Origin of the sequence: Novosphingobium aquae (genome assembly GCF_037572715.1) — a bacterium.
Classification (GTDB): domain Bacteria; phylum Pseudomonadota; class Alphaproteobacteria; order Sphingomonadales; family Sphingomonadaceae; genus Novosphingobium; species Novosphingobium aquae.
The window spans coordinates 1-111,205 of sequence record NZ_JBBHJY010000006.1 but is presented as its reverse complement, the minus strand read 5'-3'; the positions used below and the strand labels follow the sequence as shown (position 1 = coordinate 111,205).

108 protein-coding genes and 1 tRNA gene (1 of these 109 cut by a window edge) are annotated in these 111,205 nt (G+C 64.3%); 41 read left to right on the top strand and 68 right to left on the bottom strand.

What is annotated here, in order from left to right; translation table 11 throughout:
- Both WG900_RS12665 and WG900_RS12660 read right to left on the bottom strand, forming a co-directional pair.
- Positions 1-309, bottom strand: partial view of an LPS export ABC transporter periplasmic protein LptC gene (locus WG900_RS12665; RefSeq protein ID WP_339967567.1) — the 5' end (the start) only. The gene continues 342 nt to the left of window position 1, outside the view; only the first 309 of its 651 coding nucleotides appear in the window; its start codon is at positions 307-309; its stop codon lies off the left edge, out of view.
- Entirely contained in the window at positions 306-923 is a 618-nt protein-coding gene (locus WG900_RS12660) for a ribonuclease D (RefSeq protein ID WP_339967566.1), read from the bottom strand. Before WG900_RS12660 ends, WG900_RS12665 begins: the two co-directional genes overlap by 4 nt.
- A 58-nt stretch (positions 924-981) precedes the next feature.
- On the opposite strand from WG900_RS12660, the gene ung reads away from it, so the two are divergent.
- Positions 982-1,677, top strand: coding sequence for a uracil-DNA glycosylase (ung, locus tag WG900_RS12655; RefSeq protein WP_339967565.1), 696 nt, complete (start codon positions 982-984; stop codon positions 1,675-1,677).
- A gap of 48 nt (positions 1,678-1,725) precedes the next feature.
- On the opposite strand, the gene WG900_RS12650 is transcribed toward ung, so the two are convergent.
- Positions 1,726-2,301 (bottom strand): carbonic anhydrase family protein, encoded by a 576-nt coding sequence (locus WG900_RS12650; RefSeq protein ID WP_339967765.1) that lies wholly within the window; start codon positions 2,299-2,301, stop codon positions 1,726-1,728.
- On the bottom strand, positions 2,198-2,437 hold the full coding sequence (locus tag WG900_RS12645; protein WP_339967772.1) for a hypothetical protein: 240 nt from the start codon (positions 2,435-2,437) through the stop codon (positions 2,198-2,200). The genes WG900_RS12650 and WG900_RS12645 overlap by 104 nt, the downstream gene beginning before the upstream one ends.
- Positions 2,438-2,664: 227 nt before the next feature.
- On the opposite strand from WG900_RS12645, the gene WG900_RS12640 reads away from it, so the two are divergent.
- On the top strand, positions 2,665-3,072 hold the full coding sequence (locus tag WG900_RS12640) for a response regulator transcription factor (protein ID WP_339967564.1): 408 nt from the start codon (positions 2,665-2,667) through the stop codon (positions 3,070-3,072).
- A 96-nt stretch (positions 3,073-3,168) separates the two neighbouring features.
- Positions 3,169-3,696, top strand: a complete 528-nt coding sequence (locus tag WG900_RS12635) for a DUF4199 domain-containing protein (protein WP_339967562.1) — start codon at positions 3,169-3,171, stop codon at positions 3,694-3,696.
- Between the two features lie 3 nt (positions 3,697-3,699).
- On the opposite strand, the gene WG900_RS12630 is transcribed toward WG900_RS12635, so the two are convergent.
- The 6 genes from WG900_RS12630 to WG900_RS12605 form a co-directional block, all read right to left on the bottom strand.
- On the bottom strand, positions 3,700-4,071 hold the full coding sequence (locus WG900_RS12630) for a GFA family protein (RefSeq protein ID WP_339967560.1): 372 nt from the start codon (positions 4,069-4,071) through the stop codon (positions 3,700-3,702).
- Positions 4,068-5,705, bottom strand: a complete 1,638-nt coding sequence (locus tag WG900_RS12625) for an NAD(P)/FAD-dependent oxidoreductase (protein WP_339967559.1) — start codon at positions 5,703-5,705, stop codon at positions 4,068-4,070. Before WG900_RS12625 ends, WG900_RS12630 begins: the two co-directional genes overlap by 4 nt.
- A gap of 86 nt (positions 5,706-5,791) precedes the next feature.
- The gene (locus tag WG900_RS12620) at positions 5,792-7,228 is read right to left on the bottom strand and encodes a glutamate synthase subunit beta (protein ID WP_339967557.1); all 1,437 of its coding nucleotides are present in this window, start codon (positions 7,226-7,228) and stop codon (positions 5,792-5,794) included.
- Between the two features lie 5 nt (positions 7,229-7,233).
- Positions 7,234-11,874, bottom strand: a complete 4,641-nt coding sequence (gene gltB / locus WG900_RS12615; RefSeq protein ID WP_339967556.1) for a glutamate synthase large subunit — start codon at positions 11,872-11,874, stop codon at positions 7,234-7,236.
- A 271-nt stretch (positions 11,875-12,145) separates the two neighbouring features.
- Positions 12,146-14,173 carry a hypothetical protein gene (locus tag WG900_RS12610; protein ID WP_339967554.1) on the bottom strand — a complete coding sequence of 676 codons (2,028 nt, stop codon included), beginning with the start codon at positions 14,171-14,173 and terminating at the stop codon, positions 12,146-12,148.
- A 69-nt stretch (positions 14,174-14,242) separates the two neighbouring features.
- The gene (locus WG900_RS12605) at positions 14,243-15,469 is read right to left on the bottom strand and encodes a TIGR04063 family PEP-CTERM/XrtA system glycosyltransferase (RefSeq protein ID WP_339967552.1); all 1,227 of its coding nucleotides are present in this window, start codon (positions 15,467-15,469) and stop codon (positions 14,243-14,245) included.
- A 52-nt stretch (positions 15,470-15,521) separates the two neighbouring features.
- On the opposite strand from WG900_RS12605, the gene WG900_RS12600 reads away from it, so the two are divergent.
- From WG900_RS12600 to WG900_RS12580, 5 genes are all read left to right on the top strand, one after another.
- Positions 15,522-15,656, top strand: a complete 135-nt coding sequence (locus tag WG900_RS12600) for a hypothetical protein (protein WP_339967550.1) — start codon at positions 15,522-15,524, stop codon at positions 15,654-15,656.
- Entirely contained in the window at positions 15,649-17,034 is a 1,386-nt protein-coding gene (locus tag WG900_RS12595; protein ID WP_339967548.1) for a DUF5935 domain-containing protein, read from the top strand. Before WG900_RS12600 ends, WG900_RS12595 begins: the two co-directional genes overlap by 8 nt.
- 67 nt (positions 17,035-17,101) lie before the next feature.
- Positions 17,102-17,545: a MaoC family dehydratase gene (locus tag WG900_RS12590; protein WP_339967764.1), complete on the top strand. Its 444-nt coding sequence runs from the start codon at positions 17,102-17,104 to the stop codon at positions 17,543-17,545.
- A gap of 22 nt (positions 17,546-17,567) precedes the next feature.
- Positions 17,568-18,743 (top strand): acetyl-CoA C-acyltransferase, encoded by a 1,176-nt coding sequence (locus WG900_RS12585; protein ID WP_339967546.1) that lies wholly within the window; start codon positions 17,568-17,570, stop codon positions 18,741-18,743.
- A 45-nt stretch (positions 18,744-18,788) separates the two neighbouring features.
- Positions 18,789-19,382 (top strand): DUF4126 domain-containing protein, encoded by a 594-nt coding sequence (locus WG900_RS12580; RefSeq protein WP_339967545.1) that lies wholly within the window; start codon positions 18,789-18,791, stop codon positions 19,380-19,382.
- On the opposite strand, the gene WG900_RS12575 is transcribed toward WG900_RS12580, so the two are convergent.
- Positions 19,383-20,645: a polyhydroxyalkanoate depolymerase gene (locus tag WG900_RS12575; protein ID WP_339967543.1), complete on the bottom strand. Its 1,263-nt coding sequence runs from the start codon at positions 20,643-20,645 to the stop codon at positions 19,383-19,385. It lies immediately after the preceding gene.
- A gap of 130 nt (positions 20,646-20,775) precedes the next feature.
- Here WG900_RS12575 and WG900_RS12570 point away from each other — a divergent pair, with 130 nt between their 5' ends.
- The 4 genes from WG900_RS12570 to WG900_RS12555 all read left to right on the top strand — a co-directional run bounded on the left by WG900_RS12570 (position 20,776) and on the right by WG900_RS12555 (position 26,252).
- Entirely contained in the window at positions 20,776-22,623 is a 1,848-nt protein-coding gene (locus tag WG900_RS12570; protein ID WP_417597794.1) for an ABC transporter transmembrane domain-containing protein, read from the top strand.
- A 79-nt stretch (positions 22,624-22,702) separates the two neighbouring features.
- Positions 22,703-24,946, top strand: a complete 2,244-nt coding sequence (locus WG900_RS12565; protein WP_339967541.1) for a M13 family metallopeptidase — start codon at positions 22,703-22,705, stop codon at positions 24,944-24,946.
- Positions 24,947-25,020: 74 nt separating this feature from the next.
- A complete protein-coding gene (locus WG900_RS12560) occupies positions 25,021-25,830 on the top strand; it encodes an undecaprenyl-diphosphate phosphatase (protein WP_339967540.1) in 810 nt (269 codons plus the stop codon).
- Positions 25,831-25,952: 122 nt separating this feature from the next.
- A complete protein-coding gene (locus WG900_RS12555) occupies positions 25,953-26,252 on the top strand; it encodes a hypothetical protein (RefSeq protein ID WP_339967538.1) in 300 nt (99 codons plus the stop codon).
- Positions 26,253-26,339: 87 nt separating this feature from the next.
- On the opposite strand, the gene phhA is transcribed toward WG900_RS12555, so the two are convergent.
- Entirely contained in the window at positions 26,340-27,278 is a 939-nt protein-coding gene (gene phhA / locus WG900_RS12550) for a phenylalanine 4-monooxygenase (protein WP_339967537.1), read from the bottom strand.
- A 100-nt stretch (positions 27,279-27,378) separates the two neighbouring features.
- Between phhA and ppk2 the strand changes: the two genes are divergently transcribed.
- The 5 genes from ppk2 (at position 27,379) to ribA (ending at position 31,481) form a co-directional block, all read left to right on the top strand.
- Entirely contained in the window at positions 27,379-28,164 is a 786-nt protein-coding gene (gene ppk2 / locus WG900_RS12545; RefSeq protein ID WP_339967536.1) for a polyphosphate kinase 2, read from the top strand.
- A 97-nt stretch (positions 28,165-28,261) separates the two neighbouring features.
- Positions 28,262-28,429: a 50S ribosomal protein L33 gene (rpmG, locus tag WG900_RS12540; RefSeq protein WP_310534572.1), complete on the top strand. Its 168-nt coding sequence runs from the start codon at positions 28,262-28,264 to the stop codon at positions 28,427-28,429.
- A 141-nt stretch (positions 28,430-28,570) separates the two neighbouring features.
- Positions 28,571-29,140, top strand: coding sequence for a LolA family protein (locus WG900_RS12535; RefSeq protein ID WP_339967535.1), 570 nt, complete (start codon positions 28,571-28,573; stop codon positions 29,138-29,140).
- A gap of 468 nt (positions 29,141-29,608) precedes the next feature.
- Positions 29,609-30,403 carry an exodeoxyribonuclease III gene (locus WG900_RS12530; RefSeq protein ID WP_339967534.1) on the top strand — a complete coding sequence of 265 codons (795 nt, stop codon included), beginning with the start codon at positions 29,609-29,611 and terminating at the stop codon, positions 30,401-30,403.
- A gap of 25 nt (positions 30,404-30,428) precedes the next feature.
- Positions 30,429-31,481, top strand: a complete 1,053-nt coding sequence (ribA, locus tag WG900_RS12525) for a GTP cyclohydrolase II (RefSeq protein WP_339967532.1) — start codon at positions 30,429-30,431, stop codon at positions 31,479-31,481.
- A gap of 1 nt (position 31,482) precedes the next feature.
- Here the strand turns inward: ribA and WG900_RS12520 are convergent, their stop codons facing one another.
- The 3 genes from WG900_RS12520 to WG900_RS12510 all read right to left on the bottom strand — a co-directional run bounded on the left by WG900_RS12520 (position 31,483) and on the right by WG900_RS12510 (position 33,610).
- Complete coding sequence (locus WG900_RS12520) at positions 31,483-32,427, bottom strand: right-handed parallel beta-helix repeat-containing protein (RefSeq protein ID WP_339967531.1); 945 nt, start codon at positions 32,425-32,427, stop codon at positions 31,483-31,485.
- Positions 32,428-32,489: 62 nt separating this feature from the next.
- Complete coding sequence (locus tag WG900_RS12515) at positions 32,490-32,693, bottom strand: type II toxin-antitoxin system antitoxin (protein WP_339967530.1); 204 nt, start codon at positions 32,691-32,693, stop codon at positions 32,490-32,492.
- A gap of 5 nt (positions 32,694-32,698) precedes the next feature.
- Positions 32,699-33,610 carry an SPFH domain-containing protein gene (locus tag WG900_RS12510; RefSeq protein WP_339967529.1) on the bottom strand — a complete coding sequence of 304 codons (912 nt, stop codon included), beginning with the start codon at positions 33,608-33,610 and terminating at the stop codon, positions 32,699-32,701.
- Positions 33,611-33,887: 277 nt separating this feature from the next.
- On the opposite strand from WG900_RS12510, the gene WG900_RS12505 reads away from it, so the two are divergent.
- A complete protein-coding gene (locus WG900_RS12505) occupies positions 33,888-34,064 on the top strand; it encodes a YdcH family protein (protein WP_339967527.1) in 177 nt (58 codons plus the stop codon).
- A gap of 81 nt (positions 34,065-34,145) precedes the next feature.
- Positions 34,146-35,156 carry a TerC family protein gene (locus WG900_RS12500; protein WP_339967762.1) on the top strand — a complete coding sequence of 337 codons (1,011 nt, stop codon included), beginning with the start codon at positions 34,146-34,148 and terminating at the stop codon, positions 35,154-35,156.
- A gap of 3 nt (positions 35,157-35,159) precedes the next feature.
- On the opposite strand, the gene recQ is transcribed toward WG900_RS12500, so the two are convergent.
- Both recQ and WG900_RS12490 read right to left on the bottom strand, forming a co-directional pair.
- The gene (gene recQ, locus WG900_RS12495; RefSeq protein ID WP_339967526.1) at positions 35,160-36,947 is read right to left on the bottom strand and encodes a DNA helicase RecQ; all 1,788 of its coding nucleotides are present in this window, start codon (positions 36,945-36,947) and stop codon (positions 35,160-35,162) included.
- A 76-nt stretch (positions 36,948-37,023) separates the two neighbouring features.
- Positions 37,024-38,226 carry a serine hydrolase domain-containing protein gene (locus WG900_RS12490; RefSeq protein WP_339967525.1) on the bottom strand — a complete coding sequence of 401 codons (1,203 nt, stop codon included), beginning with the start codon at positions 38,224-38,226 and terminating at the stop codon, positions 37,024-37,026.
- Positions 38,227-38,285: 59 nt separating this feature from the next.
- Here WG900_RS12490 and WG900_RS12485 point away from each other — a divergent pair, with 59 nt between their 5' ends.
- On the top strand, positions 38,286-38,555 hold the full coding sequence (locus tag WG900_RS12485) for a hypothetical protein (RefSeq protein WP_339967523.1): 270 nt from the start codon (positions 38,286-38,288) through the stop codon (positions 38,553-38,555).
- 76 nt (positions 38,556-38,631) lie between these two features.
- Positions 38,632-39,186, top strand: a complete 555-nt coding sequence (locus tag WG900_RS12480) for a VOC family protein (RefSeq protein WP_339967522.1) — start codon at positions 38,632-38,634, stop codon at positions 39,184-39,186.
- On the opposite strand, the gene metH is transcribed toward WG900_RS12480, so the two are convergent.
- From metH to WG900_RS12460, 4 genes are all read right to left on the bottom strand, one after another.
- Complete coding sequence (gene metH, locus WG900_RS12475; protein ID WP_339967521.1) at positions 39,187-41,817, bottom strand: methionine synthase; 2,631 nt, start codon at positions 41,815-41,817, stop codon at positions 39,187-39,189.
- 105 nt (positions 41,818-41,922) lie between these two features.
- A complete protein-coding gene (locus WG900_RS12470) occupies positions 41,923-42,969 on the bottom strand; it encodes a homocysteine S-methyltransferase family protein (RefSeq protein WP_339967519.1) in 1,047 nt (348 codons plus the stop codon).
- Positions 42,966-43,853 carry a methylenetetrahydrofolate reductase [NAD(P)H] gene (metF, locus tag WG900_RS12465; RefSeq protein ID WP_339967517.1) on the bottom strand — a complete coding sequence of 296 codons (888 nt, stop codon included), beginning with the start codon at positions 43,851-43,853 and terminating at the stop codon, positions 42,966-42,968. The genes WG900_RS12470 and metF overlap by 4 nt, the downstream gene beginning before the upstream one ends.
- Complete coding sequence (locus WG900_RS12460) at positions 43,850-44,839, bottom strand: ArsR/SmtB family transcription factor (RefSeq protein ID WP_339967515.1); 990 nt, start codon at positions 44,837-44,839, stop codon at positions 43,850-43,852. The genes metF and WG900_RS12460 overlap by 4 nt, the downstream gene beginning before the upstream one ends.
- A 223-nt stretch (positions 44,840-45,062) precedes the next feature.
- Here WG900_RS12460 and WG900_RS12455 point away from each other — a divergent pair, with 223 nt between their 5' ends.
- Complete coding sequence (locus tag WG900_RS12455) at positions 45,063-45,356, top strand: hypothetical protein (RefSeq protein ID WP_339967513.1); 294 nt, start codon at positions 45,063-45,065, stop codon at positions 45,354-45,356.
- A 76-nt stretch (positions 45,357-45,432) separates the two neighbouring features.
- Positions 45,433-45,639 (top strand): hypothetical protein, encoded by a 207-nt coding sequence (locus WG900_RS12450; protein ID WP_339967511.1) that lies wholly within the window; start codon positions 45,433-45,435, stop codon positions 45,637-45,639.
- Here WG900_RS12450 and arfB read toward each other — a convergent pair.
- Genes arfB through pabB form a run of 4 tightly spaced genes read right to left on the bottom strand, consistent with a single transcriptional unit; the run spans position 45,636 to position 49,696 of the window.
- Positions 45,636-46,070 (bottom strand): alternative ribosome rescue aminoacyl-tRNA hydrolase ArfB, encoded by a 435-nt coding sequence (gene arfB / locus WG900_RS12445; protein ID WP_339967509.1) that lies wholly within the window; start codon positions 46,068-46,070, stop codon positions 45,636-45,638. The two genes, WG900_RS12450 and arfB, sit on opposite strands and share 4 nt — an antisense overlap.
- Positions 46,063-46,719, bottom strand: coding sequence for an RluA family pseudouridine synthase (locus WG900_RS12440; RefSeq protein WP_339967507.1), 657 nt, complete (start codon positions 46,717-46,719; stop codon positions 46,063-46,065). Before WG900_RS12440 ends, arfB begins: the two co-directional genes overlap by 8 nt.
- Positions 46,716-47,897, bottom strand: coding sequence for a pyridoxal phosphate-dependent aminotransferase (locus WG900_RS12435; RefSeq protein ID WP_339967506.1), 1,182 nt, complete (start codon positions 47,895-47,897; stop codon positions 46,716-46,718). Before WG900_RS12435 ends, WG900_RS12440 begins: the two co-directional genes overlap by 4 nt.
- A complete protein-coding gene (gene pabB, locus WG900_RS12430) occupies positions 47,894-49,696 on the bottom strand; it encodes an aminodeoxychorismate synthase component I (protein ID WP_339967504.1) in 1,803 nt (600 codons plus the stop codon). Before pabB ends, WG900_RS12435 begins: the two co-directional genes overlap by 4 nt.
- Positions 49,697-49,814: 118 nt before the next feature.
- Here pabB and WG900_RS12425 point away from each other — a divergent pair, with 118 nt between their 5' ends.
- Both WG900_RS12425 and WG900_RS12420 read left to right on the top strand, forming a co-directional pair.
- Entirely contained in the window at positions 49,815-51,389 is a 1,575-nt protein-coding gene (locus WG900_RS12425; RefSeq protein ID WP_339967502.1) for a helicase HerA-like domain-containing protein, read from the top strand.
- 104 nt (positions 51,390-51,493) lie between these two features.
- On the top strand, positions 51,494-54,145 hold the full coding sequence (locus WG900_RS12420; protein ID WP_339967500.1) for a M1 family metallopeptidase: 2,652 nt from the start codon (positions 51,494-51,496) through the stop codon (positions 54,143-54,145).
- Position 54,146: 1 nt separating this feature from the next.
- Here the strand turns inward: WG900_RS12420 and WG900_RS12415 are convergent, their stop codons facing one another.
- From WG900_RS12415 to WG900_RS12385, 7 genes are all read right to left on the bottom strand, one after another.
- Positions 54,147-55,607: a sensor histidine kinase gene (locus WG900_RS12415; RefSeq protein WP_339967499.1), complete on the bottom strand. Its 1,461-nt coding sequence runs from the start codon at positions 55,605-55,607 to the stop codon at positions 54,147-54,149.
- Position 55,608: 1 nt separating this feature from the next.
- The gene (locus WG900_RS12410) at positions 55,609-56,364 is read right to left on the bottom strand and encodes a response regulator (RefSeq protein ID WP_339967498.1); all 756 of its coding nucleotides are present in this window, start codon (positions 56,362-56,364) and stop codon (positions 55,609-55,611) included.
- A 21-nt stretch (positions 56,365-56,385) separates the two neighbouring features.
- Positions 56,386-57,009 carry an EF-hand domain-containing protein gene (locus WG900_RS12405; RefSeq protein WP_339967497.1) on the bottom strand — a complete coding sequence of 208 codons (624 nt, stop codon included), beginning with the start codon at positions 57,007-57,009 and terminating at the stop codon, positions 56,386-56,388.
- Positions 57,010-57,214: 205 nt separating this feature from the next.
- A complete protein-coding gene (locus WG900_RS12400; protein ID WP_339967496.1) occupies positions 57,215-57,553 on the bottom strand; it encodes a cupin domain-containing protein in 339 nt (112 codons plus the stop codon).
- Between the two features lie 98 nt (positions 57,554-57,651).
- Entirely contained in the window at positions 57,652-58,029 is a 378-nt protein-coding gene (locus WG900_RS12395; protein ID WP_339967495.1) for a VOC family protein, read from the bottom strand.
- A gap of 79 nt (positions 58,030-58,108) precedes the next feature.
- Positions 58,109-58,477, bottom strand: coding sequence for a VOC family protein (locus tag WG900_RS12390; protein WP_339967494.1), 369 nt, complete (start codon positions 58,475-58,477; stop codon positions 58,109-58,111).
- A 10-nt stretch (positions 58,478-58,487) separates the two neighbouring features.
- Positions 58,488-60,302 carry an aminopeptidase P family protein gene (locus WG900_RS12385; protein ID WP_339967493.1) on the bottom strand — a complete coding sequence of 605 codons (1,815 nt, stop codon included), beginning with the start codon at positions 60,300-60,302 and terminating at the stop codon, positions 58,488-58,490.
- 28 nt (positions 60,303-60,330) lie between these two features.
- Here WG900_RS12385 and WG900_RS12380 point away from each other — a divergent pair, with 28 nt between their 5' ends.
- Positions 60,331-62,406: a S9 family peptidase gene (locus tag WG900_RS12380; protein WP_339967492.1), complete on the top strand. Its 2,076-nt coding sequence runs from the start codon at positions 60,331-60,333 to the stop codon at positions 62,404-62,406.
- A complete protein-coding gene (locus WG900_RS12375) occupies positions 62,403-62,807 on the top strand; it encodes an acyl-CoA thioesterase (protein WP_339967491.1) in 405 nt (134 codons plus the stop codon). Before WG900_RS12380 ends, WG900_RS12375 begins: the two co-directional genes overlap by 4 nt.
- Here the strand turns inward: WG900_RS12375 and ald are convergent.
- From ald to WG900_RS12350, 5 genes are all read right to left on the bottom strand, one after another.
- Positions 62,804-63,919: an alanine dehydrogenase gene (gene ald, locus WG900_RS12370; RefSeq protein ID WP_339967490.1), complete on the bottom strand. Its 1,116-nt coding sequence runs from the start codon at positions 63,917-63,919 to the stop codon at positions 62,804-62,806. The two genes, WG900_RS12375 and ald, sit on opposite strands and share 4 nt — an antisense overlap.
- Before the next feature lie 264 nt (positions 63,920-64,183).
- On the bottom strand, positions 64,184-64,774 hold the full coding sequence (locus WG900_RS12365; RefSeq protein WP_339967489.1) for a hypothetical protein: 591 nt from the start codon (positions 64,772-64,774) through the stop codon (positions 64,184-64,186).
- A gap of 9 nt (positions 64,775-64,783) precedes the next feature.
- Positions 64,784-65,965 (bottom strand): BaiN/RdsA family NAD(P)/FAD-dependent oxidoreductase, encoded by a 1,182-nt coding sequence (locus tag WG900_RS12360; RefSeq protein WP_339967488.1) that lies wholly within the window; start codon positions 65,963-65,965, stop codon positions 64,784-64,786.
- Positions 65,966-65,982: 17 nt separating this feature from the next.
- The gene (locus tag WG900_RS12355) at positions 65,983-68,322 is read right to left on the bottom strand and encodes an FtsK/SpoIIIE family DNA translocase (RefSeq protein ID WP_339967761.1); all 2,340 of its coding nucleotides are present in this window, start codon (positions 68,320-68,322) and stop codon (positions 65,983-65,985) included.
- 110 nt (positions 68,323-68,432) lie between these two features.
- Positions 68,433-68,990, bottom strand: a complete 558-nt coding sequence (locus WG900_RS12350) for a thiamine phosphate synthase (protein WP_339967487.1) — start codon at positions 68,988-68,990, stop codon at positions 68,433-68,435.
- On the opposite strand from WG900_RS12350, the gene WG900_RS12345 reads away from it, so the two are divergent.
- Positions 68,989-69,651, top strand: coding sequence for a YggS family pyridoxal phosphate-dependent enzyme (locus WG900_RS12345; protein ID WP_339967485.1), 663 nt, complete (start codon positions 68,989-68,991; stop codon positions 69,649-69,651). The two genes, WG900_RS12350 and WG900_RS12345, sit on opposite strands and share 2 nt — an antisense overlap.
- Here WG900_RS12345 and WG900_RS12340 read toward each other — a convergent pair.
- The gene (locus WG900_RS12340; protein ID WP_339967483.1) at positions 69,648-71,915 is read right to left on the bottom strand and encodes a TonB-dependent receptor; all 2,268 of its coding nucleotides are present in this window, start codon (positions 71,913-71,915) and stop codon (positions 69,648-69,650) included. The genes WG900_RS12345 and WG900_RS12340 overlap by 4 nt on opposite strands.
- A gap of 122 nt (positions 71,916-72,037) precedes the next feature.
- Positions 72,038-73,516, bottom strand: a complete 1,479-nt coding sequence (pyk, locus tag WG900_RS12335; protein WP_339967482.1) for a pyruvate kinase — start codon at positions 73,514-73,516, stop codon at positions 72,038-72,040.
- 69 nt (positions 73,517-73,585) lie between these two features.
- Between pyk and WG900_RS12330 the strand changes: the two genes are divergently transcribed.
- Complete coding sequence (locus WG900_RS12330; protein WP_339967760.1) at positions 73,586-73,921, top strand: DUF1244 domain-containing protein; 336 nt, start codon at positions 73,586-73,588, stop codon at positions 73,919-73,921.
- Between the two features lie 271 nt (positions 73,922-74,192).
- Entirely contained in the window at positions 74,193-74,429 is a 237-nt protein-coding gene (locus WG900_RS12325) for a DUF2312 domain-containing protein (RefSeq protein WP_310533650.1), read from the top strand.
- 6 nt (positions 74,430-74,435) lie between these two features.
- On the opposite strand, the gene WG900_RS12320 is transcribed toward WG900_RS12325, so the two are convergent.
- Positions 74,436-75,173, bottom strand: coding sequence for a CPBP family glutamic-type intramembrane protease (locus WG900_RS12320; protein ID WP_339967481.1), 738 nt, complete (start codon positions 75,171-75,173; stop codon positions 74,436-74,438).
- Between the two features lie 119 nt (positions 75,174-75,292).
- Here WG900_RS12320 and WG900_RS12315 point away from each other — a divergent pair, with 119 nt between their 5' ends.
- The 4 genes from WG900_RS12315 (at position 75,293) to ruvA (ending at position 77,690) form a co-directional block, all read left to right on the top strand.
- A complete protein-coding gene (locus WG900_RS12315; protein WP_339967480.1) occupies positions 75,293-75,610 on the top strand; it encodes a heavy metal-binding domain-containing protein in 318 nt (105 codons plus the stop codon).
- A 57-nt stretch (positions 75,611-75,667) separates the two neighbouring features.
- Positions 75,668-76,411, top strand: a complete 744-nt coding sequence (locus WG900_RS12310; protein ID WP_339967479.1) for a YebC/PmpR family DNA-binding transcriptional regulator — start codon at positions 75,668-75,670, stop codon at positions 76,409-76,411.
- Between the two features lie 147 nt (positions 76,412-76,558).
- Positions 76,559-77,035, top strand: a complete 477-nt coding sequence (gene ruvC / locus WG900_RS12305) for a crossover junction endodeoxyribonuclease RuvC (RefSeq protein ID WP_339967478.1) — start codon at positions 76,559-76,561, stop codon at positions 77,033-77,035.
- Between the two features lie 52 nt (positions 77,036-77,087).
- Complete coding sequence (gene ruvA, locus WG900_RS12300; RefSeq protein WP_339967476.1) at positions 77,088-77,690, top strand: Holliday junction branch migration protein RuvA; 603 nt, start codon at positions 77,088-77,090, stop codon at positions 77,688-77,690.
- A 38-nt stretch (positions 77,691-77,728) separates the two neighbouring features.
- Here ruvA and WG900_RS12295 read toward each other — a convergent pair whose 3' ends face one another.
- Positions 77,729-78,001 (bottom strand): GIY-YIG nuclease family protein, encoded by a 273-nt coding sequence (locus WG900_RS12295; RefSeq protein ID WP_339967759.1) that lies wholly within the window; start codon positions 77,999-78,001, stop codon positions 77,729-77,731.
- Between the two features lie 188 nt (positions 78,002-78,189).
- Here WG900_RS12295 and ruvB point away from each other — a divergent pair, with 188 nt between their 5' ends.
- The gene (gene ruvB, locus WG900_RS12290; protein ID WP_339967475.1) at positions 78,190-79,218 is read left to right on the top strand and encodes a Holliday junction branch migration DNA helicase RuvB; all 1,029 of its coding nucleotides are present in this window, start codon (positions 78,190-78,192) and stop codon (positions 79,216-79,218) included.
- 509 nt (positions 79,219-79,727) lie between these two features.
- Here ruvB and WG900_RS12285 read toward each other — a convergent pair.
- The 6 genes from WG900_RS12285 to WG900_RS12260 form a co-directional block, all read right to left on the bottom strand.
- A complete protein-coding gene (locus WG900_RS12285) occupies positions 79,728-80,264 on the bottom strand; it encodes a hypothetical protein (RefSeq protein ID WP_339967473.1) in 537 nt (178 codons plus the stop codon).
- 6 nt (positions 80,265-80,270) lie between these two features.
- Complete coding sequence (locus tag WG900_RS12280; protein WP_339967472.1) at positions 80,271-80,615, bottom strand: hypothetical protein; 345 nt, start codon at positions 80,613-80,615, stop codon at positions 80,271-80,273.
- 215 nt (positions 80,616-80,830) lie between these two features.
- Positions 80,831-81,349 (bottom strand): rhodanese-like domain-containing protein, encoded by a 519-nt coding sequence (locus WG900_RS12275; protein ID WP_339967470.1) that lies wholly within the window; start codon positions 81,347-81,349, stop codon positions 80,831-80,833.
- Positions 81,350-81,402: 53 nt separating this feature from the next.
- Positions 81,403-81,660 (bottom strand): CBU_0592 family membrane protein, encoded by a 258-nt coding sequence (locus tag WG900_RS12270; protein WP_339967468.1) that lies wholly within the window; start codon positions 81,658-81,660, stop codon positions 81,403-81,405.
- 85 nt (positions 81,661-81,745) lie between these two features.
- The gene (gene acnA / locus WG900_RS12265; RefSeq protein ID WP_339967467.1) at positions 81,746-84,418 is read right to left on the bottom strand and encodes an aconitate hydratase AcnA; all 2,673 of its coding nucleotides are present in this window, start codon (positions 84,416-84,418) and stop codon (positions 81,746-81,748) included.
- Positions 84,419-84,598: 180 nt separating this feature from the next.
- Positions 84,599-85,492 carry a DMT family transporter gene (locus WG900_RS12260; RefSeq protein WP_339967466.1) on the bottom strand — a complete coding sequence of 298 codons (894 nt, stop codon included), beginning with the start codon at positions 85,490-85,492 and terminating at the stop codon, positions 84,599-84,601.
- Between the two features lie 159 nt (positions 85,493-85,651).
- Here WG900_RS12260 and WG900_RS12255 point away from each other — a divergent pair, with 159 nt between their 5' ends.
- Positions 85,652-87,067: a L,D-transpeptidase family protein gene (locus tag WG900_RS12255; protein WP_339967465.1), complete on the top strand. Its 1,416-nt coding sequence runs from the start codon at positions 85,652-85,654 to the stop codon at positions 87,065-87,067.
- Positions 87,068-87,264: 197 nt separating this feature from the next.
- On the opposite strand, the gene WG900_RS12250 is transcribed toward WG900_RS12255, so the two are convergent.
- From WG900_RS12250 to WG900_RS12215, 8 genes are all read right to left on the bottom strand, one after another.
- Complete coding sequence (locus WG900_RS12250) at positions 87,265-87,957, bottom strand: murein L,D-transpeptidase catalytic domain-containing protein (protein WP_339967464.1); 693 nt, start codon at positions 87,955-87,957, stop codon at positions 87,265-87,267.
- Positions 87,958-88,059: 102 nt separating this feature from the next.
- Positions 88,060-88,554 carry a GNAT family N-acetyltransferase gene (locus tag WG900_RS12245; protein WP_339967463.1) on the bottom strand — a complete coding sequence of 165 codons (495 nt, stop codon included), beginning with the start codon at positions 88,552-88,554 and terminating at the stop codon, positions 88,060-88,062.
- A 33-nt stretch (positions 88,555-88,587) separates the two neighbouring features.
- Positions 88,588-89,106, bottom strand: a complete 519-nt coding sequence (locus WG900_RS12240) for a retropepsin-like aspartic protease family protein (RefSeq protein WP_339967462.1) — start codon at positions 89,104-89,106, stop codon at positions 88,588-88,590.
- Positions 89,107-89,176: 70 nt separating this feature from the next.
- The gene (gene ispG / locus WG900_RS12235; RefSeq protein ID WP_339967461.1) at positions 89,177-90,310 is read right to left on the bottom strand and encodes a flavodoxin-dependent (E)-4-hydroxy-3-methylbut-2-enyl-diphosphate synthase; all 1,134 of its coding nucleotides are present in this window, start codon (positions 90,308-90,310) and stop codon (positions 89,177-89,179) included.
- A 61-nt stretch (positions 90,311-90,371) separates the two neighbouring features.
- A complete protein-coding gene (locus tag WG900_RS12230; protein ID WP_339967459.1) occupies positions 90,372-91,436 on the bottom strand; it encodes a transporter family protein in 1,065 nt (354 codons plus the stop codon).
- A gap of 38 nt (positions 91,437-91,474) precedes the next feature.
- Positions 91,475-91,867: a hypothetical protein gene (locus WG900_RS12225; RefSeq protein WP_339967458.1), complete on the bottom strand. Its 393-nt coding sequence runs from the start codon at positions 91,865-91,867 to the stop codon at positions 91,475-91,477.
- Positions 91,868-91,909: 42 nt separating this feature from the next.
- The gene (locus tag WG900_RS12220) at positions 91,910-92,431 is read right to left on the bottom strand and encodes a GNAT family N-acetyltransferase (RefSeq protein ID WP_339967456.1); all 522 of its coding nucleotides are present in this window, start codon (positions 92,429-92,431) and stop codon (positions 91,910-91,912) included.
- Positions 92,428-92,895, bottom strand: coding sequence for a GNAT family N-acetyltransferase (locus WG900_RS12215; RefSeq protein WP_339967454.1), 468 nt, complete (start codon positions 92,893-92,895; stop codon positions 92,428-92,430). Before WG900_RS12215 ends, WG900_RS12220 begins: the two co-directional genes overlap by 4 nt.
- 224 nt (positions 92,896-93,119) lie before the next feature.
- On the opposite strand from WG900_RS12215, the gene WG900_RS12210 reads away from it, so the two are divergent.
- Positions 93,120-93,569 (top strand): hypothetical protein, encoded by a 450-nt coding sequence (locus WG900_RS12210; RefSeq protein ID WP_339967452.1) that lies wholly within the window; start codon positions 93,120-93,122, stop codon positions 93,567-93,569.
- A gap of 122 nt (positions 93,570-93,691) precedes the next feature.
- On the opposite strand, the gene WG900_RS12205 is transcribed toward WG900_RS12210, so the two are convergent.
- The 7 genes from WG900_RS12205 to WG900_RS12175 are packed head-to-tail and all read right to left on the bottom strand — an operon-like array spanning position 93,692 to position 100,936.
- Positions 93,692-94,606, bottom strand: a complete 915-nt coding sequence (locus WG900_RS12205; RefSeq protein ID WP_339967450.1) for an RDD family protein — start codon at positions 94,604-94,606, stop codon at positions 93,692-93,694.
- Positions 94,603-95,643 carry a stage II sporulation protein M gene (locus tag WG900_RS12200; RefSeq protein WP_339967447.1) on the bottom strand — a complete coding sequence of 347 codons (1,041 nt, stop codon included), beginning with the start codon at positions 95,641-95,643 and terminating at the stop codon, positions 94,603-94,605. The genes WG900_RS12205 and WG900_RS12200 overlap by 4 nt, the downstream gene beginning before the upstream one ends.
- Positions 95,643-96,962 carry a DUF58 domain-containing protein gene (locus WG900_RS12195; RefSeq protein ID WP_339967758.1) on the bottom strand — a complete coding sequence of 440 codons (1,320 nt, stop codon included), beginning with the start codon at positions 96,960-96,962 and terminating at the stop codon, positions 95,643-95,645. The genes WG900_RS12200 and WG900_RS12195 overlap by 1 nt, the downstream gene beginning before the upstream one ends.
- 41 nt (positions 96,963-97,003) lie before the next feature.
- The gene (locus WG900_RS12190) at positions 97,004-97,978 is read right to left on the bottom strand and encodes an AAA family ATPase (RefSeq protein WP_339967446.1); all 975 of its coding nucleotides are present in this window, start codon (positions 97,976-97,978) and stop codon (positions 97,004-97,006) included.
- A complete protein-coding gene (locus WG900_RS12185; protein WP_339967445.1) occupies positions 97,975-99,318 on the bottom strand; it encodes a DUF4350 domain-containing protein in 1,344 nt (447 codons plus the stop codon). Before WG900_RS12185 ends, WG900_RS12190 begins: the two co-directional genes overlap by 4 nt.
- Positions 99,315-99,977: a hypothetical protein gene (locus WG900_RS12180; protein WP_339967444.1), complete on the bottom strand. Its 663-nt coding sequence runs from the start codon at positions 99,975-99,977 to the stop codon at positions 99,315-99,317. The genes WG900_RS12185 and WG900_RS12180 overlap by 4 nt, the downstream gene beginning before the upstream one ends.
- Before the next feature lie 47 nt (positions 99,978-100,024).
- On the bottom strand, positions 100,025-100,936 hold the full coding sequence (locus WG900_RS12175; RefSeq protein ID WP_339967442.1) for a prephenate dehydratase: 912 nt from the start codon (positions 100,934-100,936) through the stop codon (positions 100,025-100,027).
- Between the two features lie 110 nt (positions 100,937-101,046).
- Between WG900_RS12175 and WG900_RS12170 the strand changes: the two genes are divergently transcribed.
- Positions 101,047-101,655 carry a c-type cytochrome gene (locus WG900_RS12170; RefSeq protein WP_339967441.1) on the top strand — a complete coding sequence of 203 codons (609 nt, stop codon included), beginning with the start codon at positions 101,047-101,049 and terminating at the stop codon, positions 101,653-101,655.
- A 192-nt stretch (positions 101,656-101,847) separates the two neighbouring features.
- Here WG900_RS12170 and WG900_RS12165 read toward each other — a convergent pair whose 3' ends face one another.
- Entirely contained in the window at positions 101,848-102,513 is a 666-nt protein-coding gene (locus WG900_RS12165; protein ID WP_339967440.1) for an RlmE family RNA methyltransferase, read from the bottom strand.
- Positions 102,513-103,733 (bottom strand): Ppx/GppA phosphatase family protein, encoded by a 1,221-nt coding sequence (locus tag WG900_RS12160; protein ID WP_339967439.1) that lies wholly within the window; start codon positions 103,731-103,733, stop codon positions 102,513-102,515. The genes WG900_RS12165 and WG900_RS12160 overlap by 1 nt, the downstream gene beginning before the upstream one ends.
- Positions 103,734-103,874: 141 nt before the next feature.
- Here WG900_RS12160 and WG900_RS12155 point away from each other — a divergent pair.
- Together WG900_RS12155 and WG900_RS12150 are read left to right on the top strand one after the other, a co-directional pair.
- A tRNA-Gln gene (locus WG900_RS12155) sits at positions 103,875-103,948 on the top strand.
- A gap of 311 nt (positions 103,949-104,259) precedes the next feature.
- The gene (locus WG900_RS12150) at positions 104,260-105,177 is read left to right on the top strand and encodes a nucleotidyltransferase and HEPN domain-containing protein (RefSeq protein ID WP_339967437.1); all 918 of its coding nucleotides are present in this window, start codon (positions 104,260-104,262) and stop codon (positions 105,175-105,177) included.
- 212 nt (positions 105,178-105,389) lie between these two features.
- On the opposite strand, the gene WG900_RS12145 is transcribed toward WG900_RS12150, so the two are convergent.
- Genes WG900_RS12145 through WG900_RS12130 form a run of 4 tightly spaced genes read right to left on the bottom strand, consistent with a single transcriptional unit; the run spans position 105,390 to position 109,688 of the window.
- Positions 105,390-106,835 (bottom strand): serine hydrolase domain-containing protein, encoded by a 1,446-nt coding sequence (locus tag WG900_RS12145; RefSeq protein ID WP_339967435.1) that lies wholly within the window; start codon positions 106,833-106,835, stop codon positions 105,390-105,392.
- A complete protein-coding gene (locus WG900_RS12140) occupies positions 106,835-107,779 on the bottom strand; it encodes an alpha/beta hydrolase family protein (RefSeq protein WP_339967433.1) in 945 nt (314 codons plus the stop codon). The genes WG900_RS12145 and WG900_RS12140 overlap by 1 nt, the downstream gene beginning before the upstream one ends.
- On the bottom strand, positions 107,776-109,152 hold the full coding sequence (locus WG900_RS12135; protein ID WP_339967431.1) for an MFS transporter: 1,377 nt from the start codon (positions 109,150-109,152) through the stop codon (positions 107,776-107,778). The genes WG900_RS12140 and WG900_RS12135 overlap by 4 nt, the downstream gene beginning before the upstream one ends.
- Positions 109,149-109,688: a hypothetical protein gene (locus tag WG900_RS12130; protein WP_339967430.1), complete on the bottom strand. Its 540-nt coding sequence runs from the start codon at positions 109,686-109,688 to the stop codon at positions 109,149-109,151. The genes WG900_RS12135 and WG900_RS12130 overlap by 4 nt, the downstream gene beginning before the upstream one ends.
- A 115-nt stretch (positions 109,689-109,803) precedes the next feature.
- On the opposite strand from WG900_RS12130, the gene WG900_RS12125 reads away from it, so the two are divergent.
- Positions 109,804-110,697 carry a LysR family transcriptional regulator gene (locus WG900_RS12125; protein WP_339967429.1) on the top strand — a complete coding sequence of 298 codons (894 nt, stop codon included), beginning with the start codon at positions 109,804-109,806 and terminating at the stop codon, positions 110,695-110,697.
- The last annotated feature ends 508 nt before the right edge of the window (positions 110,698-111,205 follow it).

Genomic DNA, 111,205 nt, shown 5'->3' with positions numbered 1-111,205 from the left:
CGGCTGGGACGCATCAGGCTGCGAGGCGCTTCCGGCGGAAACCGAGAAGGGCCGGCTCTTGTTGTCCTGCCCGCGGTAAAGGGCCGATTCGACCCGGATACGTTCCTTGGCGACGGCGACCTTGTTGCGATCGAGCAGAAAGCTGACTTCGCCGCGCGGAAACAGCGGAGCGATGACCATGACTGCGACGATTGCGCCCACCGCAGCCGGCAGCGTCTTGGCGAGCAGCCTTACCCAACGATCATGCCGGCCGCCGGGAAGCGCCCGGAACCGGCGCTCTGATCGGATCTGGTCGGCAGCCTGGGTCATTCGTGGCTGAAGATGTCCTTGTCCGCCCATCCGGCCAGATCGAGCCGGGCGCGGTGGGGCAAGTAATCGAAGGCAGCCTGCGCCATTTCGGTGCGTCCCTCACGCGCCAGACGCTCAACCAGAATGGTCTGCATGGCATGGAGGTAACGGACGTCCGAGGCGGCATATTCGCGCTGCGGTTCGGAAAGTTCGGCCCCGCCCCAGTCGCTCGACTGCTGCTGCTTCGACAGCTCCTTGCCCAGCAATTCGCGGACCAGATCCTTGAGCCCGTGGCGGTCGGTATAGGTGCGGACCAGCTTTGAAGCGATCTTGGTGCAGAACACCGGAGCGGCGGTGATGCCCATGTAATGTTCAATCGCGGCAAGGTCGAAACGCGCAAAATGGTAGAGCTTTACCCGCGCCGGATCGGCCAGAACGGCCTTCAAGTTCGGCGCATCATAGCGCGATCCCGGGCCGAAACGGACGAGATGTTCATCGCCGCCGCCATCGGAAAGCTGCACAAGACAGAGCCGGTCACGCGGGGTAATCAGCCCCATCGTTTCGGTATCGACAGCGATCGGGCCGGGGGCAAGAACGCCTTCGGGGAGATCTTCTTCGTGGAGATAGACAGCCATATGACCGAAGTGCTTAGGCGCAACGGCGCGATCATGGAACCCCTGGAATGACGAGCTGATGCCCGATACCGCTGCCTTGCCCGAATCCTGGCGCCTGGCGCTTGATCCCGTGCTGCAGACGCCCGAATCTCGGTGGCTGGGCGGGTTCCTCAAGGCAGAGGAAGCCGGCGGAAAGCGGATCTTTCCGCCGCTAGGCAGCCGCCTTGCCGCGCTGGAACTGACCCCGCTTGATCAGGTGAAAGTCGTGATTCTGGGGCAAGACCCCTACCACGGTGCGGGACAGGCGCATGGCCTCTGCTTCTCGGTTGCAAAGGGGGTGAAAGTGCCTCCGAGCCTGGTCAACATCTACAAGGAGATCGAAAGCGATCTCGGCCTGCCCCGACCATCCCATGGCCATCTGGAATCATGGGCGCGGCAAGGCGTCTTGCTGCTCAATACATCGCTGACCGTCGAAGAGGGTAAGGCCGGTTCGCATCAGGGCAAAGGCTGGGAAGCGATCACCGATGCCATCATCGCCGCCGTCGCCGCCAAGACCGAACCTTGCGTGTTCATGCTTTGGGGCAACCATGCCCGCAAGAAGGCGGGGCGGGTTCCGGGCCTGGGACCCGGTACACACCACCTGATCCTCACCGCCCCTCACCCCAGCCCGCTGTCGGCCTATTCGGGCTGGTTCGGCAGCCGTCACTTCAGCAAGGCCAATGCTTTCCTTGAGGCGCAGGGGCGCGGCGCGGTGGACTGGCGACTGCCGGACTAGCTCCTGCGCCTAGTCCACCCCGGCGACCAGCAAGCGCCCATGGAGCGGCTACATCGGCCGGGCATTGTCCCCCATGATGGCATGAAGCGCAGCGATCTGCGCCGCAGACGCCGTCGACCGATGGCGTGCCACGTGCCAGCGTACCCCCTCGGTGCAGGGCGACGTGGTGAGCGAGCATTCGTAGCGATAGACTGCCAGATTGGCGGGTAGCAGCTTGCCCGGATCGCAGGTGGCTCCCTTCACCGCCTCGGCCTCGCGTTCATGGGCGGGAGCGGCGCGGATCAGCTTGCCAAGCTCGGCGTTGTGCGCGCCTTCCTCAAACAATACGCCCAGAACGGCGAGGTTTCCGGCATGGTCGACGTGCACGAAATGGGCGGCCATCGGATAGGGCGGTCCGTACAGCACCTCTTCCGATGGCTTATGAAAATGCACTGCAGCAGCTTGTAACGCGCGATGCCGCTGGTCACCAGAGACCCCGGCGCGATCACTGCCTGCACCGTTTGACCATTGTTGAGCAGTGTCAGCGGCCCCGGCTTGTAGGCCGCCTTGATGGCGAAATTGCCCATGACATCCGCCGCGCCCAGATCGATCGGCGATTGCATTGCCCGGTCTTGCACAGCTCAAAGTCGTGGGAAAGCTCACCCCACTTCTCCGGGCCCGCCTCGCCGCCATAGGACCAGTGCGGCTTGTCGTGGCCGGGCGCGTTGCCGGTCAGCAGGAGCGCCGGCGGAGCAAGGGCGAGAAGGCGGCGGCGGATCATTGTGCGGTCCTTTGGTGCACGGATTGCTTGCCAGGCGATAGGCGATACAATCCTGCCTGCTAGCAAAGCGCCGCCTCCGGAATTCTGACTAGGCGCGCACCTTGACGGCAACGCTTGCCCCTTGGCAGACGGAGCGTGTTGCGCCACGCTGGCCACATGGTGTCGCAGCACGCATATCCTTCTGCCGGCAGGCCAGCGGCCTTCCCATCTGCAGGGCAGGTCCTGCGATGAAGCGCATCGTGATCAGCTATGGCATCGCCCTCGCGGCGCTGGCGCTGCTGGTGGAATGGATGGACTGGCGCCACGTCACGCAAAAGTGGTCGACATCGCTCTATGTCCTGTGCGTTGCGCTGATGTTCGCCGGGCTTGGCATCTGGCTGGGCAACCGCCTGACACCGCGCTCTTCGCCCTTCGCGCGCAATCGCCAGGCGATCGCCAGTCTGGGCATCAGCGCCCGCGAAGTCGAAGTGCTGGACCTGCTGGCCGAGGGCTGCCCCAACAAGGTTATCGCACGGCGGCTGGCGATCTCTCCCAACACGGTGAAGACCCATGTCGGCCGACTGTTCGAAAAGCTGGAGGCGGCCAACCGCACGCAGGCAATTGCGCGCGCCCGCGCGCTCGATATCCTGCCGTAAATTCGGACGATTTGGGCCAGATCACCCGTTTGGGCGATCGATTCGGCCGCCGGTTGCCGCCACAGTCCGGGGCATCCGAAACAGGGGAGAATCGACATGACCAGACTGATCACCACTTACGGCGCGATCGCCGGCATCATCGAACTGGTCCTGCTGACGCTGACCATGGGGCTGGTCGCCGATCATGGCATGCTGGGCATGGTGCTCGGCTATCTGTCGATGCTGATTGCGCTCAGTCTGGTCTTTGCCGGGGTGAAGAAATACCGCGACGAGCACCTTGGCGGGGTGATCGGCTTCGGCAAGGCCTTGGGCGTGGGGCTGGGCATCGCGGCGATTGCTGCGCTGTTCTATGTCATCGGCTGGGAAGCCTGGATGTGGTCGACCGACTACCGCTTCGTCGCCGAATTCAGCGCCAAGGCGCTTGCCGATATGCAGGCACAGGGCGCCAGCCCCGCTGCGCTCGCTCAGGCCAAGGTCGACATGAACGCCTTCGCCGAGATGTACGCCAATCCGGTGATGCGCATGGCCATCACGCTTACCGAAATCGCGCCCGTAGCCCTGCTGGTGCCGCTGATCTCCGCCCTGCTGCTGCGCCGTCCGGGCTTCATGCCCGCGCGCGCCTGAGCTTCAGGCCATCCCCTTGCCCACCGTGGCGCGGACAGGGATTCCGGCGGGATCGAAGTCTTGCAAACAGAAGATGTTGATGCCGAAATGATCCGGGGCCACGCGCTTGCGGTGGAAGGGGTAGATGCCGCAGGTCTTGCAGAAGAAGTGCCGCGCGGTGTTGGTGTGAAACTGGTATTCGCTGAGGCTCTCCGCACCCGAAAGCAGTTCGAACGCGCTCTCGTGGACCTTGACCATCAGCGCGTTCTTGCGGGCGCAGATCGAACAATCGCAGGTCGTCAGTTCGGGAAAATCGGTGGTCACGGCAAAGCGCACCGCGCCACAGTGGCACGATCCTACGTAGCGGCGTTCTGGGCGGGGTTCGGGCCGGGTCATGCCATCGCCGCCGTGCCGAGCAGGTCTTCCGCAAGTGCCTCGGCCACGCGGATGCCGTCCACCGCCGCGCTGAGGATGCCGCCGGCATAGCCCGCGCCCTCGCCCGCCGGGTAAAGCCCGCGCGTGTTGAGGCTCTGGAAGTCCTTACCGCGCGTGAATCGCACCGGGCTCGAGGTGCGGGTTTCCACCCCGGTCATGACGACATCTGGGTGATCGTAGCCGGCAAGCTGCCGCCCGAACACGGGAATGGCCTCGCGCAACGACTGCATGACGTAGTCAGGCAGGCAGAGCGACAGGTCGGTGAGTTTAACCCCCGGCTGGTAGCTTGGCACGACCGAGCCGAATTCGCCCGATGAGGCCTGCCCCTTTAGGAGGTCTTCCACCTTTTGCCCCGGCGCCTGATAATTCGATCCGCCTGCCGTGTAGGCCAGGCTTTCCCAATGCCGCTGGAAAGCGATGCCGGCCATCGGTCCGCCGGGATAGTCGCGATCGGGCTGGATATCGACGACGAGGCCGGAGTTGGCGTTGAATTCGGCGCGCGAATACTGGCTCATGCCGTTGGTGACGACGCGGCCTTCCTCGCTCGTCGCGGCGACCACGCGGCCGCCCGGGCACATGCAGAACGAATAGACCGTGCGCCCGTTCGAGGTCAGGTGGCTCAGCGCATAGGCGGCCGGACCAAGGATGGCATTGCCCGCATTGGGGCCATAGCGCGCCTTATCGATCCAGCTCTGCGGGTGTTCGATCCGCACGCCGATGGCGAAGGGCTTGGCCTCCACATGGACGCCCGCGTCGTGCAGCTTGTAGAAGGTGTCGCGCGCCGAATGGCCGACCGCGAGCACGACATGGCGCGCGGGAAGCACGCTGCCATCCGACAAGTGCAGGCCGGCGATGGACCGCGTGCCATCGGCAGCGGTTTCGATCTCGAAGTCCTCGACCCGGGTCTGGAACCGGTATTCGCCGCCCAGCGCCTCGATCGTTTCACGCATCGCCATGACCATGGTGACGAGGCGGAAGGTGCCGATGTGCGGGTGGGCCTCGGTAAGGATGTCGTCAGGCGCGCCGGCCTTGACGAATTCGGTGAGCACCTTGCGCGACAAGTGGCGCGGGTCCTTGATGCGCGAATAGAGCTTGCCGTCGGAAAACGTGCCCGCGCCGCCTTCACCGAACTGCACGTTTGATTCAGGTTCAAGCACGGATCGCCGCCACAGGCCCCAGGTGTCCTTGGTGCGTTCGCGCACGGCCTTGCCGCGCTCGACGATGATCGGTTTCAGCCCCATCTGCGAGAGGATCAGCGCGGCGAGCAGACCGCAGGGGCCGGCGCCGATGACCACCGGGCGGTTACCGGACCACCCTTCGGGTGCACGCAGCGGGAAGCGGTAGGAGGTATCGGGGGTGGGCCGGACATGGCTGTGCCCGGCATGGGCGGCGAGCACCCCGGCCTCGTCCTGCACCACGACATCGAGCACATAGACCAGCCGGATCGCGTGCTTCTTGCGTGCGTCATTGCCGCGGCGGACGATAGCGAACCGTTCGAGCTGGCCGGGTGCAAGGCCAAGGCGCTGCGCGATCGCGGCTTCAAGATCGTCGGGCGTATGGTCAAGCGGCAGGGCAAGGTCGGACAGGCGGATCATGCCCTCCGCCCTAGACTGCGCTGCCCGAAACGGAAAGAGGCGCAGGATTCAGCCCGCGCCTCTTGTCTCGTATCCTATCCGGTGGATCAGCGCGGGAGCTGGGTCACGCCCATCAGCGCTTCATCGACCGCGCGGGCGGCCTGCCGGCCTTCGCGGATCGCCCAGACGACCAGGCTCTGGCCGCGGCGCATATCGCCGCAAGCCCAGATCTGCGGGTCGCTGGTGCGGTAATCGATCACGTTCGCCGCGACATTGCCGCGCGCGTCGAGCTCGACCCCGGCCTGATCGACCATGCCCGCCTTGATCGGGCCGACAAAGCCCATGGCGAGCAGGATAAGGTCGGCGGGTAGCACGAATTCGCTGCCTTCGACTTCCTGCATGCGGCCGCCGACCCATTCGACGCGGACGCATTCAAGGCCAGTGACCTTGCCGTCTTCACCGATCACGCGGCGGGCGTTGATCGCCCAGTCACGGGCGACGCCTTCCTCATGGCTGGTTGAGGTGCGCAGCTTGAGCGGCCAGTTCGGCCAGGACAGCGCCTTGTCTTCCTTTTCCGGCGGCTTGGGCATGATCTCGATCTGGGTGACCGAGGCCGCGCCTTGGCGGTTCGAGGTGCCAACGCAGTCGCTGCCGGTATCGCCGCCGCCGATGACGATCACGTGCTTGCCGGTGGCGGTCAGCGTGCCGCGCGGGGCGGCGCGGGTTTCATCGTCGCCGGCGTTGCGCTTGTTCTGCTGGGTGAGGAATTCCATCGCCAGCCGCACGCCCGACATTTCCGCGCCCGGAATGGTCAGCTGACGCGGATCTTCTGCCCCGCCCGACAGGATGATCGCGTCGAAGTTTTCCTTGAGGCTTTCGATCGAGACATGGACACCGACTTCGGTGCTGGTCTTGAGCACGACGCCCTCCGACTGCATCTGCATCAGCCGGCGGTTGATCAGGTCCTTGTCGAGCTTGAAGTCGGGGATGCCGTACCGCATCAGCCCGCCCATGCGGTCGTTCTTCTCGAACAGGGTGACCGAGTGGCCAGCGCGCGCTAGCTGTTGCGCGGCGGCGAGGCCAGCGGGGCCAGAACCCACGACGGCAACCGTCTTGCCGGTGCGCTTTTCGGGCACCTGCGGGACGATCCAGCCTTCCTGCCACCCCTTGTCAACGATCGCGCATTCGATCGACTTGATCGTCACGGGCTGGTCGGTGATGTTCAACGTGCAGCTTGCCTCGCACGGAGCAGGACAGATGCGGCCGGTGAATTCGGGGAAGTTGTTGGTCGAGTGCAGGACCTCGAGCGCGTTCTGCCAGTCACCTTCATAGACCAGATGATTCCAGTCCGGGATGATGTTGTTCACCGGGCAGCCGTTGTGACAATAGGGAATACCGCAATTCATGCAGCGCGAGGCCTGCGCCTTCAGCGCGGGCTCGGGTTGCGGAATGACGAACTCCTTGTAGTGCGTCAGACGCTCTTTGGGGTCCGCATAGGTGCGGTCCTGGCGGTCAAGTTCGAGAAAGCCGGTTTCCTTGCCCATCGTCTTTACTCTGCTGCGACCGAGGCGGCTGCGTTCCGCTCGGCTTCCATCTGCTTCAATGCCTTGGCGTAATCGCGCGGCATAACCTTGACGAACTTCGTCAGCGAATTGTCGAAATCGTCAAGCAAGGCGCGGGCCCGCTTCGATCCGGTGTGGAGGTGGTGCCGTTCGAGCAGCACCTTCACGCGTTCGGCGTCGTGGCGGAGCATGTCGCCCATGCCCGGATCGCTGGTGCCATTGGTCCGCTGCTGCGGACGGCCAGCGCCGTCTTCCTCGTCGCGCTGGGCCGAGATTGGCAGCAGGTCGACCTGCGCCAGGTTGCACAGCTGCGCGAAGTTGCCCGCCTCGTCATAGACATAGGCGACACCGCCCGACATGCCAGCGGCGAAGTTGCGGCCCGTGCGGCCCAGCACCATCACCGTGCCGCCGGTCATATATTCGCAGCCATGATCACCCGTGCCTTCGACCACCGCGACCGCGCCCGAATTGCGCACGGCGAAGCGTTCACCCGCAACGCCGTTGAAGAAGGCCTCACCCGCAATCGCGCCGTAAAGCACGGTGTTGCCGACGATGATGTTCTCGGTCGGCTCGCGGTCGACATGGGGCGGCTGGCGGACGATCACGCGGCCGCCCGACAGGCCCTTGCCGACATAGTCGTTGGCATCGCCCGTCAGGTCGAGCGTGACGCCGTGGGCGAGCCACGCACCGAACGACTGACCGGCAACCCCTGTGAGCTTCACCTTGATCGTGTTGTCGGGCAGACCGGTATGGCCATAGCGGCGGGCAACTTCGCCCGAAAGCATGGCGCCAACCGTGCGGTTGACGTTGATCACCTTGCGTTCGATCACCACCGGCGACCTGTTGTCCAGCGCGTCCGCCGAAGCGGCGAGCAGATCATTGTCGAGCGCCTTTTCGAGCCCGTGATCCTGCGTCCCGCTCCAGCCGAGCGTCGTGCCGGCGACAGGTTCAACGCGGTGCAGCAGCTTCGAAAGATCGATGCCGCGCGCCTTCCAGTGCTGGATCGCCTGCTTCATGTTGAGCCGGTCCACTCGGCCAACCATCTCGCCGATCGTGCGGAAGCCAAGTTCAGCCATGATCGCCCGCAGTTCCTCGGCAACGAAGAAGAAGTAGTTGATCACGTGTTCCGGCTGGCCGGTAAAGCGCGCGCGCAGCACCGGGTCCTGAGTGGCAACGCCGACCGGGCAGGTGTTGAGGTGGCACTTGCGCATCATGATGCAGCCCGCCGCGATCAGCGGTGCGGTGGCAAAGCCGAACTCGTCCGCGCCGAGCAGAGCCGCCACGGCAACGTCACGGCCTGTACGCAGGCCGCCATCGGCTTGGACGCAGATGCGGCTGCGCAGGTTGTTGAGCAGCAGCGTCTGCTGGGTTTCAGCAAGGCCGATTTCCCAAGGCGAACCCGCATGGGTCAAGGACGTCAGCGGCGAAGCGCCGGTACCGCCTTCATAGCCCGAGATCGTCACGTGGTCCGCGCGCGCCTTGGAAACGCCGGCGGCAACCGTGCCGACGCCGACTTCGGAGACGAGCTTGACCGAGATACGCGCGGAGTTGTTGACGTTCTTCAGGTCGTGGATCAGCTGGGCCAGATCCTCGATCGAATAGATGTCATGGTGCGGCGGCGGCGAGATCAGGCCGACACCCGGGGTCGAATGGCGGGTCGCGCCGATGGTCTTGTCCACCTTGTGGCCGGGCAGCTGGCCGCCTTCACCGGGCTTGGCGCCCTGGGCCATCTTGATCTGCACGTCATCGGCATTGACGAGGTATTCGGTGGTCACGCCAAAGCGGCCGCTCGCGACCTGCTTGATCGCCGAGCGCAGATTGCGGCCATCGGCCATCGGCTTGAAGCGGGTCGGATCTTCGCCGCCTTCACCGGTGTTCGACTTGCCGCCGATCTGGTTCATCGCCGCAGCCAGCGTGGTGTGCGCTTCCCAAGAGATCGAGCCATAGCTCATCGCGCCAGTGGCGAAGCGCTTGACGATTTCGCTGGCCGGTTCGACCTCGGAAATGTCGATCGGGTGTTCGGCGGGCACAAAGTCCAGCAGGCCGCGGATGGTGAGCATCCGCGCCGACTGGTCGTTGATCGACTTGGCGAAGTCCTTGTACTTGTCGGGCATGTTGCCGCGCACCGCGTGCTGCAGCGAGGCAATGTTGTCCGCCGTCCAAGCGTGTTCCTCGCCGCGCAGGCGCAGGCCGTACATGCCGCCCACGTCGAGCATCGACTTGTAGATCGGGTTGTCGCCGTAAGCCGCCGCGTGGCGGCGCACGGTTTCTTCCGCGATTTCCTTGAGTCCGACGCCTTCGATGGTCGTCGCGGTGCCCTTGAAATACTGGTCGATGAAAGCCGTGTTGAGGCCGACCGCGTCAAAGATCTGCGCGCCGCAATAGGACTGGTAGGTGCTGATGCCCATCTTGGACATCACCTTCATGATGCCCTTGCCGACAGCCTTGATGTAGTTCTTCTTCACCGCCTTTTGGTCGAGCGGGAATTCCTTACGGACGCGGATATCTTCCAGCGTTTCGAAGGCCACATAAGGGTTGATCGCTTCGGCGCCATATCCCGCGAGCGCGCAGAAGTGGTGCACTTCGCGCGCTTCACCGGTTTCGACGACAAGGCCGGTCTGCATGCGCAGGCCCTGACGGACGAGGTGGTGATGCACCGCTGCGGTGGCTAGCAGCGCCGGCATGGCAATCCGGTCAGGCCCTTGCGCGCGGTCGGACAAGATCAGGATGTTCTTGTCCTGCAGCACGCATTCGGTCGCCGCCCAGCACAGTTCCTTGAGCGCCATTTCCAGCCCATCGGGGCCGCTGGCGGCATCCCAGGTCATGTCGATGGTCGCCGTGCGGAATGCACCGTCGAGCGCCGCTTCGACCGAGCGGATCTTGGCGATCTCGTCATTGGTCAGGATCGGCTGGTCAACTTCAAGCCGCTTGTGCGTGCCGGCTTCCATGCCGAGCAGGTTCGGGCGCGGGCCGATCATCGATACCAGGCTCATCACCAGTTCCTCGCGAATCGGGTCGATCGGCGGGTTGGTGACCTGGGCGAAGTTCTGCTTGAAGTAATCGTAGAGCAGGCGCGAGCGGCTCGACAGCACGGCAATCGGTGTGTCAGTGCCCATCGATCCGATCGGATCGTCGCCATCGCGGCCCATCGGTTCAAGGAATTTAGAGACGTCTTCCTGCGTGTAGCCGAACGCCTGCTGGCGATCGAGCAACGAGGTGGTTTCGATCGGCAACTGCGCCAGCTCAGGCTCGATAAGGTCGAGGTCCTTGAGCTTGTACTGCGCGGCTTCGAGCCATTCCTCGTAAGGCTCTTCAGCGGCGAGCTGGGTCTTGAGTTCTTCGTCCTCGATGATCCGCCCTTCGGCGAAGTCGATCAGCAACATGCGGCCCGGCTGGAGCCGCCACTTGCGGACGATGTTGTCTTCCTTGATCGGCAGCACGCCCGATTCCGACGCCATAACGACAATATCGTCATCGGTGATCAGGAAGCGCGCCGGGCGCAGGCCGTTGCGATCAAGCGTCGCGCCGATCTGGCGGCCATCGGTGAAGGCCACGGCAGCCGGGCCGTCCCACGGTTCCATCAGCGCGGCGTGGTATTCGTAGAAGGCGCGGCGCTTGGAATCCATCAGCGGGTTGCCGGCCCAAGCTTCCGGGATCAGCATCATGACGGCATGGGCAAGGCTGTAACCGCCGGCGAGCAGCAGTTCGAGCGCATTGTCGAGGCAGGCCGTGTCCGACTGGCCGTGCGGGATCAGCGGCCACATCTTGTCGAGATCGGCACCGAGCAGCTCCGATTCCATGGTGCGGCGGCGCGCGTTCATCCAGTTGACGTTGCCGCGCACCGTGTTGATCTCGCCGTTGTGGGCGATGAAACGGTAGGGGTGGGCAAGCTTCCAGCTGGGGAAGGTGTTGGTCGAGAAGCGCTGGTGGACCAGCCCGAGCGCCGAAATGCAGTCCGGATCGCGCAGGTCATCATAGAAAGAGCCGACTTGCGTTGCCAGCAGCAAGCCCTTGTAAACGACCGTGCGGCTGGAGAAGCTGGGCATATAGAGTTCGCTGATGCCGGGCAGACCATGCTTTTCGGCCAGCGCGGCAAGCGGGTTCTGCGTCTGCTTGCGGATCACGAGGACCTTGCGCTCGAAAGCGTCCTGATCGGCGCAGTTTTCGCCCCGGCCGACGAAGCACTGGCGGATCACCGGCATTTCAGCCTTCACCGTTTCGCCCAGACCTTCGATGGTCACCGGCACGTCGCGCCAGCCGATCAGGCGCTGGCCTTCCTTGGCGATGAACTTTTCGAAGATGCCGACGATGAAGTCGCGGCTGGCTTCGTCCTGGGGCAGGAAGCACATGGCGACGGCATAATCGCCCTCGGCCGGAAGCTTCATGCCTTCCTGATCTGCCCACTTGCGGAACAGCTTGTCAGGTGTCTGGATCAGGATGCCCGCGCCATCGCCCAGCAGGGGATCGGCGCCCACCGCACCGCGATGGTCGATGTTTTTGAGAATTTCGAGCGCCTGGGAAACGATTGCGTGGCTTTTGACGCCCTTGATATGGGCGACAAAGCCCACACCGCATGCGTCATGCTCATTGCGTGAATCGTAAAGGCCCTGGGGCTGCGGAAGTCCCATTCGAAAATCCTGTCCTGTCCTGGTCCGCTGCGCCCAGAAAACTGGTTACAACGGAAATCAAACGCGACTCACCCCGCCACGAAATGCAGCGAAGTTGCGCGAATGGTCGCAATGGCGACAGGATCGTGTTTTTGCAACTGCGAAGTGGCAGGCAGGATCGGTTTGGCGAAAAACGAAACCGCCATAAGGGTATTCTGATCGCTAATGCGAAGCGAGCGCTATCTCCAAGCGCCCGCGAATTCGCCCGAAAGAGCGAATCGGATGGCCCGGATCAGGCCGCCCCGCTCATCCGCTGCAGGGTGGCGAGAGCAGCCTTGAGCTGGCGCTCGGTTTCCTCGGCATCGATGCTGCGCGTCACGGCGGGCGGCATGCGCAACGGCGCGTTGGGCGCGGGCGGACCGTCGAACAGGCGGCCTGCTTCATTGCTCGGAACCGAGGTGAAGGACGTTCCGCTATTGGCAAAAGCGTGGCGGTTGTCCTGTCCGGGGAAAATCACCACCGGTTCGACCGAAGCGCTTTCTTCCTGCGGCTCCTCGATCCGCACGAAGGCGCGCGGCGGGGTCTTCATTTCGAGCAGCGAGGCGTAGGTTTCCTCCTCCCCGGATGCTTCGGGGGCGCCGTCTTCAACCGGCTCGGCGAGCGCCGCGGGCTGCGCTGCGGCGGCCTGTTCGGGCAGCTTCGGAAATCCGCGCGGTGGCAGGATTGATGGCAGCGGCTCGTCATCGGCATTGTCGTCGAAGTTGAACGGGCGCAGCGCGGCGGGCAGAGCCGAGGACTGACCAAACAGCTGTGTGACGGCGGCGGCAGGTTCAGCTGGGACTTCGAACGCATCTTTGGTTTCGACGTCAGCTTCGGCTTCGAATTCAGGCTCGGCTTCCGACACAGGCTCGACTTCGGAGACAGGTTCAACTGGCTCTGGCGCCGCAAAATTCATCGCCGGCGGCGGCGTCAGGCTGGGCGGGAGCGGAAAGGCGACCGGGATCGGCGGCTGCGGCGCAGACAGGCTGGCCGGCAATCCGGGCAGTGCGACAGGCGATGCGTCTTCAGCAGAGGCAGCCTCACGCTTGCGGGCAATCGCCAGGGCCAGACGCTCGGCAAGCTGGACGACGCCGAGCGAGGTCAGCGGCATGGCCACAAGGCGTTCGGCGGCATCGCCGGTCGCTGCGCCGAAGACCGGCAGCGAAGGCGCGGGCTGTGACGTAATAGGCTGCGTCGGGGCAGGCTCCGACGGGGTGAGGAAATCGAGCGGTGCCGGGGTGAAGGCGGCGGCAGGCTCGGGGGCAATGTCTGCTTCCGGCTCAGCCAGCGCTTCGACTTCCGTCACGGGGCCGGCGCCATCATTGGCTGCATCATGCAGATCGGCGACGACTTCGCCACTATCATGCGCATCGAACGCAGCAGGCGCGGCGAAGGGGCTATAGGGTGGCGGCGCGAAGCTGGCGGGTTCGGAAAAGCTGGGTGCGGAGAAATCGGCGGGCGGCGCAAAGTCAGCAGGCGGGGCGAAAGCGGGCGCATCAAAGGCACGTGGCGCTTCGTCGTGGTCGGCAGCCTGCGGACGGGAGAAGTCGGCGCTGGCATGAAGCGGCGCGGCAAAGGGCGCGGCGAACTGGGCCGGTGCGTCGGCCTCGGCTTCGGTTTCGTCCGCGACGAACACCTGCACGGCGGGCGAAGCATTGGGATGGCGGCGCCACGGATCAAACTGCGGCTCCTCGTCCTTTGCGGCAGCGACCCGCGTTTCTACGTCTTCGGCCGGCTCAGGCAGCTCGGCTTCGTCGAAAGCGCCGAGATCGGCAAGGTCGAGGATTTGCGGCTTGTGCCCGGGGACCGGCGCGAGATCGTGGACCTCGTTCGTGAAGTCTTCCTCCATGGCCAGCGCGCGGCGGCGGCCCGGAATGACATTGACGTTGGCGGCGGCGTCCTCGATCCGGCGGGCCGAAGCGAGGCGGGCGAAATCGTCGCCCTCTTCATAGGCGTCGACATCGGCGGGGGAGACAGTCTGGGCCGCGACCTTGACCTTCGAGAAACGGGTTCCGGCGCTCTGCTGACCGACAGGGCGAGCAAGACGGCGGGCCAGAAGGAAACCGATTGCGCCGCCAATGACGAATAGCGACAGGGCCAGCAGAATGCGGAAGGTGAAGCCAAGCGGCGGGGCGGCTGCCGGAATGACGAGATCGATCCGCAAGGCCAGAATCGCCGATTCAAGCAAGGTCGGGCGAATCGCCAGGCTGCCGAGCCCGAACAGGGCGGCAAACCACAAGGCGACCATCGGCGCGAACAGCGGATGACGACTGACCGGCAATTTGCTCTTAGTTTTCAGTGGCTTCGCAACCAAGGTCAGAACCCCTAATCCTTTGGACCAACCGCCAGATCAAGCGGCAATGGTCTCTTCAACCATTGGGATGGCTACCAGTGTTTGGTAAACACGAAGATAACGATGAACGTTTTTCGCCCAGTCATGACTGGCGCGAACGTGCTCGCGGCCATTTGCGTGAATCGCCGGCCAGGTTTCGGGCGCCTTGGCCAGCCGCGCCAGCGCTGCGGCGCAGGCCTCGGGATTGTCGGGAGCAAACAGGATGCCGGTGCGTCCGTCCTCCACCAGTTCGCGGTGACCGCCAACGGACGAGGCCGCGACCAGCTTGTCCTGCGCCATGGCTTCCAGCGGCTTCAAGGGCGTGACGAGATCGGTTAGGCGGCTGGCTTTGCGCGGATAGGCCATAATGTCGCACAGCGAGTAATAGCGTTCCACCTCGTGATGCGGTACGCGACCGACAAAGCGGATGGCCGATGCGGCGCTCGATGCTTCGGCCTGGGCCCTCAGCTGCCCCTCGCGCGGGCCTCCGCCGACCAGCAGCAGGCGGGCAGCGGGATGTTCCGCCACCAGCAGCGGCATGGCATCGATCAGGTCGTCGAGGCCTTCGTAATCATAGAAGCTGCCGATGAAGCCGATCACTGGCCCGCTGCCCAGTCCCAGAGTGTCGCGCAGTTCCGGCTCGGGGGCAGTCGGTTCGCCGAACAGGGCGAGGTCGACGCCGTTGGGCGAAATGGTGATCCGCGCCGGATCGATGCCGCGCGTCACCAGATCGTCCTTGAGCCCCTGACAGATCGTCACCACGTGATTCGCGCCGGCGATGACATGATCCTCCAGTTTGCGGGTCAGCCGGTATTTCAGTGAGCCTTCGCTGCCGGTGCCATTGCCTACGGCGGCATCTTCCCAGAAGGCGCGGATTTCGTAGACCAGCGGGATGCCCAGCTTGCGCGAGGCACGCAGAGCTGCCGCTCCGCAGAGCGCGGGCGAATGGGCGTGAATCACATCGGGCCGCCATTCACCACAAAGTTTGACGATGGCATCGGCCAGCAAGCCGATCTCGCGCCATTCGCGCAGGCCTGCCGGACCGCCTGCGACCCCGCGCGTGCGGTGGAACAGGATGCCGTCCGCCTCTTCCGCGTCCGGCCCCTCGGCCATGTGGCGCAGACCGGTGATGCCGCGCACCTTGATCCCCATGGCCTGCTGGCTCTTTAGGATCGCGCGCGTGCGAAAGGTGTAGCCGCTGTGCAGCGGCAGCGAGTGATCGAGAACATGAAGAACGCGTGTCATGGCGCAAATCTCTGCCAGACAAGGCTTAACGCCGCGTCAACCCGCCCGCGCTATGGCTGCGCGCACCATGGTGGACATTTTCGCGCTCGGACTGACGCACGCCCTGCTGGCCTATGCCGCACTGCGCCTGCTTGCGCGCGTCGACCTTGATTCGGATCCTGACAAAGGCGATTCCGCCGGTGACTGATCTTGGCCTCACTGCTTTCGTGTTCGGCCTGATCGCGCTTGGCCTGCGCCGCCCGTTCATCTGGGTGCTGGCCTATCTCTATGTCGATATCCTCGCGCCGCAGAAAATCTCGTGGTTCCTGCTCGCCTCGCTGCCAATCTCGCTAATCGTCTTCGTGCTGGCTTTCGGCGGCTGGCTGCTCGTCGATGACAAGCGCGACAGCCGCTTCACGCTACGACAGGCGCTGCTGGTGGTGCTGCTGATCTATTGCGGCCTGACCACGATGTCCGCCGATTTTCCAGTGGAGGCGGCGGCCAAGTGGGCGTGGGTGTGGAAGGCGATGGTCTTCAGCATATTCCTGCCACTGACCCTGCGGACCCGGCTGCGGTTTGAATCGGCGATCCTCGTCATGGCGCTGAGCATCGGCGCGATCGTCATCGGCGGGGCCATCAAGACTTTGGCCTCGGGCGGCGGCTATGGCACGCTCAAGCTGTTTGTGAATGACAATACCGGGATCTACGAAGGCTCGATCATCTCTTGCATGGCCATCGCCGCGATCCCGCTGGTGTGGTGGGCGGCGAAGCACACCACGATCTTCCCGCGCGGCAAGCTGACCACGCTGTTCGCCGTCGCCCTGATCTTTGCATGCATGCTGATCCCCATCGGCACCCAGGCGCGGACCGGGCTGTTGTGCATCGCGCTGCTGTTCCTGCTGTCGCTGCGATCGGTCAAACACCGCTTCCTCTTCATGGCGGCGATGGGCGCGCTGGCGCTGGTGGCCATCCCGTTCCTGCCCGAAAGCTATACCAAACGCATGGACACGATCGAGAACCACCAGTCCGACGAATCGGCCTCCACCCGCGTCGCCGTGTGGATGTGGACGCTCGACTATGTGAAGGACCATCCGCTGGGCGGCGGCTTCGACGCCTTCCGCTCCAACCGCTTGCGCATCGAAACCCGCGCTGCCACCGGCCAGGGCAACAATACGGGTGTCGAGATCCAGCAGGTAGAGGATGCCGCCCGCGCCTATCATTCCAGCTATTTCGAGATGCTGGGCGAACAGGGCTGGCCGGGGCTGTTCCTGTGGCTGTGGATCCAGGCGATGGGCCTGTGGCAAATGGAGCGTCTGCGCTCCCGCTGGCGCAAGAAGGCCGCCGCGCCGGGCGCCGAGGCCGATGTGCAATGGCAGGCGCCCTTGGCCAATGCCCTGCAACAGGCTCAGCTGATCTATCTGCTTGGCTCGCTGTTCGTCGGCATCGCCTTTCAGGCCTTCGCGCTGATGCTGATCGGTGTGCAATGCGGACTGTGGTCCTACCTGCGGCGAATCGATTCGCCCGATGCGCGAGTGATTCGCGCGCGCCCCAAGCTCAACATTCCCGGTGCCGTAGCGGCAAATTGAGGCGCGTTGCGCTACCGCTTTTCATGGTCCATCACATGCGCTTTCCGGCCATGTGAAAGGCACCCAGATGAAGCTTCAGGACCTTGCGGGGAAGATCGGCGAAACGCTCGGCACCTCCGAGTGGATGACCGTTGACCAGTCACGCATCGATGCATTTGCCGATGTGACCGAGGACCACCAATTCATCCACGTGAACCCCGAAATGGCCAAGGCGACCCCACTTGGTTCGACCGTGGCGCACGGCTTCCTGACCCTGTCGCTGCTGTCGAAGATGCTGGAGACGGCGGTCGAAAAGCCGCAGGTCGCGATGTCGATCAACTATGGCTTTGACAAGGTCCGCTTCCTCAGCTTCGTCAAATCCGGAGCCAGGGTTCGCGGGCATTTCAGGCTGCTCGAAATGGAAGAAAAGCGCCCCGGACAGTGGCAACAGAAGGTCGAGGCGACAGTTGAGATCGAAGGCGAGACCAAGCCGGCGCTGATCGCCGAATGGATCTTCCAGCACTTCGGTTAAGAGATAGGATAAGGAACAGACCATGCGTGACGCTCTTATCGTTTCCGCTGCCCGCACGGGCATGGGCCGCGCCTATCGCGGTGCTTTCAACGCCACGCAGCCACCGAGCCTGGGCGCTTTCTCGCTCGCCGCTGCGGTTGAACGTGCCGGGATCGATCCGGGTGAAATCGACGATGTCGCCTGGGGCTGCGTGCTCACCCAGGGCGGACAGGCCGGCAATATCGGTCGTCTCGTCGCGCTGCGTGCCGGACTTCCCGTCTCCTCCTCGGCCCAAACGATTGACCGCCAGTGCTCCTCGGGCCTGATGGCGATTGCCGCCGCCAGCCGGCAGGTGGTGATGGACAAGATGGACGTGGTCGCCGCCGGCGGTCAGGATTCGATCTCGATGGTCCAGACAAAGGACATGCGCATTGGCTTCGATCCTGCACTAATCGCCATGCATCCGGCGACCTATATGCCGATGCTGCAGACCGCCGAAGTCGTCGCCAAGCGTTATGGCATCAGCCGCGATGCGATGGACGAATATGCCTTCCAGTCGCAGCAGCGCACCGCCGCCGGGCAGGCTTCGGGCGCGTTCGATGCGGAGATCGTTCCGGTCACCACCACCATGTCGGTGACGGACAAGGCGACCGGCGAAACCTCGACCAAGGAAGTCACGCTGACGAAGGACGAGGGCAATCGGCCTGAAACAACGCTGGAAGGCCTGCAATCGCTCCAGCCGGTGATCCCGGGCGGTTCGATCACGGCGGGCAATGCCAGCCAGCTGTCCGACGGTTCGGCAGCAGTCATCATCATGGAAGCGGCAACGGCGGCGAAGAAGGGTCTCGCCCCGCTCGGCCGCTTTGTCGGCATGGCCGTCGCCGGCACCGAACCTGACGAAATGGGCATCGGGCCCGTGTTTGCGATCCCCAAGCTGCTCAGCCGCTTCGACCTCAAAATGGACGATATCGGCCTGTGGGAGCTGAACGAGGCTTTCGCCGTGCAGGTGCTCTATTGCCGTGACAAGCTGGGCATCCCGAACGAGCTGATGAACGTCAACGGCGGCGCCATCTCGATCGGGCACCCTTACGGCATGACCGGCGCGCGCGCCGCGATGCACGCGCTGATCGAGGGCAAGCGGCGCAGTGCCAAGCATGTCGTCGTCACCATGTGCGTCGGCGGCGGCATGGGTGCGGCGGGGCTATTCGAGGTTCTCTGATCGTCCGTCCTTGCATGGCAGGATGCCTCGGCGCATCCTGCCGACATGGGCATAGTCGAAATCCTGGGCATCGCCGGCAGCGTCAGCCTTCTGTCTGGCTGGCGGCTTTACCTGTGCATTTTCGCCACCGGGCTTGCTATGCGCTTTGGGGCGTGGCCGCTGCCCGAGCATTTGCAGGCACTGCAGGCGCTTGCCAATCCGATGGTCATCGGCCTGTCGGGCTTCGCCGCCTCGGTCGAATTCATGGCGGACAAGGTGCCGTGGATCGATTCGGCGTGGGACATGATCCACACCGCGATCCGGCCCATTGGCGGCGCGGTGCTGGCGCTGGCGCTGGCCGATCCTTCCGACCCCACGACGCAGGTGATTGCCTTCATCCTTGGCGGGGGGGCATCGCTGCTGACTCACGGCGCCAAGGCGGGAACCCGCGCGGCGGTCAATACCAGCCCTGAACCGTTCACCAATATCGCCTTGTCGACCACGGAAGACGTGGCGAGCGCCGGGCTTCTGTGGGGCGTCTATGCCTACCCGCAAATCGCCGCTGGCGTGGCACTATTCATCCTGGCCGCAGCTATCGGCCTGCTGCTCGCCGCCCGCGCGGTGCTGAAGAAGCTGTTCGGGCGAACCGAACCCGGCTGATCAGGCGACGATCTTGAGGTCAGCCCGCGCCGAATGCTTGGCCATCCAGTCCTCGACCACCGGGGCAATCCGGTTCCGCCACTTACTACCGTTAAAGATGCCGTAATGGCCGACGTCTTCCGCGAGCAGGTAGTGCTTGCGGCTTTCCGCAAGACCCGGAGTGACCTTCAGCGCAGCGCGCGTCTGGCCAATGCCGGAGATGTCGTCATTCTCACCCTCAATGGCGAGCAGCGCGGTGTCGGTGATCGCGCCCAAGTTGATCAGACGTTTGCCATGGCGGAACTCACCCTTGGGCAGCGAGTGCTTCTGGAACACGTGCTCGATGGTCTGGAGGTAATATTCGGCCGGAAGATCGCAAACGCTGCGGTATTCCTCGTAGAATGCCTTGGAGGCATCGGCGCTTTCGCCATCGCCTGCCACCATGTGCTTGAACATGTGATAGTGGCTCATCATGTGCGAGCCCATGTTCATCGCCATGAAACCGGCGAGCTGCAGGAAACCCGGATAGACCCTGCGGCCACCGCCCGGATAGATCGCCGGGACCGTGGCGATCACTGTATTTTCGAACCAGCTCAGCGGCCGCTGCGTGCCAACGTCGTTGACGCTGGTCGGTGCCTCGCGCGTGTCGATCGGCCCGCCCATCATGGTCAAGGTCAGCGGGCGGCAGGGGTTCTTGTCCTCGGCCATCAGCGCAGTCGCGGCGAGCGCTGGGACCGAGGGCTGGCACACCGCCATCATGTGCGCGCCCCGTCCATCACCCTGGGCCCCGATATGCTCTAGGAAGCCGATTAGCTCGTCGATATAGTCATCGAGCGAGAACGAGCCTGCTTCCAGCGGCACCATCTTGGCATCGGCCCAGTCGGTGATGAACACCTCGGCACGTTCAAGCATCCGGTGGACGGTGCCGCGCAGCAACGTAGCAAAGTGCCCGCTCATCGGCGCGACGATCAGCAGTTTCGGCGCGTCTGCTGGCAGGCCGGTGTGCGTGAAGCGCAGCAGGTTGCCGAAGGGGCGGTGCAGCACGATCGCCTCGGTCACCGGATAGGAGGTGCCCTCAACCGTCACCGTTTCAAGATCGAAGGAAGGCTTGCCGCGCGGCGCAGAGGCATGTGCAAACACGTCCAGCGCCGATGCGATCACCGACCCTATGCCGAAATAGCCCATCGGCAGCTTTGGATTGTTGAGGATTTCCGCCCCGATCGATGCCCAGGCGCTCGCGCCGGTCATCCACGCGCGGTTTAGTTCATGTGCGTTGTACAGCAAGGTTTTGCGCTCCGATTTACCGGCAATGTTGGCCCCTTTTCGTCGATGTTGCAATGCACAATGAAAAAGCATTGCAAATGGCGATCTATACGCTTCCGCAAGACCCCGCCCTGCGCTAGGGCGCGGGCCTATGGTCAGTGCCGACGAACCATCGCAGATCGAAGCCGCAACGCCGGCCCCTCTGGCCGAGCCGGATAGGGCTGAGCCCAAACCCGCGCGCACCCTTGGTCCGCTCAAGATGATCTGGGCCCAGGCGCTCAATTATCCGCGCCAGGTGATCTTTGCCTTCCTCGCGCTGCTGACCACGTCTGCGGCCACCGCCTTCATTCCCAGCCGGCTCAAAGACATCGTCGACAAGGGCTTCGGTAACGGAACCCAGATTTCCGAGATCGACAGCACTTTCACGCTGATGCTGATGGTGATCGTCGTGCTTGGCCTCGCCACCGCCGTGCGCTTCTATTTCGTGTCGTGGCTGGGTGAGCGGGTTGTCGCCGATATCCGCACCCGGGTGCAGGCCAACCTGCTGCGCATGCCGCCCGCCTTCTTCGAGGAAAACAGCCCGGCCGAGATTTCCTCGCGCATGACGTCCGACACCTCGCTGATCGAGGTCGTGGTCGGCACCACCGTTTCCGTGGCGCTGCGCAACTTGCTGATCGCCATTATGTCGACCGCCTACATGTTCTACCTGGCCCCGGCGCTGACCGGCAAACTGCTGCTGGCGATCCCCGTCGTCGTCCTGCCGATCGTCTACTTCGGGCGCCGCCTGCGGAACGTCTCGCGCACCAGCCAGGACCGGGTCGCCGATATCGGCGCGATGGTCACCGAAGTGCTCGGCGCGATGAAGGTGGTTCAGGCCTTCAATCAGGAAAAGCGCGAGGCCGAGCGATTCCAGTCCGCGGTCGAGGAAACCTTCACCACGGCCAAGCGCCGCATTCGCATCCGCGCGATGATGACTGCACTGGTCATGTTCCTGATCTTCGGCGCGATTGTCGTCGCGCTGTGGCAAGGCGCGATCGGCGTCGCCACAGGCCAGATCAGCGGCGGCACGATTGCCGGCATAGTCTTTGCCGGCGGCCTGATTGCTTCCTCGCTCGGCGCTCTGTCGGAAGTCTATGGTGACCTGCTGCGCGGCGCGGGCGCTGCCAGCCGGCTCAACGAACTGCTTAACGAGAAGCCGGGCATCGCCCCGCCCGCGCGCCCGACTGCGCTGCCCATGCCGCCGCGCGGGCAGATCGCTTTCGACCGGGTGACCTTCCGCTATCCCACCCGGCTGGAAACCGCCGCCCTGCATGATTTCAGCCTCAAGATCGAACCGGGCGAAACCGTCGCCATCGTCGGTCCTTCCGGTGCCGGCAAGAGCACGATCTTCCAGCTCGCCGAACGCTTCTATGACCCGCAATCAGGCACGGTACGCATCGACGGTGTGCCGCTGACTTCGACCGACCCCGCCGACGTGCGCCGCCGCATTGCCTTCGTGCCGCAGGACGGCGTTCTGTTCGCCGCCACCGCGCGGGACAACCTGCGCTATGGCAACTGGGACGCTGGTGACGAGGCCGTCTGGGAAGCCGCCCGCGCCGCCAATGCCGAATCCTTCCTTCGCGAACTTCCCGATGGCCTCGACACGTTCCTGGGTGAAAACGGCGCGCGCCTGTCCGGCGGCCAGCGCCAGCGCGTGGCCATCGCCCGCGCCCTGCTGCGCGATGCGCCGATCCTGCTGCTCGACGAAGCCACTTCGGCACTCGATGCCGAAAGCGAGCGGCTGGTTCAGGACGCGCTCGACCGCCTGATGGAAACCCGCACCACGCTGGTCATCGCGCACCGCCTGTCGACCGTACGCAAGGCCGACCGCATCGTCGTGCTCGATGCCGGGCGCATCGTCGAAGTTGGCACGCATGACGAACTGAGCAAGGCGGGCGGCCTCTATGCCCACCTCGCCGCACTGCAATTCGACGAAAAGGCCATGCGGCCCGTCGAATAGAATTGCGCCCCCGCGCACGGTTGCTACGAAAAGGGAGACTGGTTGCCTTTGCAACCATCCGACAATCGATGGGGACTGCATGATCCGGAACACCGCCTTCGCCGCGAGCCTGTTTGCGCTCGCCTTTGCCAACGCCGCCCAAGCGAAGGCTCCCGACCCTCACGCCGGGCACCACATGCCCGCCAAGGCCGCGCCCGCTGCGAAGCCAGCGGCCAAGGCTGTTGCGAAACCCGCCGCCAAAAAGGCTGCAAAGAAGGCTGTGATCGCCACGACCGTTCCAGATCGGACCGATGGCTGGGGCCTCGCCGGCATCCAGACCTGGTACAACGACACTTCGGTGCGCCCCGGCGACGATTTCAACCGCTACGTCAACGGCAAGTGGCTGGACACGGCCGAGATCCCGGCCGACCGCACCTCCACCGGCGGCTTCATCGTCCTGCGCGACCTTTCGGAAACGCGGATGAAGGCGATTATGGACGAACTCGTCGCCTCCAACCCGGCACCGGGCACCGATGCGGAACGCGTCGTCTCGGCCTACAAGGCGTTCATGGACACCGACGCGATCGAAGCGCGCGGCATTGCACCCCTGAAGCCGTACCTTGACCGCATCAAGGCGGCCAATACGGTCAGCGCGCTGACCGACCTGTTCATCGAACCCGGCGTGCCTTCGCCGCTCGGCATGGGCGTTGGCGTCGACGCCAAGAAGTCCGACAGCCATGTCTTCTCGATCCGCCAAAGCGGCCTCGGCCTGCCTGATCGTGATATGTACCTGCAGGAAAATCCGCGCTTCAAGCAGTTCCAAGACGCCTACAAGCAGTACCTGACCTTCCTTTACACCGAACTCGGCTATGCCGATCCGGCGAAGACCGCGGCTGATGTCTATGGCCTCGAAAAGCGCATTGCCGAGGTGACGTGGGACCGCACGGTCGGCCGCAACCGCGACCTGACCTACAACAAGCTCAGCCTGCAGGAACTGGACGCGCTCGCTCCGGGCGTGGGGCTCGCGGCTATGGTCACCAAGATGACTGGTGGCAAGGCAACCGAAGTCGTCGTGGGCCAGCTGCCCCCGACGGCAGAGGAACTCGCCGTTGCCAAGCTCACTCCGACGCAGGCAGCCAATGTCAGCAATGGCGGCGTCCCGGCGATTGCCCGGATGATCGCCAGCGAGCCGGTTGAGCTGTGGCAGGCCTGGCTTGCAAAGGGCGTGACCGGCGGCGCTGCCTCGCTCCTGCCCAAGCGCTTCGACGAAGCCAGCTTCAACTTCTACGGCAAGCTGCTGAGCGGCCAGCCTGAACAACGCCCCCGCTGGAAGCGCGGCATCGGGGCGGTAGAGGGCATGGCCGGTGAACTCGTCGGCAAGATCTACGCCGAACGCTATTTCCCCGCGGCCAACAAGGCGGCGATGGAAAAGCTGGTCGCCAACCTGCGTGCAGCGATGGCGCTCAACCTTGCCGACCTCAAGTGGATGGGTCCGGAAACCCGGGTTCAGGCCAAGGCCAAGCTTGACGCTTTCGACCCCAAGATCGGCTATCCGGTGAAGTTCAAGACCTATGAAGGTCTGACCTTCAGCCCGACTGATCCGATCGCCAACGTGCTTGCGGCATCGCGCTGGGGTCAGGACGACAATATCTCGCGCCTCGGCAAGCCGGTCGACCGCACCGAATGGGGCATGCTGCCGCAGACGGTGAATGCCTATTACAACTCGACCAAGAACGAGATCGTCTTCCCCGCCGCCATCCTGCAGCCGCCGTTCTTCAACCTGAAGGCCGACGATGCGGTGAATTACGGCGCGATCGGCGCGGTCATCGGCCACGAAATGGGCCACGGCTTTGACGATCAGGGCTCCAAGTCGGACGGCGCAGGCAACTTGCGTGACTGGTGGACCCCGGCGGACAAAGCCAACTTCGTCAAGCTGACCGACGCGCTTGTCGGGCAGTATAATGACCATTGCCCGATCGACACCACCAATCCCGGCGGCAAGGCCTGTATCAACGGCCGCCTGACACTGGGCGAGAATATCGGCGACCTTGGCGGCGTCAGCCTCGCTTACCGCGCCTACAAGCTGTCGCTTGGCGGCAAGAAGGCTCCGGTGATCGGCGGTCTGACCGGCGACCAGCGGTTTTTCATGGCCTATGCCCAGGTGTTCAAGGTGAAGATGCGCGAAGCGACGCTGCGCCAACAGCTACTGACCGATCCGCATTCGCCCGGCCAGTTCCGCGTCAACGGCATCGTCCGCAACATCGACGAATGGTACAAAGCGTTTGGCGTGAAGCCGACCGACAAGCTGTACCTGCCGCCGGAAAAGCGCCTGCGCATCTGGTGATACCCCGGCAAATTGGGTTGAAATGAGCGGGCGCGGCTTGACTTGAAAGCCGCGCCCGTTTCCTTGTGCGCGCCATGGATCCCGTCATTATCGCCATCCTGCTTGGCATCGTAGAAGGCCTCACCGAATTCCTGCCGGTCTCGTCGACCGGGCACCTTGTGCTGGCCACCGAAATCCTTGGCTATGATGCGGACACCTGGAAGGTGTTCAACGTCATCATCCAGCTTGGCGCGATCATGGCGGTCGTGGCGCTCTATTGGCGTACCTTCTGGGCTGTGGGGGCAGGGCTGCTGCGGCTTGAGCCGATGTCGATTGCCTTTGTCCGGAATATCCTGCTCGGCTTCATTCCCTCGGCAGTGCTCGGCCTCGTGCTCAAGGACCAGATCCACGCCATGCTCGGCAGCCCGTCGATCGTTGCCTGGGCGCTAATCCTGGGCGGCATTGCCATCCTCGTGATCGAGCGCACGGCCAAGCCCGGCGGACCAAGCGGCGTGGCGCAGCTTTCAGTCCGCACCGCGCTGGGCATCGGCATGGTCCAGTGCGTGTCGATGATCCCCGGGGTCAGCCGGTCCGGCGCGACGATCATGGGCGCGCTCGCCATGGGCGTAGAGCGGCGCACGGCGGCGGAATTCAGCTTTTTCCTCGCCGTCCCAACCATGCTGGGTGCAACCACGCTGGAGGTGCTCGACAACCGCGAGGCGCTGATGTCGGGCAACATCGCGGTGGGCTGGGACCTGATCGGCATCGGCTTTGTCGTGTCGTTCATCGTCGCACTGGCGGTAATCAAGGCCTTCATGGCCTATGTCGCGCGCTCGGGCTTTTCGCCTTTCGCCTGGTACCGGATTGCTGCCGGCGCCCTCGCACTTTTTTTGTTGGCGCGCTGATTTCTCCGGGAACCAATTTCCGGGAACTCCGTTTTTGATGGCACCGGCCCCGGTTTAACACTGGCGCCGAACATCCATGTTTGGTGCCCAGGGGGCGCTGACGGAACCAAAAGGACGTTCTCATGAAGGCACTTATCAAAGGCGCGATGATGGCATCGACTGCAGCAATGGCTCTCAGTCTGGCCGCTTGCGACAGCAAGAAGGAAAACGCTGACGAAGCAGCGGCACAGGCCGTTCGCGCTTCGGGTGAAGCCGATGCCGAAGCCCTGAACGCTCAGGCCGAAGCCGCCCGCGCCTCGGGTGCTCCCGAAGCCAAGGCCGACGCCATCGAAGGCAAGGCTGACGCGGTTCGCGAAGGCGCCGATACCAAGGCTGACGCGATGGAAGACAACGCAGACAAGAAGGACATGAAGCCCGAATAAGGCTTTCTGTCCGATCTTGCGCGAAAGGGCCGGCATCCCAATGCTGCCGGCCCTTTTTCTCGTCCGGACCAGACTGGACCAGCGCTACTAAACCGGTTGGGCGTTGCTCCCGCGCCCGCCGCGCAGCAGGTACTCCTGCGTACCGCGTTGCAGAACGTCATCGACGTCGATCACCGCCGTATTAGCGTAAGTGAACCCCGGCCCCAGGCTGCGGTAGAGCCGGTCGAAATCGCGATCGACGGTATCGTGATAGAGCTCCTTGAAGCTCTCGATCACGAAGTAGGTCGGCTGCAGGTCGCTGATCACGTAATCAGTCCGCATCACCCGATCGACGTTGAGCATGATCCGGTTGGGGGATTTCCCCTCGACCGAAAACACCGCCTCTGTCGGACCGGAAAGAATGCCCGCGCCATAGGCCCGCACATCCTTTCCTTCCAGAATCAGCCCGAACTCCACCGTGTACCAATACAGCGCGCCCAGCGCCTTGAGCCGGTTGTAACGCATCGCTTTCCAGCCAGCTCGGCCATATTCCTGCATGTAATCGGCATAGACCGGATCGGCGAGCAGCGGCACGTGACCGAAGACGTCGTGGAACACGTCAGGTTCCTGAATGTAGTCAAACGTCTCCCGCGTGCGGATGAAGTTGCCTGCCGGGAAGCGCCGGTTAGCGAGATGCCAGAAGAACACGTGGTCGGGAATCAACATCGGCACCGGCACCACCGACCAGCCGGTCAGCTTGCCCAGATCCTCTGACAGCTGGCCGAAGTCGGGCACCCCGCCGCGCCCCAGATCGAGCCGTTCGAGCCCGTCCATGAACAACGTGGCAGCGCGGCCGGGGAGGACCTGCAGTTGCCGGGCGAAGAGATCGTTCCAGATACTGTCGTCTTCGCTCGAATAGGCACGCTGCGCCGGTTCGACCCAGTCCTCGCCAACCTGGGCCGGACGCTGCAATGGCGCGGCGAACATATCCGGCCCGGGTTCGGGCAGGCGGGTATAGTCAGGATGCGAGGCGGGCGGTCTGGACATGGTTTCGATTGCAACTTTATCATGCGTCGGCATGGCGAACAACCGAATGGTTGCACCGCCCCCGCCATAGGCGCATCATCCGTGCGAAAGGCAGGGACGCATGAGTGACAGGAAGAAGTTGAAAGGCAAGGAGTTCGAGGAACTCTACGCCCCGCTTGAACAAGAGCTGGTGGCCATGGCTCGCTGGGTAGTGGCCAAGGGCAAGCGGATCGTTGTGGTCTTCGAAGGCCGCGACACTTCCGGCAAGGGCGGCGCGATCCGCGCCATCGCCAGCCCGCTCAATCCGCGCCAGTGCCGCACCGTCGCTTTGCCCAAGCCCAGCGATGCCGAAAAGGGCCAGTGGTATTTCCAGCGCTATGCCGCGCACCTGCCCACGGCGGGCGAGATCGTGTTGTTCGACCGGTCATGGTACAACCGCGCCGGGGTCGAAAAGGTCATGGGCTTCGCGACGCCGGAGCAGGTCGATTCGTTCCTCCTGCAGGCACCCGCCTTCGAAAAGCAGCTCACCGACGATGGCATCCTGCTGTTCAAATACTGGCTTTGTACCGATCAGGAGCAGCAGGAAAAGCGCTTTGCCGAACGCCTTGAAGATCCGCTCAAGCGCTGGAAGCTGTCACCCATCGATGTCACCGCGCGTGAGAAGTATGCGGACTACACCAAGGCGCGCGAGGCCATGCTGAAATCGACACATACCAACCATGCGCCGTGGACCCTGATCGATTTCAATGACCAGAAGCTCGGCCGGCTGACCCTGATTCGCGACTTGCTGAACCGCCTGCCCGATACCCATGTCGAGCCGCCGGTGATCGAACTGCCGCCGCTGGGCCATGCGCCCCTGAAAGAGAAGTATTCCGTGCTCAAGCCGATCAAGCCGTTCAAGGCCTAGCGCACCTTGACTTTGCGGCGGCGTTCGACCAAAGGCCCCGCTCACATCGGCGGCTTACCGTCGATCCCGAATCATTTCAGGTTTTCAGGATACCCAAATGGCGAAGCCCGCAACCGTCAAGATCCGTCTCGTGTCGACCGCCGACACCGGCTTCTTCTATGTTACCCGGAAGAACCCGCGCAACACGACCGAGAAGATGAGCTTCAAGAAGTACGATCCAGTCGTGCGCAAGCACGTCGAGTTCAAGGAAGCAAAGATCAAGTGATTGCCTCGCCCCTTCACCGGGGCGGGTTCACAAGCTGTTCAAACCCGGTCTATTAGTCCGGCGACCATGAAACAGCCCAAGATCCTTTTTCGCAGCGGCGCCGTCCTTTGGGCGGCGTTTGCCGTTTGTGCACCCCTCGCGATGCCTGTTCCTGCCGTGGCGCAGGCCCAGCCGGGCGACCTCGATCGCGCCGTCACCGCACTGCGTTCGATCTCGACAATGCAGGCAAGCTTCGTCCAGACCGACCGCAACGGCCAGCGCGCCACTGGCACAATCACGCTGAAGCGCCCCGGCCGCATCCGCTTCCAGTATTCCCCCGGCATCCCAATGCTGATCGTCTCGGACGGTGCGGCGCTGACGGTGATCGATTACCAGGTGCGGCAGGTGCAACGCTGGCCGATCAAGAACAGCCCGCTCGGCGCGCTGCTCGATCCCACGCGCGATGTGAAGAAGTTCGGCACGCTAGTTGGCGGCAATCCCGGCGGAGTCACGGTTCAGGTCCGCGATCGCAGCCACCCGGAGTTCGGTGTGATGACCCTGCGCTTCAATCGCAAGGCTGGCGCGCCCGGCGGACTTGAGCTTGGCGGCTGGACCGCGCTTGATTCGCAGAACAAGCTGACCACGGTTGCCCTGTCGAACCAGCGCTATGGCATGGCGGTCGGTGACGGCACGTTCAAATATAACGACCCACGCCGGCCGACTCGTCGATAGGGGGCAACGCTTCGGCCCAGAAGCGCCCGCCCGCTGCGATAAGCTGTCCGATCTGTTCATTGAACAGCAAGTGAGGACACCCTACATAGGTGGGGACGGCGCGGATGGAGGCGGGTTTCCCCCCTGTTGCCCTGGCCTCCCCAAGGTCTGCTCCGTCAAGCGTGACGAACGCACAAAGGAACCCTCGCTCCAATGCCCCCGGAGCGGGGGTTTTCTTTTTTAGGGCTCCCGCAAAGGCCGCAGAGCAAGGAGAGAGGCGCAGACAGGTAGGGCCTGCGGCGAAGCCGCTTCCAAATTCCCCCATTGCTTTCACACAACCATCCAAATGAAAAGACGAGCCTGCGGCTCGGCACAACATCTCTGCGCCTCCCCTTTCTTCTCTGCACCTCTGCGTGAACCCTTCTTATCTCACCTCGCACCAATCCGGTTTGAGTTGAACCGCCGCGAATCCGCACTAAAGCCCTTCCCATGCTTTCCGTTGCCACCTGGAACATCAATTCCGTCCGCCTGCGCGCCGAACAGGTGACGCGGTTTCTGTCCGAACAAGCGCCTGACGTGCTCTGCCTGCAGGAGATCAAGTGCGCCGAGCACCTGTTCCCGCACGATGTGTTCGAGGCTGCGGGCTATACCCACCGCGTCGTGCATGGGCAGAAGGGCTACCACGGCGTCGCCACGGTCAGTCGCGTGCCGCTGCGCGAATTCAGCCGGCATGACTGGCAGGACAATGGCGAGGCGCGCCATGTCGGGGTGGAACTGCTTGGCCCCGCCGGTCAAGGCCTGATCATCGAAAACGTCTATATCCCCGCCGGCGGCGACATTCCCGACCGCGAGGCCAATGCCAAGTTCGGCCAGAAGCTGGACTTCCTCGAACGCATGACCCGCTGGGCCGACGCGCTGGACCGGCCAACCCTGATCGTCGGCGATTTCAACATCGCCCCGCTGCCCGAGGACGTTTACGACCACAAGGCGCTGCTCAAGGTGGTCAGCCACACGCCGCTCGAAGTCGAAACGCTAACCCGCTTTGCCGATGCCCACGGCTGGGTCGATCTCGGACGGAAGCACATCCCTGCGCCCGAGCGGAACTGGTCGTGGTGGTCCTACCGCACCTACTGGCAGGAAAAGGACCGCGGCCGCCGGCTCGATCACATGTGGGCCTCGCCCGAACTGGCGGCGCAATCGCGCGCGCACCGCTTCGTCGAGGAAGCCCGCCGCTGGGAACAGCCGAGCGACCACGTGCCGCTGGTGACGGAGTTTGATCTTTGAGAACGACTCCCAAAAGGGCGGGCCGGTGAGGGCAACACGGCGCGTTGCCTTGGCGCTGGACGCCTTGCGGCACGGCTGGCCGGTCGAGGTCGATAGTGTGCTGCGGCTGCTGCCCGCCGAAACCGGCTTCGGGCCTGATGTTACGTCCCCTCGCCTGCTGATTTCCTCGGCGCGCGCCATTACGCTCAAGCTGGCGAACCAGCGCGAGGCGGCGGAACCCCATGCCCCGGTGCTGATCCGCGGCGGCGATCCGTTTACCCTTTCAGATGCCCGCGTGATCGCCGATCCGGCGCTGGACCTTGCCAATCCGCTCAAGGGTCCGTTCCTCGCCGAGCATCTCGATCATGCCCAGTCGGCGCACACGGCAATGGAACTGGCGCTGCTGGCAGGGATCCTACCGGCCTTCCTGATCGATCCGGCGGGCTGTGGTGAAGCGCAGGTGGTTTCCTCTGGCGATCTCGCCGAATGGCGTGACACGCGCCACCTGACCATCGCCGCCCGCGCGCGCCTGCCGGTGGCGGCTTGCGAGGACGCCGAGATCGTCGCCTTCCGCTCCGCCGACGACATGCGCGAGCACGTGGCGCTGGTGATCGGCCCGCAGTATGCTGAACGCCCGCCCTTGGTGCGGCTCCATTCCGAATGCCTGACCGGCGACCTGCTCGGCAGCCTGAAGTGCGATTGCGGGCCGCAGCTTGACGCGGCAATCGGAGCGATGGCGGACGAAGCGGCGCAGGGTGGCTGGGGCGTGCTGCTCTATCTGCGGCAGGAAGGGCGCGGCATCGGCCTCGTCAACAAGCTGCGAGCCTATGAACTACAGGATCAGGGTTTCGATACCGTCGATGCCAACAACCGTCTCGGCCTGCCCAGCGAAGCGCGCGACTTTCCCGTCGCGGCGCGGATGCTGGCACTGCTGGGCGTGCGCGCAATCCGGCTGATGACCAACAATCCCGGCAAGGTCGTCGCGCTGCAGTCAGAGGGCGTCGAGGTGATCGAGCGGGTGCCGCACCAGTTGCCGCCCAATCCGCACAATGCCCGCTATTTGGCGACAAAACGGGACCGGACGGGGCATTTGCTCTAGGTCATCGCCGCTCGAACGGTTTGAGGCGCGCACCGAGTACGTTCCGACCGATAGCCAGCCGATCGCCCGACCAGTCCGCCACCCAGACCGTATCGCGATCCAATCCGGGAACGAGCCGCGCGTCGTTGCCCTCGATGCGCAGACCGGCCGAGCTGTTGGTTCTGCTCTCCGCCCCCACTGCGATGAAGGCGGAGTAATTCTCCTTGTGCTGGCCCTGGACGAACCAGTTGCCGGCGATCTTGCCGGTCGCCCCTGCAGGCAGGTCGATCATGTAATTGGTCCACTTGCCTTGCGAATCGTCGAAGCTCGACGCCAGCACGGCGACCTTGGCGGCGCGGCTTTTCACATAGTGTCCGCCGCGTCCGATCTCGAAACGGCTGCGCGTGACCGTAAGCGCGCCGAAGCCGCCGACGTAGATCGAATGAGCGCAGCCCGCGCTGAATTCGCAAGTGCCGAGCCGGGTGAAGGTGCTCTTGTCGACGGTCAGCGTCGAGTTCGGTTCGTCGGCTGAAAGAATGCCCTGCTGGCTGTCACGAAACCAGCTTTGCGAGACCGAGATCCGGCCCTTTTCGGCCCGGATGCCAGCGCCGTTGCCCGCGCCCGATTTCTGGTTGGCGAAAACCAGCCCTTCAACATGCGTCGTGCGCCCGCGCAGCACCAGCGCCGCCTTGTCTTCGCAGGCCTCGCCTTCGAGCACCGATTGCCCGGCCACGGCGGCAGAGAAGGTTACGTCGCCCGCCTCTTGAACCGCGCAATCACGGAACCGGCCCGAGGCAATGCGCACCGTCCCGCGCCCGTCACCGATGGCGCTGACCGCATCCTGCAGGCGGGCATAGCCCTTGCCGGTTTCGACGACCGTATAAGGCGCGCCGCTTTGTGCCCAAAGCGGTGCCGATGCGAGGGTGCCAGCGATGGAGGCCAGCGCGAGGAGGTGAGTCTTTTTCATCCCGTCGCCATAAGCGGGGAGCGGTCAAGATCGGGTAAATGCGCATCGCGACTTGGCGCGGATCAGCCGTCTGGCTTCGCGGGCCGCCCGCGCTTTGCCGGCTCTGCCGGGGCCACCTTAATCCCCCGGCGCGCGAGCGCTTCGCGCAGCAGCACTTCCACCTCGGCGTTCACCGAGCGGAAATCGCCCGCTGCGACCCGCTCCAGCGCCGCATAGAGCGCCGGATCGAGCCGCAAGGGAAAGGATTTTCGCGCCGGAGGAGCCATGGGACTTACTGGTAAAGCGAGCCCGTGTTGACCACCGGCTGGGTGTCCCGCTCACCGCAGAGCACGACCATCAGGTTCGAGACCATCGCTGCCTTGCGTTCATCATCGAGGTGGACGACGCCCTTCTCTGCCAGCATCCCGAGCGCCATTTCGACCATGCCGACCGCGCCTTCGACCAGCGTCTTGCGCGCGGCGACCACGGCTTCTGCCTGCTGGCGTCGGAGCATGGCCCCGGCTATTTCCTGGGCATAGGCAAGGTGCGTGAAGCCGCATTCGTCGACCGAGATGCCGGCCATTTCCAGCCGCGCGATCAGTTCCTTGCGCAGTTCGACGCCAACCTCGTCGTGGTTGCCGCGCAGGGTTACCTCGGCGTGCGCGAAATCATCATAGGGATAGCGCGAACCGATGGTGCGCACCGCCGCTTCGATCTGGACCATGACGAAGGCCTTGTAATCATCGACATCGTACAGCGCCTGGGCCGTATCGACCACGCGCCAGACCACCTGAGCGGCCATTTCGATCGGGTTGCCGCGCAGGTCGTTGACCTTGATCTTGTCGGACACCAGGTTGTTGGCGCGCACCGAAATCTTGGTCTTGCCCATCCACGGCCAAACCCAGCGCAGGCCGGTGTTGCGATCGGTGCCCCGGTACGAACCGAACAGCGTGATCGCCACGGCCTGATTCGGCTGGATCATGTAGAAGCCCGAGGAAATCACCATCAGTGCGACGACGCTGAGCGCTGAGCGCACAACGAAGCCGAACACCGCCTCATCCGCCGGATCGCCGCCAGCAAAGGCAATGATGCGCCAGATCGTCAAGGCAAGCAGCAGCAGGAACAGGACGAACATCACGTAGCCGCTGGTGCTCCACGCACTGCGTTCACGGCTGGATGTCATCGTGTTATGGGTATCGGACATGGCACTAAACCCCCTTCAAAATCTGATATCATATTAATATCGCGATTCGCCTGCGCGTCAAGAGGACTTGAAAGTAGAGCGAATCGGTCCTAAATAATCCTTGCGGGACCGGGCCCCTCTGGCGCGGCATGCTGGCCAACTGGCAGTATGCTTCGTGATGTCGGACCGCATCGGATGTACCGATGCTATGGGTCCGGGTCCTTCCCCCTATCCCTCCCCAGGCCCTTGGCTCGGTGCGTCCGATCGAACTCAACTTCGTTCGAAAGGGTTACATCTGATGTCCGACCGCGTTTTCCTATTGATGGAACGCCACCAGAAGCTGGACGAGGCACTGCGCCTTGCCCGCCATCGCAAGGCTGCCGATCCGTTTGAGGTCGCCCGGCTGAAAAAGCTGAAGCTCGCGATCAAGGATCGCATCGCCGGCCTCCTCCACCGCCGCAAGGCCTTCGGCTGACACCGCATAGCACTGCAAGAGACGCCGGGACGGGCCGCAGGGCCTGCCCCGGCGCATTGCGTCAATAACAGGGACTGAATGATGGAATTCCTTTTCGCCGACTGGCTCGGCACGCCGGCCTGGTTCTGGCTGTCCTTCGCCGGCATCGTGCTGGCACTCACCGCCTTCGATCTTGGCGTCCTCAACAAGGAGGACAAGGAGATGGGCATCGGCGAAAGCCTGAGACTCACCGCCTTCTACATCACCATCGCCATGCTGTTCGGGGTCTGGGTGTGGATCACCAAGGGCGCCGATCTGGGCATGAAATACTACACCGGCTTCTTCATCGAAAAGGCGTTGTCGATCGACAATGTCTTCGTGATCAGCCTGATCTTCACCTTCTTCGCCATCCCTGCGAAGTACCAGTATCGCGCGCTGTTGTGGGGTATTCTGGCGGTAATCGTACTACGGGGAGCCATGATCGCGGCAGGTGCGGCGCTGGTCGAGCAGGCCTATTGGGTGCTCTATATCTTCGCGGCATTCCTGGTGTTCACCGGCATCAAGATGTTCTTCGCGGGCGATCACACCCCCGACATTGCCAAGAACCCTGCGGTCCGCTGGATCAGCAGCCACATGCGCGTGACCAAAGATCTGCACGACCAGCACTTCTTCGTGAAGGTGCCGGACGAAAAGACCGGCAAGCTGGTGCGGGCGGCAACCCCGTTGTTCCTCGCGCTGGTGGTGATCAACCTGGCGGACCTTGTTTTCGCGGTCGATTCGGTGCCGGCGATCTTCGCGATCACAACCGATACGTTCATCGTCTACACCAGCAACATCATGGCAATCCTCGGCCTGCGCGCGCTCTATTTCGCGCTCTCGGCGATGATCCACCGCTTCTACTACCTGAAGTATGCGCTGGCGGCCGTACTGGTGTTTATCGGTTCGAAGATCTTCGTCTCAGACTTCCTGCTGGGAGGCGACAAGTTCCCGCCGCTCGCCAGCCTGCTGGTGACCTTCGGGCTGATCGGCGCGGGTGTGGCCTATTCACTGTGGAAGACCCGCCACGGCGAGGACGCCGCGCCGCAATTGCCGCATGATGAAATCCGGCCTTGAGGCTCAGTGCTGGCGGATAACCGTTAGAAACGCGTCGCCGTAAGCCTCAAGTTTGCGGGTCCCGACCCCGCCGATCTCGCCCAGCGCGGCGAGTGAGGCGGGGCGGGCCGAGGCCATTTCGCGCAAGGTGGCATCGTGGAAGATCACGTAAGGCGGAAGTCCCGCCTCTGCCGCCAGTTCGCGGCGCAGCGCACGCAGGGCTTCGAACAGCGGATCGCCGAGCGGGTTGGCTCCGCCCTTGTCGCGGTTGCCGCGACTTCCCCTTGATCGCTTTTCACCCTGTGGCGGCAGGACGACCGGCAGCATAACATCGCCCGTAAGGATCGCGCGGGCATCACCTGCCAGCATCAATCCGCCGTGTTCGTTTGCCACCAGTGCACCGCGTGCCTGCAGCGCCCGGGCGACGGGCTTGAGCAGCCGCGCCTCCTCCGATTCGAGGATGCCGAAGACAGTCAGCCGGTCGTGTCCGCGCTGGACAATCCGGTCGTCGCTGATGCCGCTGAGCACCTTTTCGAGGTGGCCGATGCCAAAGCTCTGACCGGTGCGGTAAGCTGCCGAGAGCAGCTTTTGCGCCACCACCGACCCATCGGCGACGCCGGGCGCTTCGAGGCAATTGTCGCAATTGCCGCACTTTTCCGGCGGGCTTTCACCAAAGTGCCGCAACAGGATCGCGCGGCGGCAGCTGGGGCTTTCGACCAGCGCTGACAGCGCATCAAGGCGGGTGCGCTCGCCCTTGCGGCGGCTCTCGTCCATCTCGGAAAGCCGTTCGCGGGCGAGTACGAAGTCTGCCGGTGCCCAGAACATCACCGCCACCGAATCGTCGCCATCACGGCCTGCGCGGCCGGTTTCCTGATAGTAGGATTCAATCGACTTCGGCACGCCGGCGTGAGCGACGAAGCGCACGTCGGGCTTGTCGATGCCCATGCCGAAAGCCACCGTGGCGACCATGACCATGTCTTCACTGGCGACGAATGCGGACTGGTTGGCTGCGCGTTGTTCAGCCGGAAGGCCGGCATGATAGGGCAGCACACGCCGGCCGGTTGCCTCGCCAAGTTTCTGGGCGAGGTCCTCCACCTTGCGGCGGGTGGGAGCATAGATGATCCCCGGGCCGGGCTGTTCCTTGAGCAGATCTCGCAACTGGGTGAAGCCGCCTTGCCGGTGGCGGATCGCATAGCGGATGTTCGGCCGGTCAAACCCGGCGACGATCAGTCCTGCGGCATCGATGCCCAATTGGGCGAGCACATCGGCACGGGTATGCGCGTCTGCCGTTGCCGTCAGCGCGAGGCGAGGCACCTGGGCAAAGCTGTCCATCAGCGGACGCAGCGCGCGGTAATCGGGACGAAAATCGTGGCCCCATTCGGAAACGCAGTGCGCCTCGTCGATGGCGAACAGGCTGATCTGGCCGGCGTTCAGCAGCTCGCGGAAATGCGACTGGCTGGCGCGTTCGGGCGCGACGTAGAGCAGGTCGAGCTCGCCAGCACGGAAGCGGTCGATCGTCTCTTCGCGGTTGCTATCGGCGCTGGTCAGGCTGGCGGCACGGATGCCATTGGCCTCTGCACTGCGTAACTGGTCATGCATCAGAGCGATCAGCGGCGAGATGACCACGCATGTGCCCGGCATCATTGTGGCGGGGAGCTGGTAAGTCAGCGACTTGCCCGCGCCCGTAGGCATTACCGCCAGCGTCGACTGCCCGGCGAGCACGCGGCGCACCACTTGCTCCTGCACCCCGCGAAAGGCGGAGAAGCCGAAGGTGGTGTGTAGCGCGGGGAGAAGTTCGGCACTATCGAGCATTGCCGCCGCCCTATGGCAGATGTCGGCACCCTTGGGCAGCAGCGAAACACGGATTTGCCCCCGGAATCGTTGCGGTTCAGCGCGGCAAGCGGTCGATCAGGGCTTCCTCACGGCTGGTGAAGGCGCTGCGGGCACCCTTGTCGCCATCGGGCACCGCGCTGGTGAAATAGGCGACACCCCGGCCTGTCCACGGATCAAACCACAAGCCGGCCTTCAGGCCATAGGCATCGCCGGAGTGACCAAACCGCATCACGCCATCGCCGAACAGATCATCACGGCACCCTTTCTGCCTATTGGCGAGCCGCTGCGCCGCCAGCCCGTAAGCGCAGAAAAAACCGGACTCGCCATCTTCGCCCAGCCCGTTGCCGCCATCGAAAGTCCACGCGGGCTTGAACATGCGCGAATAGCTCGGCTGCGAGAGGAAACCGGTCGCGGCATTGCTGGAGATAGCCCGCCCAAGCCGTGCCAGACCCTTCATCGAAATCCGAAGGCCGCCCTGCGGCGAGAACAGAGCGCCATTGTCTCCGGGTCGGTAGCTGGCCAGATCGCAGGAACCGTCCGCCGCCGGGACCACAAGGCAGTCCGGACGCCGCCCTTGAAGATCATCCTTCGCCACATCGCCGCTGGCCCGGTAAAGCACCACGGCGCGCTTGATCGTGGCGGGCGAACAGCCATCGCCCCAGTTGAAGCAGGCATCGAGCTTCAGGGGCCTGAGTACCAACCGCGCCATCAGCCGATCGAAGCGTTCGCCGGTCGCCCGCTCCATCACGCTGGCGACCACCGGGAAATTGAGATTGGTATAGTGGAACCAGCCCGAACCCGGCGCATGGGCAGCGTCCCACACGCGCGGATCGGCGAGGCGTTCGCGCAGGGTCATGCCCAAGGGGATGATGTAGAGATCCGGCCCGTCGAGCAGACCCGACTGATGCGACAGCAGCATGGCCAGGGTGATCGGCTTGTCCGGAAACGCCGGGTGGCGCAGCTTCCAGCCGAGATAGTCCGATACATCCCGATCAAGGTCCAGCTTGCCCTGATCGACCAGCCGCATCACGCCCATCGCGGTCACCAGCTTTGATATGCTGGCAATCCGCACGGGATCGTCGGCCGTGACTTTTCGCCCGGTAGCGCGGTCAGCGAGGCCTTCGGAAATCACCACTTTCGTGCCCTTGCGATCAAAGGCAACGGCAACCGCAGCGGGGGGAGCAGGGGACGTGGCATGGGCAGCCATCAGCAGCGGAGCGATCATCAGCATCGGCGCGATGATAATGTACCTGCGCACAAGGTCGAGCCTGTTTGCCGCAAGCCGCCTGTGGCATGGTAGCAAAGAAGGGATTGCCGATGGAAGAGAACAAGTTCGAAGCCGCGATTGAGCGGGTCAAGGAGCTGGGCGCCGAGGTTGAAAGCTCGGCCGAGGCCAGCACCGAAGGCGATGCGCTCGCCCATGTCCGCGCCGAGCTGCACAAGTGGGTCGACACCGTGGCCGGCGCCGTCGTCAACGCCGGGCTGGGCCGCGTGACGCTGCTGCATCACAACGGCAAGGAAACCAGCATAGCGTCAAGCGAACTGCCCTATCTGCTGTCACGCCCGGCGAGGTTCGAGACGGACTAGGATGCTGGAGCTTGCAGGCGCGGCGCGGCAGGCATAGCATCAGGCATCCTGTCCGGGTCGCGCTGAGGGGATTGCCATGGTCAAGCCAGCGAAGTTCGCTCACGTGGTCTATCAGACGCGGCGTTATGAAGAAATGCTGGCTTGGTACTGCAAGGTTTTCGAGGCCGAGATCGTCCATCAGGACCCCGCCCTCGCGTTCCTGACCTATGACGACGAGCACCACCGCTTCGCTTTCGCCAACCTCGACCTGTTGAAGTCCGATGGCAAAGATCCCGATGACCGCGGCACGATCGGCGTCAATCACGTCGCCTATACCTATGCCGATCTCGGCGCGCTGCTTGAAACCTATCTCCGGCTCAAGGATGAAGGGATCAAACCCTATTGGTCGATCCACCACGGGATCACATTATCGAACTATTACCGCGATCCCGACGGCAACCGGATGGAATTCCAGATCGACGTTGAGGAAAACTACATGGCTTCCGAAGTCTTCGCGGCGAATCCCATCGGGGTGGACGTCGACATGGACGCCCTTGTCATTCGTTGGCGAGCGGGCGGCGACCCACTGGACCTGATCAAGATGCCGGACGGACCGATGGCGCCTATTCCGGCGCTCCACGGAATGACCTGATCAGTCGAGGTTGGGCCGCAGCCAGCGCTCGGTTTCGCTCTCGCTCCTGCCAAAGCGCGCGGCATAGTCCGCCAGCTGGTCGCGTCCGATCCGCGCCACACCGAAATACTCACTCTCGGGATGGGCGAAGTAGAAGCCTGATACTGCCGCCGTGGGCAGCATGGCCATCGATTCGGTGAGGATCAGCCCAGCTGTGTTCCCGGCATCGAGCAGTTCGAACAGAATCGGCTTAAGCGTGTGGTCAGGGCAGGCCGGATAGCCGGGGGCCGGGCGGATGCCGCGATATTGCTCTTTGACCAGCGCCTCGTTAGTCAGCTGCTCGCCCGGCGCATAGGCCCAGAGCGTCGTGCGGACGTGCTGGTGGAGCCGCTCGGCAAAAGCCTCGGCAAAGCGGTCGGCCAGCGCCTTCAGCAGGATGTCGTTGTAGTCATCGTGGCCAGCACGGAAGCGTTCGAGGTGCGGTTCGATGCCGTGGATGCCGACCGCGAAACCGCCCAGCCAGTCACCATCGGGATCGATGAAATCGGCAAGGCAGTAATTCGCCCGGTCGCGGCTCTTGCGGATCTGCTGGCGCAGGAACGGCAGCTTGAGGTTGCGTTCATCATCAAGGTGCAGGGTCACATCATCGCCATCGCGCGCGCAGGGCCAGAAGCCGCAAACGCCCTTGGCAGTGAGCCACTTTTCGCTGACGATCTGGTCGAGCATCGCCAGCGCATCCGCGTGAAGCGCCCGCGCGCTTTCACCGACGACTTCGTCGTTCAGGATCGCGGGATAGACACCGGCGAGTTCCCAGGCGCGGAAGAACGGTGTCCAGTCGAAGCATTCGACCAGATTGGCGAGGTCCCAGTCCTCGAACACGTGGACCCCGGGCTGTTCGGGCGGCGGGGCCTTCTCGCTCATGTCGGCTTTGAAGCCGTTGGCGCGCGCGTCCTCGATCGAGAGCAGCACGGTCGGCTCCTTGCCAGCGCGCACGTCGCGTATGTGCTGGTAATCGTCGGCGGTGGTCCTGATGAAACCCTCAGCCTGCGTGTCCGAGAGCAATTGCGAGGCAACGCCGACCGCGCGGCTGGCATCAAGTACGTGGATCACCGGGCCTTCATAGGCGGGATCGATGCGCAGAGCAGTATGCAGCTTGCTGGTGGTCGCGCCGCCGATGAGCAGCGGGATGGTCATGCCGGCGCGCTGCATTTCCTCGGCTACGGTCACCATCTCGTCGAGGCTGGGAGTGATCAGGCCCGACAGGCCGATGATGTCCGCCTTTTCCTTTTGCGCGGTCTCGATGATCGTCGTCCACGGCACCATGACGCCAAGGTCGATCACTTCGTAGCCGTTGCACTGGAGCACGACGCCGACGATGTTCTTGCCGATATCGTGAACGTCACCCTTGACCGTGGCCATGATGATCTTGCCCTTGGGCTTCGACGCAGCGGTCTTTTCCGCTTCGATGAAGGGGATGAGGTGCGCGACCGCCTTCTTCATCACGCGCGCCGATTTCACCACTTGCGGCAGGAACATCTTGCCCGATCCAAACAGGTCGCCGACGGTGTTCATGCCCTCCATCAGCGGGCCTTCGATCACTTCGATCGGGCGGCCGCCGCGTTCGTTGATCTCGGCGCGGGCGATTTCGGTATCGTCGACGATATGCGCGTCGATGCCCTTGACCAGCGCGTGCTCGATGCGGCGGACAACGTCCCAGCTGCGCCATTCCTCGGCGGCCTTTTCCTGCGCCACGTCGGTGCCGCGAAACTTCTCGGCGAGGGTGACGAGGCGCTCGGTGGCGCCTTCGTCGGCGTTGAGGATCACATCCTCGCAGGCCTGCCGCAGTTCGGGGTCGATCGTATCGTACACGTCGAGCTGGCCGGCATTGACGATCGCCATGTCGAGCCCGGCGGGGATCGCGTGGTAGAGGAAGATCGAATGCATCGCCCGGCGCACCGGTTCATTGCCGCGGAACGAAAACGAGAGGTTCGACAGCCCGCCTGAGAAGTGGACGTGCGGGCACGACACGCGGATTTCCTTCACCGCCTCAATGAAGTCGACCGCGTAGTTGTTGTGTTCCTCGATGCCGGTAGCGACGGCGAAGACGTTGGGATCGAAGATGATGTCCTCGGGCGGAAAGCCGATGCCGGTGAGCAGCTTGTAGGCGCGCTCGCAGATTTCGACCTTGCGTTCTTTCGTGTCGGCCTGGCCCTTTTCATCGAAGGCCATGACGACCACGGCCGCGCCGTAAGCCATGCATTTGCGCGCCGAATCGAGGAACGGCGCCTCGCCTTCCTTCATGGAGATCGAATTGACGATCGGCTTGCCCGAAACACACTTAAGGCCGGCTTCGATCACTTCCCACTTAGAGCTGTCGATCATCACCGGCACACGCGCGATGTCCGGTTCGGCAGCGATCAGCTTGAGGAAGGTGGTCATGGCGAAGACCGCATCGAGCAGGCCTTCGTCCATGTTGACGTCGATCACCTGCGCGCCGTTCTCGACCTGCTGGCGCGCGACCTCGACTGCCTTGGCATAATCGCCCGCAAGGATCAGCTTCTTGAACGCGGCCGAGCCGGTCACGTTGGTGCGTTCGCCGACATTGACGAAACGGGCGCCGCTTGGCCGGGCGGAGGAGGATGCCGTGGTCATAATCTTTTCTCTACTCGTCATTCCGGGCTTGCCCCGGGATCGCTGGCCAGAAGGCGCAGCGTGAAATTGCCAGCGGTCCCGGATCAGGTCCGGGACGACGCGGAATCAAGCCGCCATGATGAACGGTTCAAGACCAGCCAGCCGCGTTACAGGTTCAAGCACCGGCAACTGGCGTGGCGGCAGTTCGCTCGCCGCCTCGGCAATCGCGGCGATATGCGCCGGGGTCGAACCGCAGCAACCGCCCAGAACGTTGACTTGCCCAGCCCGCGCCCATTCGGCCACCAGTCCCGCAGTGGTCTCGGGCATTTCGTCATAGGCACCGAGTTCGTTGGGCAGTCCGGCATTGGGATAGACCATGATCAGCGTATCGGCGATCTCCGACAGCGCCTTCACGTGCGGGCGCAGTTGGGTCGCGCCGAACGAGCAGTTGAGGCCGACCGTCACCGGCTTGGCATGGCGCACGGCGTGCCAGAACGCCTCGACCGTGTGGCCCGAGAGGTTGCGGCCCGACAGGTCGGTCAGCGTCATCGACAGCATGATCGGCACTTCGCGGCCCAGTTCCGCCTCAAGCTGCTTCACCGCCATGATCGCGGCCTTGGCGTTGAGCGTGTCGAACACCGTTTCGACCAGGATAAAGTCCGCGCCGCCTTCGACGAGGGCCACGGCCTGTTCCTTGTAGACATCGACCAGAGTGTCCCAGTCGATCTCGCGGAAACCGGGATCGTTGACATCGGGTGACAGCGACAGCGTCTTGTTGGTCGGCCCGATGGCCCCGGCAACGAAGCGCGGGCGCCCATCCTTGGCCTCGAACTCATCCGCAACCTTGCGGGCCAGTCTGGCGCTCTCGACGTTGATTTCGCGCACCAGATGTTCGGCGGCGTAGTCGGCTTGGCTGATGCGGTTCGCACTGAAGGTGTTAGTCTCGGCAATGTCCGCCCCGGCGGCAAAATAGGCGCGGTGGATCGCCTCGGGCACTTCGGGCTTGGTCAGGGCGAGGATATCGTTGTTGCCCTTCTGGTCCTTCGTCAGGCCGAGCGAGCCGGCATAGTCGGCCTCGGTCAGCTTGCAGTTCTGAATCTCGGTCCCGAAGGCGCCATCGGTGATGAGGATGCGCTTGGCGGCCTCGGCGAGCAATTTTTCACGCGCGGTCATGCCGCAGTCTCCTTGGGACGCAGGCCGAGCAGATGGCAGGTCGCATAGGCCTGTTCCGCGCGGTTGAGGGTGTAGAAATGGAAGTCGCGGACGCCGCCTTCGTAAAGGCGTCGGCACAGGTCGGCAGCGACCACGGCGGCAACCAGCGCGCGCGGGCCGGGGCGGTCGTCGAGCCCTTCGAACATCGCCTCCATCCACGAGGGGATTTCCGTGTTGGCCGACATGCGGCGGATCGCGGCGAAGCTGGTCACCGGCATGATACCCGGCAGGATCGGTGCGGAGATGCCCGCCGCCAGCGCCTTGTCGAGGAAGCGAAAATAGGCCTCGGGCGAGAAGAAGAACTGGGTGATCGCGCGGTTGGCCCCGGCATCAAGCTTGCGCTTGAGATTGTCGAGATCGGCCGAGGCGCTGGTAGCTTCGGGGTGGACTTCCGGATAGGCGGCGACCGAAATGTCGAAGGCATGGCGCGCGGAAAGACCGGCGACGAGGTCGGCGGCACTGGCATAGCCATCGGGGTGCGGGGCGAAGCGTGCATCGGTGCCTTGCGGGTCACCGCGCAAGGCGACAATAGAGCGAACACCGGCTTCCCAGTACTGGTCGGCAATCTCGTCAATTTCGCCCTTGCTTGCTGCCACGCAGGTCAGGTGCGCGGCGGGCACAAGGCTGGTTTCGCGGACAATGCGCGAGACGGTGGCATGCGTGCGCTCGCGCGTCGATCCGCCGGCGCCGTATGTTACCGAGACGAAGCTGGGGCTCAGCGGTTCAAGCTGAGTGATCGCCTGCCACAACTGCTCTTCCATCTTCTCCGTCTTGGGCGGGAAGAATTCGAAACTGACAGAGATGTCTCCCGCCAGATCGGCGAACATCGGGGCTTGGGCGGTCATGCCGGTTGGCTCTTTCGTGCAGGGGAACGGAGGGGCTGGGCGGCATTGCGGGTGCCGGTCCAGATCTTGACGGTGAGTTCGCGGCCTGGAAGCGCGGTGGCCGAGGCGGCGGTGAACCCGGCCTCGGCGAGCATGGCCAGCATCGCCTCATCGGAAAAACCAAGGCGGGCGTGGGCGTGGACGCTGCGCAGTTCCTCACGGTCATGCGCGGCGAAATCGACCACGGCGACGCGGCCGCCCGTCCTGGTTACGCGCGCGGCTTCGGCCAGCACTCCGCCCGGATCCTGCGCATAGTGCAGCACCTGGTGGAACGTCAGCGTATCGAAGGCGGCATCGGCGAAGGGCAGCGCCGAGAAATCGCCCTGCACCAGATCGGCATGGCCGGCAGGCAAGTGCTGCAACCGGGCGCGGGCGATGCGGAGCATTTCCGGGCTCTTGTCGAGCGCGGTGACGTGGCTGGCGCGGGAGCCCAGCAGTTCGGCGATCCGTCCGGTGCCGGTGCCGACATCGAGCAGCGAGCCAAGATCGCTGCCGACGACTTCGAGCAGCGCGGCCTCAACCGTTTCGTCGGCGCTGTGCAGCGTGCGCAGCTGATCCCATTCGCCGGCGTGGCGGGCGAAGTAGGCGGCAGCCTGATTCTCGCGCCCGGCGCGGATCGCGGCGAGGTGGCGGCGGTCCTCCTCGCAGCGCGCGGCGAACTGGGCGTCATCGGCCTCTGCCGCATCGAGCAAGCGGGCAACGGCGGCACCGATCGGCGGGGCTCGGTCAGCCGCTACGGCGATGTGCAGGAACACCCACGAACCTTCGCGGCGGCGCTCGGCAAGGCCGGCATCGCACAGGATGCGGACATGACGCGAGACACGCGGCTGGCTTTGCCCGAGCACTTGTGCGAGTTCTCCCACGGCCAGCTCCATGTGGGCGAGTAGCCGCATGATGCGCAGCCGGGTGGTATCGGCAAGCGCGCGCAGGGTGGGATCGATCTTCATGGTCATGACTATGGAGCGGTCATATAAAGAATTCTTTATATCTCATCAAGTGCGCGTTTTTGCCAATCGCCCGGGCGCTCGCCGGACGCGTGTTAAGCTTGTGAAATGGTGTTTGTCTTGTCAGCACAGCTTGGCTAGACTCAGGCCAATGGCCCGGACGCAAGCCGGACCAGTGCCACCATTCAGTGCTAGATTTCATTGCCACCTTCACTAGGGACCCGACATGAAGAAGATTGCCTTTGCCGCCCTCGCTCCGCTGGCCCTTTTTGCCCTCGCCGGCTGCGCCAAGACTGACGATCCCAACGCCGAAGCCAGCGCCGACAATGTCGAGATGCCGGCTGAGGAAGCAATGAATTCGGCAGAAGCATCGGCTATGCCGGTCGAGGACAAGACCGCTGCCGAGGCCAGCGAAGCTGCCGCTCCCGCCAAGACGCCGGACGAAGTGAAGGACGCTGCCGCCAAGACTGCAGCTGATTTCGAAGACCTCGAAAAGGCGGATGCGGAACCCAAGCAATAAGCTGTCCGTTTCTGCTGCAAGAGCGGGCGCGGCGGCGATCGTGCTGCCGCGCTTGGCTTGCCTGAGGTCCTGTTCAATGAAGTATCTGGCTCTTGCCCCGCTGTTCCTGCTGGCCGCTTGCGGCAGTGGCAGCAATGCGCCGGGCGGGGTCACCGCGGGCGAAGCCAAGGCGCTCGACGAAGCGGCCGAAATGCTTGAGGCGAAGCAACTTAGCCCGAGCGCCATTCCGCCAGTACCGCGCGGCGAACTTGCCGCACCAGCCAGCACTGCCCCCCAAAACTAGTCGAAAGACACCTTGCCGCGCCCGGCCTTGACCGAGCCGCGTAGCTTCTTGCCTTGCAGCCGCTTTTCCTTGCCCACCCGATTGAGCCGCGATTTCGCGCGCTTTTGCGGCAAGTCATGCGCCGCGCGAATCAGTTCGGCGATCCGGTCGCGCGCGTCGGCGCGGTTCGCTTCCTGCGTGCGGTGCGAACGCGCGGTAATCACCAGTTCGCCGCGCGACGTCATCTTGCTGCCGGCGAGTGTCTTGAACCGCTGGAAAACCGCCGGTTCAAGCCGCAGCGCGAAGACATCGAGCCGAACCTGAACTGCCGTCGCGACCTTGTTGACGTTCTGCCCGCCGGGGCCAGCGGCGGCGATGAAGCTTTCGCTCAGCGCGCCCATGGCCAGTTCCACCGCGCGCTCCACCGCATTGCCGCCGGCTTCATCAGCCATCGCTGAAGCCGAGCGCGCGGAAATCGGCGGGTAACGGCGCCACTGCTTCGATCGGCGGCTTGCCTTCGCGGGTAACGGTGAGGCCAGCGGCGTGGAGCATCGTGCGCGGGGCGCCTTTGCCGTCACCATAGATCGGATCGCCGAGCAGCGGTGCGCCGAGTCCGGCGAGGGCATGGATGCGAATCTGGTGTGTGCGGCCGGTTTCCGGGCGGAATTCGACGAGGGTGTTGCCGCCGATCTCGGCGACCTTGCGCCAATGCGTCACCGCTTCCTTGCCCTTTTTCGCAGCGATCATCCGCCAACCCTTCTCGGCGCTGCTGATCTTGCTGAGCGACAGTGCAATGGTGCCGCTTTCCTCCTGCAAGGCCCCTGCAACGATACCGAGATAGCGCTTCTCCACCTGACGGTTCTCAAAGGCGGCAGAAAAACGCTTCAGCGCCTTCGGATTGCGCGCAAGAAGCAGGCAGCCCGAGGTATCCTGATCGAGCCGGTGGACCGGGAAAGGCACCCGCTGGAAGCCGAAGCATAATTCTTCGAGCCGGTCTTCCAGACTGCGCCCGCCGGCGCGCGGCTGATCGAGCGGCAGGCCACCCGGCTTGTCGATGACGAGCGCTTCGCCGTCTTCGAAGAGAACTGTAAGAGGGGTCATGCGAGGGCTGCTCCGATGCGCCGGACGGCCTCGTCCAGCTTGGCTTCGTCGGCAGCGAAGGAAATGCGAAAGCCATTCTGACCGCCGAAGGCAGAGGCCGGAACCACGGCGACGCCGTGATCAAGGAGATGAAGCACCAGCGCCCGGTCGTCGCCGAAGCGGTCCATCAGCGGGGCCGCGTCGATCATGCAATAGAACGCGCCGTCGGGCACCGGCGTCGAGAGGCCGGGGATAGCGCCCACCGCCGCGACCACCCGGTCACGCCGGGCGCGGAAAATCTCGCACCAGTCGCGCAAGAAATCCTGCGGCCCTTCGAAAGCGGCGACGGCCGCGGCCTGGCTGATCGAGGCCGGGTTGCCCGAGGAGTGCGACTGCAACGTCTCCATCGCGTCGATCAGCCACTTGGGTCCGGTCGAAACGCCGATGCGAAAGCCGGTCATGGCATGGCTTTTCGACACGCCCGAGACGGTAAGCACGCGCTCCGCCAGTTCAGGACATTCCACCGCCAGCGTCGCGTGACGGCCGGGGGTGTAGCGCAGCGGCGCGTAGATATCGTCGCTCATCACCAGCACCTGCGAATGCCGCTGCAGCACCTCGCCCAGCGCGGCAAGGTCCGCCGAGGAATATGTGGCGCCGGTCGGATTACCCGGGCTGTTCAGCAGCAGCCAGCGGGTACGCGGGGTGATCGCGGCTTCAAGCTGGTCCGCCGTGATGCGGAAGCCGCCCGCCGCATTGGTCTGCATTGGCACCACGGTGCCGCCGGCAAAGTTGACGATCTCGGGATAGGACACCCACCACGGCGCGGGGATCAGCACTTCGTCGCCGGGATCGACGGTGGCCAGAAGTGCGTGGAAGATCGCCTGCTTGCCGCCGGCGCTGACGATCACGCCCGAGGGATCGGTCTGTATGCCGAGGTCGCGCGCGAAATGCAGCGCAGCCGCTGCCTTGAGCCGCGCCGTGCCGCCGACTGCGGTGTATTTTGTATCGCCCGCATCGAGCGCCGCCTTGGCCGCCGCGACGACATGGGCCGGCGTGGCGAAATCGGGCTCGCCGACCGACAGCGAAATAATGTCGCGGCCCTCGGCGCGCAGCGCAATGGCGCGGTCGGTCATCGCCGTGGTCTGCGACGGGGCAACGCGCGACAGGGCAGCGGAAAGCCTCACGCCAACAGCCGTCATGAGAGCAAGCGGGCCGGCATCAGCCCGCGCAGGGCATTGCCGATCAGGAAGCCGCCGGACAGATCTTCAAGCGACAGTTCGGCTTCCTCGGCTTGCCCAGCTTCGATCAGCGACTGGCGCAGCACGCCGGGCAGCAAACCAAGCTGCGCGGGCGGGGTGAGCAACTTGCCATCGCGCTCGACAAACAGGTTGGTGAAGCTGCCCTCGGTGACAAGGCCATCATCGCGCAGCAGCAGCGCCTCCTGCGCGCCTGCGCCCTTCGCAGCGTCAAGCGCGGCGGTGTAGAACTGGCGGTCAGTCGTCTTGTGACGCAGCCGCCAGTCGCCGCTGTCCACCGGCAGGCGCAGCACCGCGCAGGTTGCTGGCTCGTCATAGACATCAGGCATCGGCGCAATCTCGAGCGCGTGGGCCCCGCTGCGCGCGACCACCAGCCGCACTTTCGCCGGCCCCTCAATCTCGAAACACAGCGCCTGGATTGCGTTACGCACGGCATGGCGATCGAAGGCGAAACCCAGTTCGCCTGCGCTGGTCTTCAGCCGTTCCAGATGCATTTCGAGCAGCGGAATCCCGCCCTCGGGTGTGAACGCCATCGTCTCGATCAGGTCAAAGCCGCCCGCCATGCCTCTTGCGAAACCTCCTTTGACCAGGCCTTCGCGCCATTCCGCGAGCCATTCCGAATCCGCGACCACTGCCGAGCCGACGCCCAGCACCGCGCTGCCCCGGCCATTCTCTCCGGGCGTCAGCCGCAAGGTGCGGATTGCCACATTGAACGCCGCCTCACCAGTTCCATTAGAGCTTGGAGGATCAATGCGGCCAATCGCGCCGCAGTAAGGCCCGCGTGCATCGCGTTCGATGGCGTCAATCAGTTCCATGGCGCGGATCTTCGGCGCGCCGGTGATCGATCCGCAGGGGAACAGCGCCCGCACGAGATCGAAGGGGCCGAAGCCATCGCGCAAGGCGGCGCGCACCGTGGTCGTCATCTGGTGCACGGTCGGATAGCTCTCGACCGCAAAGGGCCGCTCCACCTTGACCGTGCCCGGATCGGCCACCCGGCTGAGGTCATTGCGCAGAAGATCAACGATCATCAGGTTTTCGGCGCGGTCCTTTTCGGAAGCGACAAGCTCCTCGGACAGCGCGGCATCCTCCGCCGTATTTCGCCCGCGCGGCCGCGTGCCCTTCATCGGCTTGACCATGGCCTGCCGCCCGCGCAGCGCTGCGAACAGTTCGGGCGAGAAGCTTGCCAGCCACTGCGCGCCGTCATGGATCAGCCCGCCATATCCCGCCCCGGCCTTGGCGCGGATGGCCGCGTAAAGAGCCAGCGGATCGCCGTGAAAAGCCCCTGCCAGCGGGAAGGTGAGGTTGGCCTGATAGATGTCGCCGGCAGTAATCGCCGCCTGCACCGCATCGAACGCACGCCGGTAACCGCCCGGCGACAGCGCCGGATCAAGCGGGCCGATGCTCGCCTTGCCCTCGCCGCGCGCGGTCAACCATTCGGGAACGTCGGCAGCGGCAATTGTCTCGAAGCCGGCAAAGACCCCAAACCACAACAGCGGCCCCGCCGCCCCGGTGCGCGCATCGGCCAGCCGTGCCAGCCGGTTTTCCAGCGCCAGTCCGGCCTCATAGGCGATCCATCCGGCGAGGTGATGGCCGGCGGCATGGAGCGCGGCCAGCCTGTCCAGTGCGGGCAGAACCTCGTCCGCCCGCCGCGCAATCACCAGTTCCACCGGGTCACGATAAAGCCGCGCCGGGCTCGCGCCTTCGCTGCGGGCGTCGTCAAGCAGGATGAATGGGGCGGGCATAGCGGCGCGCTTCTAGTCACGATTGCCCGCGCTGGCCAGCGGTGCGATTTCCTCTCGCACAAGCGCTCATCCCGCCTTAAGCCAAGCGTCTGGAATCAAACCGGGAGCACGCGTCGCAATGGACAATATCTACATCGGGCTGGGATCGAACGGTGAGCGGCAGGAACTGCGCCTCAGCCGCGCCAACCGCCACGGCCTGATCGCCGGCGCGACCGGCACCGGCAAGACGGTGACATTGCAGACCATGGCCGAACAGTTTTCGCAGGCCGGTGTGCCGGTGTTCATGGCCGACGTGAAGGGCGATCTGGCCGGCGTATCGATGGCCGGCAGCGCGGATTTCAAGCACGCCGCCACGCTGGAAGCGCGCGCCAAGGAGATCGGCATCGATCCCTATACCTACCACGACAACCCGGCGATCTTCTGGGACCTTTACGGCGAAAAGGGCCACCCGATCCGCACGACGATTTCGGAAATGGGGCCGCTGCTGCTTTCCCGCCTGATGGGGCTTAACGAAACGCAGGAAGGCGTGCTGACGGTCGCCTTCAAGTGGGCCGACGACAACGGCCTGCTGCTGATCGATTTCGATGACCTGCAGCAGGTGCTGATGACCTGCGCCGAAAATGCCAGCGAGCTGGCATCGTCCTATGGCAACATTTCCAAGGCCAGCGTCGGCACGATCCAGCGCCAGTTGCTGTCGTTTGAAAGCCAGGGCGCGGACAAATTCTTTGGCGAACCGGCCTTCGAGATTCACGATTTCATCAGGCTGGACGAGAACGGCAAGGGCGTGATCAACGTCCTTGCCGCCGACAAGCTGATGCAGAACCCGAAGCTCTACGCCACCTTCCTGCTCTACTTGCTGTCCGAACTGTTCGAGGCGCTGCCCGAAGTCGGTGATGCCGAAAAGCCCAAGCTGGTGTTCTTTTTCGACGAAGCGCACCTGCTGTTCGATGATGCCCCGCAAGCACTTTTCGAAAAGATCGAGCAGGTCGTGCGCCTGATCCGCTCGAAGGGCGTGGGCGTGTTCTTCATCACCCAGAACCCGATCGACATTCCCGACAAGATCGCCGGCCAGCTGGGCAACCGCGTGCAGCACGCGCTGCGCGCCTTCACGCCGCGCGACCAGAAGGCGATCCGCGCGGCGTCAGAGACGTTCCGCATCAATCCCGACCTCGACGTCGAAACCGCGATCACCGAATTGAAGGTCGGTGAGGCACTGGTTTCCGTGCTCGACGAACAGGGCGCGCCGACGATTGTCCAACGCACGCTGGTCGCCCCGCCGCGCTCTCGGCTTGGCCCGGTGAGCGAGAAGGAACGCGCGATTATCCAGTCGATCAGCCCGTTCGATGGCAAGTATGACACGCTGGTCGACCGTGAGAGCGCCGAGGAAGTGCTGCAGGCCAAGGCCGCCGATGCCGCCGCCGCCGCTCAGCAGGTCGAAGAGGAAGGCGCGGAGGCTCAGCATTCGACCGAACGCCGCTCGCCCTCGCTGTGGGAGCGCGCCGGCAAGGCGGCTTTGGGCGCTGCCGCTGCTTCGGCAGGGACAATGGTTGCGCGCAAGATGACCGGGCGCAAGTCCGCCGGATCGCCGATGGCCTCTGCCGCCAGCGCGGCGGGCGGGACGATTGCCACGCAGCTTGGTGGAGCGATTTTCGGACGGTTCGCGCGCTCGATTCTAGGCAGTCTGCTGCGCTGATAGCCCTTCGTCGGCGCAGATCAGCGGTTCATCGACGGTTGCATTTGCAATCACTTGCGCCATGCAAGGGCGCAAGGTCCGCTCTTGCGCCCTTCGGAGATTCCATGCGTCTTTTGCTCGCCGCCGCCTCGACCCTGTCGCTCGCTATCGCCGCGCCTGCTCTTTCCGCAGAATCACCCGCCACCCCGGCTGACAGCGCGCCCGTTCCGCAAGGGCAGTTGAGCGATGCCGCCGCGCCGAAGACCTACCGGCTAGACCTGACCGTCGATCCGGCGAAAGAGCGGTTTTCCGGTCATGTCGAGATCGACGCCGAGCTGAAGGCGGCTTCGAGCTTCATCGATCTGCATGGCCGCGACCTCAATGTTACGCGGGCGGCCGCCACGGTCGGCGGCAAGACCGTGGTCGGCACCTGGACCCAGCGCACCGACAGCGGCCTCTCCCGCCTGACCTTCCCCGAAGTGCTACCCGCCGGCAAGGTGACGCTCGCTTTCGATTACGACGCGCCGTTCAACACTGGCCCCGCCGGCCTGTTCCGCGTCAAGGTGGCCGACGATTGGTATTCGTGGACCCAGTTCCAGTCGATCGACGCGCGCGCTGCCTTCCCCTCGTTCGACGAACCCGGCTTCAAGACGCCGTTCGAAGTCACCCTGCGCACGCCCAAGGGGCTGACCGCCGTGAGCAACGCGCCGCAGACCTCGACCCGCGAGGAAGCGGGACTCGACGTGCACCGCTATGCGCCGACCCTGCCGCTGCCGACCTATCTGGTGGCGATCATGGTCGGGCCGTTTGCCATGGTCGAAAGCACCGTGCCGCCCACGCCCCAGCGCTCCACCCCGCTGCCGCTGCGCATCGTCACGACCAAGCCCAATGCCGCGCGGATCAGCTATGCGCTGGAAAACTCGAAGCCCATCGTCTCGCTGCTCGAAAGCTATTTCGGCCAAGGCTTCCCCTATCCCAAGCTTGACCAGATCACGACGCCGATCCTGCCCGGCGCGATGGAAAACGCGGGCGCGGACCTCTACAACGATTCCATTCTCGTGCTCGATGAAGGCTCGCCGGTGCCGACCAAGCGCAATTTCGGCATGGTCGTCAGCCACGAATTGGCGCACCAGTGGTTCGGCGATCTCGTCACCCCGGCGTGGTGGGACGACATCTGGCTGAACGAGAGCTTTGCCAACTGGATGGGCTACCGCATCGGCGGCGAATGGCGGCCCGATCTCAACATCGGCTCGGGCGCCAATGCCGAGGGCTTTGCCGCGATGAACACCGATTCGCTCATCGCTGGACGACCGATCCAGCAGGCGATCCGCACCGACGCGCAGATCGACGCGGCTTTTGACACGATCACTTACGGCAAGGGCGGCCATGTCGTCGCGATGATCGCCGCCTTCATGGGCGACACCAAGTTTCGCGACGGCGTGCGCGCCTATATGGCCAAGCATCGCTATGGCAGCGCCACCAGCGGCGACTTCTTCGGCGCCATGGCCGAGGTTTCGGGCGATCCGCGAATCCTGCCCGCGATGCAGAGCTTCACCCGCCAGCAGGGCGTGCCGCTGATCACCTTCAGCAAGACGAAGGACGGCTGGACCGCCACGCAGAGCCGCTATGCCCGGCTTGGCACGACCCCGCCCGAGACGCGCTGGGGAGTCCCAGTCTGCGCACGGGCCGGGACCGAGCGCCATTGCCAGCTGATGGACGGCGCAACCACGACCATCACCTTCAAAAGCGCAGGTGCCGTGATGCCCAATGCCGGCGGCACCGGCTACTACCGTTTCGAACTGTCCTCAGCCGAATGGGACAAGCTGATTGCCGGGGCCGACACCTTGTCTGGCAACGAAGCGCTAGCCGTCGCTGACAGCCTCAAGGCGAGCTTCCAGGCCGGTCGCGGATCGGTGCGGCAGCTGAGCGCGCTGGCGAAAAAGCTGGTGCGCAATCCTGACAGCCACGCCTACGATTCTGCGATCGACGGCCTCGAAGCCTTGCGCGGCGCGGGCCTGTTCGATGACAAGGCGCAGAAGGCTTATGGCCGCTTCGTCGCCAAGCTCTATCGCCCCGAACTGGCAAAACTTGGACTGGACCTGAGTGCGGGTGCCTATGCCGGCGAAGACCCCGAACGCGTCCTGCGCCGCGCAGTGACCGTTTCGGCAGTCGGCGGCGTGGCGCGCGATCCGGCGATCCGCAAGCAGATGGCTGGCGCTGCCAGGGCCTTCCTGGCGGGCGACAGCAAGGCGCTCGACGCCATGTGGTACGGCGGCGCCTTTGCCGCATGGCTGGCCGATGGTGGGCTGCCGGCGGCCAGGGACCTGTTCGCCAAGGCCATGGTTACCGAAGATCCGGCGCTGCGCCCGACCTACCTTGGCGTCATCGGCAGCAGCGGCAAGACCGACATCGCCACCTGGGTGCTGGCCGACGCCAACGACCCCAAGCTGCGCCCCAGCGAGCGCCTCTCGCTGATCCGCGGCGTGGTCGCCAATCCGGCGACGCGTGACATGGGCTATGAGTGGATGAAGGCCAACCTCGACAAGCTGCTGAATGGCAGCGGCGGCATCTTCTTCGCCTCGCGGCTGCCGCAGATGCTGAACGGGTTCTGCTCGGCCGAACAGGCGGATGAACTGGCGAAATCGCTGCGCCCGCGCCTTGCCGGCAAGACTGCCGAGCTGGAGCTGGAACGTACGATCGAACGCGTCCGCAACTGCGGCGTGTTGCGCACGGCGCGCAAGGCCGAGGCGAGCAAGGAGGTGCTGAAGCTGAAGTAATTCAGCCGCGCAGGCGCAGGGTGGCCTCGAGTCCGATGACCGAGCCATCCGCGCCGGTGCGGTTGGCGAGCCACAGCGAGCCGCCGTGCTGTTCGGCAATCGCACGCGCCAATGTCAGGCCCAGCCCCGCGCCGCCAGTCTCGCTGTTGCGCGAAGGATCGCCGCGGGTGAAGGGTTCGAGCATCAGCGCGATCTTGTCCGCCGGGATGCCCGGGCCTTCATCGACAATGCGAATCACCGCATCGCGCCCGTCGCGTTCCAGCGTCACTTGCGCCGTTTTGCCATAGCGCAGGGCATTGCCGATCAGGTTGCGCAGGGCGCGGCGCAGCCAGGTGGGCCGCAGCTGCATTGCCATGCGGCTGCCTTCGACCAGCGTCACCGGATCGCCCATATCCTCGTATTCCTCGACCACCGAGGCGACGAGGGCATAGAGTTCGGTCTGCTCTAGCTGGTCACTCGGCCGGCCGACCCGGGCGAGGCTGAGGATATCATCCAGCGTGCGGGTAATGTCCTCGATCGTGCGCGCCATGCGGCCGCGCTCGGCCTCGTCCTCGACCGATTCGATGCGCACGCGCAAGGCCGCGAGAGGCGTCTTGAGATCGTGGCCGATGGCGCCGAGCATGACGTCCTTTTCATCGAGCAGAGCCAGCACGCGGCGTTCCATGGCGTTCTGCGCCTCGATAAGGTGGCGCACATCGTCAGGCCCCTGCGGAGCGAGCTGGCCATCGGCATCGCGCGTTTCGGCAAAGTGCGCGACGCGCCGGGTCAATGCCGCAAGGGGCCGGGTGATGCGCCGCAGGATCAGCCACATTGCGCCGACCAGCACGGCGTAGATAAACAGTGTCTGCATGAACAGCGTCTGCAGCATGAACCGTTCGGTCTGCGGCACGAAGACGCGCGTCACCACCCAGTCGCTTTCACCTGTCACCTTCATCGAGGCGACGAGCACCGTCTCTGGCCGGATTTCAGAGAACGGGTCCTTGCGGAGCTTGAGGCGCATCTGCGCCCGCGCGTCCGCTGAAACGGGCCGCCGGACGACCAGCAATTGTTCGACGTTGACGTCCTGATCGCGGAGGATTTCGCCCAGTTCCTCCTCGTCATGAGCAAGGCGCTCTTCGCCCGCGGCAATCGGCGAGCGGGCGACGCGTTCGCTGCGGAAGCGGTCCATGCGCTCGCGGCGTTCGGCGCGGCGTTCAGCGCGCCGTTCCGCCCCGCTGCCCTCGCGCGGTGTTTCCGGCGCGACACGTTCCGAGCCGCGCAAATCTTCGCTGCGATGAGCGGCAACGAGCCGCATTGCGGCGGTGTGGAGCAGGCCGCTTTCCTGCCGCGCATGTTGCGCCCGGTACAACAGGGCCGCGGAAAATCCCTGCGCGAACAGCAGCGCGAGCGCGATGGACAGCAGCACCTGCCCTTTCAGGCTGCGCGGCCAGAGCCCGTGCAACGCACCGCGCAATCGCGCCATGTCAGCCCTCTTCCGCCCGGCGGCGGCGCACTTCGGCAGCGAGCATGTAGCCGCCGCCCCAGACGGTCTGGATCAGCTGCGGGTTGCGGCTGTCGGCCTCGAGCTTGCGGCGCAGGCGGCTGACCTGGTTGTCCACAGCACGGTCAAACAGGTGCGCCTCGCGACCCTGGACCATGTCGAGCAGGCGGTCGCGGTCCAGCACCTGGCGCGGGTGTTCGAGGAAGGCCATGAGCAGGCGGAATTCGGCCGAAGATATCGCGACAACCGAGCCATCGGCGTCGGTCAGCCGGCGCTTGAGCGGATCAAGCGTCCAGCCTTCGAATTCGAATACTTCGTTGTCGACCGCTGCTCCAGTTGCCCCCCCGCGCGCGGCGCGGCGCAGCACAGACCGGATGCGCGCGACGAGTTCGCGCGGCTCGAACGGTTTGACGACGTAATCGTCAGCGCCGATCTCAAGCCCGACAATGCGGTCGGTCGCTTCGCCCTTGGCAGTGAGGAAGATCGTCGGAATCTGGCGCGATTCGATCAGGTGGCGGCACAGCGACAGGCCGTCCTCGCCCGGCATCATGATGTCGAGGAGAACAAGGTCGGGCGCTTCGCCGCGCAACTGGCTGCGGGCATCAGCCGCGCTCGCCGCCTGAGCAACGGCAAACCCCTGGCGCGAGAGGTACTCGGCCAGGGGTTCACGCAGGCTGCGTTCGTCATCGACGATGAGCAGCCGGGCAGGAGGACTTTCAGTGGCCGCTGGTGCGGGCATCGGATGTGTCTGTCCTTACTTTCAGTTCGCCGGAGCGGGTGCCGGACGCGCGCCCATCTTGCCGCGCATTTCCTTCATGTGCTCGCGCATCTTTTCCATGGCGGCCTTGCGCTCGTCCGGGGTGACCGAACCGTCCTTGTTGGCATCGGTCATGTCGAAGTGCTTCAGCGAGGCGCCGACGAATTCAGCGCGGGTGATGGCTCCGTCATTGTTGGTATCGGCCATGCGCATCATCATGCCGCCACCCATTTTGCCGCCCATTGCACCACCACGCATACCGTGCTTGCCGCCGTGACGCATTCCGCCCTGCTTCATGCCGTCATGCTTCATGCCGGCGTGGTCGCCGCTCATGCCTTTACCCATGCCCTTGCCCTGATGGGCAGCGGCAAATTCGGCCTGCGACAGCGAGCCATTGCCGTCGGTGTCCATCTTCTTGAAGCGCTCACCCTTGCGGGCCTCGCGGTCAGCCTGATCGAGCTTGCCGTCCTTGTTGACGTCGGCCTTGGCGAAGTGCTCGCCGGCCTTGGTTTCGGCTTCGGCGCGGGTCACGGTCTTGTCGGCCATCGGGCCGGTCGGCTGGGCAGCAACGGCGGTGCCAAGCAGGCCCAGAGTTGCAGCTGAAAGAATAAGCAGGTGCTTGCGCATGGAGTGTGTCCTCGTCCTGTGAATAGAGCAGAAGGCCGCACGAACCGTTCTGGGAAGGGGGAGGGGATGAACGGTCCGCACGACCTCCTTGATCACTCTTCTAGAACCACCTTGTCGCAGGGGTATGCCGCAATCGGGCTTTATTGTCGCCATTTGTCGCACCATTCGCAGGCCGTTCATGAAGGCGCAAGTCAACGCGGCCAAGTCACCGAGGACGATGCTGCGTACCAAGCCCGGCGGTGACGAACAGGGCGGTCGCCTCGCCTTCGACATCGGCGGTGTGCCAGGCTCCCGGCGGATTGACCACATAGTCACCCGGCCCCAGCCGCACGCACTGCTCGCGCCCTTCGGGAAGCTGCTGGATCAACGTCATCACGCCGGCAATGCAGACGACCAGCTCGTCGCCCGCCGGATGCATTTCCCAGCTCGTCCAGTCGGCATCGAAGCTGTGCAGTGCGACCAGCCGCCCTTCGGCACCGTCGCCCGAATTGCGGGTGGCATAGGCATCATACCATTGGCTTGCGGTAGATTCTGGTCCGGACATCTCGGGCTGGACGACCGCAGTCGCTCCCAGCCCGAGGTGGACCGGGAAGCGTGTCAGCGGGCGTCCTGGAAAGGGTTGGCCGGGAGGGGCCCCAGCGCTCACTCTGCCACGGTCATGAGATGGGCGTTGAGCTTGTTGCCATCGGGATCGCGGAAATAGGCGGCGTAGAAGCCGGGGAAGCGTTCACCGGGAGGGCCTTCGCAAGTGCCGCCATTGGCCAGCGCGATGTCGTAGATCCGCTGGACCTGCGCTTCGTCCTTAGCCTCAAGCGCGACCATCACGCCGTTGCCGACGCTGGCAGCATTGCCATCGAACGGCCGTGTCAGGCCGATGCCCGCGCCGCCGCCGGGAATGCCCCAGCCGATGAATTCCTCGCTCTCCATCATGCGGCCCACGCCAAGTTCGGCGCAAACCGCGTCATAGAACGCCGCGCCGCGCGCGCGGTCATTGGTGCCGAGCGTTACATAGCCGATCATGTCACATCCTCCTGATTGCCGATTCGTAACGGAACATTAGAGGAACATAGACGCGACGACAATCGCCCGTTTCGTGACCCTAGCCCAGCGCGACGGCGTTCATCTTGTTGCCGTCCGGATCGCGCCAATAGGCCACGTAATAGCCATTGGCGCGCACGCCCGGAGGACCTTCGCAGGTGCCACCGCCAGCCAGCGCAGCTTCGTGCATCCGGTCCACCGCCGCACGGTCGGGCGCGCCGATCGTTGCCATCGTGCCGTTGCCGTGCGTCGCTGGTTCGCCATCGTAGGGCAGGGTTACTGCAAAGCCTGCGCCGCCGCCGGGGCTGCCATAGTAGATCGACCGCTCGCTCGCTCCGGTGCGCGCCAGTCCGGCTGCGCCCAGCACCGCGTCATAGAACTGGCCTGCACGTTCGAGATCCTGCGTGCCGAAGCACATATTGACGATCATCGGTTCCCCCTCACCCGCGCGACAGCGGCGCGCATTGATCCTTGAGCCAGTCGAGCGCCGCGCCTTCAAGCTGCGGACCGACGATTTCAAGCACCCGCGCGTGATAGGCATCCCACCAGCGCAGTTCCTCGCGCGTCAGCAGCGCGGTATCGACCAGCGTGCGATCTATCGGCACGAACGTCAGCGTCTCGAAGCCGAAGTAGTCACCTTCCGCGCCATCAATCTTGCGCGGCTCGACCAGCACAAGATTTTCGATCCGGATGCCGAAAGCGCCGGTCTTGTAATAGCCCGGCTCGTTCGAGAGGAACATGCCAGCGAGCAGTTCCTGATCGGTGCCGCCTTGTCCGCCCGCACTCTTGGCTATGCGCTGCGGGCCTTCGTGAACCGAGAGGAACGACCCAACGCCGTGGCCCGTGCCGTGGGCATAATCGACCCCGGCAGACCACAGGAACTGCCGCGCCAGCACGTCGAGCTGGCTGCCGGCGGTGCCCTTGGGGAAGACCGCAAGCGCGAGCGCGATGTGGCCCTTGAGCACGCGGGTATAGCGATCCTTGTGCTCGGCCGTGGGCTGACCGGGCCCGACCCAGACGGTGCGGGTTATGTCGGTCGTGCCGTCAAGATACTGGCCGCCCGAATCGACGAGATAGACCGAACCCGGCTCGATCCGCAGGTTCGATTCTTCGTTCACCCGGTAATGCGGGCTGGCCGCATTGGGCCCGGCGGCGGAGATCGTATCGAACGACAGGTCGCGCAGCAGCGGGCTTTCCTCGCGGAATTGCTGGAGCATCGCGGCGGCCGAAAGCTCGGTTTCGCTGCCCGTGGGCGCATGGACCGACAGCCAGTGGAGGAACTTGCTCACCGCTGCCCCGTCACGCGCCTGCGCCGAGCGGTGGCCGGCTTGTTCGACCGGATTCTTCACCGCCTTGGGCAGCACCGTGGGATCGCGCAGCTCGACAATCTCTGCCCCTGCACCCGCCAGCGCACCGAACACGGCTTGCACAGACCGCTCCGGATCGACCGCGACCCGCTTGCCCTTGAGGCCTTCCAGTCCCGGCACGAAGGCGTCACGCGGGCGGATCGTCACGGCATTACCGAGGTGTTGCCGCAGTTCGGGCGAAACCTTTTCCTCGGCGATGAACAGCTCGGCAGTGCCATCGGCATGGGCAATCACGAAGGACAGCGCCACCGGCGTGCGCTCCACATCCGCGCCGCGCACATTGAGCAGCCAGGCAATCGAATCGAGCGCGGAGATTACCGCCGCGTCGAGCTTCTGTTCGCCCAGCCATTCGGCCACGGCGGCGCGCTTGGCCTCGCTGGCCTGTCCGGCATATTCATTGGCGTGAACCAGCGCGAGCGCGTCCGAAGGCGCGGGCCGGTCGTTCCACACTGCATCGATGGGATTGCCTTCGACCGGCACAAGACTCCCGCCGCGTCCGCCGAGTGCCTTCGTCGCCACATCGACCCAGGGCTTGCCGTGCAGCCACGGATCGAACCCGATCTTCGCGCCTTCAGGAGCGTTCGCGCCGAGCCACTTGGCAACGCTGGTTTGCGGCACCGATTCATAATCGTAGAACCGGCCATCGACCTGCTCGCGCACCTGCAGCGTATAGCGCCCGTCAACGAACATCGCCGCGCGATCCTTGAGGACCACCGCGCTGCCTGCCGATCCGCCAAAGCCGGTCAGCCAGGCGAGCCGCTGCGCATAGGCGCCGACATATTCGCTCATGTGTTCATCGGAAATCGGCACGACGAATCCGTCGAGCCCGCGCCGGGTCAATTCTTCGCGCAGTGCTTTCAGCCGCGCCTCGTGAGTGTTCATCAGCATGGTTGCAGTCCTTCTGCCCGCACCATAGATGCAGGCGATGACAGTTACCACACCCCCCGTCGCCGCAAAGAAGCCGCACCAGTTCACTCACCACGGCATCACCGTCTCCGACGACTACGCTTGGCTGCGCGATCCCGGCTATCCCGAGGTGACAGACAAGGAAGTTCTCGCCCACCTTGGGGCGGAGAACGCCTGGTTCGAAAGCCGCATGGCAGGCCGCAAGCCGCTGATCGACACGCTGTTCAAGGAAATGCGCGGGCGGATCAAGGAAGCCGACACATCGGTCCCGCAGAAGGACGGCGATTTCCTCTACTGGATCGAGTTCGAGGAAGGCGCGGAATACAAGAAATGGTGGCGCAGGCCGGTCGCTGCCAAGGATGACAAAAGCGCCGATGAACTGATCCTCGACGAGGTCGCACTGGCCGAGGGCAAGGAATACTTTCGCCTCGGCGCGCTGTCAGTCAGCCATGATGGCCGGCTGCTTGCCTATGCCATCGACGACAACGGGTCCGAGCGCTTCACCGCGCGGATCAAGGACCTGACCACCGGCGAGATGCTGCCTGACGAGATCCCCGGCACGCTCTCCGCGCTGGTCTGGGTCGCTGACGACAAGGGTATCGTTTACAGCCTCGCCAACGAACAATGGCGCACCGACAATGCCCGCCTGCACTGGCTCGGTCAGCCGCTGGAAAGCGATGTCGAGCTTTACCACGAAGACGACGACGGCTTCCGCGTCGGCTGCTCGCTAACGGCCAATGAAGAGTGGCTGGTCATCTCGGCCAGCGACCACGAAACCAGCGAAGTGCGGCTGATCGCCGCCGCCGATCCGCTGGGGGAGCAGATCCTGGTCAAGCCCCGCGCCAAGGGCGTCGAGTACGATGTCGACCTGCATGGGCAAACGCTGTTCATCCACACCAACGACACGCACGAGAACTTCCGCCTCGCCACCGCGCCGCTGTCCGCGCCGGGCGAATGGACCACGCTGATCGAGGGGACCGACGATTTCTACCTCACCGGCGTCGACCTGTTCCGCGACTTCTACGTCACCGAAGGCCGGGTGCGCGGGCTCGACCGGATCGAAGTGCGTTACTACGATAACCCGACACGGATCGAAGCGATCGAGTTCCCTGAGGCAAGCTATTCCGCCGGCCTCGGCGACAATCCCGAGTGGGCGATGGATGTGCTGCGAGTCAGCTACGAATCGATGGTCAGCCCCTCGACCGTCTATGACTACGATGTCGCCGCGCGCAGCCTGACCCCGCTGAAGGTGCAGGAAATCCCGAGCGGCTATGATGCCTCGCTCTATGTCACCGAACGTCTGGAAATTCCGGCGCGCGACGGCACCCTGATCCCGGTATCGGTTGTCAGCCGCAAGGACCGCGCACCGGCAGGCCCGCTGCACCTCTACGGCTACGGCGCTTACGGGATCAGCATTGACCCCGGCTTCTCGACCAGCCGTCTCTCCCTCGTCGATCGCGGCTTTGCCTATGCCATCGCCCACATCCGCGGCGGCGACGACATGGGCCGCGCCTGGTACAAGGCGGGCAAGCTGGAACGGCGCAGCAACACCTTCAACGACTTCGTCGACGCAGCGAAAGGCCTGATCGCGCGCGGCTATACCAAGGGCGGCCGGATCAGCATTTCCGGCGGATCAGCCGGCGGCGAACTGATGGGCGCGGTGGCCAATTCCGATCCTGCCCTGTGGGGCGCGGTTGTCGCCCACGTGCCTTTCGTCGACGTGCTGGCGACGATGCTCGACGCCGATCTGCCTCTGACCCCGGGCGAATGGCCCGAGTGGGGCAACCCGATCGAGGACAAGGCAGCGTTCGAGTTGATCCGGAGCTATTCCCCCTACGATCAGGTCCGCGCGCAGGACTATCCGCCGATCATGGTCACCGCCGGGCTCAACGATCCGCGCGTGACCTATTGGGAGCCCGCCAAATGGGTCGCCCGGCTGCGGGAACTCAAGACCGACTCGAATGAGTTGATCCTCAAAACCAACATGGGCGCAGGACACGGTGGCAAGTCGGGGCGCTTTGAAAGCCTCAAGGAGACCGCCGAGGAGTTCGCCTTTATCCTGTGGCAACTCGGCATCGAGAAATGAGCAACCGCCACAGCCTCACCCTGACCGCGCTGCCCGAACACATCGACGTGATGGGCCACGTCAACAATGCCGTATGGGTGCAGTGGATGGAGGCGCTCGCCACCTCCCACTGGGAAAGCGCGGCCCTGCCGGAGCATCAGTCGAAATACGTCTGGGTCGTGACCCGGCACGAGATCGATTACAGGGGCAACATTTCCGAAGGCGAGAGCGTCACTGCCGAGACTTTCATCCCCAAAGGCCCCACCGGCGCGCGGTTCGACCGCTGCGTCGAGTTTCGCAATTCCGCCGGCAAGGTTATCGTTTCTGCGCGGTCAACCTGGGCGATGATCGACCGCGAAACCGGCCGCCTGTGCCGGGTTCCGCCAGAGGTTGCCGCGCCGTTCGGGCCGTTTTCCGCTTAGGCCAGCACCTCGCTCACCGGCGTGTATTCGTAGCCCAGATCGCGCGCGACGGCTTCATAGGTCACCTTGCCTTCGTGCACGTTGAGCCCCGCCGCGAGGTGGGGATTGGCCTTCAGCGCTTCCTTCCAGCCGAGGTCGGCGATGCGCAGGGCATGGGGCAGCGTGACGTTGTTGAGCGCATAGGTGGAGGTCCGCGCCACCGCGCCCGGCATATTCGCCACGCAGTAGTGGACGATGCCATCGACCACGTAGATCGGCTCGGCGTGAGTGGTCGGCCGGCTGGTTTCGAAGCAGCCGCCCTGATCGATGGCAACGTCGACCAGCACCGAACCCGGCTTCATGCAGCCAAGCATTTCGCGCGTGACGAGCTTGGGCGCCGAGGCACCCGGAACCAGAACGGCACCGATCACCAGTTCGCTTTCGCAGACCATCTGCTGGACCACGGCGCGGTTCGAGAAGCGCGTCTTGGCGCGGCCTTCGAAGTGGTTGTCGAGCCGTTCGAGCACTTCGGGATCACGGTCGAGGATGGTGACGTCCGCCCCCATGCCGACCGCCATCTGCGCGGCGTTGAAGCCGACAACGCCACCGCCGATGATCAGCACCTTGCCGGGCAGAACGCCGGGAACGCCGCCGAGCAGCACGCCGCGGCCTCCCGTGGCCTTCTGCAGCGCGGTCGCGCCGGCCTGGATCGACATCCGGCCGGCAACCTGGCTCATGGGTTTCAGCAGCGGCAGCGAATTGCCCGGGCCGGTGACGGTTTCATAGGCGATGGCCGTGACGCCGGATTCGACCAGTTCCTTGGTCTGTTCAGGATCGGGCGCGAGGTGGAGGTAGGTGTAGAGCACCTGCCCTTGGCGCAGCATCGCGCGTTCGACGGCCTGCGGTTCCTTGACCTTGACGATCATTTCGCAGCCATCGAACACCGTCTTGGCATCGGGCTGGATGAAAGCGCCGCTTTGCGCATAGTCGCCGTCGCTTGCGCCAATGCCGAGGCCAGCGCCGCTTTCGACCCAGACTTCATGGCCGTGAGCAACCAGTTCGCGCGCCGATTCGGGCGTCAGGCCTACGCGGTATTCGTGGTTCTTGATTTCGCGGACAGTACCGACACGCATGGGGAGTCTCCTTTGCGAAATTCGTTACAGATGAAACCTATCGGGTGCAAGGCGGCGCATGGGACGGATGGACTGGACACACTGGACACAGTCCTGAAGGGAAGTGTCACCTTGCTCCAAAATCCGCTCACCCTGAGCCTGTCGAAGGGTGCCGCGCGAGGGCCGGACGTGGCGCAACATCCTTCGACAGGCTCAGGATGAGCGGAGCGGGATTTGATCCGTGCCATACCGCTGCTTTGCCATCCGCCGCCCGAGTAGGAAAGTTCAGCGCCTCTCGGTGAAGGTATAGCTGCCGCCGACGCGCACCTTCTCGAGCTGCGGATCGTCGGGACCAACCACCAGCGCCGTGTGCCGCCCGCCTCCGACCGGGCCGCTGATGATCACCGCGTCATGCGGCACTTCGCCAAGGTCCATATCGCTGTCAGGCAGGATCGCGGTCATCCGCCGGCCCACTGCTACGAGCACTTGCCGGAAGCCATAGCGCGCGGGATTGCGAGCCCAGCGTTTCAGGTCCGGATAGAATGGCGCGGCCTTCCACACGTTGGGCGTCGCCCTATCGACATGGACGACCAGCCGCGTCCGGTCCTGCGCGACGATCACCATCTTCGCCTTGGCCGGTAACCAGTGATCGCCCGCCTCCTTCCAGTGCAGCCAGCCGCAGCCGAAGGCCGAGCAGGAGTTGGGCCGCCCGGCATAGATCGAACAGCCCTTGCCGGTCAGCACATGCGGGCACCACTGCCCCGCCGCCTTGCCGAGCTCGCCGATCTCCATGACCTTGCAGCAAAGCGTGCAAGACCCGCAGGCGCGGCCCGCCACGATAGGCGCGGTTTCGGCATTGTCGGGGCGAGTGCTCATCGCCGCTGGCTAACCCGCCCGCGCGCCGTCCGCAATCGCCAGCGCGGCGGCATTGGCGCTCGCCCAGGCCCACTGGAAATTGTAACCGCCGAGCCAGCCCGTCACGTCGACCGCCTCGCCGATGGCATAAAGCCCCGGAACGCGCCGCGCCTCCATGGTCTGTGATGACAGGTCGGCGGTGGAGATGCCGCCGGCGGTAACCTCGGCCTTGGCAAAGCCCTCGCTGCCGTTGGGCAGGAAGCGCCAGTCCGCCAGCCGCGCCTGCGCTGCGCGAAGCGCCTTGTCGGTCTGGTTGATGAGTTCGCCCGTCACTCCAAGTCGTTCGGTCAGCCGCTGGGCAAGGCGTTCAGACAGCGTTTCGCCAAGCACCTTGGCAAGGCCGCTGCGGGGGCGCTGCTGCTTGGCTTCGATAAGCCAGTCCGCCGGCTGGTCGGGCAGGAAATCGATGCCGACTTCGTCGCCGCGCTGCCAATAGGATGACACCTGAAGGATCGCCGGGCCAGACAGCCCGCGATGGGTGAACAGCGCCGCCTCGCGGAACCGCGCCTTGCCGCACTTCGCGGTTACATCGGCGGAAACGCCTGAAAGCTCGGTAAACAGCGCATCCTCACCCGCCAGCGTCAACGGCACCAGCGCCGGGCGCGGCTGCACCACCTTCAGCCCGAACTGGCGGGCAAGGTCATAGGCAAAACCCGTCGCGCCAAGCTTGGGGATCGAAGGCCCGCCGGTGGCGATCACCAGCCGGGGTGCACTCTCTCCCGCAACATGGAAACGGCCATCGCGGTGTTCGACTTCGCCGGTCATCACCCCGCAGCGAAGCTCCACCCCGCCCTTCACGCATTCCTCAAGCAGCAGGTCAACGATCTGCCGCGCTGACGAATCGCAGAACAATTGGCCCAGCGTCTTCTCGTGCCAGGCCACGCCGTAGATTTCGACCAGGGCGAGGAAATCCTGCGGCTTGTAGCGGCTGAGCGCCGACTTGGCGAAGTGCGGGTTGGCCGAAAGGAACCGGTCAGGGGCGGTATTGACGTTGGTGAAGTTGCACCGCCCGCCGCCCGAGATCAGGATCTTCTTCCCCGGTGCATCGGCATGGTCGAGCAGCAACACCCGCGCGCCGCGTTGCCCTGCCTGCGCAGCGCAGAACAACCCGGCGGCCCCGGCGCCGAGAACAATGGCATCCCATTCAGCCATGCAGGATCAGAAGCGGTTCAGAGGGGATTGCCGTCGCTGTCGCGGTAGATTTCGCGGCGGCCGACATGGTTGGCCGGGCCGACGAAGCCGTCCTTCTCCATGCGCTCGACCCATTTCGACGCGGTGTTGTAGCCCACGCCCATCTGCCTCTGGATCCAGCTGGCCGAGGCCTTCTGGCTTTCGAACACCAGCTGGCAGACCTGCCGGTACTTGCGGTCTTCCGGACTGTCGCCCGCGCCTTCAAGATCGTCGAAACCGAAGGGCGCATCGTCGGGTTCCTCGGTGACCGAATCGACATATTCAGGCTCGCCCTGGCCGCGCCAGAACTCGGCGACGGCGGCAACTTCGTCGTCCGAGACGAAGGGGCCGTGAACGCGGGTCAGCGGCTGGGTCGCCGGCTTGTAGAGCATGTCACCCTTGCCAAGCAGCTGCTCTGCGCCCTGTTCGCCAAGGATCGTGCGGCTGTCGATCCGGCTGGTCACCGCGAAGCTGATGCGGGTCGGCAGGTTGGCCTTGATCACGCCGGTGATGACGTCGACCGACGGGCGCTGAGTGGCCATGATCAGGTGGATACCGGCGGCGCGGCTTTTTTGCGAAAGCCGCTGGATCAGCACTTCGACTTCCTTGCCGACCGTGACCATAAGGTCGGCCAGTTCGTCGACGATGACCACGATCTGCGGCAGCACCTTGTAGTCGTACTGCTGGTCTTCGTAGACTTCCTCGCCGGTTTCCGGATCGAAGCCAATGGCAATGCGCTTGCCCAGCGGCTTGCCCTTGGCAATCGCTGTCGTCACCTTTTCATTGAAGCCCGTGAGGTTGCGCACGCCGATCTCGCTCATCTGGCGGTAGCGGCGCTCCATTTCCTCGACCGCCCATTTCAGCGCGCGCACGGCCTTGGCCGGCTCGGTCACCACGGGCGAGAGCAGGTGCGGGATATTGTCGTAGACCGACAATTCCAACACCTTGGGATCGATCAGGATGAGGCGGCACTGGGCCGGGGTCAGCCGGTAAAGCAGCGACAGCAAGATGGCGTTGAGGCCGACCGACTTGCCCGAGCCGGTGGTGCCGGCGACCAGCAGGTGCGGCATGGTGGCTAGATCGGCGACGATCGGCTCGCCCGAAATGTCCTTGCCCAAGATGATCGGCAACATGCCCTTGGCCCCGGCGAACTGTTCGCAGGCGACCAGTTCCTTGAAGCTGACCATCTGGCGGTGCGCGTTGGGCAATTCGATGCCCATCACCGTGCGCCCCGGGATCGGAGAAACGCGCGCCGAGATCGCGCTCATGTTGCGGGCGATGTCATCGGCAAGGCCAACCACGCGGCTGGCCTTGATGCCGGGGGCAGGCTCAAGTTCGTACATGGTGACCACAGGGCCCATGCGCACGGCATCGATGGTGCCCTTGACGTTGAAATCCTCGAGCACGGTTTCGAGCAGGCGGGCGTTCTTTTCCAGCGCCAGCTTGTCCATCTTGGGCGCGGTCGACGGGCCGGGGTCGGCGAGCAGATCGAGCCCCGGCAATTCGTAATTGTCGAACAGGTCGCCCTGTCGGCTGCGCGCGGTAAGCTGCGCTGGCTTGACCGTGCGGGTCGGGTCCGAAATCTCTGGCGCGCGGCGCGGCGGGGCGGAGGCGATAGCTTCCTGCGCGGCTTCGCGTTCCTTCTTCGCGGCGCGCGGACGGGTCAGCGCCTCGCCCTCATTGGCGGTAATGCGCGGCAATTGCGGCAGGCCGCGCGGCAGGGTGAAGAGCCCCGCCCAGTCGATCGCGAAGACCCGGCCGGCAAGGATCGCGCCGCCCACCAGCGTCAGCAGGCCCAGCGCAAAGATCGCCCAGCCCTGCCCGGCAGGAAGAAGCGCAGCGAGACCGCGAATGGCCTTCTCACCGACAATTCCCGCCAGCCCCCCGACCGAGGCGGGGAAATTGTCGCCCGTGTCGGGCCAGACCAGCGACAGCGCCGTGGCGAGCAGGACCATGGCGAAAAACAGCACCAGCAGCGAATTCCACCACGGATGCGCGGGGGCCTCATCCTCGATATCGCCGGCAAGCCGCCACAGCTTGCGCGCGGCGACATGGAGCAGCGGCAGGACAAGCGCGCTAACCAGCCCGAACAGCATCAGCGCAAGGTCGGCAATCCACGCGCCCGCGCCGCCCATCCAGTTGAGCGTCACGCCGCCGGCAGCGGTCGAGGAAGAGGCATCGGTCTGGTGATAGGTGACGAGCGCAATGGCGAGGAACAGCATAGCCGCCCACAGCAGCAGGGCCGCGCCCATCTCGCTGGCGCGGCGCACCGACCGGCGCATCACTGCGCGCCAGTTCCCGCCCGCTGGCCTGCGCGCCGATCCGACGCCGGTGCCCATGGTCTGGACCGCCATTTCCTGCTCACCCCCGGTTGTTCGACTGCGCATCATGCGCCCTGGGGGAGTCCTGCGTCAATTGAAGCTTTGCCGCACCGACTCGGTTCGTCGCCTCAGGGACTCAACCCGTCGATGGCCGCCCAGCCATGGAGCGGCATCCGCGCGGCGCGGCGCGGGGTCATTCCGCCGAGCGCAAGCGCCGGAATGCGCGAATTCTGCGCCATGAACAGGAAGCGGAGCGGCCCGAGGGCACCTGCACCGGGGTGGCTCCGTGTGGCGAATACGGGCGAGAGCAGAGCTGCATCGGCGCGGGCCACGCGGCGCAATTCGCGCAGGGAATGGACGGTGGCGAGACGCAGTCCGGCCAGCCCTTTTCCCAGCATGCGGGCCGAGCCATAGGCGCCGTCAGCCCTCCAAGCGCGCGCCTCCCGCATGGTCCCGGCAAGCACGACGCTATGTCCGCGCAGCCGCGCCAGCCGCTGGAGTTGGCGGAAGCGCGCCCACCGCTCCGGCTCAGGCAAGTGGTAATGGCGGAACACCAGTCCGCTGCCGCGCGGCAGGCGGCGCAGCGCCGCCTCCAGCGCGCCGTCATTGCGCGCGTCAGAGATCAACCACAGACGAGGAACGGATGGGTAGCACTTCGACACGCGCACGCTATAGCAGCGCGCCATGAGCGATCCAGCCAAGCTTCTTGCCGACATCCGCGCCCGCATCGACCGTGCCGCGCGCCTCGCCAACCGCCGTGCCGACAGCATCACGCTGGTCGCGGTGAGCAAGACTCACCCCGCCGAGGCCATCGTCCCGCTGATCGCGGCGGGCCAGCGCGTGTTCGGCGAAAACCGCGTGCAGGAAGCTGCCGAAAAATGGCCTGCCCTGCGCGAGGCGCACGAGGGCATCGAACTGCACCTCGTCGGCCAGCTGCAATCGAACAAGGCCGACGATGCCGTGGCGCTGTTCGATTGCATTCACTCGCTCGACCGGCCCAGCCTCGTCACCGCGCTTGCCCGCGCGATGGACAAGGCCGGGCGTCAGGTGCCCTGCTTCATCCAGGTCAACATCGGCGCGGAAGAACAGAAGGGCGGCTGCGCGATTGCCGAGACCCCCACGCTCATCGCCGAGGCCCGCGCTGCCGGCATCCCCCTCGCCGGGCTGATGTGTGTACCGCCAGTGGGCACCGAGCCCGCGCCCTACTTCGCGCTGCTCGACAAGATCGCGACCAGCGAGGGCCTCACCGGGCTGTCCATGGGCATGAGCGACGATTTCGAAACCGCGATCATGCTGGGCGCCACCCACGTGCGGGTGGGCAGCGCCCTGTTCGGATCCCGCGCCTAGAAATCCATCGCCGCTTCCAGCCCCAGCGTGCGCCCCTTGGCCAGCGGCGAGAAGGTGCCGGCGGCTGGACGCGGATCGTAGGGGCGGTTGTTGCCGTCGGAGAACGCCCCGCCGGCAAACGGCAGCTGGGTATCGCCGCCGAACTGCACCTGGTCGAGCAGGTTCCGGCCGAACACGGTCAAGCGGATCGCCGGTTCGCCAAGGTCCAGCGTGACGCTGGCGTCGAGCCGGTCAGAGGCGGAATTCCAGCCCCAGTTGTTGTCGGTATAGGCAAAGCGCGAGCGGTGCTGGAAGTCAGCGCGGAGCGTGATCGCAGCCTTCTCGCCGATCCCGGCGCGGTATGATCCGCCAAGGCCCCAGGTCCAGCGCGGGGCGCGCGGCAGGTCGACGAGCAGGTCAGCCGCATTGATCACGCCGTCCGAATTAATGTCGAACTTCACTGCCGTGTAGCGCGCGTCGATGTGGCCAACCGAAGCGGTGAGGCTCAGGCCTTCGATGGGCCGCGCCACCACTTCCAGTTCGCCGCCGCGAATGCGGGCGTCAGCGGTATTGAAAATCGACTGCGCGAGGCCCGAAGTGGCCGATGGCACATTGATTTCGCGCTGCATATTGGCCACTTCGCTCTGGAACAGCGTGGCCTGAACCGCCAGCCGGCCATCGCCGGTCTGCCACTTCGCGCCGAGTTCAAAGCTGTCGACCCGCTCGGGCTGATAGGCCGGCGAGCCGAGCGTGGCGGCGACCTGTTCAAAGGCGGCAGGCTGGGTAATCCGCAGATTGTAACCGCCCGAACGCCGCCCGCGCGACCAGCCGCCCCACAGGAACGCGCCCTCCGCGGCTTCCCAGCCGAGTCGTACACTGGGGCTCAGCGAATTCCAGCTCGCCTTGTGAGTGAAGCCGTTGTTTTCGGTCGGCGCGAGCGAATTGGTGCCGCTAACCGGGCAGGTCGCATCGACTGCCGAACAGGCGGTGCGCGGACGCACATAAGTGACGAAAGCCTGCTTGGCTTCGTGCGACCAGCGCAGACCCGCGGTAAGCTTCAGGCCCTTGGCGAGTTCAGCCGCAGCCTGCCCGTAAACCTCGGCCTGATCGTGCTTCATCCGCCCGCCGCCGTACTGGGTGGCGGCGAGGTAGCGCACCTCTTCGTAACCGACCGACTGGTGGAAAAGGTAGCTGCCCAGCGTCAGGTCGAATGCGCCGATGCTTTGGGTGTAATAGAGGTCGTTCGACACCTGCTCCTGCTTTGTGCGGGTATCCGAATGGAAAATCGTGACCGGCGAGGAATCGATGTCGTTGCGGGTCGACAGGTCGTATTTGCGCCAGCCGAAAACGTTGGTCAGCACGCCGTCACCGGCATCGTATTCGGCGCGGGCAGAGACGAACTTGCTGCGCGAGTGGTGGTAGCCGGGCTCGTTGATCGAGAGGCTGAAGCTGTCGCGCGCGTTCTGGCCGTTGTTGTGCGTGGGCGCGCCATCGCCGTCGCTGCGGTTCCATTCGCCCTTGATCGTGACCTTGAAATCCGCCGTGGGCCGCCAGGCGAGGCCGGCGCGCAGCACGGTATTGTCATAGCCGCCGACCGGAGCGCCAGTGAGAGCATTGCGGAAATAGCCGCCGTCAGTGGTGTGCAGCGCGCCGAGCCGCACCGCGAACGTATCGCTGACCGGGCCCGAAACCACCAACCGCGCCGTGCCGAGCGGCGATCCGCGTCCGCTGTCGATCGGGCCTTCAAAGCCCACGCGGGCCTGTCCGCTCCAGCCATCGAATTCGGGGTCGGCGGTCTGGACCAGCACCGCGCCGCCCGTGGTGTTGCGCCCGAAGACCACGCCCTGCGGCCCGCGCAGCACGTCGATGCGGCTGACGTCGAGCGCGTCGAACACGCTACCGGCGTTGACGCCCATATAGACGCCATCGACATAGAGCCCGACCGCAGGGTCGATCGAGGGGATCGAGCTGTTCACGCCCAGCCCGCGGATCGCGAAGTTGGCAACGCCCTTGAACGTGCCGATCTCGTCCAGCGAGACATTGGCGAAGGCCTGGGTCAGCGAGGAGATCGTGGTGAACTGGCGCGCTTCGAGATCGGCCTCGGAAAGGGCAGCCACGCTGCCGGCATAGGTCTGGACGTTTTCGCCAGCCGGCTGGCCCTTGACCACGATCACCACATCGTCGGCGGTTTCTGCCTCGTCAGCAAAAGCCGGTGCGGCCATGGCGCAGAGGGCGCTGCCCAACAGCAGTGTGATCTTCGACGTGGTGTTTCCGGTGGCCCGCATTATGTTGCTCCCTGCGACAGTCTTGTGGCGAATTTAATCGATCGATTAAACTCATTTGCCGCGCCCTTAACGGGCCTGTTCGCAATTGCAACAATTAATGCAGAGCCGGCCTTTCCGTAGCGTCAATCGCCGCTGTGGCGTTCCAGTTCGTCACCCGTGAGCGTGACGACATGGAGCAGGTTGGTCGATCCCGGAGTGCCAAACGGCACGCCCGCCAGTGTGATCAACTTTGATCCCGCCGTACCGAAACCGTGGCGCAGCGCCATGCGCTTTCCTTTGGCGATCATCTCCTCGAACGAGCCGATGTCCTTTGTGTGGACGGCATGCGCGCCCCACAACAAAGCCAGCTTGCGCGCGATCTTGGGGCTGGGGGTAAGCACCAGCATCGGCACGTTGGGCCGTTCGCGTGCCACGCGGCGCGCCGTGCTGCCCGAGCCGGTGAAGATGATGATGCCCGAAATCGACACCGTCTCGGTAATCTGCGCCGATGCGCGGGCGAGCGCGTTGGCGGTCGTCGCATCGGGGCGCATTTCGGCGAAGTGGACGCGCGCGGCATAGCCGGGATCGCGCTCCACCTGTTTGGCGATGCGGTCCATGATCGCGACGGCTTCCTCGGGCCAGGCTCCAGCGGCGGTTTCGGCCGAGAGCATGACCGCATCGGCGCCGTCGTAGATCGCGTTGGCCACGTCGGACACTTCGGCGCGGGTCGGTGCCGGGCTTTCGATCATCGATTCGAGCATCTGCGTGGCCACGACCACCGGCTTGCCCGAACGGCGCGTGGTTTCGACGATGCGCTTCTGCAGCGGCGGCACTTCCTCGGGGTTGAGCTCGACGCCAAGGTCGCCGCGCGCCACCATGATGCCGTCGGAAAGCTCGATAATTTCGGCCAGCCGATCAATCGCGGCGGGCTTTTCGATCTTGGCCATCAGCGCGGCCCCGGAGGCCTGCATGCCGCCCATCAATTGCCGCGCCTCGGCCACGTCTTCGGGCCGCTGGACGAAGGACAGGGCAATCCAGTCCGCGCCGTGTTCAACGGCAAAGGCCAGATCGCGCCGGTCCTTGGGCGTCAGCGCCGGGATCGGCACCACGGCATCGGGCACATTGACGCCCTTGCGGTCCGAAATAACGCCGCCGACTTCCGCCGTGCAGAGAATCTCGTCCGCGCCGGCGCGGATCACGCGCAGGCGGATCTTGCCATCATCGACCAGCAGACGCTGACCTTTTTCGAGTACGGCGAACAGTTCCGGGTGCGGCAGGCAGACGCGGTTTTCGTCGCCCGGTTCGGGATTGCGGTCGAGCGTGAAGTGGCTGCCGTGGCGGATGACCGTGCGGCCGTCCTTGAACTGGCCGACGCGCAATTTCGGCCCCTGCAGATCGCACAGCACGGCGATCGGCCGGCCAAAGTCCTTCTCCGCCGCGCGAACGCTGGCGATCGTTTCGGCATGGGTGGCGTGGTCGCCGTGGCTCATGTTGACGCGGAAGGCATCGACCCCTGCGCGCAGCAGGCGGGCGATCATTTCGGGCGAGCGGCTCGCCGGTCCGAGCGTTGCCAGGATCTTCACCTTGCGCCCGCGATGGTCGAACTGATCGGTCTTGGCCACGAAAACTCCTTTGCGAATACACCCGCGCCTATGGCAAAGATGGCGCGAAAACCCAAGGACGAATGCCCGATGAGCTGCACCGAAGACACCATTTTCGATGGAAACGACCCGCTCGACGCGATCGACGACGCGGTTGCCGCGCAAGCGTTTCGCCGCCTTGTCCGACATTTGCGGGTGCGGCACGATGCCCAGAACATTGACCTGATGGGGCTGGCGGGCTTCTGCCGCAACTGCCTGGCCGACTGGATCAACGACGCCGGGGCCGGGATGGACAAGGCTGGGGCGCGCGAAGTGATCCACGGCATGCCGGCGGGCGAATGGAAGGAGCGCTTTCAGACCAAGGCCACGCCCGAACAGATGGCGCGCATGGAGGAGAGTTTGAAGAAGAACGGCGGGAGTCACTAAAGCGCAGCCAAAAAAACTCGTCATCCTGAACTTGTTTCAGGATCCCTCGCGCCGCACATCCTGAGCTATGGAAAGGGGCGCAAACGGCGCCGCTGGTCCGCCGCGAAAGCCACCGCGCGTGGGGAGGAATGGTTCCTGAAACGAGTTCAGGATGACGGCATCTCGCGTTTCCGGCTTCTACCCTATCTTTCCACAGCTCTGACTTTGCCCGAATCTCTCGCCGTCGCTATCGGCCCTCGCAAGCGATTCACTATCACCCGGAGATTCCCCCATGGCCGAGAACACCGACGACCGCCTGCGCCTGCTGATCGAACGCGTGGAGCGGCTCGAGGAAGAGAAGAAGGGCATCGCCGACGACATCCGCGACGTCTATGCCGAAGCCAAGGCCGTGGGTTACGACGCCAAGATCATGCGCCAGATCGTCCGCCTGCGGAAAATGAAGCCCGACGATCGCAGCGAAATGGAAATGCTGCTTGATACCTACAAGGCCGCTCTCGGCCTCGGCTGAGGACAGTCAAAGCCCCAGAAACGTCGGTGCGACCGCCAATGCGTTCGCGCCGGCGTGGGCCAGCATCGCAGCGGCAAGGCCCAGCCGCATGCGCATGAAGCCGAAGACCAGTCCCGCCCAGACCTGCGGCAGGATCAGCGGCAGCGCGAGCAATCCCGGCGAGGGATAGTTCGACAGGTGGACGAGGCCGAAGACCAGCGCCGTCCCCCAGAAAATCACCGGAAAGAACCGTCCGAACCAGCCAGGTGCCGCGCGTTTGCGCAGCAGGTACCAGCCTAGCGGCATGGCCAGCAGCACGAGGCCGACCACCGCCAGCCGCAGCGGCGTGCCATCGGCCAGCAACATCGCCGCCAGTGCCAGTGCGGCCAGCCCGCCCAGCAGCCATAGCGCGCGGGGCCGTCCTGCCAGCCAGCCGCGGAACACCGTTTCCTCGATCACTGGCGCGGCAAGCACCACCAGCGGCACCAGCCATTCGCGCGGCACCTGATCGAAAGCGTCAGGCCCGGGCAGGCCGGTTACCTTCATGTAGAGCGTCAGCACGACGAGCAGGACGACCAGCCCGACGACATCGAGAAGCCAAAGCGCGCCAAACGCGCGCCAGGCGCCGGGTGCCTTCAGGCTACCGGGAACCTGATGGACCGGGCGGCGCAGATAGGCGGCGAATTCGCGCCATGAGGCGAGAAACGGCGTCGGGGCCAACGGGGACACCGGCGGGGCGGCTGACGGGGCAAGTGCGTCTGACATCGGCCCGCTCTTAGCCGAAGAAAAGTTAACGCGCGATCAGTGCTCTTGCTCCCGCCCTTGTCGGCGGCCCGCGCCATCCTATCTCGGTATCCGGTTCACGCCTGAGGAGATTAAGTGCCATGATCGTTACCACCACCGCCATGATCGAAGGCAAGCCCGTGCGCGATTACAAAGGCATCGTCACCGGTGAGGTTATCGTTGGCGCCAACATCTTCCGCGACCTGTTCGCCGGTATCCGCGACATTGTCGGCGGCCGCTCGGGTTCCTACGAAGACGTCCTCGCCCGCGCGCGCAAGCAGGCGCTGGAAGAGATGGAGGCCGAAGCGAAGCGCGTCGGCGGCAATGCCGTGATCGGCGTGGATATCGATTACGAGGTGTTGGGTTCCAACGGCTCGATGCTGATGGTCAGTTGCTCGGGAACTGCCGTGGTTGTCTGATCGGCGTGTCTCCGCTAGGGGCGGACAACTTCCAAACCCTAGCTGACGGCAGATTCCATGGCAGGCCATTCCAAGTTCAAGAACATCATGCACCGCAAGGGCGCGCAGGACAAAAAGCGTTCGGCGCAGTTCTCCAAGCTCAGCCGCGAAATCACCGTCGCGGCGAAGATGGGCATGCCCGATCCGGACATGAACCCTCGCCTGCGCGCTGCGGTCAACGCCGCCAAGGCGCAGTCGATGCCCAAGGACAATATCCAGCGCGCGATCGACAAGGCGAGCAAGGGCGACGGCGAGAACTACGAGGAAGTGCGCTATGAGGGTTACGGCCCCGGCGGCGTGGCCCTCATCGTCGAGGCGCTGACCGACAACCGCAACCGCACCGCCACCAACGTGCGCACCGCCTTTGCCAAGAACGGCGGCAATCTGGGCGCCAGCGGCGCGGTGAGCCACGGCTTCGACCGGCTCGGCCTGATCGAATATCCCGGCAAGGCGGGCGACGAGGACACGGTCCTTGAAGCCGCGATCGAAGCCGGTGCCGACGATGTCGAAAGCGACGAGGACAGCCACGCGATCTGGGTTGCGGTGGAAAACCTCCACCCGGTCGCCCGCGAGCTCGAAAAGACGCTGGGCGAAGCCGAGGGCGTCAAGCTGGCATGGAAGCCGGGGCTGAAGGTCGAAGTAGACGAAGCCGCCGCCACGACCCTGCTCAAGCTGATCGACGTGCTCGACGATGATGATGACGTGCAGGCAGTCTGGGGCAATTACGAGATACCTGACGACGTTATGGAAAAGCTGGGTTGATCGCCTTTGCCTCCCCGAACCGGGGAGGGGGACCACGCGAAGCGTGGTGGTGGGGGCTATCCTTGCTGAGCGGCGCATGAGGGAGAGCCCCCTCTACCACGCCGCTTCGCGTCGCGGTCCCCCTCCCCGGTTCCGGGAGGAACACCCATGCTGATCCTTGGCATCGACCCTTCGCTGACCTGTACCGGCTGGGGCATCGTGTCCAAGGTCGGCAACCGGCTAACGCACATCGCCAACGGGCAGGTGAAGACCTATGCCAAGGCCACGCTGCCCGAACGCCTCGTTACGCTGGATCGTGAACTGACCGATGTGATCCTGCTCCACCGGCCCGATGCGGCGGCGGTGGAGGAGGTCTTCGTCAACATGAACCCGCAGTCGACGCTCAAGCTGGGGCAGGCGCGCGGCGTCTGCCTGCTCGCCGCCGCGCGTGCCGGACTGCCGGTGGCGGAATACGCCACGCGGCTGGTGAAGAAGGCGATCGTGGGCACCGGCGGCGCGGACAAGACACAGGTTCAGGCGATGCTGGGCGTGCTGCTGCCGGGGGCGAAACTGGCCGGCGCCGATGCGGCGGACGCGCTCGCCGTGGCGATTGCCCACGCGCATCTGATGGGGTCGCTGCGCTGACATAAGCCAGCAGGCTTGCCTTGCGCGAATCGCAAGTGCATAGGAACAAACCATGATCGCCAAGCTCACCGGCACGCTCGACGACTTCGGCCCCGACTGGGCAGTGATCGACGTTTCCGGCGTCGGCTACCTCGTCCATTGCAGCGCCAAGACGCTGACTGCGTTGGGCATCAGGGGCGACAGCGTTACGATCCACACCGAACTGCAGGTCAGCGAAAACGACATGCGCCTGATCGGCTTCGCCAGCGGTGCGGAGCGCGAATGGTTTCGCCTGCTGACCGGCGTTCAGGGCGTGGGCAGCAAGATGGCGCTGGCGGTGCTCTCGGCGCTGTCGACCGAGGATCTGCAGAAAGCCTGCGCCAGCGGCGACGCGGCGATGGTGGCGCGGGCGCAGGGCGTAGGGCCAAAGCTCGCCAGCCGCATCGTCAACGAATTGAAGGACAAGGCCGGCGCCCTGCCGACTGCGCCGGGTAGCGTGACGCTCGCCTCGGCCCCGGCGGGCAGCGCGAGTGCGGACGCGGTCTCGGCGCTGATGAACCTGGGGTTCAAGCCGAACGTGGCGACCGATGCGATTGCGCGGGCGATGGACGAGCTTGGCGATGGCGCGGCGCTCAATGATCTGATCAGGGTCGGGCTGAAGAGGGCGGCGGGGTGATGGGCCAACCTCTCACCCAACGTCATCGTGAACTCATTTCAGGATCCATCACGCCCCTTGCCCGGAGAAAGCGGCGGAAAGCCCAACCCCACCGCCAGGTCCGCCCAGTGCGGATTGACCGCATTGATCAGGTTGATCTTCCATTGGCGGCGCCAGTTCTTGAGCTGCTTTTCGCGCAGGATGGCTGGTTCCATTTCGCCGAACAGTTCGTAATGGACCAGCCGGTGGACAGCGTAACGATTCGAGAAACCCGGCGTCAAACTGCTACGATGCTGCGAAATTCTGCCGACAAGGTTCGACGTTACACCAATATAGACCGTGCCATATCACCCGCTCGCAAGGATATGGACACAAGGCTGACGCTCTTCCCTCATGGGCCTGAGACTGGGGCGAAATGGACCCTGAACCAAGTTCAAGGTGATGATGGTGAGAGCGTTGTTCTGCAAACTCGTCATGCTGAACTTGTTTCAGCATTCATCGTGCCGCAAGCACCGCACGCATGACCGATAACACCCACCTCACCCCGCTCCGCCAACCCGAGGACGTCGACGCCGCGCTCCGGCCCAAGACGCTTGCCGAATTCGTCGGACAGGCCGGGGCGAAGGAGAACCTGCGGGTGTTCATCGAGTCCGCGCGCAGCCGGCGGGAGGCGATGGATCATGTGTTGTTCTATGGCCCGCCCGGCCTCGGCAAGACGACGCTGGCGCAGATCGTTGCGCGCGAGCTGGGCGTGGGTTTCCGCGCCACCTCCGGGCCTGTCATTGCCAAGGCGGGCGATCTTGCCGCGCTGCTGACCAACCTTGATGAAGGCGACGTCCTATTCATCGACGAGATTCACCGGCTCAATCCCGTGGTCGAGGAAATCCTCTACCCGGCGATGGAGGACCGCACGCTTGATCTGATCATCGGCGAGGGGCCGGCGGCGCGGTCGGTGCAGGTGCCATTGCCTGCCTTTACGCTGGTCGGTGCCACGACACGTCAGGGCCTGCTGACCACCCCGCTGCGCGACCGCTTCGGCATCCCGGTGCGGCTGAATTTCTATACGATCCCGGAACTTGAAAGCGTCGTCACGCGCGGCGCCGGGCTGCTGGGCCTGTCCATCGCCCCCGAAGGAGCGCGAGAGATTGCCCGCCGCGCCCGCGGCACGCCGCGCGTGGCCGGCCGCCTGCTGCGCCGGGTGCGCGACTTCGCCCATGTCGCCGGAAATGGCACCGTGACATGGGAAGTGGCCGATGATGCGCTGACCCGGCTTGAGGTCGATGCGCTCGGCCTCGATGCCATGGATCGGCGCTACCTGACGATGATCGCCGACATCTACAAGGGCGGTCCGGTGGGCGTCGAAACGCTCGCCGCCGGCCTGTCCGAACCGCGCGACACGGTGGAAGAGGTGATCGAGCCCTACCTGATCCAGCTTGGCCTCGTCGCCCGTACCGCACGCGGACGTTGCCTCAATGACCGGGCATGGCAGCACCTGGGACTGATTCCCCCGTCCGGCAGCCAAACTGGCCTGTTCAGCGATAGCGAATAGGCCCGTGCGGTAACCAAAGGCGGGCCAAACGGTTCCATAACGGGACAGGTCTTCGCCAAGGCCCGAAAAAGTGGCGAATTTTTCGTAAATCGGGACGCAAAGGACGGTTAACGTGATTGTCGTATGGGGAGCTCTCTGCGTTTCTGAACGCACAGGGGCATTGGTCCGGCAGGTGTATTCCCACCTTTCGGGCGTCAGGCCTCCAGGACGAGAGAGAAGACCATGTCGATTCGAACGGCCCTCGCAAAGTTGTCTGTCGCTGCCGCTGGCGGTGCGTTGATTGGTGGCGGAGCGGTCCACGTGGCGGAAGCCCCGAAGACCAGCAACCCCGCTTACGTCAAGCACGTGAAGGGCACGGCAACACGCGTGGTCAAGGGCAAGCCCAAGGCGCAGCGCTATTATGTGGTCCGCAGCGAGCCGCGCAAGGTCAAGCGCGTGCGCCGGATCGTCAAGCGCACCACCTGCTGCGAGGCGACCCAGCAGATGGCGATGGTGCCAATGGCAGCGCCTTATATGCCGCCGCTTCCCCCGATGCCTTCAGGCAGTTCGGGCGGCACGGTGGTGATCGGCGGATCGAGCGGCGGCTTCGGCTTCGGCGGCGGGTTCTTCGGCGGCTTCTTCGGTGGCAGCAGCTCGGGCGGCGGTTCAGTGGTGATCACCTCGACCTCGACCGGTGGCATCACCAGCTCGACATCGTCGGGCGGTTCGGGCGGTAGCTCGACTTCTACCTCGGGCGGATCGACCAGCACTTCGGGCGGGTCCAGCTCGACCACTTCGGGCGGCGTCAGCACCTCGACTGGCGGTGTATCGACTTCGACTTCGACCAGCTCGGGCAATGTCTCCAGCTCGTCGGGCAACGTGTCTTCGTCGAGCGGCAACGTTTCGAGCTCCTCAGGCAACGTCTCGTCCTCTAGCGGAAACGTCAGCTCTTCGTCGGGTAACGTCTCCAGCTCGTCCAGCTCCTCTTCGTCCTCATCTTCGTCGAGCTCGTCGTCGTCTTCGTCCAGCTCTTCGGGCAGCAGCTCGGGCGGTTCGACCGGCGGCAAGCCGGGTCACGGCACGTCGAGCGGCAGCCATGGCGGCTCGTCGGGTTCGTCTGGTTCTTCGGGATCCAGCAGTGGGTCTTCCTCGGGAAGCTCGTCGGGATCGTCGAGCGGTTCGTCCTCGGGATCAAGCTCGGGTTCGTCGAGCGGATCGTCCTCGGGTAGCTCGTCCGGCTCCAGCTCCGGATCGTCGAGCGGCTCCTCGTCGGGCAGCTCTTCGGGGTCCAGCTCGGGTTCGTCCTCGGGATCGAGCAGCGGCTCGACTTCAGGCAGTACCTCAGGATCGACTTCGGGTTCATCGAGCTCTTCGACTTCCAGCTCGTCCAGCTCCTCTACCTCATCAGGTGGCTCCACCTCGACCTCTTCGGGCGGTCATGAAGTTCCGGCTCCGCCGATGTTGATCTTGTTCGGCGCGGCAGCTGCCACGCTCGCCGGGCGTCGCCGTCTGGCAAAGGCCAGGAACGCCAAGGTCATCGACAAGGCGGCCTGACGCACAAACTCAGCTCTCCGGAGCAAAAACCTGGGGCGGTCCATCGCGGGCCGCCCTTTTCGTATCTGGGCCCTGTCTCTCAACGAGCTCGCGGCGCGCCGGTGCCAACCCAGCCGACGGCGGGATCGTCCATGCCGATCACGTCGGCCAGTTCCCAGACATTGCTGTAACCATAGCCGTGCAGGTTGATGAAGGTCGGAATGTTGAGCGCCAGCGGTGCCGCCTTGGTGACCACGGGCGCGCGGTTATCGCGGAAATTGTTGTTGCAGTAGATGTAGATCGGCCGATTGCGGTTGGGGCCAATGACTTCGGCCAGCGCCTCTGCGGTAAAGTCGGAGAACGGCAGGTTGACCGCATCGTCCAGATGCCCGCGGGCAAAGGCGGCGGGCGATCGCGCATCGAGCAGCAGCGCCCCTTCGGCACGAGCGCGGCGGGCGAACTCGGGCCATGCCAGCCGGTGCTTTTCGCGCACCTTGGCAAGGTTTCCGACAAGGCCGGTGAAGCCCTGATAGTCGATCTGCGGATTGACCGGTGCCTTGGCCATGGCAGGCGTTGCCATGGTCAGCGCCAGCGCCATTAATGTGATCGCGGTTTTCATGCGTCTTCGCTCCAGCCCCCCGGTGAGGACTGCAAGGCTGCGCGGGCGCCGCTTTATCCCGGCTGAACAGTGCCGCGCGCAATCCGCCACAGGGTGAACAGCCCGACCGCCATCCACACCACGTTGAGCGCGGTCGAGGGTATCGCGCCGTGCCAGCCCGAATTGACCACGAAGCCCGCTGCAGCGACGATGTTCATCCACTGATAGGTCCGCGACTGGCCCGAAAGCTGCCCGGTGGAGACGAGGATGTAGGACGCCAGGATCAGCAGCGCGGCGATCCAGCCGCACGTTTCGATCAGCACTTCCGTCATTGCGTCCTCCAAAACACTGCGGCCCAAAACAGCAGCGGGGCGAGAAGCCGAAGCTCCCCGCCCCGCCATGTGTAGTCCAATGCGATCAGGCGGCCAGCTTGCGCAGCACGAAGTGCAGGATGCCGCCGTTCATGTAGTATTCGACCTCATTGGCAGTATCGATGCGGCACAAAGCGGTGAAGCTGAACTGGCTGCCGTCCTTGCGGGTGACGTTCACGGTCACATCCTGACGCGGCTTCATGTCGGCCACGCCTTCGATGGTGAAGCTGCAGTCGCCGTCGAGGCCAAGGCTGGAGCGGGTGTCGCCGTCCTTGAACTGCAGCGGCAGCACGCCCATGCCGACGAGGTTCGAGCGGTGGATACGCTCGAAGCTTTCGACAATCACCGCGCGCACGCCGAGCAGGTTGGTGCCCTTGGCCGCCCAGTCACGACTGGAGCCGGTGCCGTATTCCTTGCCGGCGACAACGACCATCGGCGTGCCCTCGGCCTTGTGCTTCATGGCAACGTCATAGACCGCGCCAACCTCGTCGCCGAAGCGGCTCATGCCGCCTTCAATGCCAGGGACCATCTCGTTTTTGATGCGGATGTTGGCGAAGGTGCCGCGCATCATGACTTCGTGGTGGCCGCGACGCGCGCCGTAGGAGTTGAAGTCCGCCTTGGCGACCTGATGCGCCATCAGCCATTCGCCGGCGGGGCTGTCTGCCTTGATGTTGCCAGCCGGGCTGATGTGATCGGTGGTGATCGAATCGCCGAGGATCAGCAGGGGCTTCGCGTCGACGATGTCGGTGACCGGCGCCGGGGTCATCGACATACCCTCAAAGTAGGGCGGGTTGGCGACATAGGTCGATCCGGCGCGCCACGAATAGGTTTCCGATCCGGTGACATTGATCGCCTGCCAATGCTTGTCGCCAAGGTAGACGTTGGCATAGCGGGCCTGAAACATGGCGCGGTCCATGCAAGTTGCCATGGTTGCGAAGACTTCGTCATTGGTCGGCCAGATGTCCTTGAGATAGACGTCCTGGCCATTGCTGCCCTGCCCGATCGGCGTGGTGACGAAGTCTTCGATGACCGTGCCCTTGAGCGCATAGGCGACGACCAGCGGCGGCGAAGCGAGGAAGTTGGCGCGCACATCCGGCGAGACGCGGCCTTCGAAGTTGCGGTTGCCCGAGATCACGGCAGCGGCGACGAGGCCGTTTTCGTTGATCGCCTTGCTCAGCGGCTCGGCCAGCGGGCCGGAATTGCCGATGCAGGTGGTGCAGCCATAGCCGACAAGGTTGAAGCCCACCGCATCCAGATGCTCGGTCAGGCCGGCCTTGTTGAAGTAATCGGTAACGACCTGGCTTCCGGGGGCAAGGCTGGTCTTGACCCAGGGCTTGGGACGCAGGCCGAGTTCGTTTGCCTTCTTTGCGACGAGGCCGGCGGCAACCATCACGCCGGGGTTTGACGTGTTGGTGCAGCTGGTAATGGCAGCGATCACGACGTCACCATCGCCGATGTCATAGTCCTTGCCCTCAACAGCAACGCGGGTCTGCACCTTCTTGTAGGTGTCGGTCATGTCCTGATTGAACACGTCATCCACCTGATCGAGCGAAACGCGGTCCTGCGGGCGCTTGGGGCCGGCGAGCGAAGGTACGACGGTGCCGAGATCGAGTTCCAGCGTCGAGGTGAAGATCGGTTCGACCGAGGGATCGATCCAGAAGCCCTGCTCCTTGGCATAGGCTTCGACCAGCGCGATCTGCTCTTCCTCGCGGCCGGTAAGGCGCAGGTAGTCGAGCGTCTTGTCGTCGATACCGAAGAACCCGCAGGTGGCGCCATATTCGGGGGCCATGTTGGCCAGCGTGGCGCGGTCGGCCAGTGTCAGGGCAGCAAGGCCGGGGCCGTAGTATTCAACGAAGCGGCCAACAACGCCATGCTTGCGCAGCATGTTGGTGGCGGTGAGCACGAGGTCGGTGGCGGTGACGCCTTCCTTCAGCGTGCCGATCAGCTTGAAGCCGACGACTTCGGGGATTAGCATCGAGACCGGCTGGCCGAGCATAGCAGCTTCGGCTTCGATCCCGCCTACGCCCCAGCCGAGCACGCCAAGGCCGTTGACCATGGTGGTGTGGCTGTCAGTGCCGACGCAGGTGTCGGGATAGGCAACCGTCACGCCGCTCTGGTCGGTCGAGGTCCACACGGCCTGGGCTATGTTTTCAAGATTGACCTGGTGGCAGATGCCGGTGCCCGGGGGCACGGCGTAGAAGTTGTTGAGCGACTTCGAACCCCACTTGAGGAAGTCATAGCGCTCCATGTTGCGCTGATATTCGATCTCGACATTCTGTTCGAACGCCTTGGCATTGCCGAATTCGTCGACCATCACCGAGTGATCGATGACAAGGTTCACCGGCACCAGCGGGTTGATCTTGGAGGTGTCGCCGCCAAGCTTGGCGATGGCATCGCGCATGGCGGCCAGGTCGACCACGCAGGGAACGCCGGTGAAATCCTGCAGCAGCACGCGGGCCGGACGGTACTGGATCTCGTTGGACGATTCGCTGGGGCTCTTCTGCCAGTCGGCAATAGCCTGAATGTCGGCGGTGGAAACGGTGAAGCCGCCGTCTTCAAAACGCAGCAGGTTTTCCAGCAGGACCTTCATCGAGAAGGGCAGGCGGCTGACGTCGCCGATCTGCGCGCTCGCCTTCTTGAGTGAGTAATAGGCATAGTCCTTGCCACCAACGGTGAGCGTGGAACGGGTGCCGAGCGAGTCCTGTCCGACCTGAGTCATGCCTGCGTGATCTCCTGCTGTAAAAGCCCCGGGGGACGGCGGCAATTGCACCGCAGCAGGGCCCTGTTTCGGCGCCGCCGATGCGCGCGATTGTGCGCTGCGTCAAGAGGTGCGCCCATCAGAAATGCGCCAAATACGGCCTTTTGACCTTGGTTTACGCCCCGGCGGCGGCGTTCGGCTTCACAGAGCGGTCTGCTCGCTATGTACGGGCCGCCCCTGCCTTGCCGCGATCCAGCAGCCGAGCACGATCAGGGCAACCCCGGCCAGCGTCGCGCCGGTGACCTGTTCATCGAACATCAGCCAGCCCAGCAGCGCCGCCCAGATGAAGGCGGTATATTCCACCGTCAGCAGCGCCTGCGCCTCTGCCTGACCATAGGCCCATGACAGCAGCATCAACGAAACCGCGGCGAGGAGCGCGCTCAGAGCGATCTGGCCGGTGGTTTCAAGACCCGGAAGGACTAGCAGCCACGGCGCCAGGACGGCAAGGAACAGCCCGGAAAAGCTCATCTGGAACAGCGCCACCTCGACCGGGCTGGCGATCTGCGCCTGCTTGCGCTGGAGGATCAGGTTGATGGCATAGAGCACGGCCGACAGGAGCATGGCGGCAATCGCCAGCACGGCCTCGCCATCCATGTTGCGCGCGCCAAGCTGGTTCGCGGCGATCACCACGACTCCCGAAAGGCCGAGCAGCGAGGCGATGATTGCCCCGCGCGTGACTTTCTCTCCCAGCACCACGGCGGCAAGGTACAGCGCGATCAGTGGGGCGATGAATGAAATGGCGATGCCTTCGGCCATCGGCATCCGGGCGAGCGCCCAGAAAAAGGTCACCGCCATCGCCGCGCTGATCGCGCCGCGCAGGGCGTGGAGCTTCAGGGCTTCGCGGTCGGGCATCGCGCCCCGGCGCGCGCGCCATAAAGGGAACATGATCACCGCGCCCAGAAGCGAGCGCACCATCATCGCCGAATAGGCGCCCACCGCCAGCGTGGCGCCTTTCATGAAGGCGTCCATCGCACTGAACAGCGCGATGCCGAGCGCGGCCGCGGCGAAAGGCAGCAAGGTGTGGCGGCGGTGCATCGTCCGGCCATAGATGTGGCGGAGAGCGAAGGCCAGCGCGGCAATTCACGCCTCCGTTCATCGCAGCGTAAGGGCCAAGGTGTTGATGCAGACGCAGCAAACGGGCATGAAGCGCGGGCCACTTCGGCATTTCCCCCCGGCAAACAGGATGGGTACCAAATGAAATTCTCTCGCATGGCGCAGTTCGCAGCGGTTACGGCAATGGCGCTTGCCATTCTGCCGGCCGGCGCCATCGCTCAAAGCTCCGCCCCTGCGCCCGTCGCTCCCGCAGCGCAGCCGGTTATCGTGCCCGCGCCGGTCGCAACCTCGCCTTCGGCACCCGCCGCGAAACCGGGCGAAACGGCTGCACCCGTGACGGCAACTGTCCAGCCGCTCCCGGCCCCCGCTCCGGTTGCGCCCGATCCCAACCCGGTGATGGCGTGGTCACTGGCCAATGCCAAGGCACTGGCGACGGTGATCGAGGGCATTGGCAAGGAAGGCCTGACCCCCGCCGATTACCAGCCCGCCGCGCTGCGCGCCGCGATTGCTAAGGGCGAAGGGCCGGAGCTCGACGCCGTTGCCAGCAAGAGCTTCACCTGGCTGACTGAAGACCTGCGCGATGGCCGCACGCCGATGAAGGCGCGCGTGCAGTGGTTCGCGTTTGACAAGGACATGGACGTCAATCCGACCGTCGCGGTGATGAGCCGCGCGCTAGACAGCGGCGACATTGCCGGCACGCTCGCCGCGCTCAATCCCACCTATCCGGACTATGCCGAACTGCGCGATGCCCTCACCAAGGCGCCGGACGCCAAGACACGCAACCAGATCCGCGCCAACATGGACCGCTGGCGCTGGCTCAGCCACGACCTCGGCGAATATTACCTGATCACCAACGTGCCCGAATTCCAGCTGCGTCTGGTCCGCAAGGACAAGATCGTGCGCACCTATCGCACGATCGTCGGCAAGCCGGGCCGCACAGCAACGCCGCAGCTCTCCGAAATGGTCGAAGGCGTGGTGTTCAACCCGACCTGGACTGTTCCGCAGTCGATCGTGAAGGGCGAAGGGCTCGGCGCGCAGCTGATGGGCAACCCGGCCTCGGCCAAGGCGCAGGGCTATGTCGTGACCAAGGGGGCAGACGGGATGATTACCGTTGTCCAGCAGCCCGGACCCAAGAACGCGCTGGGCCTGATGAAGCTCGACATGCCCAACGAGCACGCGATCTTCCTGCACGATACGCCGAGCCGCGGCCTGTTCAACTCCGCCTCACGCGCGCTCAGCCACGGCTGCGTCCGCACCGAGCGCGCGACCGAGCTGGCGATTGCCCTTGCCATCATCGGCGGCGGCAAAACGGCCGACGAAGCCGCGGAAATCAGCGCTTCGGGCGTCTATACCAAGGTGCCAATGGCAAAGCGCCCGATGCCAGTCTACATCGGCTACTTCACCTATGCGAAGTCGATCGATGGTGTGATGAAGGCCTTCCCCGACATATACCTGCGCGATGCTCCGGTCCTCGCCAGCCTCGCTGCTCCGCGCCAGCTCAAGACCGCCCAGCGCAAGAGCACTGAAGCGGTGATCAAGCTCGACAACCCACTGTGAGGTGAGGGGGGCGCAAATTCGCTCTCCCCCGTCATCCTGAACTCGTTTCAGGATCCATCGTGCCTAACATCCCGCCGATTGTGCGGACGCGCAACTGCGCCGTTAGCTCAACTGACGCGGAACCGTGCCCAAGGCGAAATGGATCCTGCAACGAGTTCAGGATGGCGTTGTTTGGGATCGATTGGTCCGCCAGGCCTTCAAGTCAGCGTAATGCGGTCCGCGAAAAGCAGGCGGCCGTTCGACAGGTGCACCAGCGCCTGGTTAAAATCGCCGGGAGCCATGGCGAAGCAACCCTCGCTGCGGCCAAGTTTACCGAACTTGGCTATATGCTGGGGCGCGGCATAGGCGGCGGGGTGCATGACGATGGCGCGTTGCAGCGCGTTCGAATTGTCGCGCTCCATGCCTTCCAGCCGGATCGAGGTGCCGTATTTGCCGTAGTACCACTCGCAGGTCAGGTAGCCGCCGCGCGACGTGGCTTCCGAGCCGGGCACGTTCGAGAATGAGTGCAGGAAGCCAGAATGATCGGGGTCCGATCCGCGCCCGTGGCAGACGCGGAACGAATCGATGCGACCGGCTTCCAGATTGACGAAGTGGAAGCGAGGCAGGGTACTGGGCCGTCCGAAATCGGCAATGCCGGCAATATCGGTGCGCCACAGCTTGTTGCCCGCGCGCTCGATTTCGCGCCGGGCAATCTCGATCAGGCGGGCGTTGTAGGCAGGATCAAGCGGGGCTTCCATCGGCAGCGACGGCACAATAGGCGCGGGTTCGACCGGCACGGCGCCGGGCGCGACCGGCGCAGGGTTCTGCCCGGGCACACCGAACGCCTTGTCGAACTCACCTTCCAGCGGGCCAATAACCGACTGCGCAAGCGCGCGCGTCAGCGGTGCCACTATCGCACCAGTGGCAAGGCACCCAGCAAGGACGCTCCGTCTGTTCATGACCCCCGTCATAGCACGATCAGATTAAGTGAGCCTGTATCGATTCGCCAAGTGCTAATCGGCGGGAGAACCTGCAGCCGCGCCCAATTGATCCAGATTCGCGCCATCGAGCCGCATCACGGTCCAATCGTCCATGCCCCGCGCACCCAGTTTTTCATAGAATCCTATGGCCGGCGCGTTCCAGTCGAGCACCGACCATTCCAGCCGGGCGCAGCCACGCTCCACCGCGAGAGCCGCAAGATGCGCGAGCAGGGCCTTGCCCAGCCCGGCCCCGCGCGCCTCTGGCCGGACGAACAGGTCTTCTAGGTAGATCCCCGGCAGACCTTCAAAGGTCGAAAAGTTATGAAAAAACAGCGCAAATCCCTGCGCCTTGCCATCCACCTCACCGATCACGACTTCGGCATAGTGACGCGCGCCGAACAGCTTCTCACCCATGACCGCCTCGTCGAAACGCACCGCGTCCGACAGCTTTTCATATTCGGCGAGGTCACGGATGAACTGCGCGATCAGCGGCAGGTCGGTGCGGGCGGCGGGGCGGATGGACAGCATGGATGCATGCCCTAGCCGGGCCGCGCGTCCGGCTCAATCGTGCGAAATCACCATGCGGTCGCCGCGCATCTCGACCTTGCCGAACTTTCGCAGCACCGACTGGCCGAGCAGGTTGGTCTGCAGCCCCTCCATGACCACGACATCGAGGTCGCGGAAATGGCGGCCTCCGACTTCGAAATCATCGATTCGCATCCGAACGCCCATGCCCTCGCCCGAAGCGGTCTGCATCAGGGCGGTGAAATTGGCCGGATCGACCGACAGTCCGGCACCTTCGGCGGTCTCGATCGTCAGCGCGACGACATCGGCGCCGGTATCGATCAGGAAGCGTTCCTCCGCGCCGTTGACCTTTGCCTTCACGTGGAACTGGCCCGAGGAATCGCGCGGAATCTGGATCTCGCCGGCCTCTCCGGCGCTTTCGGCAAACATCATGCCCCTTGGCGAAGGCGGGGCGCTGCTCGCCGCGCCGCTCGGCTCGGCCCGGGCTTCACCGCGCGGCGCGAACAGCTGCACCAGCAGCAGCATCGATGCGATTGCGCTCAGGGCAAGGATCATCAGGCGGGTCACGCGATAAACGTGCCACCGCAAGGGTTAGGATTTTACCAATGGGCGAAGTTGGCAGCGCTCAATGCGCCCCGTCAGCGCCGCCGACATCGGTCGTCGCCGCTTCAAGCTCGGCCGCTTTCGACTCCACCAGCGACACGATATGATCGAGCATTGCCTCGCTCGACACGTGGTGGTCGGTCACGCCCGAAAGATAGACCATGTGCTTGCCATTCCCGCCGCCAGTGATGCCGATATCGGTTTCGCGCGCCTCGCCGGGGCCGTTGACCACGCAGCCAAGGACCGACAGGCTCATCGGCGTCTTGATGTGACCAAGCCGGTTTTCCAGCGCCTCGACCGTGCGGATCACGTCAAAGCCCTGCCGCGCGCAGCTGGGGCAGGACACGACGCGAACGCCGCGGGTGCGCAGGCCAAGGCTCTTGAGGATTTCGAAGCCGACACGGACCTCTTCTTCCGGCTCGGCGGAAAGCGAGACGCGGATGGTGTCGCCGATGCCCGCCCACAGCATGTTGCCGATGCCGATCGAGCTTTTCACCGTGCCGCCGATCAAGCCGCCCGCTTCGGTAATGCCAAGGTGCAGCGGGCAATCGGTCGCCTCGGCCAGCCCCATGTAGGCGGCGACGGCGAGGAATACGTCGCTGGCCTTCACCGCGACCTTGTATTCGTGGAAATCGTGGTCCTGCAGCAGCTTGATGTGATCGAGCGCGCTCTCCACCAGCGCTTCCGGGCACGGCTCGCCGTATTTTTCGAGCAGGTCCTTCTCAAGGCTGCCGGCGTTGACCCCGATGCGGATCGAGCAGCCGTTGGCCTTGGCTGCGCGTACCACTTCGGCAACGCGCTCGCTGGAACCGATATTGCCCGGGTTGATCCGCAGGCAGGCCGCGCCCGCATCTGCCGCTTCCAGCGCGCGCTTGTAGTGGAAATGGATGTCGGCAACGATCGGCACCTGCGCGGCGCGCACGATCTCGCGCAAGGCGGCGGTGCTTTCTACATCCGGGCAGGACACGCGCACGATATCGGCCCCGGCATCCTCGCAGCGACGAATCTGGTCGATCGTCGACCTGGCGTCGGAAGTCAGCGTATTGGTCATGGTCTGCACCGCAATCGGCGCATCGCCGCCGATGGGTACCTTGCCGACCATGATCTGGCGGCACTGACGGCGCGCGATATCGCGCCAGGGTCGGATGGAGGACATGGGGCGCATATAGGAGCCGGGAGCGGCAAGGGCAAACCCTCACCGCTCCCGTTCCATCTGGTCAGAACATCAGGCTGGCGGACAGGTTACCGCTGAACTTTCGCGGCAACTGGATGCCGTTCAGATCCTGAAGAACCGGCAGAGCTGCTTCCAGCCCCAGCCGCACGCGCTTGGCGACAATCAGGTTCGCGCCGAGCCCGGCATCAATCCTGGTGCCGCCGTAATTGCCCTGAAGGTCGGGCGGCGAGGCATGGCCGTGCGCGCCATTGTAATGGCCCTGGATCGTGCCTTCGCGGGAGAAGGCAATCCGCGACGAAAGGGACAGGTTGCCGGTAACCGGCTTGCTGGCCCAGGCCGTGGCGGTGAAGCGGTCGCCAAAGCGGAAGCCGCTCTTGTTCGCGTCCTCGACCCGGAACAGATAGGCCACCTGCGCGCCCCAGCCAAAGCGCCGGTTCGCGCCGTGCAGCGTGAACGAGGGGTTGAGGTCCCAGGTGCCCGAACCGCCCTGCATCATATAGTGGACATAACTGCCCGAGGCATTGCGTCGGCTGACGCTGCCGGTGGGGGCCGAGACCATCAGCCCGGCATGAACCGAAAGCTCCGGCCGGCGCGACAGCGATACCAGCGCACCGAACTGCGTGTCGCCCAGCCCCTGCACGCTGTGCGCCATGGTCTGCCCCGGCATCAGCGTATGGCCGCCGTGGCCGCTGGCCATGCCGCCCGCCATTGCCGGCAGGCCCTCCATGGTCATGCCCATGCGCATCCAGCTGGGCACCAGCATCAGCGTCACCCGATCATTCGGCGCATACATGACGTGGAGCATGGCCATGTCCATGGTCATCGCGCTGTCACGAACGGAATAGCCGGCAGCTGCGACCTGCGCCGGGGTCAGGTCCGTGGTGCCGGCCCGGTTCGCGCCGCCATAGCTTTCGTGCATGGCCATCAGGCCGAACATCCAGTCGCCCTGCTTGTGGACGTGGTCGGCCATGGTCCCGGCGGGGCCGTGGGCATCGGGGCGCAGAGCGGTGACGGCGATTTCTTCGGACGAATTGTCCTGCGCGGCGGCAGGAATGGCGCATAGCGCCAGCGGCAGCGCAAATGCGCTACCCAGCTTGGTAACAGTCATGATTTTCTTACTCGCTTGATCGTTGAAAAGGGTGCGGATCAAGCGGCGTAAGGGGGTCCCGTGGCAGGCGGGGTCAGGCCACGGACAAACGGCAGCGCAGCGAAGGCCGCGATGCGCGCGTGTTCCTGCGGCTGGGTCAGGGGCGGCGGGGCCAGCGCAATCACCGGGGGCAGGTCGGCGGCCATGGCGGGGGCCGTGCCGAAGGGGCAGGGGTCGCGCGATGTCGGCGATGCTGGCCCGCGCCCTTCGTGCAGCGAGCCATCGCGTTCAAGCACCATGGCCATCGGCCCGCTGCCCGAGCAGATCTCGATCCGGATGCCGCCCTGATCGGCCACCGGCATCCAGCCAGCGGGAACCGCAGCGCGCACGCAAAGCGCCAGCGCGGCAAGCAGCCACAGGATTACAGGGAACTGGCGCGCGGATCGGGTCACGTGGGCCAAGCCGCTAGGCCCGCGCGGCTCGGGACGCAAGCGTCACATTAACCGGGCAAAAAGGAATTCGTCGTCAAGCTGCTCACCGACACGGAACTTGATGTCGGCGACTTTTGCGAAGCCATAGCGCGCATAGAACTTCTGCGCGCCGTGATTGCCACTCCACACCGAAAGCTGCACTTCGTCCGCCCCTCGCGCGGTGAATTCGGCCATGGCCCAGTCCATCAGCGCCTTGCCGATGCCCATGCCGGTCATCCCGGCGGCGGTGTAGAGCTGTTTGAGTTCCAGCACGTTTTGCCCGCGCGCATGGTCCGGGAAGCCGCAGGTCAGCCCCAGTTTGCAATAACCGGCCAGCGCGCCGTCCTGTTCAGCCAGGCAGTAAAGCCGCGCGGGATCGGCCAGTTCGCCGGCAAGCGCGTTGTGCGAATGGGCTTCCTCGAGAAAATCGGCGAGGTCTTTGGCCGAATACATATGGCCGAAAGTCGCCACGAAACTGTCGATCCCCAGTTTTGACAGAGCCGGAATATCTGCCGGTGTGGCGGCGCGCAGGATAAGTTCGCTCACAAGGTCCTCGTCATGAAATAGCTGAACGGGTCAGGCTCATAGTCCGAGAATGGACCGCATTCTTCGAACCCGTGCGCGGCATAGAGCCCGCGCGGCGCAGCGAATTCGTCGCTGGTCCCGGTTTCAAGGCTGAGCCGGCTGTACCCGCGCGCTTTGGCCTGTTCGAGAAGATGGACGAGGATTGCCTTGCCCACGCCCTTGCCCCGGTAATCCGGGTGAGCGCGCATCGACTTCACCTCGCCGTGGACGGCATCAAGATGCTTGAGCGCGCCGCAGCCGGCAAGGTGTTCGCTGTCCCATGCCGACCAGAAGGTTACATCCGGCGCGCGCAGCCGTTCGACCGACATGGCGTGGACCGAGCAGGGCGGCGACCACGCGTGCATTTCGCGCAGGTGCAGGTCGAGCAAGGCAACAATCTGGTCGCTGGCAAGACCGTCCTCAAGGAAGCGCAGTGTCTGGGTCACAGGTGCTTGATGCGTTGCCCGCGCGGCCAATGCAAGCCGGGCTGGCGAGTCGCTGCAAGATGCTGAATCGATGTGATTCGTAAGCTTTGACTCAATTTCGTTGCGATCGTAACCTGATTCCACTTCGGGATTAGGAATTGGGTACGCGCCGATTCTGGGGGACCGGCGGGAAAGGGGACCATTTTCGGTCCCGGTCGCAACTGCCGAATTCGGGAGTAGATGCCATGTTCAACGTTCGTCACGCGGCTTTTGCCGCTGCTTCGCTGTGCCTCGCCTTCGCTACGCCGCTTCAGGCGCAGGATTCCTACCCGCTTGAAGATGGGGACTTCGTCGAGATCAGCGCCATCCAGATCGATGATGGCCATTCGCTCGACTATGCCCAGCACATCGCCGGAATGTGGCGCAAGGGGCAGGATTTCGCCAAGGCGCAGGGCTGGATCACCTCCTACGAGGTGATGGGCAACATGTACCCGCGCAAGGGTGAGCCCGACGTTTACCTGATCGTCCGCTTTCCCACCTTTGCCAGTGCCGCTGAAAACGTGAAGCGCGATGCGGCCTATCGCGCGCACATGCAGCGCACCATTGCGCAGATGGAAAGCGAATCGGGCGACCGCGCAAAGTATCGCAAGCTGGCCGGATCGATGTTGCTGCGCGAATTGCGTTTCAAGAAGTAATTTAGCCCGAGCTCCCGTCCGGCGGCAGGCCGGGCGGGAGAACGCTTTACGCGGCTTGTCTCTGTATCAGCTCTGCTGCGACAGGCGCGGCACCGGCCCGCTCCCACTTAAGTGGAAAGACTTTACGCCCACTTGTCCACCTTGCGCTTGCCCATCCGCATGCCGCCTTCCAGCCGCGCGCGCAGCTGCGCATAATAGGCTTCGAGGAAGGCGTGTTGGTCGCCCGAGCCGGGGTCCCAGCCGATCTTGCGGCAGATCGCCTCATGCACGGCCACCAGAGCCTCATGCCGGTTCTCGCGCAGAACACGCTCCAGCGTCTGCAATTCGTATTCGCCGTAGATGGCCAGTTCCCGCTCGCCAAAGCGGTACTGTGCGCCAGTTTCACGGCTGGTCCCGTGGTGTGCCGCACCTGTGGTGGAGAGCACGGTTTCCAGCCGCTGGCGCGGTGCTTCGACCACCCAGGTGCCGGCGATCAGGTCCCCGGCGCGAAGCGAATCGCGGTTGAACAGCGGGAACAGCGCGAAGACCAGGAACCAGCAAGCCGCCGCAAAGCCGGCAAGGCCCATTTCCCCGCTCGATGCCGCCAGCATGATGCTCACCGGCAGGAACAGTTCGATGTCGCGCAGCAGGTTGCGGGCGAGCACCATTTCGGAGGTGAGCCGCCCGCCATCGCGCGATGCGATGCGGATGCCGACCGCCCTCTTTCCCCATGTCGCGCCGCGCGGGCCCAGCTCGAAGAACATGAAATAGGCGTTGCGGAACAGAAACATCGCCGCGAACCACAGGATCGCCAGCAATTGCAGCGCGCTGCCGGCCGCGCTCTTTTCGACAAATTTGCGATCGAGTTCAAACACCCCGCTGGCGAGGTAGACGAGGAACAGCGTCGTCGCGATCTGCAAGCAACCGATGATCACGAGATCAAGCGCCAGCGCCCCGAAGCGCGCCCCGCGTGTAGCAACTGTCAGGTTCAGCGCGATGCCCTCGGGCGTCACCAGCCCCCGTTGCCGCCCAGCTTTTAGCGCCTTCGCGTCCTTCATGCGCCGATCACTTCACGCCGGCGCAGGCCGAAGAAATAGGCGCACCACAGCGCCAGCATTGTCATGCCGACCATGTAGCGCCCCTGCGTGTTGTCGATGAGCTGGCGGGCAAAGCCTTCAAGCAGCGCCGCCAAGACCAGCATAAGCACCACCCCAGCCATGACTGTCGCCGCACGCCGGCCCGCCGCTGCCGCCGATTGCAGCACGCCCCGGTGGCCCGGAAAGGCGATCGATCGGCCGATATGCAGCCCGGCCGCCCCAGCGAGCAGGATGGCGAACAGCTCGGTCGTTCCATGGACCGAAATCCACCCGCCGAAATCCCACAGCAGGTTCTGCCCGCGATAGAGCCACATCATCGCCCCCAGCGTCGCCGTGTTCTGCACCAGCAGCAGCAGCGAGGGGATACCGAAAGCAAAGCCCAGCGAGAAGGCCAGGATCGCCACCTGCGCATTGTTGCTGAACAGGTAAGTGGCAAAGACCGACATCGCCGGCTGGTCGGCATTGCCGAACAGCGTGGCTTTAAGCACCTCATGACTGGCACCGGGCACCCGCGTATCGGTGAACTGGCCGGGCACCAGCGAATAGTACCACGAAGGCTCTGACGCGACGAGCAGCCAGCCCACCAACGTCCCGGCCACCATCACCGCCAGCGCCACCAGAATCTCGAACCAGATGCCGCGCACTGCCGCCGAAAGCCCGCCGCCAAGGAACTGGCGGAGCCACGCGGCAAAGCCGGTGCGCGGGCCATAGACGAGGAACCACGCGCGCTGCACCAGCGCATCGAGATAGGCCAGCGTCGCCGCATCGAGCGAGGTTTCGCGCGCCACCGACAGACTGGAAGCGACCGTGCGGTAGAGCACCGGCAGGGCGAGCAGGTCTTCGTCCGGGATCTTGCGCAGCCGCCCCGATTCCATGCGGCTGACGATGGCCTCCAGCCGCAGCCAGTCCGCCTCGCGCTCCAGCCGGAAGCGGTCGGAACGCAGGGCTGCGGCCTCGATTGCGCGGTCGCCGGAAAGCACCGTTGGAGCCTTGGCCATCAGCCGATCCTCCCGGCGCGTTTGATATTGAGGTAAGCGTCGATCACCCGCATGCCGATCTGGTCCCACGGCACTTCAACCACGTCGACGCCGATCTGGCGCAGTCGCTGCAGTACCAGCGCGCGCTGACGCAGCAGGCCGTCGGCAGCCACCGCCATGGCGAGCTCGCCCATGCCGTCCGGCGCAGCCCCGGCGATCTCGTCCAGCTCGGCATCGGCCATCGTCACGAACAGCACGACATGGCGCGACACCAGCCGCGTCACCGATTCGATCATCAGTTCGGCGCTCGTCGGGTCGGTAAAGTCGGAAAAAATCACCACAAGCGAACGCCGCGCCAGACGCGCCGACAGCGACGCGAGGGCGAGCGTGAAATTCGGCTCCTGCGCATGGTAATCCAGCCCCGCGGCAGCGCGCTGAAGCCGGTGGAAATCGCGCGCATCGGTGACGAAAGGAGTCAGCAATTGAGGTCGGGCGGCAAAGCCGTAAAGCGCGACGCGGTCCCCACCCTTCAGCGCGACATAGGCCGTGGCCAGCGCCGCCGAGACCGCGCGGTCGATGCGCGGCAATCCAGCAACCGGCTCGCACATCGCCTGACCGCAATCGAAGGCGAAGACGATCGGGTTGTTGCGCTCGTTCTCGTACTCCTTGGCGTAGAGATGCATGTGCCGGGCCGAGGATTTCCAGTCGATCCGGCGGCGGTCCATGCCGGGCTGGTAATCGGCCAGCGCCTCAAACTGCGTACCCTCGCCGCGCATCCGGCGGGCAATCAGCCCGAACTGCGAATCTTTGAGGAAGGCTTGCAAGGCGGGTGAACGCACAGCGGCAAGATTGGGCCACACGCGCATCGCCTGATCCAGATCGATCTCGCGCTGCCGCGCCCCGATCCCGAGCGGCCCCTGCCAACGCAGCCAGCCCCGCGTGATCATGGCCGAGCCGCGCCGGCTGGGGGTGACCAAGGACGAGCCATGCCAGACGGAGGCCTCACCCTCGGTCCCGCGCTGCAAAGCAAAGTCGAGCCGACCGCCCGAAGCAATGCGCGGATCGAGCGCCAGCGACAGGTCTACGCGGCCCGTAACCCGGCCCGGAAGGTCAGCCAGCGCGGCGATTCGTGCCGGTTCACCCACTTCGCAATCGCCCGGCGCGATCAGCCGCAGACCGCCGAACGGTCCCGCCAGCAGCGCATCGAATAGCACCAGCGCCAGCAGCGTCAGCCCGAGCGCCGGAATGACTGGCCATGCCGCCGGAGCCGCCGCCGCGACGACCAGCGCCGCCGGGGCTGCGAGTGCTGCCAGCAGGGCCGCGCGCACGGTCGGGACCATTCCCGAACCGCTGCGCGCTTCCGGACTGGCGAAGGGCAGTTTCACCGCGGCGCCTCGGTACGCTCGACCAGTTCAGCGACCAGTGCCTCAACCTGCTTGCCTTCGATCTCCGCCGCCGGCGAGAGCAGCAGGCGGTGCCGCAGGACCTGCGTGGCGAGCGCCTTGACATCGTCGGGCACCACATAGTCACGCCCATCCAGCGCGGCGCGGGCGCGGGCGGCATTGGCCAACAGCACCGCCGCGCGCGGGCTGGCGCCCGAGGCGAGGTCGGCGCTTTCGCGTGTTGCCCGGACCAGCCGCACGACGTAATCCACTATGCTTTCCGCCAGCGTCACGCCCTTCACCGCCTGAGCGGCTGCATCGAGCGTGGCGGCATCGGCGACCCGGGCAATACCGAAGTCCGCCACCCGTGCCGGCCCGGCACGCTCCCCGAATCGAGTGACAATCCGCGCTTCTTCGGCGGCGCTGGGATAGGTCACCAGAAGCTTGAACAGAAAGCGGTCGAGCTGGGCTTCGGGTAGCGGATAGACCCCCTGGCTCTCGATCGGGTTCTGCGTCGCAACGACCATGAAGTGCGGCGCGAGGTGGTGGACTTCGCCGTCCAGCGTGACGCGGCGTTCCTGCATGCCTTCGAGCAGCGCGGCCTGGGTCTTGGGCGGGGTGCGGTTGATTTCATCCGCCAGCAGAAGGTCGCAGAAGATCGGTCCACGCGTCAGGGTGAACTGGCTGGTCTGGAAGTTGAACAGGTTCGAACCCAGAATATCGCCCGGCATCAGATCAGGCGTGAACTGGATGCGCCCGAAGTGAAGTCCAAGCGTGGCGGCAAAGCACTGGGCGAGGAAGGTCTTGGCGGTTCCCGGCGGCCCTTCGAGCAGCACGTGCCCCTGCGCCATCAGCGCGACCAGCAGGCCATCGACTGTATCGGCCTGACCGACCACGGCCTTGGCCACTTCTGCCCGTATGGCGTCGGCAAGGCTGCGAACTTCAGCCAGCGACATGGGGGCGGCATCAGTCATCGTTTCAGGGTCCTTTCTAGGGCGAACAGGGTATGCGCCGCGCGAACCAGGTCGATCGGGCGGCGCGCCGCGTGCATCCGGGCGACGGCTACGGAAAACGGCATTGCATCGGGATCGCGCGTCGCCAGCGCCCGGTCGATCGCGGTTTCGGCAGCGGCGGCGTCGGTGTGGCGGGGCAGCGACAATTGCCCCGCCAGCCGGTCACGCACCAGGGTGGCATAGGGCGCGGCGAGCAGGTGAAGCCGCCCGGCCCGGCGCACGAGGCCCGCCGAATTGCTCACCAGCGCGCGCTTGCCGAATGCGATCGCCCGCCCTTCGACCAGCGGCGGGCCATAGCGGCGGAACGCGCGCCAGCCGGCGATCAGCGCGGCGAGCAGCAGGCAGAAAGTGGCAGCACCGAAAGGCGGCTGGAACGCCAGTGTCAGCAGGTTCGGCGCGGTCTTGAACCCGTTGAGCGTCAGATCGAACACCACCGGCCCGCGCTCGCCTGCCGAGGCAAGCGACACCAGTTCCAGCGCCAGCAAAGCGCGCGACCGGTCAGCCATCGCCCAGTTGTTGAGCAGGTCGGGTTCGGCGACGATGATGACTGGATATAGCCTCTCATCCTCGCCTAGGCTTTCCACTTCGGCGGCATCGGCGAGATCGGGATAGTAGCCTCCATCATCGAGGTAGCCGGCCAGCTCGGCCCCTTGCGAATCGCGGACCAGCGTCACCATGCGCGGCGCAATCACGGTCTGGACGCTCTTGTCGGGCAGCCAGCCCGACAGGCCCAGCCCCTGCCACGAGGGCCGGTCCGCGGAATGCTTTTCCACCTTCGGGGAAAGCGCTTGCGGCTCAAGGTCCTTGCCCCAATCCGGGCTCTCGGCCTCTTGCAGGGCGACCCAGCCCTTCTTCGCCTTCCCGCCGCTGGCCAGCGCCATCAGCTCGGCCGGCATGGTCTGCCACTTGGGCAGGACAAGGATCGTCGGCCCGATATAGCGGCGATCCTTGATCAGCTTTGTGATCTTCTTGCCATCGGTAATGTGCGGCGGGGTGAGGATCACCAGCCCCGGCTGCTGCAGCCCGGTTTCGTTGCGCGCGCGGGTGACCTGATAACCCTGCGCTTCGAGCAGTTGGGCAAGGCCGGCAAAGCCCGTGAGGCCATTGCTGCCGGCGTGGGCATCGGCGGTATTCTCGGGCCGGGTGGTCAGCCCCGCACCCAGCATCCACAACAGCGCGACGAAGACGACGGCGCCGAACAGCACCATGGCGAGCACGGCGCGCGGATTGAACGGGCTGGAGCCGACAGCGTGGGGTGCTTCGGCAGCAGTCATGACGGCAGAGACGGTGGGCGCGCTCATGCGGAAATTTCCGCCAGCGCGAAATCGGCATAGGCTGTGCGCGCCGCCTGCCAGTCATCGGCGCCCAAGGGAATCAGCGCGAAGAAGCTGCGTTCGACGCGCACGGCGATGGCGGAAAATGCGGCGCGGGCGCGGTCGGGCAGCGCGCCGTTGCCGGCAATCTCGCGCGCGGTCGTCGCCGGGTGAAGCAGGCCGGGGCGCGCGCGGGCGATCTGGTCAACCGAGCGCTGGAGCAGCAGGTGCGTCGCCTCGTCAAACCGGCCCTCCGCGGCGAGCCGGTCGGCATCTTCGAGCAGGGCTTGCGCGGCGGTGCGGTCAGGCGTCCATTCGTCCGGCACCTCGGCCGCCTTGGCCACGCGGCGCGCCTCGATCAACGGGGCGACGATGCGCCAGACCAGCAGCAGCACACAGGCGCCGATGACCAGCCCCATGATCCACAGCAAGGCCGTGGTGTTCAGCCCCAGCAGCTTGCCCAGAGGGGAAAGCAGCTTTTCAAGGAAATCCATGATCGCCTGCAGCCAGGCCGGCGGTTCGGGCGGCGGCTTGGGCTTGTAATCGACCGGCGCAAACTGGATGTCGCCCGCCTTGCGCAACTGTTCCCAGTCGCGCCCGACGTGGCTCGCAGCCGAACCAGCGATTGCAGATGGACCCCCTGACACGCCTCAGTGGTGGCACGCCGCGCCTTGCGGCGCAAGCGGTGTGGCGATCAGCCGCGGGCGCGGGCCTGCGGGTAGGAACCAAGCAATCGCAGATGCTTGCAGTGGAACGCCACCTCCTCCAGCGCAAGGTCCACCGCCGGATCGCCCGGCTTGCCAATGATGTCGGCAAAGAACATCGTCGCGGCAAAGCTGGCGCCTTTCTGGTAGGATTCCAGCTTGGTCATGTTGACGCCGTTGGTGGCAAATCCGCCCATCGCCTTGTACAGCGCGGCGGGCACGTTCCGCACTTCGAAGACCAGCGTGGTCATCGCCGGCCCGCCTGAAAGGTCGGTCGCGGGATCAAGCGGCATATTGGCCAGCACGACAAAGCGCGTGGTATTGTCCGCCGCGTCCTCTACCTCTTCCTCGACGATTTTGAGGCCATAGAGTTCAGCGGCGATTCGCGGTGCAATGGCGCAGGCGGCAGGATCGCCCTGCTCCTTGACGAAAGCGGCCGCGCCGGCGGTATCGGCATAGGCCATCGGCACGATGCCCCGTTCGCGCAGATAGTGTCGCGACTGGCCGAGCGCTTGCGGGTGGCTGTAGGCGGCGCTGAACGGCCCGGCGCTGCCATCGGCGCGCGGCAGGCCCATCAAGGCATGGGAAATCCGCAGGAAATGCTCGCCAATTATATAGAGCCCGCTTTCCGGCAGCAGGAAATGAATGTCGGCGACGCGCCCGTGCTGCGAATTCTCGATCGGGATAATCGCTTTCGCGGCGCGGCCTTCCTTTACTGCATCAAGCGCGTCCTCGAACGAAAAGCACGGCAGCGGCAGGCAATCGGGCGCATATTCCATCGCGGCTCGGTGGCCATTGCAGCCGGGCGCGCCCTGAAATGACACGGCGCGCGAAGGGTCGGCGGCGGCGGCCTGTTCCATCTCGGCAACAAGCGCGAGGGCGGGTTCGGGAAAGCTGTGCATCGCCGCGGCGCTTAGAAGGCTTCGCTTTATCCCGCAATGGCTCTTGCGCTTAGGACGGGGCGACACTAGAGCGCGCGACAACTGCCAATAGTGAACCCTGGGGCTCATCGATGGACGACCGTTTCAACACCACTGCCGGCTGGGTGCTCGGCGCCGGCATTATCGCGCTGGGCCTCTCGAGCATCAGCAGCCGCTATTTCCACGCGGACAAGTCGCACCGTCCTGAAAAGATGGGCTACGAAATCGCGGGCGTCGTTTCCAGCGAAGGCGGAGCTGCGAAGGAAGAACCGATCGAAGCGCGCCTTGCCGCTGCCGATCCGGCCAAGGGTGAAGCCACCTTTGCCAAGTGCAAGTCGTGCCACACGATCGATGCGGGCGGCGCCAACGGCATCGGCCCGAACCTCAACGCCACCATGGGCAAAGCCGTCGCCGGCCACGCCGGTTTCGCCTATTCGGATGACCTCAAGAAGGTTGGCGGATCGTGGGACTGGGCCAAGATGGACGCCTGGCTGAAGAACCCCAAGGCCATGGCTGCAGGCACCAAGATGACCTTCGCCGGCCTGTCTGACGGCGCTGAGCGCGCCAACGTGATCGCTTACCTCAATGCGCAGGGTTCAAACCTGCCGCTTCCCGCCGTTCCGGCTGCAGAAGCTGCCGAAGCGCCGAAGGAAGGCGAAGCCGCCGCATCGGGCGCACCGGAAGCTGCTGCGAAGAAGTAAGCTTTCGACGAACGAAATTCAGAGGGCGGGGCCGCGAGGCTCCGCCCTTTTCGATTGGGGCAAAAAGACCGCTACTACCGGACAACGTCATCCTGAACTTGTTTCAGGATGATGACGGTGTTGGGGAACCCGATGCTTCTGCCGTTTCGATGAGGCCAGCGGTCCCGGATCAGGTCCGGGACGACGACAGGTTTACGGCCGCCCCTTGAACCCTTGCGCGATCACATACCACTCCGACGAATCCTTGCGGCTAGCCGGCGGCTTGGCGTGCTTCACGCTCGAAAAATTGCGCTTGAGAATCGCCAGAAGGTCCCCATCCGTGCCCCCGGCGAAGACCTTCGCAACGAAAGCTCCGCCCGGTTCGAGTGTGGTGATGGCGAAATCGACGGCGGCTTCGACCAGTCCCATCGTTCGCAGGTGGTCGGTCGCCTTGTGGCCCACTGTGTTCGCCGCCATATCCGACAGGACGAGGTCGGGCGGGCCATCCAGCGCTGCTTCGAGCGCGGCGGGGGCTTCGTCGTCCATGAAGTCCATTTCGAACAGGATCACGCCCTCGATCGGATCGGTCGGCAGCAGGTCAATGCCGACAACGCCGGCCTTGGGACTGCGCTGACGGACGATCTGGCTCCAGCCGCCGGGTGCCACGCCAAGATCGACCACGCGTTTCGCCGACTTGATCAGGCCGAAGCGGTCATCCAGTTCGGCCAGCTTGTAAGCCGCGCGGCTGCGATAGCCATCGGCCTTGGCCTGCTTGACGTAGGGATCATTGAGCTGACGCTGCAACCACCGCGTCGAGCTCGCCGTGCGGCCCTTGGAGGTCTTCAGCTTCTCGTTGGGATTCTTGCCCGAGCGGCTCATTAGCGTTCCAGTTTCTGCAGCACGGCACGGGCATGGCCGGGGTGGCCGCCTGATGCCATGAGGCTCCTGAGGATACCTTCGCGAATCCCGCGATCGGCGACGCCGAGCCGGTCGGCCGGCCAGAGGTCGAGAATGGTTTCGAGAATCGCGCAGCCCGCCACCACCAGGTCGGCGCGTTCGCGGCCGATGCAGGGCAGCTCGCGACGCTGTTCGGGCGACATCGACGACAGTTTCTCGCTGATCGCGCGCATGTCCTGCGACGGTACGATCAGGCCATCGACCGCGCGGCGATCGTATTGGGGCAGATCGAGATGCAGGCTGGCGAGCGTGGTCACCGTGCCGCTGGTGCCCAGCAACCGCAGCTCGGTGATCGGCCGGCTCAGCCGCTTGGGCGAAATACGTTGGGCAAAGTCGGCGAAACTGTCGCGCACCAGCTTGCGCATGGCCGCATAGCGTTCGATTCGCGCTGCTTCGCCCTCGCCTTCCTCGCCGCAGGTCTCGGACAGCGAGACGACGCCGTAAGGCACCGAGTGCCAGTCGAGGATGCGCGGCACGGTCGGCCCGCTTTCGATCAGCACCAGTTCGGTAGACCCGCCGCCGATGTCGAAGATCATAGCCGGGCCTTCACCCGATTCGAGCAGAATGTGGCAACCCAGCACGGCCAGCCGCGCTTCTTCCTGCGCGGTGATGACGTTGAGGTGGATGCCGGTTTCTTCCCGCACCCGTTCAATGAAATCCATGCCGTTGCTGGCGCGGCGGCAGGCTTCGGTGGCGACCGAGCGGGCAAGGTGGACATTGCGTTTGCGCAGCTTTTCGCCGCAGACCCGCAGCGCCTCAACCGCACGGTCCATTGCTTCGTCCGACAAGCGGCCCGACTGCGCCAGGCCTTCGCCCAGCCGCACGACGCGGCTGAAGGCATCGATCACGACAAAGTGCTCACCCGAAGGACGCGCGATAAGCAGCCGGCAATTGTTGGTGCCAAGGTCTATCGCAGCATAAGCCTGCCGCAGTCCCGCCCTTGGCCCCGCGTATTGCTTGCGCGGCGAGGCATCCGGCGAATCGCCGCCTTCTTCCGGTAAGCCACCGGAAATGCGCGGGCCTTGGGATGGGCCCTGATGCGGAATGGGGCTGCCGGAAAATCCTTCCGGTGTGCCGCGTCTGCCTTCCGCCTCGCTGTGCCCAGCCTCCTCGCGCATTGCCGGCGGATGGTATTCCGCCATGGTCAGTTACTCGAACATCGTTTCCCCGCCCCAAGGGCAGGCATCGCCCGCCATCGTAGAGGTGAGGCGCGCATGGGGCAAGCAATGGTTGCAAATGCGCTTGACCCCACCCGGACCCGGCATTAAGCGCGCGCACTGCATTGCCCCGTCGTCTAATGGTAAGACACCGGATTCTGATTCCGTTTATCGAGGTTCGAGTCCTCGCGGGGCATCCATTCAACCTCTATTAACGTGATGATATTCATCCGTTAATTTGAGTTTGACGTTTGGACGTTCCCTCTTCAGTTCCCACATACGATTGTGGGTCGCGAATCCTTGGATTGCCCCTTGCGGTGATTCCCTCAGCGGATTTTGGGAATTGCAGGTGACAAACTGCGTCCAACCGCGACCGCTAAGTGGTAGGCAGGGCAAAGTCTTGGCGCAGGTCAAGCGAAAGCTGCGGGTGCCGGGATTACCTCAATTATGGCGCATTTTGTGCATGCGCCACTGGGCAGGCCGGGTTCTGCTCTGCTAGCATGAACGTCTGATGCGCACCGACCTTGATCACCTTCCGGCCAACAAGAAGCGCGAGCTTGAGCGTGTTGTGCAGATCCTGTTCGAAGAATTTGGCGACGCCTTCGCGCTGGCGAAACACGAGTGGAAGAAGCAGGGACGGATCCTCAAGGTGATCCTCTACGGCTCTTACGCGCGGGGCGGGTGGATCGATGAGCCGCACACCGCCAAGGGCTACAAGTCCGACTTCGACCTGCTGATCATTGTGAGCGACAAGCGGCTGACCGACCGGGTGAAGTACTGGGCCAAGCTCGATGAGCGGTTGATGCGCGAATATGGCATCACCGGTACGCTCTCTACGCCGGTCAACTTCATCGTCCATACACTGCAGGAAGTGAACGACGGGCTAGCCCATGGCCGCTATTTCTTCATGGATGTCGCCAGGGAAGGCATCGCGCTCTACCAGAGCGACAACATCGAACTGCACACGCCAAAGCCCAAGACACCGCGGCAGGCGCTGGCCATGGCAATGGAATATTTCGAGGAGTGGTTTCCCTCATCAATGCGAAAGTTCAAACTATCGCAAGATGCGGTCGAGCAACAATTCTCGAAGGAAGCTGCGTTCCTTTTCCACCAGACGACAGAGTCACTTTATCATTGCGTGCTGTTGGTCTGCACCTTCTACACCCCGCACGTGCACAATCTCGGGTTCCTGCGCACTCAGGCCGAGCGGCTGGATCGGCGCCTGACTTACGTCTGGCCCGCCGAAAACCGCAAGCAACGCGCACTGTTCGAGAAGCTCAAGGAAGCCTACGTCAAGGCGCGATATTCGAAGCACTATCGGATCAGCGACGAAGAACTGGCTTGGCTCGGCCAAAGGGTCGAAGAACTTGGCCAGGTTGTCCACGAGGTTTGTGCAGAGCGGATCGCGGAGTTGGAACACGAAGCTTGAGGACGCGCAATTGATAAACGGCTGCAATTGCGGACAGTCGGGTACCTCTTTTTTTCAGCGCACGTTGAGAATTGCTGCCATTCTAGTTGATGAATGCGAGCAGCACTCAACGTCCTCCACAGCGGTCACATTTGACCGTAGTGCTCAAAAGGCCACAATCGGTACTTGAGCCGAACGAAAAGTTACATTGCGGTTCTTGACCATTGGCCGATCTAATCGGCGACCCTAATGGCAACATTCGTCCGCGCGCCGAACGATAGCGTCAGCGTTTCAGCTCTCGATTCGCGCGCCGCATCACTGAGGGTCAACTTGCTATCCGGCGAGAAGAGCTTCCCCTCCGTTGCTGGTATCAAGTCACGTCCGATATGCCCGTGTCGCGCCCAATAGAGTCCGCCGACGCGGCGGGAGATGACAAAGCGTTCGGACGGGAAGTCGCGAAGCTGGTAAGTGCCAACGAAACGAGCGGCAATAGCGTCGGTCAGCGGAATCGCGCTTTGCACCGGCGCTGGGATGCGGTCGGGCCAGCCATACGTATCGCCGATCGCTCGAAGAACCTCCGTATTGAGCCATCCACCCTGGTCGGCATTGTTCATCACAACTGCACCCTTGCAGGAGTCAGGATACAGGATGAACTCTGAGGTGAAGCCGACGTTGTGACCGGTATGGCCAAAGTGCCGGGCTTGATCAGGAGACCCCAGATCGACCCCTAGACCCCAGTTTCCGAGGCCGCGGGTCATGAGTTCGCGCGCGCTGGCGGCGCTCAGCACGCCGCCGGCCTCGCCGCGCACGGAATGCGCAATCGAGATTACGAACCGCGCCAACTCATGGGGCGTCGTCCACAAGCCGCCGGCCGCCAGTTCGGGATTTTCGCGCCACCCCCCTTCGAGTGGCGAACCATCCGGACCAACAGCACGCGCAGCCAAAAGGCTATGCCTCTGATCGAGTGGGTGTGAGAAACTGCCTTCTTTCAGGCCAAGGGGTCGGAAGACGAGCTTTGAAACGAGCGCCGGGTAGGCTTCACCCGTCACGTCCTGCATCAACGCCTGCGTTATGTAGTAGCCGCCGCCCGAGTAGCGCCACGCTGTTTCTGGTGCATGTTCGACGCGGATCGAGGCAGTATTCGCGGGCGGACGCCCTTCGAGAATTTCACGCAAGGTGGGTAGTTTTGATCCGCGAGGATAGCCAATCCCGCCTTCTTGGTTGATCCCTGCGGTATGGCCAAGAAGTCCCCGCAACGTGATGCTGCGCCCTGCGAGTAACGGGCTTTCGGGCAGATGCCAACTTGTCAGGCGCGCACGGATATCCGCGTCGAGTGAGAGCCTGCCCTGCTCAACCAGCTTGAGCGCAGCCACTGCCGTCACCACCTTGCTGATCGACCCTGCCTGGAACAGCGTGTGCCGCGTCACCGGCTCGCCGCCCGGCGCTGCATTTCCAAAGGCGCGAACCTCGATGATGCGGCACTTGTCGATTACCGCCACGCTCAGGCCGGGGACGGCATAGTGAGCCATCCGATCTTTGAGTCGGAAGCGTTCACTCTCGTGCCCAGCTATGGTGATTGAACGCCGCAGTGCGTGCGTGAAATCCCGCGACGCCGCATTGACCGCGCTGGCTGAAATCAGCGCGCAGGCAATAAGAGCGGTGGGGACGGATCGGTGCATCACGGCTTGGCCTTTGGTGTGATGCGAAACTGTTGCCGGAAAAATGCGATCACGGACTTATTAAAGGAGTTATGGAATGCCCTGCGGTCGAAACCTGGCTTATCCTGGCACAGGAACGGAGGTGTTTCAGGAGTACACGGCGCGAGGAAGGAAAGGTGCACGGCGTCGCTTACGCTGTGGAACTCGGGAGGCTTGGGTAACAGCCGCTGCACGATCGCGGCGTTGCTTTTGAAGGGCACCGTTTCATCCGCACTCCCCACCCATAGCTGAATGGGCACACGCACCTTGGTGAGTCCGGCAGGCTCGAACGCGAAGCCGATGCCAGGTGCGGCGATGACTGCTGCGGCGATGCGTGCATCATGAGTCCAAACGGGCGGCGTGGTAACTGTTTGCGGAGCCATGATGCGGCAGACGAATTCGGGAGAGGCTGCGCAGTGCGGCGCGATACGCGCGAGGTCGGGCTCGCCCCCAATCGTGATCAGCGCCGTGGTCGCGCCGGCTGAAAGACCATATATACCGATTTTTCCGGGCGCGATGCGTGCATGCCCCTCCCACCCACTGAGCATATGGTCGATCACCTTGCTCACGTGCCGGGAGCGGTCGACGAACCATGCGGGCTTTCCGACGTTGCTGTCGTCTTGGAAATTATCGCCGGGGTGCATCGGCGCGACGACGACGAAGCCCGCCTCGGCCAGTGCCTGCGCCGTATCGACATGGCTGAGCGCCCCCCCGCCCGTGCCGTGAGAAATCACGACCAACGGCAGGCCTGTGCCAGTAGATGGCGCCCAGATCACCACCGGGATTGCGGCATATCCGGGGTCGCCGACGCTTGCCGGCGTAACCTTGATGGGAATTGTAGCAGCGATCTCCGCCTTTGCGGCGGTGGGCGGCGTAGCGCTGATCGCGGCCAAGGCGAGTGCCAAAGCAGCTGAGTACTTTTTCATTGGGGCCCTCCTTTCAAGAATCGTGAACAAGTCAGTTTACCTCGTACTGGAAATAATTCACTCGCACTTGTGAGTGCTGCGACCAGTGCAAAAAGCGATGCCAGCGCAAAGCCGATGCGCGGCGCGATTGCTGCGGGAATGCCTGCGAGAAGTAGACCAATGAAGAGTGCACCCAGCGTCTGTCCAATGAGCCTTGCACTGCCTTGCATTCCGCCAGCGGCGGCGCTGCGATGGGGCGGTACGCTAAGGAACAGGGTGCGATTATTGGGCACCTGAAAAAGTCCGAAGCCGAGCCCGCTCAGCGCCGCGCCAATTGACAGTGGAGCAAGGCTCGCTGCCGTTGGCCAAAGCGCGGAAAGCATCAGGCCAGATGCCAGCGCTAGTCCACCAACAACGCACAGCGGCGCCGAGCCGAACCTTTCGGCCAGCCGGTTGGCGATCGAACTCGTCAACGCGACGGTGAGTGGCCAACAGGTCATAACCAGACCGGCGTTCATCGGTCCTTGGTCCAGAGCGAGCTGGAGATAGAAAGGCAATGCGAGAAGCCCTGCGGACTGGCCCGTAAAGCAGAAGATGGAGGCGAGAACGGCAACTCTGAACGGGCGCAGCGCCAGCAAGTCTACGGGCCAGAGTGGCGCTTCATGCGTTCCGTGTCGCTGCACCAAACCGATGCCGAGCGCGATCACAGGGCCGACTAGCAAAGCAGCTGTGGCTGGATGCGCAATCGCAAGACCCGCAACGGCTAGGACCATTGAAATGGTGGCTGCGTGCAGTGCAATGCCTACCACATCGATCGGTTGCCCATCCTTCGGAGTTTCGGGCAAAGCGCGCGTCGCCAAAAGCGCGACCGCGCACAAAGGCAGCTTGGCAAGAAACAGCCAAGGCCAAGGTGCAACTGACAGGATTAATGCGCCCACGATTGGCCCAGCCGCTGAACAAAGCGCGACGGTCAATGCGTTCCAACCGATAGCTTTGCCGAGAAAGTCGGGCCCCAAGGCGAGGCGCAGTAAGGCGATACCGAGCGCCATAATCGTCGCACCTCCCAGGCCCTGCACTGCCCTCGCTGCGACCAGCACCGCCAGGCTAGGGGCGAAGGCGCAGGCGATCGAGGCGGCGCCGTAGAGCGCGAGACCACCAGCGAACAGACGGCGATGGCCAAGGCGGCCAGCAAGATGCGCTGAAGGGAGAAGGCCAATTAGTAGAACGGCCTGATACCCACTGACCACAAGGATCACCTGCCCGGGAGCCGCGTCTAGCGAAGCCCCAACAGTTGGCAAGGCAACATTGAACAGCCCTGCATCGAGCACCACTAGCGCCATCGCCGAAAGCACAGCCATGACGCTGAGGCGTTTCTGGGCGCGCGTACGGATCATAATGTCGGGGCAAACCATTCACCGTCGCGCTCGACAAAGCGCGTGACGCGGCGCTCAACCTGATCCTCGTGACGCAAATCGCGTTCAGTGAAGCGGAATACCAACGCATCGGAGCTGAGGCAGCGCGTGTCGTGGATGTCGCCAGGCAGATAGGCACGTGCCCCTCCGGGGCGCAGCAACTGCGTTTCGCGCCTGATCAGCCGATCGCCATGCGCATCGACCACTCGCCCATAAGTGCCGATCTCCAACTCGCCAGATTGAACGGCATAGACCACCCAGGCTCTTCCGTGGTCATGAGGCGGACGATAGAGGCCCTGCTTCTCAGCATGAGCGAGCAACATGAAGCTGTTGAACTCGCGGTGAAGTTCGCGCGTAGCGGGCCGTTCTGCGAGCAGGCCAGCGAGCCATGGCTCAGTCTCTGCGCTAGCGGTAAGCACATTCATGCGAGCGCGGCAGCTCTCGACCAGCGGAGTGCTGATCGCACCCCATTCGGCTTGCACATCGGCGACGAACTGCTCCAGACTTCCGCAACTCATGGCTCCATTCTCCTTGGCGAGTGGTGATGAGCCAATGGTTAGCTGCGCCACGTTTTGTGCAGAAGACGCATCATTTGCATTTTATAGTTGCATTCGACGCGCTATGTTGCAGCGGATGCTGCCGCCCGATTTCAACCTGCTGCACACGCTTGATGTGCTACTGAGTGAGGGCAGCGTCACGCGCGCGGCAATTCGCCTGCAACTCAGTCCCTCAGCCATGAGCCGGCAACTGGCCCGGCTTCGTGAGGCAACGGGAGATCAATTGCTTGTTCGTGCTGGCCGCGGTCTCGTCCCCACCCAGCGTGCAATCGACATGAAGGATAAGGTTCATGCGCTGGTTGAAGAGGCGATCATGCTTTTGCGACCTGCCGACAGGCTTGAACTGGCGACACTCGAACGCACCTTCACTTGTCGGATGAGCGATGGTTTTGCCGAGACCTTCGGCCCGCCTCTGATCGAGCGCGTGCAGCAGGAGGCGCCGTGCGTACAATTGCGCTTCGTGCGAAAGCTCGACAAGAGCAGCGATGGTCTTCGCGACGGTAGCGTCGATCTTGAAACCGGTGTGGTCGCGCGCACGGAAGGCCCGGAGGTCCGCACCCAAGCGCTATTCGTCGACCGCTATATCGGTGTGGTGCGCGGCGCCCACCCGCTGGCGAACGGTGCAGTCACTTTGGAAAGGTTTGTCGCCTGGAATCATGTAGTGGCATGGCGCCCTGGCATCGACTTGGGCGGTATCGACGAGACGCTGCGTGCAGCGGGTCGTGCCCGCAGCGTTATGACGACAGTCGATGGTTTCGCGGCCGCGCTTGCGCTCGCCCGCGGTTCCGATCTGATCGCGACGGTTCCAGAAATGCATACAGCAGCGCTACGCGATGGCATGTTTAGCTTCCCGTTGCCGCTAAAGGCGAATGCTTTTACAATTTCATTGCTATGGCACCCGCGGCTCGATGGCGATCCCGCACATCGTTGGCTGCGAGAACACGTGCTGGATGTGTGCCAGATGAAGTGAATTCACGCCTGAGACACGTTGCGCCTCGAAGGTGCTTGTCAGTGGTTCTTATCGAGAGCCTCGAAGACCATAGAGTGGGGGCTTCGCTCTAGATCTCGCAAGCAATCTACAAGGTTTGCCTTTCTGGCATGCTCAAGAACCAAGGCCGCATTTGGATGTCATCATCTGACAGCTTTTTGACTCCTATGTCAGCGGATAGGGACGACGGTTTTTGCGGACAAGTACGACCATAGGGTAATCGCGGGAGCGCCGGCTTTGACGAGGTCGGTTCGTTGATCGAGATTGCCGTCAGGGTGGTTGCCCCCCGATAAGATGAAGAACGGGCTCACGATGTGCACCGGGCCCAAGCATCTAATGGAGGACAACCATGGAGCAGTATATCGGCCTCGATGTTTCGTTGAAAGATACCTCGATTTCGGTTCGCGGAGGTGTGGCTGCTACCAGGCGATACCGGCCATGACAGATTTGGCGCGCGAACGATTTTGGCTTTGGTGAAGGAAGCTCAATG

What these genes read in the sequence shown, in the direction of transcription:
- WG900_RS12660 (WP_339967566.1), bottom strand. Translation starts at nt 923, where the DNA reads ATGGCTGTCTATCTCCACGAAGAAGATCTCCCCGAAGGCGTTCTTGCC.
- ung (WP_339967565.1), top strand. Translation starts at nt 982, where the DNA reads ATGCCCGATACCGCTGCCTTGCCCGAATCCTGGCGCCTGGCGCTTGAT.
- WG900_RS12645 (WP_339967772.1), bottom strand. Translation starts at nt 2,437, where the DNA reads ATGATCCGCCGCCGCCTTCTCGCCCTTGCTCCGCCGGCGCTCCTGCTG.
- WG900_RS12640 (WP_339967564.1), top strand. Translation starts at nt 2,665, where the DNA reads ATGAAGCGCATCGTGATCAGCTATGGCATCGCCCTCGCGGCGCTGGCG.
- WG900_RS12635 (WP_339967562.1), top strand. Translation starts at nt 3,169, where the DNA reads ATGACCAGACTGATCACCACTTACGGCGCGATCGCCGGCATCATCGAA.
- WG900_RS12630 (WP_339967560.1), bottom strand. Translation starts at nt 4,071, where the DNA reads ATGACCCGGCCCGAACCCCGCCCAGAACGCCGCTACGTAGGATCGTGC.
- WG900_RS12625 (WP_339967559.1), bottom strand. Translation starts at nt 5,705, where the DNA reads ATGATCCGCCTGTCCGACCTTGCCCTGCCGCTTGACCATACGCCCGAC.
- WG900_RS12620 (WP_339967557.1), bottom strand. Translation starts at nt 7,228, where the DNA reads ATGGGCAAGGAAACCGGCTTTCTCGAACTTGACCGCCAGGACCGCACC.
- gltB (WP_339967556.1), bottom strand. Translation starts at nt 11,874, where the DNA reads ATGGGACTTCCGCAGCCCCAGGGCCTTTACGATTCACGCAATGAGCAT.
- WG900_RS12605 (WP_339967552.1), bottom strand. Translation starts at nt 15,469, where the DNA reads ATGACACGCGTTCTTCATGTTCTCGATCACTCGCTGCCGCTGCACAGC.
- WG900_RS12600 (WP_339967550.1), top strand. Translation starts at nt 15,522, where the DNA reads ATGGCTGCGCGCACCATGGTGGACATTTTCGCGCTCGGACTGACGCAC.
- WG900_RS12590 (WP_339967764.1), top strand. Translation starts at nt 17,102, where the DNA reads ATGAAGCTTCAGGACCTTGCGGGGAAGATCGGCGAAACGCTCGGCACC.
- WG900_RS12585 (WP_339967546.1), top strand. Translation starts at nt 17,568, where the DNA reads ATGCGTGACGCTCTTATCGTTTCCGCTGCCCGCACGGGCATGGGCCGC.
- WG900_RS12580 (WP_339967545.1), top strand. Translation starts at nt 18,789, where the DNA reads ATGGGCATAGTCGAAATCCTGGGCATCGCCGGCAGCGTCAGCCTTCTG.
- WG900_RS12570 (WP_417597794.1), top strand. Translation starts at nt 20,776, where the DNA reads ATGGTCAGTGCCGACGAACCATCGCAGATCGAAGCCGCAACGCCGGCC.
- WG900_RS12565 (WP_339967541.1), top strand. Translation starts at nt 22,703, where the DNA reads ATGATCCGGAACACCGCCTTCGCCGCGAGCCTGTTTGCGCTCGCCTTT.
- WG900_RS12560 (WP_339967540.1), top strand. Translation starts at nt 25,021, where the DNA reads ATGGATCCCGTCATTATCGCCATCCTGCTTGGCATCGTAGAAGGCCTC.
- WG900_RS12555 (WP_339967538.1), top strand. Translation starts at nt 25,953, where the DNA reads ATGAAGGCACTTATCAAAGGCGCGATGATGGCATCGACTGCAGCAATG.
- phhA (WP_339967537.1), bottom strand. Translation starts at nt 27,278, where the DNA reads ATGTCCAGACCGCCCGCCTCGCATCCTGACTATACCCGCCTGCCCGAA.
- ppk2 (WP_339967536.1), top strand. Translation starts at nt 27,379, where the DNA reads ATGAGTGACAGGAAGAAGTTGAAAGGCAAGGAGTTCGAGGAACTCTAC.
- rpmG (WP_310534572.1), top strand. Translation starts at nt 28,262, where the DNA reads ATGGCGAAGCCCGCAACCGTCAAGATCCGTCTCGTGTCGACCGCCGAC.
- WG900_RS12535 (WP_339967535.1), top strand. Translation starts at nt 28,571, where the DNA reads ATGCCTGTTCCTGCCGTGGCGCAGGCCCAGCCGGGCGACCTCGATCGC.
- WG900_RS12530 (WP_339967534.1), top strand. Translation starts at nt 29,609, where the DNA reads ATGCTTTCCGTTGCCACCTGGAACATCAATTCCGTCCGCCTGCGCGCC.
- WG900_RS12520 (WP_339967531.1), bottom strand. Translation starts at nt 32,427, where the DNA reads ATGAAAAAGACTCACCTCCTCGCGCTGGCCTCCATCGCTGGCACCCTC.
- WG900_RS12515 (WP_339967530.1), bottom strand. Translation starts at nt 32,693, where the DNA reads ATGGCTCCTCCGGCGCGAAAATCCTTTCCCTTGCGGCTCGATCCGGCG.
- WG900_RS12510 (WP_339967529.1), bottom strand. Translation starts at nt 33,610, where the DNA reads ATGTCCGATACCCATAACACGATGACATCCAGCCGTGAACGCAGTGCG.
- WG900_RS12505 (WP_339967527.1), top strand. Translation starts at nt 33,888, where the DNA reads ATGTCCGACCGCGTTTTCCTATTGATGGAACGCCACCAGAAGCTGGAC.
- WG900_RS12500 (WP_339967762.1), top strand. Translation starts at nt 34,146, where the DNA reads ATGGAATTCCTTTTCGCCGACTGGCTCGGCACGCCGGCCTGGTTCTGG.
- recQ (WP_339967526.1), bottom strand. Translation starts at nt 36,947, where the DNA reads ATGCTCGATAGTGCCGAACTTCTCCCCGCGCTACACACCACCTTCGGC.
- WG900_RS12485 (WP_339967523.1), top strand. Translation starts at nt 38,286, where the DNA reads ATGGAAGAGAACAAGTTCGAAGCCGCGATTGAGCGGGTCAAGGAGCTG.
- WG900_RS12480 (WP_339967522.1), top strand. Translation starts at nt 38,632, where the DNA reads ATGGTCAAGCCAGCGAAGTTCGCTCACGTGGTCTATCAGACGCGGCGT.
- metH (WP_339967521.1), bottom strand. Translation starts at nt 41,817, where the DNA reads ATGACCACGGCATCCTCCTCCGCCCGGCCAAGCGGCGCCCGTTTCGTC.
- WG900_RS12470 (WP_339967519.1), bottom strand. Translation starts at nt 42,969, where the DNA reads ATGACCGCGCGTGAAAAATTGCTCGCCGAGGCCGCCAAGCGCATCCTC.
- metF (WP_339967517.1), bottom strand. Translation starts at nt 43,853, where the DNA reads ATGACCGCCCAAGCCCCGATGTTCGCCGATCTGGCGGGAGACATCTCT.
- WG900_RS12460 (WP_339967515.1), bottom strand. Translation starts at nt 44,839, where the DNA reads ATGAAGATCGATCCCACCCTGCGCGCGCTTGCCGATACCACCCGGCTG.
- WG900_RS12455 (WP_339967513.1), top strand. Translation starts at nt 45,063, where the DNA reads ATGAAGAAGATTGCCTTTGCCGCCCTCGCTCCGCTGGCCCTTTTTGCC.
- WG900_RS12450 (WP_339967511.1), top strand. Translation starts at nt 45,433, where the DNA reads ATGAAGTATCTGGCTCTTGCCCCGCTGTTCCTGCTGGCCGCTTGCGGC.
- arfB (WP_339967509.1), bottom strand. Translation starts at nt 46,070, where the DNA reads ATGGCTGATGAAGCCGGCGGCAATGCGGTGGAGCGCGCGGTGGAACTG.
- WG900_RS12440 (WP_339967507.1), bottom strand. Translation starts at nt 46,719, where the DNA reads ATGACCCCTCTTACAGTTCTCTTCGAAGACGGCGAAGCGCTCGTCATC.
- WG900_RS12435 (WP_339967506.1), bottom strand. Translation starts at nt 47,897, where the DNA reads ATGACGGCTGTTGGCGTGAGGCTTTCCGCTGCCCTGTCGCGCGTTGCC.
- pabB (WP_339967504.1), bottom strand. Translation starts at nt 49,696, where the DNA reads ATGCCCGCCCCATTCATCCTGCTTGACGACGCCCGCAGCGAAGGCGCG.
- WG900_RS12425 (WP_339967502.1), top strand. Translation starts at nt 49,815, where the DNA reads ATGGACAATATCTACATCGGGCTGGGATCGAACGGTGAGCGGCAGGAA.
- WG900_RS12420 (WP_339967500.1), top strand. Translation starts at nt 51,494, where the DNA reads ATGCGTCTTTTGCTCGCCGCCGCCTCGACCCTGTCGCTCGCTATCGCC.
- WG900_RS12415 (WP_339967499.1), bottom strand. Translation starts at nt 55,607, where the DNA reads ATGGCGCGATTGCGCGGTGCGTTGCACGGGCTCTGGCCGCGCAGCCTG.
- WG900_RS12410 (WP_339967498.1), bottom strand. Translation starts at nt 56,364, where the DNA reads ATGCCCGCACCAGCGGCCACTGAAAGTCCTCCTGCCCGGCTGCTCATC.
- WG900_RS12405 (WP_339967497.1), bottom strand. Translation starts at nt 57,009, where the DNA reads ATGCGCAAGCACCTGCTTATTCTTTCAGCTGCAACTCTGGGCCTGCTT.
- WG900_RS12400 (WP_339967496.1), bottom strand. Translation starts at nt 57,553, where the DNA reads ATGTCCGGACCAGAATCTACCGCAAGCCAATGGTATGATGCCTATGCC.
- WG900_RS12395 (WP_339967495.1), bottom strand. Translation starts at nt 58,029, where the DNA reads ATGATCGGCTATGTAACGCTCGGCACCAATGACCGCGCGCGCGGCGCG.
- WG900_RS12390 (WP_339967494.1), bottom strand. Translation starts at nt 58,477, where the DNA reads ATGATCGTCAATATGTGCTTCGGCACGCAGGATCTCGAACGTGCAGGC.
- WG900_RS12385 (WP_339967493.1), bottom strand. Translation starts at nt 60,302, where the DNA reads ATGCTGATGAACACTCACGAGGCGCGGCTGAAAGCACTGCGCGAAGAA.
- WG900_RS12380 (WP_339967492.1), top strand. Translation starts at nt 60,331, where the DNA reads ATGCAGGCGATGACAGTTACCACACCCCCCGTCGCCGCAAAGAAGCCG.
- WG900_RS12375 (WP_339967491.1), top strand. Translation starts at nt 62,403, where the DNA reads ATGAGCAACCGCCACAGCCTCACCCTGACCGCGCTGCCCGAACACATC.
- ald (WP_339967490.1), bottom strand. Translation starts at nt 63,919, where the DNA reads ATGCGTGTCGGTACTGTCCGCGAAATCAAGAACCACGAATACCGCGTA.
- WG900_RS12365 (WP_339967489.1), bottom strand. Translation starts at nt 64,774, where the DNA reads ATGAGCACTCGCCCCGACAATGCCGAAACCGCGCCTATCGTGGCGGGC.
- WG900_RS12360 (WP_339967488.1), bottom strand. Translation starts at nt 65,965, where the DNA reads ATGGCTGAATGGGATGCCATTGTTCTCGGCGCCGGGGCCGCCGGGTTG.
- WG900_RS12355 (WP_339967761.1), bottom strand. Translation starts at nt 68,322, where the DNA reads ATGGGCACCGGCGTCGGATCGGCGCGCAGGCCAGCGGGCGGGAACTGG.
- WG900_RS12345 (WP_339967485.1), top strand. Translation starts at nt 68,989, where the DNA reads ATGAGCGATCCAGCCAAGCTTCTTGCCGACATCCGCGCCCGCATCGAC.
- WG900_RS12350 (WP_339967487.1), bottom strand. Translation starts at nt 68,990, where the DNA reads ATGGCGCGCTGCTATAGCGTGCGCGTGTCGAAGTGCTACCCATCCGTT.
- WG900_RS12340 (WP_339967483.1), bottom strand. Translation starts at nt 71,915, where the DNA reads ATGCGGGCCACCGGAAACACCACGTCGAAGATCACACTGCTGTTGGGC.
- WG900_RS12330 (WP_339967760.1), top strand. Translation starts at nt 73,586, where the DNA reads ATGAGCTGCACCGAAGACACCATTTTCGATGGAAACGACCCGCTCGAC.
- WG900_RS12325 (WP_310533650.1), top strand. Translation starts at nt 74,193, where the DNA reads ATGGCCGAGAACACCGACGACCGCCTGCGCCTGCTGATCGAACGCGTG.
- WG900_RS12320 (WP_339967481.1), bottom strand. Translation starts at nt 75,173, where the DNA reads ATGTCAGACGCACTTGCCCCGTCAGCCGCCCCGCCGGTGTCCCCGTTG.
- WG900_RS12315 (WP_339967480.1), top strand. Translation starts at nt 75,293, where the DNA reads ATGATCGTTACCACCACCGCCATGATCGAAGGCAAGCCCGTGCGCGAT.
- WG900_RS12310 (WP_339967479.1), top strand. Translation starts at nt 75,668, where the DNA reads ATGGCAGGCCATTCCAAGTTCAAGAACATCATGCACCGCAAGGGCGCG.
- ruvC (WP_339967478.1), top strand. Translation starts at nt 76,559, where the DNA reads ATGCTGATCCTTGGCATCGACCCTTCGCTGACCTGTACCGGCTGGGGC.
- ruvA (WP_339967476.1), top strand. Translation starts at nt 77,088, where the DNA reads ATGATCGCCAAGCTCACCGGCACGCTCGACGACTTCGGCCCCGACTGG.
- ruvB (WP_339967475.1), top strand. Translation starts at nt 78,190, where the DNA reads ATGACCGATAACACCCACCTCACCCCGCTCCGCCAACCCGAGGACGTC.
- WG900_RS12275 (WP_339967470.1), bottom strand. Translation starts at nt 81,349, where the DNA reads ATGAAAACCGCGATCACATTAATGGCGCTGGCGCTGACCATGGCAACG.
- WG900_RS12270 (WP_339967468.1), bottom strand. Translation starts at nt 81,660, where the DNA reads ATGACGGAAGTGCTGATCGAAACGTGCGGCTGGATCGCCGCGCTGCTG.
- acnA (WP_339967467.1), bottom strand. Translation starts at nt 84,418, where the DNA reads ATGACTCAGGTCGGACAGGACTCGCTCGGCACCCGTTCCACGCTCACC.
- WG900_RS12260 (WP_339967466.1), bottom strand. Translation starts at nt 85,492, where the DNA reads ATGCACCGCCGCCACACCTTGCTGCCTTTCGCCGCGGCCGCGCTCGGC.
- WG900_RS12255 (WP_339967465.1), top strand. Translation starts at nt 85,652, where the DNA reads ATGAAATTCTCTCGCATGGCGCAGTTCGCAGCGGTTACGGCAATGGCG.
- WG900_RS12245 (WP_339967463.1), bottom strand. Translation starts at nt 88,554, where the DNA reads ATGCTGTCCATCCGCCCCGCCGCCCGCACCGACCTGCCGCTGATCGCG.
- WG900_RS12240 (WP_339967462.1), bottom strand. Translation starts at nt 89,106, where the DNA reads ATGATCCTTGCCCTGAGCGCAATCGCATCGATGCTGCTGCTGGTGCAG.
- ispG (WP_339967461.1), bottom strand. Translation starts at nt 90,310, where the DNA reads ATGTCCTCCATCCGACCCTGGCGCGATATCGCGCGCCGTCAGTGCCGC.
- WG900_RS12230 (WP_339967459.1), bottom strand. Translation starts at nt 91,436, where the DNA reads ATGACTGTTACCAAGCTGGGTAGCGCATTTGCGCTGCCGCTGGCGCTA.
- WG900_RS12210 (WP_339967452.1), top strand. Translation starts at nt 93,120, where the DNA reads ATGTTCAACGTTCGTCACGCGGCTTTTGCCGCTGCTTCGCTGTGCCTC.
- WG900_RS12205 (WP_339967450.1), bottom strand. Translation starts at nt 94,606, where the DNA reads ATGAAGGACGCGAAGGCGCTAAAAGCTGGGCGGCAACGGGGGCTGGTG.
- WG900_RS12200 (WP_339967447.1), bottom strand. Translation starts at nt 95,643, where the DNA reads ATGGCCAAGGCTCCAACGGTGCTTTCCGGCGACCGCGCAATCGAGGCC.
- WG900_RS12195 (WP_339967758.1), bottom strand. Translation starts at nt 96,962, where the DNA reads ATGGTCCCGACCGTGCGCGCGGCCCTGCTGGCAGCACTCGCAGCCCCG.
- WG900_RS12190 (WP_339967446.1), bottom strand. Translation starts at nt 97,978, where the DNA reads ATGACTGATGCCGCCCCCATGTCGCTGGCTGAAGTTCGCAGCCTTGCC.
- WG900_RS12185 (WP_339967445.1), bottom strand. Translation starts at nt 99,318, where the DNA reads ATGAGCGCGCCCACCGTCTCTGCCGTCATGACTGCTGCCGAAGCACCC.
- WG900_RS12175 (WP_339967442.1), bottom strand. Translation starts at nt 100,936, where the DNA reads ATGCACAGCTTTCCCGAACCCGCCCTCGCGCTTGTTGCCGAGATGGAA.
- WG900_RS12170 (WP_339967441.1), top strand. Translation starts at nt 101,047, where the DNA reads ATGGACGACCGTTTCAACACCACTGCCGGCTGGGTGCTCGGCGCCGGC.
- WG900_RS12165 (WP_339967440.1), bottom strand. Translation starts at nt 102,513, where the DNA reads ATGAGCCGCTCGGGCAAGAATCCCAACGAGAAGCTGAAGACCTCCAAG.
- WG900_RS12160 (WP_339967439.1), bottom strand. Translation starts at nt 103,733, where the DNA reads ATGGCGGAATACCATCCGCCGGCAATGCGCGAGGAGGCTGGGCACAGC.
- WG900_RS12150 (WP_339967437.1), top strand. Translation starts at nt 104,260, where the DNA reads ATGCGCACCGACCTTGATCACCTTCCGGCCAACAAGAAGCGCGAGCTT.
- WG900_RS12145 (WP_339967435.1), bottom strand. Translation starts at nt 106,835, where the DNA reads ATGCACCGATCCGTCCCCACCGCTCTTATTGCCTGCGCGCTGATTTCA.
- WG900_RS12140 (WP_339967433.1), bottom strand. Translation starts at nt 107,779, where the DNA reads ATGAAAAAGTACTCAGCTGCTTTGGCACTCGCCTTGGCCGCGATCAGC.
- WG900_RS12135 (WP_339967431.1), bottom strand. Translation starts at nt 109,152, where the DNA reads ATGATCCGTACGCGCGCCCAGAAACGCCTCAGCGTCATGGCTGTGCTT.
- WG900_RS12130 (WP_339967430.1), bottom strand. Translation starts at nt 109,688, where the DNA reads ATGAGTTGCGGAAGTCTGGAGCAGTTCGTCGCCGATGTGCAAGCCGAA.
- WG900_RS12125 (WP_339967429.1), top strand. Translation starts at nt 109,804, where the DNA reads ATGCTGCCGCCCGATTTCAACCTGCTGCACACGCTTGATGTGCTACTG.